This window comes from Streptomyces sp. NPDC017993 (assembly GCF_044328065.1).
In the GTDB taxonomy this organism is placed as follows: Bacteria; Actinomycetota; Actinomycetes; order Streptomycetales; family Streptomycetaceae; genus Streptomyces.
In genome coordinates this window covers 285469-400811 of sequence record NZ_JBIRGO010000003.1, presented here as the reverse complement: position 1 = coordinate 400811, position 115343 = coordinate 285469, and the positions used below count along the sequence as shown (strand labels likewise).

The window sequence follows — 115343 nt, the reverse complement described above, 5'->3', positions numbered from 1 at the left end:
CAGCGATCAGGCCGATCACGCCGTAGACGAGAGTGCTGATGCCGATGAACGGCAGTCCTCCGTGCATGTCACCGAACGTAGCGGGGTTCAGGATGGGATGGTTCTGGAGGCTGCCTCCTGTGGATAAGTGCGTCGTGCCGGTGGGAGTGGCGACGCAAGGCACCAGGCGTCACCATCGCGCGGAACGCGGGGTGTTCATGGGAGTTCACAGCTCTCCGCGGCCCGTCGCACCCGACCTCACGTCCGACTTCACGTCCCGCTCCGCACACAGCACGGCGCCGGCCGCCGCGCCCCGTGGGGGCGAGCGCGGCGGCCGGCGTGTGGTGCTGAGGTGTCGCAGTGGTGCGGTGTTGCGGTGTCGCTTCTCCCACTGTCCGCCGGGTTACCACCCGGCGTTCACTGCCCGACGATTACTACTCGACGACCTTGAGCAGCTTGTTGGGCGTGCCCTCGCTCGGGTTGGAGATCTTGTCGGCGGTGGCGCCCTCGGTCAGGGCCTTGGAGACCTGCTCGGGGGTGGCGTCCTGGTGGCCGGCCAGGTAGACCGCGGCGGCACCCACGACGTGCGGGGTGGCCATGGACGTACCGGAGATCGTCTTCGTGCCGTCGTCGCTGTCGTTCCAGTCCGACGTGATGTCGGAGCCGGGAGCGTAAAGGTCCACGACACTGCCGAAGTTGGAGAAGTCGGACTGCTCGTCGGCGTCGGTGCTGGAGGCGACCGTGATGGCCTCCTTCACGCGCGACGGGGAGCCCTGGCCGGCGTCGGAGGACTCGTTGCCGGCCGCGACCGCGAAGGTGACACCGGACGCGATGGCCTTCTGCACGGCCGCGTCGAGCGCCTCGTCCGCGCCGCCACCGAGGGACATGTTGGCGACCGAAGGGCCCTTGTGGTTCTTGGTCACCCAGTCGATACCGGCGACGACCTGCTCGGTGGTGCCGGAGCCCTGGTCGTCCAGCACGCGGACGGCCACGATCTTGGCCTTCTTGGCGACGCCGTGCTCCGCACCGGCGATGGTGCCCGCGACGTGCGTGCCGTGTCCGTTGCCGTCATTGGCGTCCTCGTCGCCGTCGACGGCGTCGAAGCCGGAGGCGGCGCGACCCTCGAAGTCCTTGTGCGTGGTGCGGACTCCGGTGTCGATGACGTAGGCGGTGACGCCCTCACCCGCGCTGTCCGGGTAGGCGTACTTCTTGTCGCCCTTGGTGTCCGCCTGGTCGATGCGGTCCAGGCCCCACGACGGCGGGTTGTCCTGGGTGCCGTCGATGTGGAACTTCTTGTTCTGGACGACCTTGTCGACGGCCGGGTCCGCGGCGAGCTGCTTGGCCTCGTCCTCGCTCAGACCGGTCGCCGAGAAGCCGTCGATGGCCGACGAGTAGTTCCGCTTGACCTTGCCGCCGTACTTGTCGGCGAGATCGCCGCTTTCGGCGGTACGGATCGAATCCTTCAGCATGACGATGTAGCTGCCGTTCACGGCGCCCTTGGCCTCGGCGCCGTAGATCTTGCCTTCGGCAGGAGCGGCGCCGGCGGTGACCGCGGTGATCGCGGCGATACCGGTGGCGGCGACCGCGGCGGTTATCGCCGTAACGAGCCGCTTCTTGCTGGAACGCTTGTGAGCCATTGCGAGGGTTCTCCTCGTTCGTGGTGTGGGGGGAAAGCGTTGCGCAATAGCCCGCAGGGACCGGAAGATCTCCGCGAGCTGGCTCGAAACCCTGTCTGATTGACGGGTCCAATTCAAGGCCCGCCAGGCCGTGTGACATAGACAACAAGTTTGCTTAATGACAAAGAGCCGCGGAACTGGGCAAAAGGACTCGCCAAGTTGAACCGAGGAGGCTCAACTCCCTTTACATTCGCGCAACAGAAGGTGATGTCACGCGAAGTAAGCGTGGGATTACCGAATTCGGTGTGGCAGGCTCGCGCCTCGCAAGAGGAGCGGGGTGAGCGGAGCAAATAGGGCGAGGCCGGCCCGCTATTCCGGTATCGGGGCCGGGCTGCTGCGAAGTGCACTGCCAGGGTTTGCAGTTCGGGCCGACGAGGCGGCTGCCTCGCGCGCGCTCCGCGTGAAACAGAGTGCGTCCGACCCGGCCCCGCCCCGCCCGTCTACCGCTGATAGCGAGCCAGCACCAGGTTCCCGTCGGTGACCAGTCGCCTGCGCAGCTCGCCCAGGCCGATCGCGCCGCTGTAGTACTCCTGGAGGCCCGGTGTGGCGACCTTGTCCTTCCATTCCGGGTAGCCGCGGACGGACTGCGCCGGTGCGGACCGCAGGGAGTCCGCCAGCGCGGTGCCGGTCGCCCAGTCGTACTTGGACACCCGCAGCGCCGGGTCCTTCAAGGCTTCCTGACCTGTCGGCAGCATCCAGTCCCCCAGGGCCAGCCGGACCATGTTCGGTGGCCTGAGGAGGAAGTCGATGAAAGCCATCGCCTCCTCCTTGTACGGGCAGGCGTCGGCGATCGACAGCGTCTGCGGGCTCACGCCCTGGTCCAGGGCGTTGCCCTTGGGGGCGGGCAGAACCGTCCAGTCGAAGCCCTTGGGCGCCTGCTGGGCGATCTGCTGACGGTAGGAGAACCCCAGGGGCACCATGGCGTAGCGTCCCGCGAAGAAGCCCGGCAGGGTGTCGGAACCGCCCATCCCCAGCGTCGTGCGGGACGCGCTGCGGTCGACGTTCACCTGGTCGTGGACGGCTCGCGGCACCACCTGGTCGACTGCGTCGAAACGGACCTCCACCTTGCCGTCGGGGCGGCGGTGGAAGACCTGGCCGCCCGTGGACAGCGAGAGGTTGAGGGTGGCGGAGACCGGCTCCTTCAGAGGCCAGGCGACACCGTAGGTGCCCTTGCGGGTCAGCCGCTTGGCAGCGTCCGTGAACTCCGGCCAGGTCCACGGGTGTTCAGGGGTCGGGATGCGGACGCCGGAGCGGCGCAGGAGGGCGCGGTTCGCGATCAGCACCCGCGGCTCCTGGAGGAACGGGACGCCGTACACCCGGCCGTCGAACGTCCCGGTCTCCCAGCTGTGCCGTGGGATGTCGCGCCGGAGCCGCGCGGGCAGCAACGGGGTGAGATCGGTGAGGTCGCCGCCATAGGCGAAGTCCGCGAGGTCGTCGGAGGCGTCGTGGATGATGTCCGGTGCCTCGCCGCCCTCGAAGGACGTGAGCAGTTGGTCGTGGACAGTGGGCCACGCGCCCTGGACGTACTGCACCTGGATCTGGGGGTGCTGCGCGTTCCACTCTGCGACCAGCTGCTTGTTGGCCTTGATGGAGTCCTGCTGCCAGGCCAGTGACTGGAAGCGCAGGGTGATCCGGCCGCCGGTCGCCCGCCGCGAGTCGTCGGAGCAGCCGGGCAGGAGCGCCGTGGCGGGCAGCGCGGCGGCGGCCGCGAGCAGGCCACGGCGGGAGAAGCGGGCGCGCGGCCGCGCAGGGCCGGGCGCCGGGGAGCTCCGGTGGGCTGTTGAGTCGTCGCGCATCAGCTCTTCACCGCCCCGGCCAGCATGCCGCCGGTGATTCGTCGCTGGATGACGGCGAACAGCAGGAGGCTGGGAAGTGTGGCGAGGAGTGCGGCGGCGGCGAGCGGGCCGAGGTCGGCGACGCCCTCCGCCCCGAGGAAGTGGGTCAGCACCACCGGCAGTGTCTGCTTTCCGGGCGACTTGAGCAGGACCAAGGCGAAGAAGAACTCGTTCCATGCGGTGATGAAGGCGAACAGGGCGGTGGCGATGATGCCCGGTGCGAGCAGCGGCGCGGTGACCGAGACGAGCGTACGGACCCGGCCCGCGCCGTCGACCGCCGCTGCCTCCTCCAACTCGGGTGGCACGGCCCGGACATAGCCGGTCAGCATCCAGAGGGCGAAGGGCAGCGACCACACCACATAGACCATGATCAAACCGATGCGGGAGTCCACGAGATGGAGGTTCTTCAGAATCAGGAACAACGGGATGATCACCAGCACCAGCGGAAACGCCTGGCTGATCACCACCCAGCCGGTGGCCGCCCGCGCGAAGCGGTTGCGGTAGCGCGCCAGGACGTACGCCATCGGGGTCGCCAGCACGATCGCGACCACCGCCGAGACGGCCGCCGCGAACAGGCTGTTGCCCGCCGCCTCCAGCAACGGCTGCTGCGCGAAGGCCTGCCGGAAGTTCTCCAGGGTCGGCGCCTCGGGGATCCACGTCGGATGGATGCTGCCCAGCTCGCGCGGTGGCTTGAAGGCCGTGGAGATCAGCCAGAGGAATGGGAAGGCGAGGAAGACGAGATAGCACAGCAGCGCGGCGTACTGTCCGGTGCGGCCCGCGGTGCGTGTGAAGGTCGGCCGGCGCTTGCCGGCCGGGCGGTGCTCCGGAGCCGGCCGTGACGGCGCCTCGGCCGGGTGCTGCGGCTCGCTCACCGGGCTGACACGGGTCATGAGTGGTCGTCCCCCTTCAGCCGGCCGGCCAGGAAGACGGCCAGCAGGACCGAGATCACCGCGACCATCGCCAGGCCCATCGTGGCGGCGTATCCGAACTGCCCGTAGCGGAACGCCTCTTCGTATGCGAAGAGCATCGGCAGCCTGGTGCGGCCGCCGGGCCCGCCGTCGGTCAGGACGTAGACCAGGGCGAAGGAATTGAAGTTCCAGATGAAGTTGAGTGCGGTGACGGCGAGCGCGATCGGCCGGATGGCGGGCCAGGTGACCGTGCGGAAGCGACGCCAGGCGCCCGCGCCGTCCATGGACGCGGCTTCGTGCAGTTCGTTCGGGACGTTCTGGAGGCCGGCCAGCAGCGAGACGGTCGTCTGCGGCATACCGGCCCACACGCCGACGACGATGACCGCGGGCAGCGCCGTCGCCAGACCACTGAGCCAGTTCCGACCGTCGGCCGCTCCGGCAAGGCCGAGGCTGCGCAGCGTCTCGTTCAGGATGCCGGCGTCCGGGTGGTAGACCAGCCGCCACATGATGCCGATGACGACCTCGGGCATCGCCCACGGGACGATCGCCAGCGCGCGGGCCAGCCAGCGCAACCGCAGATTCAGGTTGAGCAGCAGCGCGAGACCGAGCGCGAGGAAGAACTGCGGGACGGTGACGCCGACGGCCCACACCAGGCCGATGCGGAAGGAGTCCCAGAACAGGGAGTCCTGGAACAGGTCGGAGAAGTTCAGCAGGCCCACCCACTGGGTGGACCTGGTCCGCCCCGACTGCGCGTCGGTGAACGCCAGGCCGATGCCGTACAACAGCGGTCCGACGCTCAGCACCAGGATCGGGATCAGTGCGGGAAGCACCAGGAACCACGCGCCGTGGTCGCGGCGTGGGTCCGCGGCGCGGCGCGAGCCCGCTGCGGTTGACCGCTTTGGCACGGTCGCTGGGGTCACGGCAGAGGCTCCTTAGGGACGCGGCTCGGTCCGGCGCCCCGCGACGCGGCACCCCGGTCTGCTCAGTGCGGACAACGGTCTCGGCTCCTGCGATGAGGCCATGGGCGGGGCTGTGGAAAGGGCCGTGGGTGGGCCGTGGACATGACCTTCCGAGAACGGCGCGGGGCACGTCGTCCGCATCCCCCGTCGGCAAGGCGGCCGTCGCCCACACGTGTCACATCAGCCCGCCGTTCCCCCTTCGCGTCTCCCCTCCCCCGGTTCCCCCGGCCCCCGTGGCCCCCTCGGCCAAGCCTCGCCCCGTGGTGCTCTCGTGTCGCTCCCGTTCCGTCCCGTGCGCGCGCACGGGAGGTGCGTTGACGCAGGTAGTCGCCGTCATCGTCGTGACGGCCGCCAGCGCAGTCAAGCTTCCGGCCCGATTTCCCTACCGGGATCTGCCCACCGGCCACCTCCCCCGGACCTGCGACACTGGTCGCGATCACGCACCGCAGGAGGCACCACGATGACCGAACCGCGCCCCGGCGCCTTCACCGAGGCCCGCGCCCGCGACGTCCTGGCCGCGGCCGGACGGCCCGAAGCGGCGGCGGACGCGAGGCTGCTGTCGCTCGGCGAGAACGCCGTCTTCGCGCTCGGCGACAGTGGTCCGGTCGTACGGGTGGGCCGCAGCGCCGAGCTTCTGGAGCGCGCAGAGCGGGAACTGGCCGTGGCCCGGTGGCTGGAGGCCGAGGGCGTGCCGGCGGTGCGCGCCGCCGAGCCCGTGGCCGCCTTGGTGGACGGGCACCCGGTCACCTACTGGCAGCGGCTGCCGGAAGCCGTTCGCCCCGCCGGTCCCGGCGATCTCGCGGCACTGTTGCGGAGCGTCCACGTCCTGCCGGAGCCCTCTCTCGCGCTGCCCCGGCGCGAACTCCTCAGCGGGGTGGAGCGCTGGCTGCGGCTGGCGGGTGACGCCGTATCCGCGCAGGACGCGGAGTACCTGCGCGGCCGGCGGGACGCATTCGCGGCGGCTGCCACGGCACTTGAGCCGAACCTGCCGCGCGGTCCCATCCACGGCGACGCGCTGACCCGCAATGTGCATGTCGGTCCTGACGGCCCGGTCCTGGTGGACCTGGAGACCTTCTCCTCCGATCTGCGCGAACACGACCTCGTCGTCATGGCCCTGAGCCGGGACCGCTACGGCCTGGCCCCGGACGCCTACGACACCTTCGTATCCGTCTACGGCTGGGACGTACGGGACTGGGAGGGCTGCGCGGTGCTGCGCGGCGCCCGGGAGACCGCGAGCTGCGCCTGGGTGTCCCAGCACGCGCCCGGAAACCCGGCGGCGCTCAAGGAGTTCCGACGCCGCATCGCCTCGCTGCGCGACAAGGATGCGACGGTGCGGTGGTACCCGTTCTGAGGGACCGCTCCGAAGGCCCGCTCCGAGGGGCCGGGAGAGCCTCGCGGCCCGGTCTCCGTGCGGCCGTACGCAGACGGTCCTGGGCGGCTCCGCAATGCGTCCCGCCCGGCCCGCGGACGACGTGGCATCGCGGACGCGGCCTAGCGGCGCACCTGATACGGGATCAACGGCCAGGCGGGCTCGACTATCGCGCGCGGGTCGCCGGAACGCCGCAAATACGCCTGGAACGACGCCGCTTGCTCTGCTGCCGCCTCCTCCTGGAGGGCGTGCAGGGCGCGCGGGGACGGGATGGCTACGGCCGGGTACTTCTCCCCGATGCGCCGGGCGACGCCGGCCGCGGCCGCCGCATCGGCGCCCGCTTCGTGTGCCCCCTCCAGCCGGACGCCGTAGTGCCCGCAGAGCGCCTGCAGGGCACGCTTCCCCTTGCGATAACGGTCGACATGCTTGTCCAGGACCAGGGGGTCGATGACCGGGGCCGGGGCTCCCCCCAGCCGGTCGGAGAGCGTCGGTACGCCATGGCGGCGGCACTCCCGGTCCAGCAGCGAGAGGTCGTATCGCGCGTTCATCACCACCAGGGGAATGTCCGCCCGCAGGGCGTCGGCCAGCGACTCGGTGATTTCCTCTATCGCGGTCGCCGGCGGCCGGCCGTGCTCCCGCACCTGGGCGGTCGAGATGCCGTGAATGGCCGCCGCCTCGTCGGGAATCGGGACGCCGGGGTCGAGCAGCCAGGACTGCGTGGCGGCCGCCCGGCCGTCCCCCTCCAGCCGGATCAGTGCGGCGGTGACGATACGGTCCTGCTCGACGTCGGTGCCTGTGGTCTCCAGGTCGAAGCTGACCAACAGCTCCTGATGCCAGCTCATGGCGGCCTCCTTCAGTGGTACTCCCCCGTTGCTCGGACACTCTCGCACGCACCACTGACAATGCCCGGCCGGCCGCCCGCGCAAGGCAGCGAACCGTCCGCAGGCACGAATCCGGCACCCCATCGCGGCTCGGCCGACGGCACGCGGCACGAACCGCCGCAATGCGCACGAAAGGTCGGCGGCCCCGAACGCGACGAATCCGGCGTCACCGCACCGCCGCCCGGGCCGCCCGCCGCGCCTAGGCTGGCCGCCATGGACCTACGGCTGGCAGGACAGTGCGCGCTGGTGACGGGCAGCAGTTCGGGTATCGGGGCGACGATCGCCGAGACCCTGGCCGGAGAGGGGTGCGACATCCTCGTCCACGGCCGGGACGCGGCGGCGGCCGCGGCCGTCGCCGAGCGGGTCGCGCTCCGCGGCGTACGCGCCGAGGTCGTGCTCGGGGATCTGACGGAGCCGGGGGTCGCCGAGCAGATCGCGGTCACCGCCCGCGATTTCGGGGCCAGGATCCTGGTCAACAACGCGGGCCCGTTCGCCGAGCACGACTGGGACAGTGCCCGTCCGGCCGACTGGCGGGCCGCGTTCGAGGGGAACGTCCTGCCGACGGTCCGGGTCACCCAGACCCTGCTGCCGTCGCTGCGCTCCCATGGCTGGGGCCGCGTGATCACCATCGGCAGCCGGGCCGTACGGACCCCGCTGCCCCACATGGTCACGTACTCCGCGGCCAAGGCGGCCGTGGTGAACATGACCACGAGTCTGGCCCGGCACCTCGCCGGCACCGGCGTCACCGCGAACTGTGTGAGCCCCGGAGTGATCATCACGCCGTCGATGCAGCGCATGTTCGAGCGACGCGGGGAACCCGAGCAGCGCGGGGAGCTCGCCGACGCGGATGTCAGGAGCGGCCCCGGGGAGGCCGCGCTCGTCGCGGAGTACGCACCGAACCCCACCGGCCGGCTGGGGCGCCCGCAGGACATCGCGGCGGCGGTCGCCTACCTCGCCAGCCCTCTCGCCGACTACGTGAACGGCATCGAACTACGGGTGGACGGCGGCATCACGGGGACCTCATAGGGCCCCGCGGCGCCCCAGGAGCCACCGGCCCCCGGACCCCGGGACCCAGCCCGCGGTCCCCGAGCCCCCGGCTAGGAAACCGGCCGGGAGTCGGCCCACATGCTCTCGAACTCCTCGCGGTAGGTCTGGAACAGCCCGTGCTCACCGCCGCGGCCGTCCCTGGCGTCCTGCCTGACCACCTCGCGGCCGCCGCCGCGCAGGACGAGGACCGGCACCTCCATGCCCCGGCTCTTGCGGAGGTAGGTCTGGACGACGGCGACGCCGTCCGGGCCGTCACCGTCGACGAGGTACGCCGTGAAGCGCGGGGTCTCGTCGAAGACCTGGATCTCGAAGGCACCGGGGTCGCGCAGCCTGGCCCGCACCCGCCGCATGTGGAGGATGTTCATCTCGATGGAGCGGCTCATCTCGCCCTTCTTCAGGCCGATTTCGCGCTCCCTGCGGCGTACCGCGCTGCTGGCCGGGTTGAGGAACAGCAGGCGGACGCGGCAGCCGGACTCGGCGAGCCGCACCAGCCGGCGGCCTGAGTAGTTCTGGACGAGGAGGTTCAGGCCGATGCCCACGGCGTCCAGCCGGCGGGCGTCCCCGAAGAGATCCTCCGCCGGGAGTTGGCGCTGCAGACGCACCCGGTCGGAGTGGACCCCGATCACGTCGGCGTAGCGGTCGCCGACGAGGTCCTCGACGGCGTCGATGGGCAGCCGGCCGGAGATGCGGGTGCCGACACCGGAGCCCAATATGTCGAGCAGCCGGGCGGATGCCCGCTCCGCCTGGGCGAGGACCGTCTCGGACAGGGCGCGGTTGCGGGAGACGATGTTGCGGGCGACCTCCAGCTCGTCCAGCGCCAGCTCGACGTCGCGGCGGTCGTCGAAGTAGGGCTCGAAGCAGGGCCAGTGCTGGACCATCAACTCCCGCAGCTGCGGGAGCGTCAGGAAGCTGACGATGTTGTCGTCTGCCGGGTCGAGGAGGTAGCCCTTGCGGCGGCTGACCTCGCGGACGGCGACGGCGCGCTGGACCCACTCCTGCCCGGCGGGGCCGGCCGCGGCGATGACCCATTCGTCGCCGTGGACCGGCTCGTAGATGGGGCGCAGCACGGCCGCGACAACGGCCCGCAACCGCTGCTCGACAAGATTCAGCCAGATATAGGCGCGTCCGGCCCGGCGGGCGCGGGTGCGCACCTCGGTCCAGGCGTCGGCGCCCCAGTCGAGTTCCGCACCGATCTCCAGTGGTCGTGCCAGGGACACCGCGCCGGGCGGTGCGTCGACGGAGCCGCCCTCATGACCCTCGTGACTCTCGTCACCAGGGGGCAACTCCAGCCCGCCGCTCACCTGCCACCGCCTTCCGAACCCCCGTGCCAACGATCAAGGCAGACTACTGCGGTGCGGGAGGCGGTGCAGCATGATGGGTCGAGACGTCTACCAACTCCCCTTATTCGTAGTGCCCGTTGTGCCCGGAAAGGGCGGGCGGCGTGAGCGGATTCATAGCTGTGACGTCGCGCGGAGCCAGCTGGAAGCCCTGCCAGTGGACGGGCATGGGCTCCTGGTCCTCATCCCTGGCGATGTGATGGAATCCGATGTTGACCCACGCGATGGGGTGTTTCAGCGGCTGCCCGTTGACCCACGCGTCGACGCTCTTGCCCGCGCGGGCCCCGCAGTTGGCCAGGTTGTTGCTGGCGAACTGCTCACATTTGTTGTACTCGGTGAAGTAGACGTCGTGTTTGGTGTAGCCGCGCCCCGTGTACTTGCTGGTGGCGCCCGGCACGATCTCGTACGAGCGCCGATGGCCGTCCTTGTTCCTGCCGGTCGGGCTGACCACCCGCCACCAGCGCATCCGCCCGGCGTCCCCGGCCAGTTCCTTGGTGACGGGCTTGCTGGTGGTGCGGATGGTGGGGGTGCGGCCTCCGGGGCGGGTCGTGGTCGTGGAGTCGAACTGCTCGACCTTGTTCGCCGTGGAGCCGTCGAGGCCGAAGTTCAGCCGCCAGAAGACGTTGTGGCTGTGGCTGGTGGCGTAGTCCTTGGCGCCCTTGCCGAGCGGCATGCCCCGGCCGTCGCCGGCGTCGTAGTCGCTGGGAGAGACCGTCCCGGTGGCGCCGACCTGCATCGTCATGGTGCCGTCGCCGGAGAATCGCCACTCGGTGATGTACTCGTACCAGCCGACCTTGTTGACGGTGTAGAGCAGCAGGTCCTTGCCCTGGAGCTGGTAGGTCTTGGTGCCCTCCCCGGGGTAGCCGCCCATCCGGTAGGCGTGGCCGCGGGCCCGGGTGGTGGCGCACAGGCCGCTGACGTTCGGATGGGCCGGGTCCCAGGCGCCTGGCACCTTGACCGTCTTGATCGTGCCGCCGGGGCATTCGGCGGGCGCGAGCTTCATCAGCCCTTGGGCGAACCCCTGACCCGTGAGGTCGTCGTACTCGTTGCCGCCGTCGTCGTAGGGGACGTGGATCTGGGCGAGTTTGGCGGTGGTCAGCACCTTGATCGGGGTGCGCTCGCCCTTGGGCTGGTAGGAGACGTTGTCCAGGACGAGCCCGGCGTTGCCTTCGTAGTGCCAGCACATGCGCCAGACGGTGCCGCCGTCCAGGGCCTGGGTGATGCGGTAGGCGGCGCTGCAGCCTTCCGCGGGGGCGGGCGCGGCGGGCGCCGCCTCGGGAGCGGCGTGTGCGGCCGGTCCGGAGAAGAGAGCGGTCGCGGCGAGCAGGAGGGGCGTCGTAGCGAGGGCCGCCGCGCGGCGGCGCGTGCGGCGGCGGCCCCCACCGCGGGCAGGGCCGGATGGGCTTTCGTGCATGCGGAGGCTCCTGTACGGCAGATGCGGACGGAAGGTGTGCCGGTGTGCATCGCACGGTCCCGGCCGGCCGGGCCGGTCGGCTCCCGGCAGGTCGGGCTGCGCGGTCAGCCCAGGCGGGCCACGGTGCGGGCGCTGAGGTCGATGACGAAGCGGCGGGTGTCGATCCACCGGCCGTTGTCGGCCTTCGTGAACAGGCGTACGCAGCGGTGTGCGCCGCACTCGCCGAGCGCGCCGGGTGCGTCACCCTCGGCGCGGCCGCGGTAGACGAAGCCGCTGACGGTGAGCTGGTCGGGGTCGGTGAGGTCGCGGCCGGCGGCGTCGCGGTAATCCTGGCGCAGGCCGGCGCCGAGCGGCGCGGCGATCAGCAGCCGGGCGGCTTCGACGGCCTCGGCGTGGCTGGGCGGCGGCTGGACGCCGTGCCGGCTGTCCGTCGACTCCACCTCGGAGGTGGTGAGGTTGACGGTCCTGGTGAGGTAGGCGTCGCTCTTGTAGTCGTACAGGGTGACGTTCGCCCGCCTGGGTGGGTCGGCTAGGGCGACCTCGGAGGGACCGAGTTCGGCCAGCTCGGTGATCAGGTGTTCGGGTCCGGGCTTTCCGGTGACGCCCTCGGCGTCGGCGCGCAGAGTGCGCGGCAGCGCCAGGTCCTTGGCCCGCCGGAGCTCGTCGTCGGTGAGTGGGTCCCGTCCCCGGCCGCGCTCCCCCTGGGCGCGGGCTCCTTCGACGACGCCGGGTGCCGGTTTCCCCGCCGCGCTGCCCGGCGCGCCCTGGCCGTCCGCGGCGGACCGGGCGGACCGGCCTGCCGCGCGGTCGGCGGCTCCGGCGTCGGCGGGAAGGGTGAGGGCGGCCATGGCCGCGGTACCCGTCAGCGCGATGGCCGCGCCCGCCACTAACTTGCCGAGGTGGCGGTGCATCAGTTGGCGCACGGTTTCCCCTCGCTGTCACATTCCGTCACACGCATATAGGTCCCCCATCGGTCCCCCAGTAGGACGATCCGACATCGCGACAGGTTGCCCGCCTTTCGGCGAAGATCCCGCGAAATCCGCTAGGTGTGCGACAAGTTGGGGAAGGATTCCCATTCGGTCCGCGGACGGTGTCGTGGAGTCGCCGCAGCCCTCGATGAGAAAGTTGAAGAGTCTACGCATGCAGGTCTGGCCGGGACAGATGTATCCGCTGGGTGCCACCTACGACGGTGCCGGCACCAACTTCGCGGTGTTCTCCGAAGCCGCGAAGCGCGTCGAACTGTGTCTGCTGCACGACGACGGGTCGGAGACCGCCGTCGAGCTGCGCGAATCCGATGCCTTCGTACGGCACGCGTACCTCCCGGGGGTGATGCCGGGGCAGCGCTACGGCTTCCGGGTGCACGGGCCGTACGAGCCGGGGCAGGGGCTGCGCAGCAACTCCGCGAAGCTGCTCCTCGACCCGTACGCACGGGCGATGAGCGGCCGCATCGACTGGGACGAGGCGGTCTACGGCTACCACTTCGGCAAGCCGGAGGTACGCAACGATCTGGACTCGGCGCCGCACACCATGGCGTCGGTGGTGGTCAATCCGTACTTCGACTGGGGTGACGACCGCCCGCCGCGCACCGCGTACCACGAGACGGTGCTCTACGAGGCCCATGTGAAGGGCCTGACGATGCGCCACCCGGACCTGCCCGAGGAGCTGCGCGGCACGTACGCGGCGCTGGCGCATCCGGCGATCATCGACCATCTGACGAAGCTGGGGGTCACGGCGCTGGAGCTGATGCCGGTGCATCAGTTCGTTCAGGACCACCGGCTGGTGGACGCCGGGCTCACGAACTACTGGGGCTACAACACCATCGGGTTCTTCGCCCCGCACAACTCCTACGCCTCCTGGGGCGATCGCGGGCAGCAGGTGCTGGAGTTCAAGACGGCGGTGCGGGCGCTGCACCGTGCGGGCATCGAGGTGATTCTCGATGTGGTCTACAACCACACCGCCGAGGGCAATCACCTGGGGCCGACCCTGTCCTTCCGGGGCCTGGACAACGCCTCCTACTACCGGCTGACGGAGGACCAGCGCTACTACATGGACACCACGGGCACCGGCAACTCCCTGCTGATGCGCAGCCCGCATGTGCTCCAGCTGGTCATGGACTCGCTGCGCTACTGGGTGCAGGAGATGCGGGTGGACGGCTTCCGCTTCGATCTGGCCGCCACGCTGGCCCGGCAGTTCCACGAGGTGGACCGGCTGTCGTCGTTCTTCGACCTGGTGCACCAGGATCCCGTCGTCAGCCAGGTGAAGCTGATCGCCGAGCCGTGGGACGTCGGTGAGGGCGGCTACCAGGTGGGGAACTTCCCGCCGCTGTGGACGGAATGGAACGGCAAGTACCGGGACACCGTGCGGGACCTGTGGCGGGGCGAACCACGCACCCTCGCGGAGTTCGCCTCCCGGCTGACCGGCTCGTCCGACCTCTACCAGGGCGACGGGCGGCGGCCGATCGCCTCGGTGAACTTCGTGACCTGCCACGACGGCTTCACTCTGAACGACCTCGTCTCGTACAACGAGAAGCGCAACGAGGACAACGGCGAGGACAACCGGGACGGCGAGCGGTTCAACCGGTCCTGGAACTGCGGGGTGGAGGGCCCCAGCGACGATCCCTCGGTGCGCCGCCTGCGCGCGCGGCAGATGCGGAACTTCCTCGCGACGCTGATGCTGTCGCAGGGTGTTCCGATGCTCAGCCACGGCGACGAGTTCGGCCGCAGCCAGGCCGGCAACAACAACGCCTACTGCCAGGACAACGAGCTGTCCTGGGTGCGTTGGCCGGAGCCGGCCGATCCGCCGGGGGACGACGACGATGCGGAGGAGGTCGACGAGGAGCGGGAACTGCTGGCGTTCGTCCAGCAGATGGTGTGGCTGCGGCGTGACCATCCGGTGTTCCGGCGGCGGCGGTTCTTCCAGGGCCGCCCGATGGAGGGCACCCACGACGAGCTGTCCGACATCGCGTGGTTCACCGCCGGCGGCGAGGAGATGGGGCCACGCGACTGGCAGTCGGTGCACGCCAAGGCGCTGACGGTCTTCCTCAACGGCAGCTCCATCTCCGAGCCGGGGTCGCGGGGCGAGCCGATCACGGACGACTCGTTCCTGCTGATGTTCAACGCGCACGAGCAGGAGAAGGACTTCACGATCCCGGTGCATCACGGCCGGCAGTGGCAGGTGGTGGTGGACACCGACCGGCCGCGGGCCGCGGCGGACGGCGAAGGGGCCAAGGTCAAGGCCGGGGATCAGGTCACGCTCACCGGCCGCAGCCTGCTGGTGTTGCAGCGGCCCGCCTGAGTGCCGCGAGGCCGGCGCCTGCGGGCGGGAGCCGGCCAGGTGTGAGGCGGGCGGGAGAAGCGCCTACGCCTCCGTCCGGCCGGCCTCCGGCACCGGCCGGTCTGCTGCGGGTCGCCCCGGCGCGGCGGGCCGGGGCACGGGCCTGACGGCCAGCGCGACGGCGAGGATCAGCACCGCGGCACCGACCGCGACGGCGAAGGCGGCGGGCGGGCCGTACGCGTCGGCGAGCCGGCCGGCGGCGGCCAGTGCCAGGGCCTGGCCGCCGACCACGGCGCTGGTGAGGAAGGCCATCGATTCGGCCATCCGACCGCGCGGCACCGTCCGTTCGGTGAGGCCGAAGAGCGTGATCATGTGCGGCGCGAAGGCCACGCCGAGGATGACGACGACCGCGTAGAGCGCCCCGAGGGACCCCACGTACAGCAGCGGGACGGAGAGCACGATCAGGGCGACGGCGGACGCCCGCCAGCGTGTCGGCAGGGTGATCCGGGCGGGTACCAGGGTCAGCGACAAACCGGCGACGGCGCTCATCACGCCCATGGCGGCGTAGACGAGGCCCGCCTGGGCGGACTGGTGGAGGCGCTCGGTGAGCGCGGTGATGCCCGCCTGGCAGGCACCGAACATCGCGCCCTGCAGCGCCATCGAGGCACGCATGGCGTGCACCGCGCGAGGCATCCGCGCCCGCGCGCTCCCCGGGAGGCGAGCGGCCGGTACGGAAGCCGTCGTGCTGCCGTGGGTGTCCGCGGCGGGCTCCGCCTCCTTCGTGGCACGCGCGGGCGGCAGCACGCGGGCGGTCGGATGGAGGGCGAACGCCGAACCGCAGACGGCCAGCAGTCCCGCTGCCAGCGCCAGCGCGAGGGCCGGGTGGGCAACCGCGGCCGCCAGGCCCACCAGCGCCGGGCCGAGCACGAACGACACCTCGTCCAGCGTCCCCTCCAGTGACAGCGCGGCGCCCACCAGCCGCTCGTCGGCGCGGGCGCGCCGGGCCAGGGCCACGAGCCGGGTGCGGGCGAGCGGCCCGATCTGCGGCACGGTGACGCCCGCCAGCAGGCCGGTCAGGGCCAGCGGCAGCGTCGCCGTGCGGGCGAGCGCGGCCGCCACCAGGGCGGCCACCGCGAACGCGTTGAGCCAGCAGGCGGCCAGTACCACCGTGCGCTGCCCGTGCCGGTCGGCGAGCCGGCCGATCAGCGGGCCGGCGGCCGTCTGGCCCGCCGCCAACGCACCTCCGACGAGGCCCGCCGTGGTGAGGCTGCCGCTGGTCTCGGCCACCAGCAGCAGACTGCCGAGCTGGCACATGGCGGTCGGCAGCCGGCCGAGGAAGGACAGGACAGGCAGCACCGGCCCGCCCAGTGCGATCACCCGGCGGTAGGTGGCAAGAGCAGCGATCATCGGCCGACGCTACCCAGGGAGGAGTCGCGGGCCCCATGCACGGGACGTACAAAGGTGTGCGGTGCACCGGCCCGCCGGCTCGGATGAATCCACAGCGCGGATGACACAACAAGCCGCCGACGGGGTACGGGTGTTCCCATGACGCAGCCATCGAGTCCGTCACCGACCGCCACGTACCGGCTGCAGCTCCAGCCGGACTTCCCGTTCGCCGCCGCCGAGCGGGCGGTGCCGCATCTCGCCGCGCTCGGCGTCTCCCATCTGCACCTCTCCCCCGTTCTGGAGGCGGTGCCGGGCTCCACGCACGGTTACGACGTGGTCGACCACACCGCGGTGCGGGCCGAGCTGGGCGGCGAGAAGGGGCTGCGGGCCCTGGCGGCGACGGCCCGGTCGCACGGCCTCGGCCTGATCGTCGACATCGTGCCGAACCACATGGCCGTGCCGACTCCCGCATCGCTCAACGGCCCGCTGTGGGAGGTGCTGCGCGACGGTCCGCGGTCCCCGTACGCCCGGTGGTTCGACATCGACTGGGACGGCGGGCACGGCGGGCGGCTGCTGCTGCCGGTGCTCGGCGGGCGGATCGGTGAGGAGGCCCGGCACCTGCGCGTCGAGGGGGGTGTGCTGCGCTGTCACGAGCACGCCTTTCCGCTGCGGCCCGGGACCGAGGAGCTGCCGCCGGACCGTCTCCTGGACGCCCAGTGGTACCGGCTTGCCTGGTGGCGGCTGGCCCGCAGCGAGCTGAACTACCGCCGCTTCTTCACCATTTCGGAGCTGATCGGGGTGCGCGTCGAGGACCCGGACGTCTTCGAGGCGACGCACGGCACGGTGCTGCGGCTGATGCGCGAGGGCGTCATCGACGGGCTCCGCGTCGACCATCCGGACGGGCTGGTGGACCCGGGCGGCTATCTGGCCCGGCTGGACGCCGCGACGGGCGGCCGGTGGACGGTGGTGGAGAAGATCCTGACCGGCGACGAGCGGCTGCCGGACGGTTGGGCGTGCGCGGGCACGACCGGCTACGACGCGCTGCGGCACATCGACGCGCTGTTCGTCTGCCCGCAGGGCTCCGCCCGGCTCTTCGCCCACTACCGCGACTTCGTCACCCCGCTCGCCGACGAGGGCGGCGACTGGGAGGAGACGGTACGCCGGGCCGCGTACGAGGTCGTCACGCACGATCTGGCGGCCGAGGTCGAGCGGCTGACGCGCACCGCGCAGCGGATCAGCGAACGCGTCCCCCGGCCGGGGGACCACTCGACGTGGTCCCTGCGGCACGCCATTCGCGAGTTGATGGTGCGGCTGCCCGTCTACCGTCCCTACGCCGCGGACACCGGCCGCGCGGAGCAGGACGCGGCGATGCTGGACAAGGCGGCGGTGGAGGCGCGTACCGCGTTCCGCGTGCCCGAGGAGGCGCGGGCGGTGGACCTGGTCCGCGATCTCGCGCTCGGGCTCTTCCAGGACGACCCGGACTGCGCCGACTTCGCCGCGCGCTTCGCCCAGACCGCGTCGGCGCTGCACGCCAAGTCCGTTGAGGACACGGCCTTCTACCGCTACCCGGTGCTGCTGTCGGCCTGTGAGGTCGGTGGCGACCCCGGGGAGCCGGCGCTCGGCCCCGAGGTCTTCCACGCCTTCTGCGCCCGGACGCAGCGGGACCGGCCGCTGACCGGGACGGTGCTCTCCACGCACGACACCAAGCGCAGTGCCGATGTCCGCGCGCGGATCGCGGTGCTCTCGGAGTGTCCCGACCGGTGGCGGGACGTGCTGGGCGAGCTGTCGGGCGGGGCCGGGGGCGCGGTCGGGGTCATGGGGGTGGACGGCACGGGCCCCGCGGACCCGATGGTGTCCTGGCTGGCCTGGCAGACCGCGTTCGGTCTCGGCACGCCGGGCGGCGCCGGTCCCGCGGCGGGCGACGGGCGCCGCGAGGAAGCGGTGGAGCGGATGACGCCGGCGGTCCTCAAGGCCGTCCGGGAGGCCGGGCTGCGGACCTCCTGGACGGAGCCGAACGTGGACTACGAGAGCGCCGTGACGGAATTCGTACGCAGCGGACCCGCAGGGCCCGGGGCCGTCCCGCTGAGCGCGCTGGACGAGGAACTGGCCCCGTTCGTCCGCGCCAATGTGCTGGGCGCCGCGCTGCTGCACCTCACCATGCCGGGGGTGCCCGACCTCTATCAGGGCACCGAGCGCCAGTACGCGGCGCTCGTCGATCCCGACAACCGGGCGCCGGCCCGCTTCTGCCCCGAGCTGCTCGCGGACCTCGACGGCGGTGCCGCGCCGCGCGGTCTGTCCGACGAGAAGCTGCTGCTGACCGCCGCCGCGCTCCGGCTGCGGCGCGCCCACCCGGAGTGGTTCGGCGCCGACGCGTCGTACGAGCCGCTGCGCGCGGAGGGGCCCGCGGCCGAACACTGTGTGGCCTACTGCCGCAGCGGGAAGGTGGTGTCGGTGGCGACCCGGCTCTCACTGCGCCTGGTGGAGACCGGTGGCTGGTGGGACACCGTGCTGCGGCTGCCGCCCGGCGGCTCGTGGCGCGATCTGCTGACGGGCCGCTCGGTGGCGGGGGGCGCGGCATTGGGGCTGGATGAGCTGTTGGCCGTGTCGCCGGTGGCGTTGCTGGTGGCCGAGTGACGGGGCGTCGGGCGGCGCGATCCGACGGCTGACAGTCATTGCTGTGGGCGGGCCACGGGACGCGCAACGGAAAACCGGTTGCGCTCTCACCCCCGCCTGGCAGCATGCAGCTGTACAGACGACCTTCCCCCAGGAGTACCGCATGCGCCGAAACCTCGGAACGACTCAGCGCCCTTACCGGACGACAGTTGTCGAGGTTTCGAACAGCCATGCAATCCTCTTCTCCGCGCAGCGCCCCGCGCCCCACCGGCCACGTTGCTGACGCCCCTTCTCCGCACGGCGCGCGGCCACTCCGCGGCAGCCGTCGCCCCCGCCACACCCTGAACATCGGCATCGTCGCCCATGTCGACGCGGGCAAGACCAGCCTCACCGAACGGCTGCTGTTCGACACCGGCGTCATCGACCGGCTCGGCAGTGTCGACGCCGGCGACACCCGTACCGACACCGGCGAGCTGGAGCGGCAGCGCGGCATCACGATCCGCTCGGCCGTCGCCTCCTTCACCGTCGGCGACGTCCAGGTCAACCTCATCGACACCCCCGGCCACTCCGACTTCATCGCCGAGGTCGAGCGTGCCCTGGGCGTGCTCGACGGCGTCGTGCTGCTGCTCTCCGCGGTGGAAGGCGTCCAGGCCAGAACACGGGTGCTGATGAAGACGCTGCGGCGGCTGCGGCTGCCGACGCTGCTCTTCGTCAACAAGATCGACCGGCCGGGTGCGCGCGGCGACGCGCTGGTGGCGGACATCCGCCGCACCCTCGCCCCGGTGGTCGTCCCCATGGCGGTGCCCCACGACCTCGGCACCGCGCGGGCGCACGCGACCCCGTACCGGCTGGACGACCCGGCGGCCCGCGAGCGGCTCGCCGAGACGCTGGCCGAGGCGGACGACGCGATCCTTGCGGAGGTGGTCGAGGGTCCGCCGCCCGGGGCGGCCCGGCTCCGCGCGGCGCTGGCCGCCCGGACCGCCGACGCCACGGTGCACCCGGTGTACTTCGGGTCGGCGCTCAGCGGGCAGGGGATCGGCGCCCTCATCGAGGGCATGGTCCAGCTGATCCCCCCGGCCCCCGTGGGATCGGGCAGCGAGCCGCGGGGCACCGTCTTCGCCGTGCAGCAGCTGCCGCACGGCGAGCGGACAGCTCATATCCGGCTCTACGAAGGGGAATTGCGCGCGCGTCAGCGGATCACGCTGCACCGGCGGGAGGCGGACGGCGCGAGCGGAGCACTGACCGGCAAGATCACCTCGCTGGAGGTCGTCGGGCGCCCGCCCGGTGACGAAGGCCCGCTCACCGCGGGCAATATCGCGGTGCTCCGCGGGCTGCCCGGCATCCGGACCGGCGACCGCGTCGGCCCCGCGTCCGGCCCCGGCGCCGCGGACCCGGGCGACCGTACGGCGACCCCGTTGTTCCCCTCCCCCACCCTGGAGACGGTCGTGCGGCCTCAGGACCCGGCGCGCGCCGCGGCCTTGCGGGCGGCGCTGCTGGACCTGGCCGATCAGGACCCGCTGCTGCGTGTGCGCTCCGCGCCCGGTGGAGCGACCTCGGTGCTGTTGCACGGCGAGGTGCAGAAGGAGATCATCTCCGCGACCCTGCGCCAGGCGTACGGCATCGAGGCGGAGTTCGCACCGAGCCGGGTGGTGTGCGTGGAACGGCCGTGCGGCGTCGGCGAGGCGCATGAGGAGATCGCGCGGCGCGGTCACACCGGGCCGTGGGCGACGGTCGGGCTGCGGGTCGAACCGGGCGTCCGCGGCTCCGGGCCGGTCTTCACCTACGAGACCGAGCTCGGCGCGCTGCCACACGGCTTCCACCAGGCCATCGAGGAGACCGTCCTTGCGACACTGCGCCACGGACCGCGTGGACTGGCGGTGACCGACTGCCGGGTGGTGCTGACCCGTTCCGGGTTCGTCGGCCCGCTCAGCACGGCCGGTGACTTCCGTGCCGTCACGCCTGTGGTGCTATTGCGGGCGCTACGGCGAGCCGGCACCCGGGTCCACGAGCCGTACCACGCCTTCGAGGCGGAGCTCCCGCTCGACGCGCTGGCTCCGGTGACCGCCCGGCTCACGGCTCTGGGCTCCGAACTCGGCGAGACGTCCGGCGGCCGGCACTCCTGGCTGCTCAGCGGCTTCCTGCCGGCGCGGCGTGTCCGGGAAGCGGAGGGAGCGTTGCCCCATCTGACCCGCGGTGAGGGGGTGTGGACCTCGCATCCGTCGGGCGACCGGCCGGTGCGCGAGGGGGCGCCGAATCCGTAGCAGGGGGCGCGCCGGGGCTCGTGCGTCATGCGCCGGAACCGGCGCGTCTCGTGACGCCGCCCGATACGTCAACACTCGCTCTCCGTCGAGCTGTTGCTTGCGAGGCAGACCCGCCCCCGGCCATCGTCCCCGACCGCCGGCCCCCGGCGAAAGGTCCTCCGGGTCCGGCTCACCGCTCCGTCAGGACGTAGTCGACGCGGCCGAAGCTGATGTGGTCGCCCGGTCCCACGGGCACCTCGCCCACCACTCGCCGCCCGTTGACACAGGTGCCGTTGGTGGAGCCGAGGTCGCGCAGCAGCCAGCCGTTGCCGGCGCTGCGCAGTTCGGCGTGGGCACGGGAGACCGTCTCGTGGTTGAGCCGCAGGCCCACGCCGGGAGCCCGCCCGATGAGCAGCGGGAAGGGGCCCGGCGACGGCAGCAGAAGCTTGGGCAGCCGCTCCGCGCGCCACGCCCGGCGCACCCTGAGGTGGAAGGACGACGCCCGGCCGACCATCCGCAGCAGGGTGCCCTGGACCTTGCCCCGGGCGGCCAAGTCCGCGGTGGCCTGCTCCAGTTCGGAGTTGTGCTGGGCGGTGAGGACGAGTTCCAGGCGCCGCAGGAAGGTGTCCTGGGACAGCCGCCCGTGTGCCGCGCCGTCACGCAGCAGGTCGAGGGCGCGCTCCCGGTCGGCGTCCGACGGGCGCGCAGGCCGCGCAGGGAACTCCAGCGAAGTCATGTCGGTGATTGTCCGGCCACCGCGAGCCGGTGTCCAGGCGATGTGTCCGTGCTGCGCGCCCCGGGGCGGCGGGCAGGTCCCAGGAGCCCGGCGGACGCCCCTGTGGCCACGCGGCGGGGCACCGCGTCCGCCGCTCGCCGGAACGGCCCAGCGAAATGGCCCGATGTCGTCCCGGTTCGCCACGTCGGGCTGCCGGGCGGCGGCGCGACGTGCTTACGTCGAGGAGGACCGGGAGCGAACGAAGGAGTGCAGCCGTGCTGTTCGAGGTATGGGCGCCGAGCGCCGGACGGGTCGCTCTCCAGTGGGCGGGCGATCGGGCCGGCGATCCGGCCGTGGCGATGGAGCGTGACACCACCCGCGAGGGCTGGTGGCGCACCGAGAGCCCGGCCCGCGAGGGGGACCGCTACAGCTACCGGCTCGATGACGGCCCGCCGCTGCCGGACCCGCGCGCCGTACAGCTGCCGGAGGGCCCGGGCGGCCCCGGTGCGGCCGTCGACCACGACCGCTTCGCCTGGCGGCATCCGTGGCCGGGACGCCCGCTGCCCGGCGCGGTCCTCTACGAGCTGCACATCGGCACCTACACCCCCGAGGGCACCTTCGACGCGGCCGCGGCGCGGCTGCGGCACCTCGCCGACCTGGGCATCACGCATGTCTCCCTGATGCCGGTCTGCCCCTTTCCCGGGACCCAGGGCTGGGGGTACGACGGGATCGCGCCGTGGGCGGTGCACGAGCCGTACGGCGGGCCCGACGGGCTCAAGCGGTTCGTGGACGCCGCGCACGCACACGGGCTCGGGGTCGTGCTGGACGTGGTGCACAACCACCTCGGGCCGTCCGGCAACCATCTCCCCGCGTTCGGGCCGTACTTCACCGACACCCATCACACGCCGTGGGGCGCGGCCGTCAATCTCGACGCGCCCGGCTCCGACGAGGTGCGCCGCTATCTCGTCGGCAGCGCGCTGAGCTGGCTGCGCGACTACCGGATCGACGGGCTGCGGCTGGATGCCGTGCACGCGCTGCACGACACCCGCGCCCGGCACTTTCTCGCCGAGCTGTCCGGGGAGGTGGACGCGCTCGCCGGGCATCTGCGGCGTCCGCTGTTCCTGATCGCCGAGTCCGACCTCAACGATCCGCGCACCACCGCGCCGCGGTCGACCGGCGGCCACGGCCTGCACGCCCAGTGGAACGACGACCTCCACCACGCCCTGCACACCGCACTCACCGGCGAATCCCAGGGCTACTACGGCGACTTCGCGCGTGCCCCGATGGCCGCCCTGGCCAAGACCCTGACCGGCGGCTTCTTCCACGACGGCACGCACTCCACCTTCCGCGGCCGGGCACACGGCGCGCCCCTTGATCTGCGCGCCACGCCTCCGTACCGCCTGCTGGCCTACGCGCAGACCCATGACCAGATCGGCAACCGGGCGCTGGGCGACCGGCTGGCCGCGGCGCTCTCTCCCGGACTGCTGGCCTGTGCCGCCGCGCTGGTGCTGTGCTCGCCGTTCACCCCGATGCTGTTCATGGGCGAGGAATGGGGGGCGCGTACGCCCTGGCAGTACTTCACCGACCACACCGATCCGGAGTTGGCCGAAGCGGTACGGGCCGGTCGGCGACGGGAGTTCGCCGCCCACGACTGGGGCGCCCAGGGGGCTGCCGCCGCAGGCCCTTCCGATGCCGAGTGGCCGGACCCGCAGGATCCGGCCACTCGCGACCGCTGCGTGCTGGACTGGGCCGAACCGGAGCGGGCACCGCACTCCGCGCTGCTGGCCTGGCACCGCACGCTGCTCGCGCTGCGCCGCGCGCAGCCCGCGCTGACGGACCCGGACCCGGCCCGTACGGGCGTCACCCATGACGAGCGGGCCCGCTGGCTGCTGCTGCGGCGTGGGCCGCTGAGGGTGGCGGTCAATCTCTCCTCCGACACCACGGCCGCCATTCCGGTCGGTGGTCCGGCGGCTGCAGAGAACGGCGGGACGACTGCCGGGAAGCCCACGCTGCGCGCGTTGGCGGCATGGTCCGAGCCCGCCGTCCCCGGCAGCGACGGTGTGCTGTGGCTGCCACCGGAGTCGGCGGTTGTGCTCGGCCCGTAGCGGGCCGGGGCGGGGGTCTGGTCAGTGAGCGAACTCCGCGATGAACGCGGGGCAGAAGGCATCCAGGTCAGCCGGCTTGCGGCTGGTGATCAACGTATTCGGGCCGGCCGTGCAGATGTTGACCTGCTCGTCGACCCAGGTGCCGCCCGCGTTGCGGATATCGGTCTGCAGGCTCGGCCAGGAGGTCAGCGTCCGTCCGCGCACCACATCCGCCTCGATCAGCGTCCAGGATGCGTGGCAGATCGCGGCCACCGGCTTGCCCGCGTCGAAGAACGCCTTGGCGAACGCCACGGCCTGCTCGTCCATGCGCAGCGCGTCCGGGTTGGCCACGCCACCGGGCAGTACGAGGCCGTCGAAGTCCGCGGCGGACGCCTCGCCGGCCGTCAGGTCGACGGGGAAGGTGTCGGCCTTGTCCAGATGGTCGAAGGCCTGCACCTTCCCCTCCGTGGTGGAGACCAGCTTCGGAGTGCCTCCGGCCTCGGTCACCGCCCGCCACGGCTCGGTCAGCTCGACCTGCTCCGTGCCCTCGGGGGCCACCAGAAATGCCACCTGCATACCGCGTTCACGTCCCTTCGTCCCGGCCGCTCCGGCCGGCCGGTTCTCACCGCGCCGCTCCGGCCGCACGACCGTCCGGGTCAGTCCATCTCCGTCATTCGGCTGATGAGGAAGAGGTCGCTCTCCTCCACCTCCGACCATAACGGGGCAAACGACGTTCGCTCATCCGCAGGGGCGTTCGGCGGCCCCTAGACCGCGGACACGACCCGGTTCGCGTCCGGGCCCTCCAGCTCCCGCTCGCTGGCCGCGACCGCGGCCTCCTCGGCCGCCGAGTCCAGGCCGCGGTTCAGGAGGTAGTACAGGCCGCCGCCGACCAGCAGGCCGGGGGCGAAGGAGAGGTCCGCGCCGCCCAGCGCCTCGGTGACCGGGCCGGTGTAGAACGACGTCGCGAAGAACGGGATCATCGCGACGAAGCCGGCGACGTACGCGACGATGCCGCGCCAGGCCCAGCGGCCGTAGATGCCGGCCGGGTCGAAGATCGCGGTGACGGCGTAGTGGCCGCGCCGGACCCAGTAGAAGTCGACGAGGTTGACCGCGGTCCAGGGGATGAGGAAGTAGAGCATCATCAGCACGAAGGTGTTGAAGCTCTCCAGGTAGTTCTCCGGGAGCAGCATCGCCACGGCGAGGATGACGACGCCGATGGCGACGATCCCGGCGACACGGATCCGTACGGTCGGCCGGACGGCACGGAAGGCGTCGACCGCGCTGGTGGTGGTGAGCATCGCGCCGTAGGAGTTCACGGCCATGATGCCGATCAGGGCGACGGAGGAGACCACCACCGCGAAGGTGCCGAATCCGGGCAGGATGGCGTTGCCGACCTGCCGGATGCCGTTGATCGCGTCCGGGTCGGGCAGCGCGGAGGCCAGCAGCGCGCCGAGCGACATCAGCCAGGCCGCGGAGCCCGCGGCGCCCGCGTACGTCCACCAGATGACCTTGCGGGCGGAGACGTCGCGCGGGAGGTAGCGGGAGTAGTCCGACACGTACACGGCGTAGCTGATCTGGTAGCCGGCGGCGGCGGAGAAGACGACGAGGAAGGACGTCCACGAGCCGTGCGCGGCGGAGGCGGGGCCGGCGGCCGCGGACGGGTCGAGCTGGACCAGCGCGCCGACGGTCAGCACGCCGAAAACGGCGATCAGGACATAGGTGAGCCAGCGCTGGACCAGATGGAGCAGGTCGTGGCCGACGATGGCGAGCACGATGGCGACGCCGATGATCAGCACGTACCAGAGGGTCGCGCCGCCGGGGAAGACGGTGCGCAGGCCCTGCGCGGCCAGGACCACGTTGAAGACGTTGAAGCCGACGTAGACGAAGACCACCGCGGCGAACGGGACGATGGCACCCCGGATGCCGAACTGCGCCCGCGACTGGATCATCTGCGGAAGGCCCATCCGGGGGCCCTGATTGGCGTGGAAGGCCATGAAGAAAGTGCCGAAACACGCGCCGAGGACGACCGCCGCGACGGAGGCGGGCAGGCTCAGGCCCAGCTCCGGGCCGAGGAAGCCGGTGACCATGGTGGTCAGCACGAAGTTGCCGGTGAACCAGAACGGTCCCTGGTGCCATACCTTCCCGTGGCGCTCGCGGACGGGGACGTAATCGATCGAGCGGGCCTCGATGACGCGGGATGGTCGTCCCTCGTCATCGCCTGGTGCATCGGCCATGGGATCCATGGAGTTCTCCTCCGGGGGGACGGCGGCATGTCTGCGGTGCTGCGAATCTAGGTGCAAGGGCCACACGATTCGATCGCCCGATCGTCCACTCCATAGATATGTGGTGGACACTATGTCTATGCCGCTGCACCTCTCCGACCTCCTGGCCCGGCCCGACCTCAATCTGTCGGTCGGCTACGACGTGCCACCGGAACTGCTGGCCCGCACCGTCGAAGCGGCCACCGTCTCGGACCTGCCCACGCCGGGGAAATGGCTGCAGGGCGGCGAACTCCTCATGACCATCGGTCTGCTGCTGCCCATGGAGCCGGCCGCCTGCCGCGCCTATGTACGGGATGTGGCGGAGGGCGGGGCGGCCTGCCTCGCCCTCGGGCTCGGGCAGGGGCTGCCGTACCAGTCGGCGCCACAGCCCCTGGTGACGGCGGCCGAGGAGGCCGGGCTGCCGCTGCTGACGGTGCCGGACGAGGTGCCGTTCATCGCCGTCACCAAGGCCGTCTTCGACGCGCGCGCCACCGAGCAGCGCGAGATGCTGCACCGGGCCTTCGCGACCCAGCGGCGGCTGACGGCGGCGGCGACCGGCGACGGGCTGCGGCCGATGCTGGCCGAATGGACGGCGGCCACGGGCGTGGGCGCGGCAGTCCTCGACCCGCTGGGCAGGCTGCTGGCCGTGGGTGAGCGGGGAGCGCCCGCGCCACCGCGAGAAGCACGCGAGCTGGTCGAGCGGGTCGCGGCGCGCGGCCTGCGCGGCAGCGCCTCCAGCACGGCCGGCGGACACCAGCTGGAGGTGCAGCCGCTGGGCGCCCGAAGGCTGCGCGGGCTGCTGCTGCTCACCGGCCGCCCCGACGGCGCGGCCCGTTCGGTCGTACCGGGCCTCGTCTCGCTGCTCTCACTGGAACTGGAGCGGCGCCATCTGCGCGATGAGCCGGAGCGTCGCCGCAGGTCAGCGCTGCTCTCCCAGCTGCTCACCGACGAGGACCTGCCGGCCGACCAGGCGCGCGACCTGCTGGTCTCGGCAGGTTTGACCGCGGAGCGGGTGCGCGGGGTCGTGGTGGCGGCGGGCGAAAGCCGGCAGCAGGGAGCGGGGCGGGGGCGTGCGCAGGGCGGTTCCTCCGGCCCCGAGTCGGTCGGGGCCGACTCCGCCGGTGCCGAGGGTGCGGCGTACGAGATGGCCGCCGACCTGGCCTTGGCGATGCCCGGCGGCCTGGTCAGGGTGGCGGACGGCACCATCGAGGCGGTCGTCGGCGAGGACCTCGACATCCGTGAGGTGCTCGGCCGTTTCGCTCCGCACTGCCCGGCCGGCATCGGCCCTGCGGTCCCACCCGAAGCGGTCCGGGTGTCGCTGCGTCAGGCGGCGGGGCTGCTCGCCGTCAGCGGGGCGAGCGGCGAGCCCGCCGAGGCCCGCCCGAGCGGGACCAGCCGGCTGCTGCTGGACCTGGGGGACAGCCGGACGCTGCACGGCTATGCCGACGCGGTGCTCGGACCGCTCGATCTCGCGGACAACGGCGAGGAGTTGACGGCCACCTTGGCGGCGTGGCTGGAGACCGGCGGCGCCTGGGATGCCACCAGCCGCCGGCTCGGCGTCCACCGTCACACCGTGCGCAACCGCCTCGACAAGGCCATGGACCTCACCGGTCGGCGCATGGACGATCCCGACGACCGCTTCGACCTCTGGCTTGCCACCCGCATCCGCCGGGGCGACACTCCTGCCCCGGGCAGCGGCGGCTCTCGCTGAATCCGGCGCCGCCACGCGGGCGATGAGGGGCGGCGTTCGCCTGCCGCCCTTCACTCCGCACCGGCCACCGACTTTACTTCGACCGTGACCTACGAAATCCGTCCCGTGCCTCCCGGTCCCGTTCCCCGGCCCGCCGCTCCCGCTGCCGACGGGCCGCGCCGACCGGGGCACGGCAAGCTGGTGGCCGTTAGTGATCTGCACGTCCGCTACGCCGAGAACCGCGACATCGTCGAGCGGCTGACCCCGGAGTCCGACGACGACTGGCTGCTGATCGCGGGGGACGTCGGCGAGTTCGTCGCCGACATCCGCTGGGCCCTGACGGTGCTCAGCAGCCGGTTCGCCCGGGTGGTGTGGGTACCGGGCAACCACGAGCTGTGGACACCGGCCCAGGACCCGGTGCAGCTGCGCGGCGTCGAACGCTACGAGCATCTGGTCGCGATCTGCCGGGAGTTGGGCGTCCTGACCCCGGAGGACCCGTATCCGGTGTGGGAGGGAGCCGAAGGACCTGTCGTCATCGCCCCGCTCTTCCTCCTCTACGACTACACGTTCCGGCCGCCGGGGGTCACCACCAAGGCGGAGGCCCTCGCCGTGGCCGAGGAGGCCGGGGTGATGTGCACCGACGAGCTGTTCCTGCACCCCGACCCCTACCCCACCCGGGAGTCCTGGTGCCGGGCTCGGGTGGCCGCCACCGAGGCCCGGCTCGCCGCCGTCCCGGAGGAGCTGCCCACGGTCCTCGTCAACCACTTCCCCCTGGTGCGCGAGCCCCTCCGGCCCCTGTGGCACCCGGAGTTCTCGCTGTGGTGCGGCACCGAGGCGACCGCCGACTGGCCGCGCCGTTTCCGTGCGGCAACGGTGGTCTACGGCCACCTCCACATCCCCCGGCTGCTGATCTGCGACGGCGTCCCCCACCAGGAGGTGTCGCTCGGCTACCCGCGCGAATGGCGGCCGCGCGCCGGCACCCCCGGCCGCCCGGTCCAGATCCTGCCCCCCGTCACCGCGGCGTCGACGGCGGCCACCTCATGATCGGCAAGCTGCTGCCCGCGCCGATCGCGACCGCCGAAGCCTTCCACGACGCTCCCCTGACCGCCATGTTCCCCGAGGAACGGCAAGCGGTGGCCGCCGCGCTCCCCCAACGGCAGAAGGAGTTCGGCACCGTACGCGGCTGCGCCCGCGCCGCCCTGGCGGAGTTCGGCATCGCCCCCGCGCCGCTGCTTCCCGGCCCCGACCGGGCCCCCCGCTGGCCGGACGGCATCGTCGGAGCGATGACGCACTGCACCGGCTACCGCGCCGCGGCGGTGGCCCGCTCGTCGGACATACGCGCCATCGGCCTGGACGCCGAACCCAACGAGCCCATCGACGACCCCGGAGTGATCGGCCTCGTCACCCTCCCCGGGGAACGCGCCCAACTCACCCGGCTGGCCGCGCTGGAACCCGGTATCTGCTGGGAGCGCCTGATCTTCAGCGCCAAGGAGAGCGTCTACAAGGCGTGGTACCCGCTCACCCACCGCTGGCTCGGCTTCGAGGAGGCGCACCTGACGCTCGACCCGACGGACGCCACCTTCACGGCCCGCCTGCTCGTCCCGGGGCCGGTCGTCGACGGCAGAGAGATCACCGAGTTCAGCGGGCAGTGGCTGGTCGCTGAGGGACTGGTGGTGACGGCTGTCGTGGTGCCGGGGTGACGGGACGGGCGGAGGACGCGCCTCGGCGGCACCTCCGCCCGGCGCCTCGTTCACCCGGTCCCTTGTCCGGCCGCCCCCGCTCGGCCGGTTCTGCCGTGTCGGGCACCGCGGACCGGCCGGGAGGGTGACGCCCCTAGTCAGCCGTCAGCCGCAGCGAAATGCTGTTGATGCAGTACCGCTGGTCGGTGGGCGTCGGGTAGCCCTCGCCCTCGAAGACATGGCCGAGGTGGGAGCCGCAGCGGGCGCAGCGGACCTCGGTGCGGACCATGCCGTGGGAGCGGTCGTCGATGAGTTCCACGGCGTCGGTGTCCTTGGGGTCGTAGAAGGACGGCCAGCCGCAGTGGCTCTCGAACTTGGTGTCGGAGCGGAACAGTTCGGCGCCGCAGGCGCGGCAGGAGTAGACGCCCGCGGCCTTGGTGTCGGTGTACTCGCCGACGAAGGCGGGCTCGGTGCCGGCCTTGCGGAGCACCTGGTACTCCGCGGGTGTCAGCTCCTCGCGCCACTGCTCGTCGGGCTTGTCGATCTCGTACGACATCAGGAGTGCCTCCTCAGCTCAGCTGCCCAGGCGGGACAGGATGGCGGGGCCGAGGTCGGTCACATCGCCCGCGCCCATGGTGAGAACAAGGTCACCGGGCTTCGCCATTCCGGCGATGACGTCCGGGACGGCGGCCTGGTCGCTCTCGGCGGTGACGTCGGCGCCCGCGGTGCGCGCGGCGTCGATGATCAGGGTGCTGGTGACGCCCGGGATCGGGTCCTCGCGGGCGGGATAGATCTCCAGGACCACCGAGGCGTCGGCAAGAGCGAGCGCCTGGCCCATTTCCGTGCCGAGTTCCTGGGTGCGGGAGAAGAGGTGCGGCTGGAAGACGACCAGCACCCGGGAGCCCTCAGCGGCGCCCCTGATGGCCTCCAGGTCGGCCGTCATCTCGGTGGGGTGGTGCGCGTAGGAGTCGATGACCTGCACGCCGGCCGCCTCGCCCCTGAGCTGGAGGCGGCGCTTGACGCCGGTGTAGGTGCCGAGCGCGGAGGCGAGGTTGTGCGGCGGCAGGCCCATGGCGATGCCGGCGGCGAGCGCGGCGACGGCGTTGCCGGCGTAGTGCCGGCCGGGGACGGAGACGGTGAAGGTCAGGATCCGCCCGGTGCTGAGGGCGACGGTGACGTCGCTGGTCAGGCCGCGCGGGTTGATCTTCAGGATGCGGACGTCGGCGTCGGCGGCCTCGCCGTAGGTGACGACCTCGATGTCGTACCGACCGGCGATCTTGGCGGTCAGCTCGCGGGCGCCCGCGTGGTCGGCGGAGATGACCAGGGTGCCGCCGGGGCGGACCCGGCCGATGAAGGTCTCGAAGGACTCGTAGATCTCGTCCATCGAGGCGTAGTTGGCGTGGTGGTCCAGCTCGACGTTGAGGACGATGGCGACCTCGGGGGCGTACTTGTGGAAGCTGCGGTCGCTCTCGTCGGCCTCGGCGACGAAGATCTCGCCCTCGCCGTGCTCGGCGTTGGAGCCGGGGGCGTCCAGGTCGCCGCCGATGGCGTACGACGGCTTGAGACCGAGCGAGCCGAGGGAGACGGCGAGCATGGAGGTGGTGGTCGTCTTGCCGTGGGTGCCGGCGACGGCGATGGGGCGCAGGCCGTCCATCAGGGACGCGAGGGCGTCGGAGCGGTGCACGACCGGGATGCCGCGCTCGTGGGCGGCGGCCAGCTCGGGGTTGTCGGGGCGGATCGCGGAGGAGACGACGACACTGGTGGCGTCCTCGGCGAGGTGATCCGCCGCGTGCCCGAGGTGGACCGTCACGCCGAGGGCGCGCAGGGCCTCGGCGGTCGCGGAGTCCTTGGCGTCGCTGCCCGCCACCTGGGCGCCGCGCTTCGCGAGGATCTTCGCGATGCCCGACATACCGGCTCCGCCGATGCCGATGAAGTGCGGCCGGTCCATCGTGGCTGGGATGGCGGGTGCCATGGGCGGGTCTCCCTGATCGTCGCGAGCGGTGGTGCTGCCGATGATTCTCGCACCCGGCACCGACAACGTGTGTCCCGCCGCGTGCGAGGGCGCACGCTCAGCGGCGGATCAGACCCCGGGCCGTGGCGGCGGCGACCGCGGAGGTGCGGGAGTCGACGCCCAGCTTGGCGTAGATGTGGACGAGGTGGGACTTGACGGTGGCCTGGCTGAGGAAGAGCTGCTTGCTGATCCGCGCGTTGGACAGGCCGTCGGCGACGAGCTGGAGGACTTCGGTCTCGCGGCGGGAGAGGGCGGTGGCGGGGGCCCGCATCCGGTCCATCAGGCGCAGCGCGACGGTGGGTGCGAGCGCGGACTTTCCGGCGGCCGCGGTGCGCACCGCGGCGGCCAGTTCCTCGGGCGGGGCGTCCTTGAGGAGGTAGCCGGTGGCGCCCGCCTCGATGGCGGCGAGGATGTCGACGTCGGTGTCGTACGTGGTCAGGACCAGGACGCGGGGTGCGCCCTCGCGGGCGGTGATGGCGGCGGTGGCCCGTGAGCCGAGCATTTCGCCGCCGAACTGGAGATCCATCAGCACCACATCGGGGGCGAGCCGCCCGGCGAGGTCGACGGCCTCCTCCGCGGTGGGGACGTCGGCGACGATGTGGAAGCCGGGTTCGGTCTCCAGGACGGCGCGCAGGCCCGCGCGGACCACGGGGTGATCATCGGCGAGGAGCAGCCGGATCGGCGTTCCGGGCGTCACGTGGCGGCTCCCGGGGCGGGGTCCCCGGCGGTGGCGGGGATGCTCCCGGGGGCACCGCCCGGGGCGTCGGCTGCGCCCGCCGCCACGGTCGGGCAGGGCAGGGTCACGGCGACGGCGGTCCCTTCGCCGGGTGCGGACTCGACGGCGAGGGTCCCCTGGAGGGCGCGGGCCCTGGCGCGCATGGCGGCCAGGCCGAAGCCGGTACCGGTGACCTGCGCGGAGCCGGGTACGGGCACCTCGTCGGGGCGGAATCCGGCGCCGTCGTCGACGACGTCGAGGGCGACCTCGGTGTCCATGTAGCTCAGGGTCAGCTCGGCACGGCCCGCGGCGGCGTGCCGGACGGTGTTGGCGAGCGCGGACTGGGCGATGCGCAGCAGGGCGACCTCGTGCGAGGTGGGGAGCTCGGCGGGCGTCCCCGAGATCCGGCAGCGCACGGCCAGGCCGGTGCTGCGGGCGGTGGTGGCGCACAGCCGCTCCAGGGCGGCGGGAAGGGAGCCGGACTCCAGATCGGGCGGGGTCAGACCGCGGACGAACCGCCGGGCCTCGGCGAGATTGCCCGCCGCGGCGACCCGGGCCTGCCGGACATGGCCGAGGGCCGTCCCGGGCCGCTCCGGCAGGGCGCGCTCGGCGGCACGCAGCAGCAGCTGGATGCTGGACAGGCCCTGCGCGACGGTGTCGTGGATCTCGCGGGCCAGACGTTCACGCTCGGCGAGGACTCCCGCGGCGTGCTCGGCGTCGGCCAGTTCGCTGCGTGCCGCGGTCAGCTCCTCGATGAGCCGGCGGCGCTGTTCGCTCTCGCGGTAGAGGGCTTGGTAGCCGAGGACGACGGCGACCGCGACGGCCGCGCCGAGGGCCGGGCCGAGGACCGTGCCGACGCCGAGGGTGTGGGTGTGCCACCCGAAGCCGGCGACGGCGACGACGGTGGTGAGCGCGACCGAGGGCAGGGCCCAGCGCAGCGGCAGCAGGTGCAGTTCGACGAAGAACAGCGGGAAGGCCAGCCAGACGCCGTCCTGGGTGAGGGCGAGCAGCACCGTCCAGCCCAGCGCGACGGCCGCGAGCCAGAGGGCCGCGGCGGGCAGCGAGGTGCGGACGCGGGGCAGGGCGGGGCCGACGGCGTAGAGGGCGAGCAGCGCGAGGGCCGTGGCGATGACGGCCGGGGCGTCCGGTGTGCGGTCGGCGACCGCCCGTACGGCGGCGAGGGCGAGCAGCGCGGCCACCATCAGATGGAGGCAGCTGCGCAGTACCCGCAGGACAGGGGTGAGGTGGTGATCGGTCACGGCCTCTTCAGGCTATGCGCGGGAACCGCCCGCGGCATCAATCAAAAGGTGGACGGGCGGCCGGGCCTTTCGATCCTCCTGAACCGCTCCGGGGCGCGATGCCCGGGGCCCGCCTGGCGGGTGACGGTGGGCGCAGCGGCCGGACAGCGGGTCCGGCGCCCGAGCCGAGGTGGGCAAAGTCTGTGTTCGTCGCCTGGAGAGACCTGGGATTCGCCAAGGGGCGCTTCGCGCTGATGGGCACCGTGATCGTGCTGATCACGGTGCTCGTGGGCCTGCTGTCGGGTCTCACGGCGGGCCTGGGCAGGGAGAACACCTCCGCGATCACCGGGCTGCCCGCCGATCACCTGGTGTTCCCGGAGCCCGCCGAGGGCGGCGCCGTCGCGTTCGGCGACGCGGCGCTGCCGGAGCGGACCGTGCGCGAGTGGGCGCGGGTGCCCGGGGTGCGGCGTGCGGAGCCACTGGGGATCGCGACGACGAAGGCGCAGGCGGGCGGCAGAACGGCCGCGCTGTCGGCGTTCGGAGTGCGCCCGGGGTCCCCGCTGGCACCGTCGGCGGGTGCGGTCGGGGACGGCGAGACGGTGCTCTCCGAGCAGGCCGCCGAGGCCCTGGGCGTACGGGTCGGCGGCTCGCTCACGCTGGGCGGCCGGTCGGTGCGGATCACGGCGGTGTCGGGCCGGGCGATGTACAGCCACGCACCGGTGATCTGGACGTCCCTCGGCGACGGGCGGGAGGCCGCGGGCGGCCCGGGTGCCCCCGGCGGCGCCGCGGTGCTCGCCCTGTCGACCACCGGTGCGGCCGATCTTGCCTCGGCCGACCGAAAGCTCGGCACGACGACGGTCACCGCCGAGGACGCCCTGGAGGCGATCGGCTCCTACAGCGCCGAGAACGGCTCGCTGCAACTGATGCGCGGCTTTCTGTTCGCCATCTCCGCGCTGGTCATCGGCGCGTTCTTCACCGTGTGGACGATCCAGCGCAGCGGCGATGTCGCCGTGCTGAAGGCGCTGGGCGCCCCCACCGGTTATCTGTTGCGCGACGCGCTCGGCCAGGCGGTCGTCCTGCTGGTGGCCGGTACCGGCCTGGGGACCGCCGTCGCGGCCGGGGTCGGTGCCGCGGTCGACGGCACGGTGCCGTTCGTCCTGGAGGCGTCCACCGTGCTGGTACCCGCCCTGATCATGATCTCGCTCGGTGCCGCCGGCGCCGCGCTGTCCATCCGCCGCATCACGTCCGTGGACCCGCTGACCGCCCTGGGAAGTGCCCGATGAGCCTCGAACTGACCGATGTCACCCTCACCTACCCCGACGGCGGCGCCCGGCTGACCGCGCTGGACGAGGTCTCCCTGGCCGTACCGGCCGGCTGCGTGACCGCCGTGATCGGCCCGTCCGGCTCCGGCAAGTCCAGCCTGCTGGCGGTGGCCGCGACGCTGATCACCCCGGACCGCGGCCGGGTGGTGATCGACGGCACCGACACCGCGGGGATGAGCCGCGCCGCGCTGACGACACTGCGTCGCTCGACGATCGGCACGGTCTTCCAGCAGCCGAACCTGCTGCCGTCGCTGACCGCCGCCGAGCAGCTGCAGGTCATGGCGCACCTGGACGGCCGCTCCCCGCGCGCGGCCCGGCCGCGCGCGCTGGAGCTGCTGGCTGCGGTCGGCCTCGCCGATCAGGCCGGCCGCCGGCCGCACCAGCTCTCGGGCGGTCAGCGGCAGCGGATCAACATCGCGCGGGCGCTGATGAACGACCCGGCGGTGCTGCTGGTGGACGAGCCGACCAGCGCGCTGGACCACGAGCGGGGCGCGGCGGTCCTGGACCTGCTGACCACCCTCACGCGGCAGCGGGCCACCGCGACGGTGCTGGTCACCCACGACCGCGCCCATCTGGACGCGGTGGACGAGGTGGCCGGGATGCTGGACGGGCGGCTGGGCCCACGCGGGGGTGGGGTCAGCTCCCCGCGGAGTCCTGGGCCGGATCGTCGGCGGCGTGCGAGAACAGCTTGAGGACCGGCACGCCGACCTTGTGACGGGCGCGGGAGGCCCAGTCGCGGTGGAAGAACTCCTCGACGAAGTGCGGGGTGGTCAGCACGATCACCTCGTCCGCGTCGGTCTGGTCGACCATGGACCGCAGCAGGTCGAGGGGGTGGTCCTCGACCACTTGTCCGACGGCTTGCGCCCCCGTGGCGCGCAGTGCGGCCAGGGTGTGGGCGAGGGCGCGCTCGGCGGGGGGTTCCGCCCGGGTGCCGCCGGGTTCCTCGCCCTCCCGTACGGCGTCGTCGAACTCGCCGAGTGCGACGTCGTCGATCGCCCGCAGCAGCACGTCCTGCCTGCCGCGCGGCTGCATGAGGACGACGAAGGAGATCTGGTCGCCGCCATGCAGGGTGGTGACGAACTCCACGTCGGCGGGCGTCAGAGGCTTCTCGATCATCAATACGCTCGTGAACACGACGGGCGCCCTTCTTCTCTTCTTCCGGGCGTCGCATGGCACGGCACCCATTCAGAATTCATCCTGCCCCGTCGCCACACGGGGCCTGTTGGCCTTAAGTCTGCCCAACGGAAGCTAAGCGGAACGGGCAATTCCACTGATTGTCATGACCGACGGTAGCGGGTGAAGAGGAACCCGGCCTCTTCCAGTACGGACACCAGGGCGAACCGCTCCGGGACGGCGACCGCGGGACCGTTCATGATGCGCGCCGCGGCGCCCACCGTGACGACAGGAGCCAGCGAAAGGCAGAGCTCATCCAGCGCGCCGGCCGCCGCGAACTGCCCCAGCAGCTTCGGCCCGCCCTCGGTGAGCAGCCGGGTGTGTCCCCGTTCGGCCAGCACCGCCGCCACCCGGGCCGGGTCGACGCCGATGCCCTCGCCGGCGAAAAGCACCTCGACGCCGGCGTCCCGGGCCGCTCGCACCCGGTCCGCCGGGGCGCCCGCGCCGGTCAGCACGAGGGTCGGCACCAGCGGCTCGGTGAACAGCGGCAGCGAGAAGTCCAGCGCCAGCCCGGCGCTCACCACCGCGATGGCGGGCGCCGGGCCCTGCCCCGCGGCTTCCCGGCGCGCCGCGAACGCCGCGCGGGCGCGGGCCGGCCGGTACCCCTCCTGACGAACCGTTTCTGCACCCACCACCACCGCATCCGCCAGACCCCGCAACACGCCGAAGATCCGCATGTCGGCGGCGCCGGAGAGGGGCTGCGAGCGCCCGTCGTGGTGGGCCGCGCCGTCCACGGAGGAGACCATGTTGGCGCGCAGCCAGCCGGGGCGGCCGGCCCGCACCGAATCGTCCGCCGCCGGATACACGTAGGCGTCGGCCAGCTCCTCCAGCGTCCACTCGCGGTCCGTGACGTCCGGCGGCGCCGGGACCGGAGCGGGGTTCCCGTCGTCGTGGGCCGACGGGGGCGGGGCTGCAGTCGGGGAGCTGAGAGGGAACAGGCGTCGCATGGCGGCAGTGTGACATGCCTCGCTCATCGGACCGGCGAGTACGGCGGAGCGACTAGGCTGGACGGCTGTGTCGACTTCCCAGCCCTCGTCCCCGCAGTCCGCTCCCATAGCCGAGCCGCCGGCCGGAGGGAGCGAGGCGGCCCCGGTCGCACTCACCGCACGCGCGCCGCACGTCCCGGCCGAGCACCTAGTCGCCGAGATGGTGCCGCCGCCGCGCTTCCAGGGCGCGCGCTTCGACACCTACATCCCGGACCCGAACCAGCCCAGCCAGGCCGAGGCCGTCCAGGTCCTCGGCGCCTTCGCCGAGAGCATCGACGGCGGGGCCGGCGCGGGTGGCGCCGGCAAGCGGCGCTGGTTCGCCAGGAGCCCCAAGAAGCCCGCCGTGCCCAAGGGCCCTCGCGGTGTCTATCTGGACGGCGGCTACGGCGTCGGCAAGACCCACCTGCTCGCCTCGTTGTGGCACGCCACGCCCGCACCGGCCGAGCGCAAGGCGTTCGGCACGTTCGTCGAGCTGACGAACCTCGTCGGCGCGCTCGGCTTCCAGCAGACCGTGCGCACGCTCGGCGAGCACCGCCTGCTGTGCATCGACGAGTTCGAGCTGGACGACCCCGGGGACACCGTCCTGGTCTCCACCCTCCTCGGCAAGCTGGTCGACGCCGGGGTGGCGCTGGCCGCCACGTCCAACACCCTGCCGGGCAAGCTCGGTGAGGGCCGGTTCGCCGCCGCCGACTTCCTGCGCGAGATCCAGGGCCTGAGCGCCCACTTCCGGCCGCTGCGCATCGACGGCGAGGACTACCGCCACCGCGGCCTGCCCGAGGCGCCCGCCCCGTACGACGACGAGACCGTCACGCGCGCCGCCTACCGCACCCCCGGCGCCTCACTGGACGACTTCCCCTCCCTGCTGGAGCACCTGTCCAAGGTCCACCCCAGCCGGTACGGCGCGATGTGCGACGGCATCCGGGCGGTCTGCCTCACCGACGTCCAGGCGGTGCCCGACCAGTCCACCGCCCTGCGGCTGGTGGTCCTCGCGGACCGGCTCTACGACCGTGAGGTGCCGGTGCTGACGTCCGGCAAGCCCTTCGACGAGCTGTTCAGCGACGAGATGCTGCGCGGCGGCTACCGCAAGAAGTACTTCCGCGCCATCTCCCGGCTGACGGCACTGGCGCGTGACGCGGGGCCGCTGGTGGCGGACCGGGGCTAGCCTCTCCCCTTCTGTGGCCGAGCGCCGTCCCCGTGCATCCGGGGGACGGCGCTTCGCGCATGGTTCCCGGCGGCCTGGTCGCGTGATACACACGTGCGGGTCACGTCACCTGTCCGCCAACAGGGAGTTGCCCATGTCCGCGACACGACGTCAGATCCTGGCAAGAACCGGTGCGCTGGGGGCGGGTATCGCCTTCACCGGAAGCCTCACCGAGCTCTTCGCGGGGACCGCCGCCGCCCAGAGCACGGGCGGGAGCGGCTACGGACCGCTGGTCCCCGACCCGGACGGCCTGCTCGACCTCCCCAAGGGCTTCCGCTACAAGGTCCTCTCCCGGGAGGGCGGTCCGCTGTCCTCCGGCGAGGGCAAGGTGCCCAGCAACTGCGACGGCATGGCGGCCTTCCCCGGCCCCGACGGCCGGCCCAACCGCACCTATCTCGTCCGCAACCACGAGAACCGCACGGGGTCGCGTTCCGCCGTCCCCACCGTCCCCGAGCTGACCTACGACCCGGGCGGCGAGGGCGGGTGTACGGCCCTGGAACTCGACCGGGACAACAACCTCCGGAGCGAGCGGGTCGCCATCGCCGGCACCTCCACCAACTGCGCGGGCGGGCCCACGCCTTGGCACACCTGGCTCACCTGCGAGGAGACCGAACTCCGGGCCGGTGAGGAGAACTACACCAAGGACCACGGCTTCATCTTCGAGGTCGACCCGTACGACCCGCGCCGCACCGGCGCCGTCCCGCTGACCGCCATGGGCCGCTTCCAGCACGAGGCGATCGCCGTGGACCCCGCCACCGGCACGGTCTACGAGACCGAGGACGCCTTCGAGAAGCCGTTCGGTCTCTTCTACCGCTTCCTTCCCGAGAAGCCGAAGGGCGGACGGGGCTCACTGCGCGCCGGCGGCCGGCTGCAGGCCCTGCGCGTCCCCGGAGTCCCGGACCTCTCCGGCGTCCAGGAGCCCGGCGCCACCTTCGATCATGTCTCCTGGGTGGATGTCCCCGACCCGTTGGCCCGCGAGACCCCGATCCGCTTCCAGGACTTCGGGCCCGGGGGCATCACCCACGCACAGAAGCTGGAGGGCTGCTACTGGGGCGGCTCCTGCGTGTACTTCGTCTCCAGCTTCGCGCACAGCGACGAGGGTTCGGCCGCCGACCACTACGGCCAGGTGTGGAATTACGACCCGCGGCGGCGCCGGCTCACCCTGGTGGTCGTCTTCGGACCGGACGCCGACCTCCAGCTGCCCGGCGAATCCCCCGACAACATCACGCTGGCGCCCAGCGGCGGCCTGATGGTCTGTGAGGACGGGGACGGCGCGCAGCACGTCTTCGGGCTCACCCGGCGCGGCCAGGTCTATGCGATGGCCCGCGGCCGGCAGAACATCGGCACCCCGGAGAAGCCGGAGTGGGGCGAGTTCGCGGGGGTGACCTTCTCCCCGGACCACCGGACGATGTACGTCAACTGCTACACGCCGGGCACGACCTTCGCCGTGACCGGGCCCTGGCACCACTGACGGTCCCGCGCCGGCGGGGTACCCGGGCGCTCGGGGCCCGGGTACCCGACCGGCCGCGCGACGCCGCGTCCGCGACGTCAGCCGGAGCAGGCGGAACGTTCGGCTTCCTGCCACTCGCAGACCGGGCACAGCACGATGCCGGGGCGGGTGACCGGGTACTCGGTCGGCTTGCCGCACTGCACACAGTCGGCGAAGGGCGGGCCGACAGCGGCCTCGGAACCGGCACCCGTGGCGCCGGTGCCCTCGGGGGCGCTGTCGCGGTTGCGCGTGTGCGCGTCGCTGGCTGCCATACCTCCGAGCGTACGCCGGTCCGGCACGGCCGGGCGGCGGCAGAGTCCGTGAGCGGGCCTCGCCCGGAAGCCAATCCGCTCAGGTCCGACGGGAGCTGAGAGCGCAGGCGACGGCTGTCGCGGCGGCCGCGATCAGGACGGTGGCGGCCAGCGGCAGCCACGGGGTGTGGATCGTCCCGCGTACGGAGCCGGTGACCAGGCCCGATACGGCGGCGTTGGCGGGCGAGGCGCTCAGCACGGACAGCAGCAGCGCGGCGAGCAGCCCGGCAGGCACGGCGGAAGCGGGACTGCGCAGGACCGGCCAGTTGCACAGCGCACCGATCGCGGTGCCCAGCAGCACACAGGCCAGCCCGGCGAGCAGCCCGGCGCCGGCCGCGGGCAGGATCGGTACGGCGACGCGGTCAACGGAGGAGTGCGGGTCGGAGAACAGTGCGACGAACGCGACGCCGACCAGCCCGAGGAGCTGTGCGGCGCCCGCCGCGGTCAGGACGCAGGCGAGGTGCACGCGGCCGGGGCCGGCAGCGGCCGCGGCGCAATTGCGGGCGGCAGGCGGCTCGTTGCCTACGCAGACCCTGGTCAGCCACGCCGCGACGGGCAGCAGCCCGGCGGCGGCATAGCCGTACGCGTCGAGAACGGGGCCGCCGGTCTGCACACCGATGGCCAGGAACGCGGCGTACATGATGGCCGGCGGGAGCCAGCGGTGCGAGCCGAGGAGCAGGGCCGCCTGGTAGCGGAGCAGGGCGGTCACGGGAGGGGACCCTCCTCATCGGGGACGGGGCCGGGGTCGGGGTCGGGGTCGGCGTCGAGATCGTGGCCGTGGTGCGCTCCGGGCCCTGTCCGTCCCTCGGGCGGGGCGGCGGTCACCGCGCGGATGTGCCAGGGCGGACGGGCGGTGAGCAGTGCGCGCAGCAGCGCGTCGGAGTGGAAGGCCGGGACGGTCAGCCGGGTCGTTCCCTCCGGCCCTGCCACGATGTCCGGACGTCCCGGCAGGGCGTCCGCGCCGGGGCGCGGGGTGCTGCCCGGCGGGCCCTGGGCATCGATGATCACGCGTGGGCCCCGGTCCGCCGCCGCGCGGCCGCCTCCGGGCCCCGCGGCTTCCTCGGCCAGCAGTCGCCCCTCGGCGACGCGGTAGCGCGCGTCTGCCGCGCCGGCCAGACGGCGCGGGTCGTGGTCGACGAAGACGACGGTGCCGCCGGCCGCGACCCGCTCGGCGACCGCGCGGTCGAGCTCGTCGCGCGCCGCACCGTCCAGGCCGGTCCACGCCTCGTCCAGGACGAGGAGTTCGGGCTCGGCCATCAGCGCCTGGGCGACGGCGACCTTCTGGCTCGTCCCCTTCGACAGGTCGGCCAGCGGCGTGCGTGCGTGCCCGGCCGCCCCGAAGCGGGTGAGCCACTCCGTGGCGCGTCGGTCCGCTTCGGGACCGCGCAGGCCGTGCACGCGGCCGAGGTGGGTGAGGTAGCCGACGGCGGTGAAGGGCAGGGCGGCCGGGAACCGTTCGGGGACGTACGCGGTGCGCGGGCGCCCGGTGATCCGCCCGGCGGAGGGCCGGTCGATCCCCGCCAGCAACCGCAGCAGCGTGGACTTTCCGCAGCCGTTGGTGCCCTCGATGCGCAGCAGCGCGTGGGCGGGTACGTCCAGGTGCACGTCCCGCAGCACCCAGTCCCCCCGCACCCCGTAGCGCCGCCCGACTCCGTCCAGCCTCACGCGCCTTCCCCCTCCCCCGCTGTCCCCGACAGTAGCCGGGTCAGTTGCCCGCGGTCTTCTCGGGGCGCAGCTCGCTCGGCCGGACGATCACGAACCCCTCGCCCTCCAGGCGGAGTTGGACGGCCTCGCCGGAGCCGCCGCGCAGCATCGACCCCATGCTCTGCGACCGGTGCAGCGAGGTCTGCAGGGAGCTGCTCCAGCCGACCACCGCGTCGGTGTCGACGAACACCGGGGCCTGCGGGGAGACGGGTATGACGATGGGGTTGCCCTCGCACATCACGCCCAGCTTGCCGTGGCCGCTGAAAACGGAGTTGAAGAGTCCGCCGCCGACCATGCCGGCACCCTTGACGACCTTGATCTCGTAGGCCAGCGACGGGTCGAAGCACAGCACATTGCGGCCGTTGACGGTGATGCCGTCGCCGGGGCCGAGGTCGATGATGAAGCAGTTGGCGGCCTCGTGCGCGAACCACACCTCGCCCTTGCCGCGGACGGCCATCAGCGCCAGGCCCTCGCCGGTGACGGCCCGCTTGAGGAACTTGCCGACGCCCTGCCCCTGCTTCTCGAACTGCAGGTCGCCGCGGTAGGCGATCATCGCGCCCTGGCGCGCGTAACACTCCCCTTCCAGCGCGTACTTGATCGACTTGGCGTTCTGCTGTGTCATGCCGGGCGCGGTGGCCTGTGTGGCCATGTTCTCGGAGGCGAAGAGGTCACTGTTCATGGCCAGGATGCTAGGCCGTTCGTGAACGGGGCGGAGGTGAAATCGGCAGCGGACGGGCGGAGGGGCCGTGCTGCCCGACCGCGCCCCTGGTGCGCCTTGCCGGTGGACGATGCGGGGAGCCCGCCCCTCCGGCGGTGGCTGCGCCGCTGTCGGAGGCGGCTGGCAAACTGGGCGGGTGACCAGCGCAGAGACCACCCGATCCGCCCGATCCACCGGTATCACCGACGCCGCGGGTCCGGCCGACCAGGACCGCCCGGCTCCCCGGCCCGCCCCGGCTCCGCAGGATGTCCCGGACGCGCGGGAGGTGACCGGCCCGGAAGCGGCGCCGCAGTTCGTGCTGCCGCTGGTCGCGCGGATCGAGCGGGCCGAGCCGCCGGCCCGTACGGACGCGCTGGAGACGGCGGCGCGCGCGGTGCTCGTGCTCCTGTCGGACGAGCGGGCGGTCGGCGAGGGCGAGTGGGCCGCCGCGGTGCGGGACTGGCAGGACGCGCAGATCCGGAAGGTGGTGCGGCGGGCGCGCGGCGCCGAGTGGCGGCGGGCGCAGGAGCTGCCGGGCATCACGGTCCGCGGCCACCACGCCGAAGTGCGGGTCCATCCGCCGGTGCCGCTGGACGGCTGGCCCAAGGACCTGGCGCGGCTCCAGGTCTCGGGGACCGAGTTGGACGACCCGGCTGAGCCCGAGGCGCCGCCGGCGGACCGGCCGGTGCTGTGGTTCAACCCCGAACTGCAGATGTCGGCGGGCAAGGAGATGGCGCAGGCCGGACACGGCGCACAGCTGGCGTGGTGGGGTCTGACCGAGGAAGAGCAGGCAGCCTGGCGCGCGGCCGGCTTCCCCCTGGCCGTCCGCTCCGCGGAGCCGGCCGCCTGGGAAGCGCTGACCCGCAGCGGGCTGCCCGTCGTCCAGGACGCCGGGTTCACGGAGATCGCCCCGGGCTCGTGCACGGTCGTCGCGGACCACCCGGCACTGCGCCGGACGCCGCCGGGCAGCCACTGACCGTTGCGCGTGGCCCCTTTGCCGTTGCGGCGGCCGTGCGGTGCCCGCGGCCCCGCCCTCTGGCCACGGCATCCGGATCCGGATCCGGCCACCCGACGGCGGCTGCCCGCGCGAGGCGCGAAGGCGCGGACGGGGATGTCCACGTTGGTCCACGGGTGCCGGACCGCGTCCCCGGTGAAGCTCAAATCAACCTCTGAACCGCACCGCTACAGGGTTCGGCCTACCGCGGCCGGGTGAAGAGTACCCACACCACGGAGGGGACGGGGGAGCTATGGAGCGCCTTGGTACGGGAATCGGCTGGCGGCCGGAAATCGCCGAGGAGATCGCGGAACTGCCCGGCGTGGACTGGGTGGAGGTCGTGGCCGAGAACATCTGTCCCGGCCATCTCCCGCCGGCCGTGCAGGAACTGCGGGCACGCGGCACCACCGTCGTCCCGCACGGCGTCTCGCTCGGCCTCGGCGGCGCGGAGCGTCCCGACGCCGGCCGGCTGGCCGCCCTCGCCGACCGCGCGGAGGCCCTGGGCGCGCCGCTGGTCTCCGAGCACATCGCGTTCGTCCGGGGCGGCGGACCGCTCACCGCCTCGCCGCTGATGGAGGCCGGTCATCTGCTGCCGGTGCCGCGCACCCGGGACGCGCTGGACGTGCTCTGCGAGAACGTCCTGATCGCCCAGGACGCGCTGCCCGTACCGCTGGCCCTGGAGAACATCGCCGCGCTCATCAACTGGCCGGGCGAGGAGATGACCGAGGGCCAGTTCCTGACCGAGCTCGTCGAGCGGACGGGCGCGCGGCTGCTCATCGATGTCGCCAACCTGCACACCAACCACGTCAACCGGGGCGAGGACCCGGCCGCCGCGCTGGACGCGCTGCCGGTCGAGGCCATCGCCTACGTCCATGTCGCGGGCGGCGTGGAGCGGGACGGCGTGTGGCACGACAGCCACGCCCACCCGGTGACCCGGCCCGTCCTGGACGTACTCGCCGAACTCTGCGCCCGCGTCACCCCACCCGGGGTGCTGCTGGAGCGCGACGAGGACTTCCCCGAGGGCGGCGAGCTGGCCGGCGAACTCGACGCGATACGCACCGTGCTGAAGGAGGTCAGCCATGTCCGGGCAGCTTGAGTCCATGAGCGGCCGGAGCGGGGCCGGACCCGGCACCGGGTCCCCGGCATCGCCGTCCGGCGGCCGAGAGGCGGCGGAGACCGGCACCGAGGCGGCGCGGCAGCGGCTCGCCCTCGCGCAGACCGCGCTGCTGTCCGCCCTGGTCGCGGGGACGCCGGCCCCGGAGGGCTTCGACGGTGCCCGGCTCCGGGTGCAGAGCAGGGCGCTGACCGCCAAGCGGGCATCCGTGGTGGCCAAGGTGGCTCCCGAGCTGCCCGAGATCCTCGGCGAGGAGTACCGGGCCGCCTTTCCCGGCTACGCACGGCACCGCCCCATGAGCGGCGGCTACCGGCAGGACGCCATGGACTTCGCAGCGTATCTGCTGGCCCAGGACCGTCCCCGGGATGCCGCCGCGCGCCGGGAGCTGGCGCAGTGGTGGCGCGACCGCGCGGGGCCGAGGCCGCCGTCGGCCGGGCCCGTGTCCCGCCTCGCGCGCGCCCTGCGGCGTGCACTGGGCCGGGGGTGACCGCCATGTCTTTCGATGTGTCTTTCGCGCAAGGGGTGTATGCGGGCGTCCTCGCCTCGTCGCTGCTGCTCATCATCGGGGTGGCCGCCTCCGGCCGCCGGACGCCGTCCACCCGGCTGGTGGACGCCCCGACCCAGGACCCATGGGAGATCGCCTTCCTCGCCGGCGGCCCTGCCCGGGTGGCGGACGCCGCGATCGCCACGCTGCACGAGGACGGCCGGCTCGCGATCGGCGGTCCCGGCGTGGTGACCGTACGTCAGGCCGTCGCCCGGGACCCGGTCGAGCAAGCGGTGCTCGACACCCTCGCCCGGACACCGGGAGGGGCGCTGGCCACGCTGCGCGCCGGCTTGATGCGCAGCCCCGCGGTCCAGGAGATCGGCGACCGGCTGGAGGTGCGGGGCCTGATGCGCAATCCGCGGCGCGCCCGGGTCTGGCGGCGGCTGGCCGGCGCGCAGATGACGGCGTGCGTGGCGGTCCTCTTCCTGAGTGTGCTGCTGACGCTCTCGGGGGCGATCGAGGAGGCTTTCGACGAGCCGCCCACCTTCTTCACCATCGCCCCGGCGGTGTTCGTGGGCGTCGCCGTCGGATCGGTCTGCAAACGCACGGCCGGCCGCCGGGTCACCAAGGCGGGTTCCTTCACGCTGCACACCGCACGGGTGGCCCACGCCTCCGGTGCCCTGGGGGCGGCTCTGCGGCCCGCCGGACTCGTGGTGGCGCTCGGCGGAACGGCCCTGCTCACGGACGAGATCCTGCGGCAGCAGCTCGCGGAGGCGCAGCGTGTCACGGCGTCCGGCTCCGCCACGTCGTCCGGCGGTTCCTCCGGGAACGACTCCGGCTGGAGTTCTCCGGGCGACGGGACGGCGTCGTGGTGCGGTTCCTCCGACGGGGGTTCGGGGTGCGGCAGTTCGTCGTCCGGCGGTGGCTCGTCGTGCGGCGGCGGATCGAGCAGCTGTGGCGGGTCGTCCTCCGGTGGGTCGAGCTGCGGCGGGGGCGGCTGCGGCAGCTGACGCCGGGCGGGAGACCGGGGCCGGCGCGCCTACCCGGATGCCGGGGCCTCTCGGGAGCGGGGGTGGCAACAGCGCGGACGCCCGCCCCGGCCCCGCCGCGCGACCGACGGAAACCGGCCATGTTCCCCGCCCCGCCGAAGGCTCCTCCGCCGCCAAGCCGCCAACTGCCTTCCGGATACCGAGAAACCGCGTGGCGGCAGGTGACGTCCGTCCCGTAGAACCTTCCGCCATGTGGCTCCTCTTTCTCCTCATCGCCTGGGGGGCGGCCTGCCTCTCCTGCGCGTATGCCTGCCGTACGGCGCTCGCCGCCGCCCAGGCTCCGGACGGCGTTGCCCGGACGACATCCGGCAGCGGCCAGGACCGGGAATTCGCCGACCGCCACGGGCCACCCTCGCTGACCCTGTACGAGACGGCCTACCTCACCGGCGGCCCGGGCCGGCTGGCGGACGTCGCGCTGGTGTCGATGGCTCAGCAGGACCGGCTGCTGCTGGCCCACACCGGGTGGGCGACCGTCGTCGACCCGGTCGGCCGGGACGCCGTCGAGCGGGCCACGCTCACCGCCATCGGCCCGGAAGGACAGCGCGCGATACCGGCGGTACGCGGCGCCCTCGACGGATCCGACGCGGTGCGGGCGCTGGCCGGCCGGCTCGTCACCGCCGGTCTCGCGCAGCCCGACGCGGCCCGCAGGGACGTCGGTCACGCGGTGCGCCGGTTACGGCGGGCCACCGCCGTGGTGCTGCTGACCGCGGCGGCGGCCCTGTGGATGACGCCGCCGGGCACGGCCACCGGGCCGATGCTCGCCTGGTTCGCCCTCCCCCTGGTACTCACCACGGGCACCTGGGCGATGGCCCGGGTGGACGTTCACCCGTACACCCACTGGGCCACCGCGGCGGGCGAGCACCTGGTGCGGCGGGTCGCGGCCGCCGGCGGCCGGGCCGAGCGGCACGGCGGCGACGCCGGCAGCGAGGTCCCCGAACAGGGCGCCGGCAACGACAGGGACAGCAGTGACGGCACGGCCTACAGGGGTGGCTGTCCTCCCGGACGACACGGTGGGCGGAGCAGGCGCGCGAGGCGTCAGAGGTGCCAGGGGCACGGCAGGACCGACACCCGTGCCGCCCTCACGGCGCTCGCCGTCCACGGCCCCGACGCGCTCGCCGATCCCGTGCTGCGAGCCGCGCTCCACTCTTCCGGGGTATAGCTGCCGACACCGGTGCCCGGTGCTTTACATCGGCAACGACCGGCCCAACTATCCCTTTTGTATGCACACCGTGCGGCCCAGTGCACCAGCCTCTCGCCGTGCGCCGCGCACCACGCACCACACGAAGGGACGTTCGTGAGAGCACTCGCGTTGTACGGCACCATCGGGTCGCTGGTCCTGACCGCCCTCGCCACCGCCCCGGCGGGTGGTGCCACCGGGCCCTCCACCGCGCCGCCGGCCCCTGTCCCCCACCCCATTGCCTTCGGCCGGTGCGCAGCGGTGGAGCATCTGCCCGCCACCGTCGAGTGCGGCAAGGTCACCGTCCCGCTCGACTACGCCCGCCCCAACGGCAAGAAGATCGACCTCACCGTCAGCCGGATCCGCGCCACCGCACCCAAGGAGCGGCAGGGCGCCCTGGTCTTCAACCCCGGCGGTCCGGGCGCGAGCAGCATGGAATTCCCGCTCTACGGCGCGCTCCCCAAGTGGCGCAAGACGGCCCGTGCCTACGACTTCGTCGGCTACGCGCCGCGCGGTGTCGGCCGCTCGGCGCCGCTGTCCTGCCAGAACCCGCAGGAGTTCACCAAGGCGCCCACCGAGAGCCAGAAGTACCCCACCGATGAGTTCAAGCGCCAGAAGCAGGCGCAGGCCAAGGCGTACGCCCAGGGCTGTGCCCGCAACGCCGGGGCGGACCTGCCGTTCTACAACTCCGTCAACAACGCCCGCGACCTGGACATGGTGCGGGCCGCGCTCGGCGAGAAGAAGCTGACGTTCATGGGCGCGTCCTACGGGACGTACTTCGGCGCCGTCTACGCGACGCTCTTCCCCGGCCACGTGCGCCGGATGGTCTTCGACAGTGTGGTCAACCCCGACCCCCGGCAGATCTGGTACCGCAACAACCTCGACCAGAACATCGCCTTCGAGCGCCGCTGGGGCGACTGGCTGCGCTGGGTCGCCAAGCACCACACCCACTACCGCCTCGGCAAGGACGCCAAGGCGGTGCAGCGCGCGTACGACTCGGCCGTCAAGAAGGTCCGCCGCACCCCGCTCAACGGGAAGATCGGCCCCGCCCAGCTCCAGGCCGCCTTCCTCAAGACCGGTTACAACGACGCCTACTGGCCGCTGCGCGCCGAGGCCCTCGCGGGCTTCCTGCACGGCAACCCCAAGCCGCTGATCGCCCAGGCCACTCCGCGGGCCGAGGGCGCCAAGGCCGAGGAGAACGGCAACGCCGTCTACACCGCCGTCGAGTGCAACGACGCCGCGTGGCCCCGCGACTGGCAGACCTGGGACCGCGACAACACGGAGGTCGCGCGGGCGGCGCCGTTCGAGACCTGGGACAACGCCTGGATGAACCTGCCGTGTGCCTACTGGCCGGAACGGTCGGTGTCGGCCCAGGCCGGGATCGAGGCCGCGGCGGACAAGACGGTCCGCCAGGCCGCCGGGGGCAGCAACCGCAGCGGCGACAACGGCCTGGCCGAGGCCACCGCGCGCGCCGCCGCGACCGGCGTCGACGACGCGCTCAACCCCGGGGGCCACGGCCCGGTCGACATCCGCACGGAGCCCGGCGCGCTGCCTCCGGTGCTGCTGCTCGCGGCCGAGCGGGACGCGGCGACGCCGTACCCGGGCGCGCTGGAACTGCAGCAGCGGCTGGCCGGCTCCGCGCTGGTCACCGAGAACAAGGCGGGCACGCACGGCATCGCCCTCGGCGACAACACCTGCGTGAACGCGTACACGGAGGCATATCTGCTGCGGGGCAAGGTCCCGGCGCACCGGGTGTACTGCGCGCCGCGGGCCGAGCCGGAGCCGGGCAAGCCGGCGGTGCAGAAGAAGTAGGCGCCGGCAGGCGGTGTGCACGGAGAAAAGACGCTGCGGGCCGTCCCCGAGGGGGCGGCCCGCAGTGCTGTGCGGCGCGGCCCGGTCAGGCCAGGCCGGCGACCAGTTCGGAGACCGGCTTGCGACGGCCCGTGTAGAACGGGATCTCCTCGCGGACGTGCTGACGCGCCTCGGAGGCACGCAGATGACGCATCAGGTCGACGATGCGGTAGAGCTCGTCGGCCTCGAACGCCAGGATCCACTCGTAGTCGCCCAGCGAGAAGGACGGCACGGTGTTGGCGCGGACGTCCGGGAAGCCGCGGGCCATCTTCCCGTGGTCGGCGAGCATCCGCCGGCGGTCCTCGTCGGGGAGGAGGTACCAGTCGTAGGAGCGCACGAAGGGATAGACGCTCACGTAGTCGCGGGCGACCTCGTCGGCCATGAAGGCCGGGATGTGCGACTTGTTGAACTCGGCGGGGCGGTGCAGCGCCATGTTCGACCACACCGGCTCCAGCGCGCGGCCCAGGCGGGTGCGGCGGAAGAGGTTGTACGCCTCCTGCAGAGCGTCCGAGCTCTCGGAGTGCCACCAGATCATGAGGTCGGCGTCGGCACGCAGACCGGACACGTCATAGGTGCCGCGCACCACGACGTCCTTGGCCGAGAGCTGCGAGAACAGCTCCTCGACCTCGTCGGCGTAGCCGCTGCGGTCCTCGGGGAGCACGTCACGCAGCTTGAAGACCGACCAGAGGGTGTAGCGGATGACCTCGTTGAGGTCCTTCGCCTTCTTGCCGGCGTTCGGGGCCTTCTCCGGTGCGGCTGCGGAGGTCCCGGGCTCGGAAGCGGGGGTGGAAGCGTCTGTCATGCCGTCCATTCTCCCTCGCTCCGGGCGGCGCCCGGCGTCAGGGTCCCGAGGATCTCGTCCGCGGCCCGCCGCGCGGAGCCGATGCAGGCCGGGATACCGACGCCGTCGTAGACCGCGCCGCACACCCGCAGCGCACCGGGCAGGCCGGCCACCGCCTCACGGATCGCCGCCACCCGCGCCAGGTGGCCGACGTCGTACTGCGGCAGGCCGCCGTCCCAGCGGGTCACCGTGCTCGCGACCGGCCGGGCAGCCAGGCCGACCGCCGCTCCGAGGTCGGTGAGCGAGAGATCGACCAGCTCGGCGTCGTCGCGCTTGAGGTCGGCGTCGTCGCCGTACCGGCCGATGGACGTGCGCAGGACGAAGAGGTCGGGGTCGGCGTCCCCGATCCAGCCCCACTTGTGGCTGGCGAATGTCGAGGCCTTGATCCGGTGGCCGTCGACCGGCGGTACGAGGAAGCCGCTGCCTTCGGGCACCGTGTGCAGGTCGGAGCGGCGGAAGGCCATGGTGATCAGCGCCATCGAGGCGTAGTCGACGGTGGCCAGCTCGGTGGCGGCGGCGGGGCAGTCGGGGCGGAGGAGGCGTGCCGCGTGGCCGGCCGGCGCGGCCATGATCACCGCGTCCGCACGGATCGACCGGTCGCCGGCGCGGACCGTCCAGCCGTCTCCGGCGGACCACTTCACTTCCCGCGCCGGGGTGGAGAGGAGGATCTCGCCGCCTGCGCCGCGCACGGCGTCGGCGACGGCACCGGGCAGCGTGCCGATTCCCCCGTCGATGCCCATGAAGACGGGTCCGCCGGGCGGCGCCGCGGCAGCGGCACGCGCCTGCGCGGCCCGTACGCCCGCGATCAGCGAGCGCTCGGCGCGGGCGGCGTCGAAGAGCTGCGGTACGGCGGCGCGCATGGAGATGCGGTAGGCGTCGCCCGCGTAGACGCCGCCCAGCAGCGGCTCGACGAGCCGGTCGACGACCTCGTGGCCGAGCCGTGCCGCGACATAACTGCCGACCGCGACGTCCTCGCCGGCCTCGGTACGCTCCAGGGTCTCGTCCCGGGTGATCCGCGCCAGCCCCTCCTCGGAGACCACTCCGGCGGCGGCGAGCAGATCGAGGTCCCCGGGGACTCCCATGACGTGTCCCTTGGGCATCGGGCGCAGGGCGCCCCGGGTCCACAGGGAGGCGGAGGCGGTGGTGGGCGGCTGCAGCCGGTCGCCGAGGCCGACATCGCGGGCGAGCCGTACCGCTTCCGGCCGCCTGGCCAGCATCGACTCGGCCCCCAGATCGACCGGTACGCCCGCGATCTCGCCGGTGCGCAGCTTGCCGCCGAGCCGGTCGGAGGCTTCCAGGAGCGTCACCCGGGCGCCGCCCTCCAGAAGGCGGTGCGCCGCCGCCAGACCCGAGATGCCCCCGCCGACGACCACGACGTGACCGACGCTGCCGGGCTCCGGGCCCGTACCTGTGTGCGCTGCGCTCATGTCCCCACTCTCTCAGAGGCGATCGGGCTCATGGCCGGTCGGGCTCGGCGACGGTGGACGGCCGGGGAGTCCGCACGGAGTCCTGACCGTGACCGCATCGGGACCTGCGGACGGCAACCCGCGGCAGCCGGTGGCCGTCGAAGAGGCAACATCGGCACGCCACTTCGGGGGGACAGGTCATGCACGGAGCACGACGAGTACGGGGAACGTGGGGCCCACCGGCCGGGCGCGGGCGCCGGGGAGCCGCGGCCGGTGTGCTGCTCGCGGCGACCCTGACCGTCGCCGGGTGCAGTGCGCCGGGCGAAGCGAGCACGGCCGGTGACGCGAAGGCCGACAAGGGGGCGGTCGCACCGACCCAGGCGGCGGGCGACCGGTACGCGCCGGACGGGCAGCGGGCGGGCGAACGCGTCGACGGCGGGGCGAACACGGAGGGCGGCACGGCGACGCCCGGCGGTGCCGCGGACGGCGCGAACGGATCGGACCGCGACAGGACGGCGAAGGCCGCCGCCGCCCAGATCATCAGGACCGCCACGGTCACCGTGCAGACCGAGGACGTGCCCGCCGCGGTGGCCAAGGCGCGCTCGGCGGTGGACGGCGCGGGCGGCTACGTCGGTGACGAGACCACCGATCAGGACTCCGAGGGGCACGACAGGTCGCGGATCGTGCTGCGGGTGCCCCCCGCGGAGTACGACGCCGTGCTGGGGCGGCTGTCCAAGCTCGGCAAGCTCCTCTCGCGGCAGGTCTCGGCGAAGGACGTCACCGACCAGGTGGTGGACGTCGACAGCCGGATCGCGACGCAGCGGGCGAGTGTGGCGCGCGTCCGGACACTGCTCCAGAAGGCGACGACGATCAGTGACATCGTCTCGCTGGAATCCGAACTCACCACCCGCCAGGCGAACCTGGAGTCCCTTCAGGCTCAGCTGAAGTCCCTCAAGGACCGGACGGGAACGGCCACCATCACGCTGCTGCTGCGCGAGCCGGACGCGGCCCCGGAGGAGGAGCGGGACGAGCCGACTTCGTTCGGCGACGCGCTGTCCGGCGGCTGGCACGCCTTCACGGCCGCGGTGCGGTGGGTGCTGGTGGTGATCGGAGCGGTGCTGCCGTTCGCGGTGGCCGGGGCCCTGCTGTACACGCTGTGGCGCCTGATCCGTAACCGGCTGCCGGCCGGTCTGCGCCGGCGGCGTGGGCCCGGCGGGGACAGCGCGAAGGCCGTGCTCCCGCAGCAGCCGCCCGCTGCTCCCGAGCCGGCCGGGGCGGCCGCCCCGGACCCGGCGGCGGACTCGTCCGGCACTTCCGGTGTCAGGGGAGCCCCCCGCTCCCCGGAAGGTGGCTGACGGCCCCGTTGACAGCGGGGGGCGGCGGGCAAAGACTCGGACCGGGCGATCGCGATCTTCGTGGCGCCCGCCGACCATCGAGCCGGGACAGCGAGGACACCGTCTGATGACCGACCCACGCGTACGGGATGTCTATGTCGTCGATGCCGTACGGACCCCCGTCGGCAAGTACGGCGGTGCCCTGGCCGGAATCCGGCCCGACGACCTCGCCGCCCATGTCGTCAAGGCGCTGGTGGACCGGACCCCGGAGCTCGATCCGGCCCGAATCGACGATGTCTGCTTCGGCGACGCCAACGGCGCGGGCGAGGACAACCGCAACGTCGCGCGGATGGCCGTCCTGCTCGCCGGGCTGCCGGTGACCGTCCCCGGCGTGACCGTCAACCGCCTGTGCGGGTCCGGCCTGGAAGCGGTGATCCAGGCCGCCCGCGCCATCGCGCACGGCGACGCGCACATCGCGGTGGCGGGCGGCGTGGAGTCGATGAGCCGCGCGCCGTACGTGCTGCGCAAGCCCGACCGCGCCTTTCCCGCGGGCAACCAGGAGATGTACTCCTCGACGCTGGGCTGGCGGATGGTCAATCCGCGGATGCGCCCGGAGTGGACGGTGTCGCTGGGTGAGGGAGCCGAGCTGATCGCCGACCAGCACGGCATCACCCGCGAGCAGCAGGACGTCTTCGCCCTGGCCAGCCATCAAAAGGCCGCCCGGGCCTGGCGGGAGGGCGCGTACGACGCGGAGGTCGTGCCACTGCCCGGAGTGGAGCTGGAGCGCGACGAGACGATCCGCGAGGCGTCCTCGCTGGAGGCGCTGTCCAAGCTGAAGCCGGTGTTCCGTGCCGCCGGCGGCACGGTCACGGCCGGTAACTCCTCCCCGCTCAACGACGGCGCGGCCGCGCTGCTGCTCGTCGACGAGGAGGGGCTGCGGGCCACCGGGCGCGAACCCCTGGCCCGTATCCGGGCGAGCGCGGTGACCGGCGTCGAGCCGCAGCTTTTCGGGCTGGGCCCGGTGGAGGCCGTGCGGCGTGCGCTGGAGCGGTCCGGGCGCGGCCCGGCCGAGGTGGCGACGTTCGAACTCAACGAGGCGTTCGCGGCCCAGGCACTGGGGTGCATCGGCCAGTGGCCGGACCTCGACCCGTCGGTGGTGAACCCGCGCGGCGGCGCCATCGCCATCGGCCACCCCTTGGGCGCGTCGGGTGCCCGTCTCGCGGGCTCCGTGGCCCATCAGCTGGCGGCACTGGGCTCGGGTACGGGCCTGGCTGCGCTGTGCATCGGGGTGGGGCAGGGGCTGGCGCTCGTGCTGGAGCGCTAGCACGAGCGCGTCGGGAGCGGTCGCGGGCCGGTCCTGTGCCCGCCTTGAGGGAGGGGGCCACGATGCCGGAAAGCAGCCGTGCACAGCTCGGCGAGCTCGACCTGACGGAGGGCGCCGCACCGCCGCCGCGCGGACTGATCATTTTCCTGAACGGCACGTCCAGTTCCGGCAAATCGAGCATCGCCGAGGCGCTGCTTGGCACGCTCGACGAAACGTGCTTCCACATGCCCGTCGACTCCTTCCACGCCATGCGGTCCCGCCGGGAGCTGTCGCCTGACGATCTGCGGTCCGTACTCCACCGCACCTGGCGGGGCTTCCACCGCGCGGTCGCCGGGATGGCGGAGGGCGGCAACACCGTCGTGGTGGACCACGTCCTGAGCCAGCCCTGGCGATTGCGGGACTGCCTGGGCCTGTTCGCTCCCCGGGACGTCGTCTTCGTGGGCGTGCGCTGCTCCCTGCCCGAGCTGGAGCGGCGCGAGCGTGCCCGCGGTGACCGCCCGACGGGCCTGGCCGCCGGCCAGATGGAGAACGTGCACGCCCACGGCGTCTACGACATCGAGTGCGACACGACCACCACCGGCCCCATGGAGTGCGCCCAGCAGATCAAGGACTTCCTCCCCCGCCGCCCCACTCCCACGGCCTTCGAACGGCTCCGCCCGATCCACCACGGCAGCGGGTCACAAGGTGACAAGACCGGCGTGGCGCGTCCCACCCGGACGTGACGCGCCCGGTAAGGGGTACGAGAAGCGGCACGGCGCGGACGTGCCACGAGGACGGCTGAGCGAAAGGCGCGCGGGATGACAGAGCGACTGGTGATCGTCGGCGGCGACGCGGCGGGCATGGCGGCCGCCTCACAGGCCCGCCGGCTGAAGAAACCCGACGAGCTGGAGATCACCGCCTTCGAGCGGAGCCACTTCACCTCCTACTCCGCCTGCGGCATCCCGTACTGGGTCGGCGGCGATGTGGACGGCCCGGACGCCCTGATCGCGCGCAGCGCCGAGGAGCACCGCGAGCGCGCCATCGATCTGCGGATGCGCACCGAGGTCACCGAGCTCGACCTCGACCGCGGCCGGGTGCGCACCCGCGACCTGGAGGACGGCGGCAGGGAGTCATGGACCGGCTTCGACAAGCTGGTGCTGGCGACCGGCGCCCGCCCGGTGCGGCCCGGCCTGCCGGGCATCGACGCCCCCGGCGTGCACGGCGTGCAGACCCTGGACGACGGCCAGGCCCTGCTCGACACGCTCACCGCCTGCTCCGGCAGCCGCGCGGTGGTCGTCGGCGCGGGCTACATCGGCGTCGAGATGGCCGAGGCACTGATCCGCCGCGGCTACGAGGTCACCGTCCTCGAACGGAGCGAGCAGCCGATGTCCACCCTCGACCCGGACATGGGCCGCCTCGTCCACGAGGCGATGTGCGGCATGGGCATCGAGACCGTGTGCGGCGCGACCGTCACCGCCGTGCTGACCGACGCCGAGGGCCGCGCCCGCGCGGTCACCACGGAGGACGCCGAGTACCCGGCGGACGTCGTCGTGCTGGGCCTGGGCGTACGCCCCGAGACATCCCTCGCCGACGCGGCCGGCCTGCCGCTGGGCGAGTCCGGCGGGCTGCTCACCGACCTGGCGATGCGGGTGCGCGGCCACGACACCATCTGGGCGGGCGGGGACTGCGTGGAGGTACTCGACCTGGTCTCCGGGCGCCACCGCCACATCCCGCTGGGCACCCACGCCAACAAGCACGGCCAGGTCATCGGCAGCAATGTGGGCGGCGGCTACGCCACCTTCCCCGGCGTCGTGGGCACCGCCGTCAGCAAGGTCTGCGATCTGGAGATCGCCCGCACCGGGCTGCTCGAAGCCCAGGCCCGCGCCGCCGGCCTGCGGTTCGTCACCGCCACCGTCGAGGCCACCAGCCGGGCCGGCTACTACCCCGGCGCCCGCCCGATGCACGTCAAGATGCTCGCCGAGCACCGTACGGGCCGGCTGCTCGGCGTGCAGATCGTCGGCCACGAGGGCGCGGGCAAGCGGGTGGACGTCGCCGCGGTGGCGCTCACCGCGGGGATGACGGTGGAGCAGATGACCGCCCTCGACCTCGGCTACGCCCCGCCGTTCTCCCCGGTGTGGGATCCGGTGCTGGTCGCGGCCCGCAAGGCGACGGCGGCCGTGCGGTCCGCGGGTACCTGACCGGCGGGGCTGGTGCTCAGCGTGCCGTCTGCGTGTGGACGTACTCGACGAGGCGGGTCAGCGTCTCCGGGTCGGTGCTGGGCAGCACGCCGTGGCCGAGGTTGAAGATGTGGCCCTCCAGCCCGGCGGCGGCGTCCAGCACCTCACGGGCCTTGGCCTCCACGGCCTCCCGGGGGGCGAAGAGCACGGCCGGGTCGATGTTGCCCTGGAGCGCCTTGCCGGGGCCGACCCGGCGGGCTGCCTCGTCCATCGGGACCCGCCAGTCGACGCCGACGACATCCGCGCCCGCCTCGCCCATCAGACCGAGCAGCTCGCCGGTGCCGACGCCGAAGTGGATGCGCGGTACGCCGTAACCGGCGACCGCGTCGAAGACCTTGGTGGAGGCGGGCATCACGGAGCGGCGGTAGTCGGCGGGCGAGAGCGCCCCGACCCAGGAGTCGAAGAGCTGGACGGCGCTCGCCCCGGCCTCGATCTGCACCTTGAGGAAGGCGGCGGTGATGTCGGAGAGCCGGTCAAGCAGGTCGGCCCACAGCTGCGGGTCGCCGTACATGAGCGCCTTGGTGCGCTCGTGGTTGCGGGACGGGCCGCCCTCGACGAGGTAGCTGGCGAGCGTGAAGGGCGCACCGGCGAAACCGATGAGAGGGGTGGCGCCCAGCTCACGGACGAGCATGCCGATGGCCTCGGTGACGTAGTCGACGTCGCCGGGCTCCAGGAGGCGCAGCTGCTCCAGGTCCGCGCGGGTGCGGATCGGGTTCTCGACGACCGGGCCGATGCCGGGCTTGATGTCGAGGTCGATGCCGATGGCCTTGAGGGGCACGACGATGTCGCTGAAGTAGATCGCGGCGTCGACGCCGTGCCGGCGGACCGGCTGCAGGGTGATCTCGGTGACCAGCTCGGGCCGCATGCACGAGTCGAGCATCGCGATGCCCTCGCGGACCTTGCGGTACTCCGGCAGTGAGCGCCCGGCCTGGCGCATGAACCACACCGGCGTGTGCGGCACCGGCTCGCGCCGGCAGGCCCGGAGGAATGCCGAGTCGTACGTTCCGCTCTGCTGCTGGCCCGTGATGGGGGTCTCCCCTGCTCGATCCGAGTGGAGGCTTTGGGGAAGGTCGTTGGCGCTCACGCCCAAATCTTCGCACGTGCCCGAGGACACCTCCGAATGGGCGACGCGCGCATTGGGTGTCCTCCCCGTATGACGGCCCCGTTCCCCCTACCCTTCCGGGCATGGCTGCGGCTCAAGAACACCTCGCGGACAGCGCGGACGAGACCCCGATCCCCTTCCGTAAGGCGGTCGAGGCGCTACGGGCTGCACGACTGCGGCCGGAGATCGAGATCGACCCGACCCCCGCTCCCAAGAAACTCGCCCCCTTCGCGTACGCGCTGGAGGCCGCGGTCGTCGAACCCGGCACCGGCCCGGACGGCGAGGACAAGGACCTGGCGGACGGGCGGCTGGTGCTGCTCCACCAGCCCGAGGGGCACGACGCCTGGCAGGGCGCCTTCCGGGTGGTGACGCTGGCACGGGCGGAACTGGAGCCGGAGATGGGCGCCGACCCGCTGCTGCCCGAGGTGTCGTGGTCGTGGCTCACCGGCGCGCTGGAGGCCCGCGGAGTGCGGTACGGCGAGCCGAGCGGCACGGTGACGCGGGCCGGCTCGCACTACTTCGGCGGGCTGTCCGCGCGGGAGCCGGCCACCCAGATCGAGATCAGGGCCTCGTGGACACCGGCCGAGGGGCCGGGCGGAGTGCCGGACATGGCGGCGCATCTGTCGGCGTGGTGCGACCTGCTGTGCCAGGTCGCCGGGCTGCCGCCGGCCTCGCTCGACGCGGCGCGCGGCGGGGTCGTCCCGCTGCCGCAGCGCCGCGGCCCGCAGCCACGCTGAGCGTCTTCTCCCCACTGCCGGGCCCCGCCGCACGTCGCGGCGGGGCCCGGCCGTTCCGTATGTCCCCGTGATGTCCCCGTGTCGCCTTCTCGGCCTCGTGATCGTCCTCGCGCGTCCGGGCCGCGGGCGCCGGCCCCTCCGCACACGGCTCCGGCCGTCCCGGGGCGCGCCCGGCACTCCCCTATGATCGAGCAGACGTCCGATTTGCCCGAATTGCCCCTAACTAAATCGTGATCAAACTCTAAAGTCCCGCGGGATTGCTGCCGAAGAGGTCAGTGACCCTTCAAACACGGATCATTCCGACTCCCCCGTCGGCTTCCCGCTTCCGTGCCCCGCCACTCCCCCCAGGAGGCCCGGTGTCTGTTCTCCTCGAGCAACCTTCGAGCCTGGTCGCCTACCGCCCGAACAAGCCGACGGCCATGGTCGTCGTGGCCGACCCTCGCGTTCGCTCCACCGTCACCCGCCACCTGTGGGCGCTCGGAGTGCGTGACGTGATCGAGGCGTCGTCCATCGCGGAGGCCCGTCCCCGCGTCGGCAACCCGCGCGATATCTGCGTTGCCGACGTCCACCTTCCAGACGGCTCCGGCCTCACTCTCCTCTCCGAGACGCGGGCCGCCGGCTGGCCCAACGGTCTCGCCCTGTCCGCCGCCGACGACATCGGTGCCGTGCGCAACGCCCTCGCGGGCGGCGTCAAGGGCTACGTCGTCACCGGCACCCGTACCAACCTCGGCCTTCCCGGCCGGCCGGGCGCCGCACCCATCGGCGCCAACGCGGCCCGCATGCAGCGCCGGCCTCCGGGTGCCCCCGGGCACCCCGGTGGCTACCGCGAGCTGTCGGGCCGCGAGGTCGAGGTGCTTCGGCTGGTGGCGGAGGGCCAGTCCAACAAGGCCATCGGCGTCTCGATGGGACTGTCTGCGCTGACCGTCAAGAGTCACCTCGCCCGCATCGCACGCAAGCTCGGAACCGGTGACCGGGCGGGAATGGTGGCGGTCGCACTGCGCACCGGCATCATCCACTGAGCCCGTCAGCGTTACGTCTCGCCCGTCGAGGGATCGTTCCCTCGACGGGCGACGTGCATACACAGATACCCTTGACTGGTGACCGACGCCCAAAAGACCGCAGCAGACACGACACTGCGAGCAGCCGGAGACTCGCCTCCGGATCCCAGTCCGGCGCCGGTACCGCTGTTGGAGCCACGCGAAGGCATCCCCCCGGTGGTCGCCACCGATGAGGCGCTCGCCGAGGTCGTGGCCGCCTTCGCGGCCGGCACGGGACCCGTCGCAGTCGACGCGGAACGCGCCTCCGGCTACCGCTACGGCCAGCGGGCCTACCTCGTACAGCTGCGCCGCGAGGGCGCCGGCAGCGCACTGATCGACCCGGTCGGGTGCCCCGACCTGTCGTCGCTCGGCGATGCCATCGAGGACGCCGAGTGGGTACTGCACGCCGCCACCCAGGACCTCCCGTGTCTGCGCGACATAGGGATGGTCCCCACCCGCCTGTTCGACACCGAGCTGGCCGGCCGGCTGGCCGGCTTCGCCCGGGTCGGCCTGGGCGCGATGGTCGAGAACGTCCTCGGCTACGCCCTGGAGAAGGGCCACTCCGCCGTCGACTGGTCCACCCGCCCGCTGCCCGAGCCGTGGCTGCGCTACGCCGCGCTCGACGTCGAGCTGCTGGTGGATCTGCGCGACGCCCTGGAGGAGGAGCTGGAGCAGCAGGGCAAGCTGGAGTGGGCCCGTCAGGAGTTCGCCGCGATCGCCGCCGCTCCCCCGGCCCCGCCCCGCAAGGACCCCTGGCGCCGTACCTCGGGGATGCACAAGGTGCGCAGGCGTCGCCAGATGGCGGTCGTCCGTGAGCTGTGGACGGCCCGCGACCAGGTCGCCCAGCGCCGCGACGTCTCCCCCGGCAAGGTTCTCGGCGACGGCGCGATCGTGGAGGCGGCGCTGAATCTGCCGCCGAACACCCACGCCCTGGCCGCGCTGCCCGGCTTCGGCCACCGCATGGGCCGCCGTCAGCTGGAGCAGTGGCAGGCCGCGGTCGACCGCGCGCGGGCCCTGCCCGACAACGAGCTGCCGCAGCCGGGACAGGCGCTCAACGGGCCGCCGCCGCCCCGTTCCTGGGCCGACAAGGACCCGGCCGCCGCGGCCCGGCTGTCGGCCGCGCGGACCACGGTGACCTCGCTCGCCGAGAGCCTGAATCTCCCGCAGGAGAACTTGATCACTCCGGACACCGTGCGCCGGCTGTGCTGGGAGCCGCCGGCGCAGCCGACCGAGGAGACGGTCGCCGAGGTGCTGGCCGGGCACGGCGCACGCCCCTGGCAGATCGAGAAGGTCGCGCCGATCCTCACCGCGGCACTCCTGGCCGACGCCGACTGACACCGCCCGTGGCGCCGGTCCGGGGCGGACCGGCGCCGTTCAGTCGCGGTCGACGTGCTTGCGCAGGATCTTGCGGTCGGTCGCGCCGATGTCGTACGTCGCCCTGTTCCAGTCGGGGGTGACGATGTCGACGGCCCAGGAGAGCGTGCCGTTGCCGAAGCCGCCCAGCTCGATGGAGCTGACGGTCCCCTTCTGCCCGGCGGTGGCGCTCTGCACGGCCTGCTGCGCCGTCACCGTGGACCGGCTGAGCCGGCCGGCCAGCTCCCGCTTGTCCTCCGCGTCCTGATCCGGCTCGGCGCGCGGCGGGTCCGCCTTGCCGGTGGCCGCGTCGACGCGGACGGTGTGGGCGGTGCCGTCGACGGTCGCCACCTCGGTCTCCCAGACCGCACCGCCGCCGGGGGCGCCCTCGAGTTCGGCGGAGACCGGCTCGGTGGCCGGGACCGCCGCGATCGCGGCGGTCAGCGCCTGCTCGTAGTTGACCTTGGCCGCCGGGACGAGCGCCTTGCGCTCGGCCTGGTCCTCGGTGAGCCCGCCGCTCGGGGAGGCCGGGGCGGACCGGGACGCCGGCGCGCTGGGCGCCGCCGACCTCGGCGCGGTGCCGGCCGCGCTGCTCTTGGTGGCGCCGTCCGCGACACCGCTGTCCTCGTCCGCGCAGCCTGCCAGCAGCACTCCCGCGGCGGCGATGACGCATGCCAGGCCGAGCGCGCGGGGCGCCGCCGGACGCCGGCACGCTCCCGCGGCGCCAGTTCTCTTCGCACACATATGGGCACTCTAAGTCCAATATGAGTAGATTCTGAGTACCCGTCGGACGTGGCTTCGTGCGCACCGGCGGCAGCCGCGCCCACACGGGTCCCGCGCCGCAGTTTCCGCCTCCTCCCGGTGTGACGTTCACCGCTCCGGGCGGTGGGGGTGTGCAGCTTGGTTACCCGTAAGTAGCATGTGGGGTGTGAAGCGTCCCCCGGGGCGCCCCGCAGCAGTGCCATCCCGCACCTGGAGGAGAGCCAACGTGCCTCGTACCGCTAGGGACGTCGTCTTCGTCGACGGCGTCCGCACCCCGTTCGGCAAGGCGGGCCCGAAGGGCATCTACCACGAGACCCGCGCCGACGATCTCGTCGTGAAGGCCATCCGGGAGCTGCTGCGCCGCAACCCGGACCTGGACCCCGCGAAGATCGACGAGGTCGCCATCGCCGCGACCACCCAGATCGGTGACCAGGGCCTGACCCTGGGCCGCACCGCCGGAATCCTCGCGGGTCTGCCGCAGTCGGTCCCCGGCTTCTCCATCGACCGCATGTGCGCCGGCGCGATGACCGCCGTGACGAGCATGGCCGGCGGCGTGGCGTTCGGCGCGTACGACGTCGCCCTCGCCGGCGGTGTCGAGCACATGGGCCGCCACCCCATGGGTGAGGGCGTCGACCCCAACCCGCGCTTCGTGTCGGAGAAGCTCGTCGACCAGTCGGCCCTGTTCATGGGCATGACGGCGGAGAATCTCCACGACCGCCTGCCGCACATCACCAAGCAGCGCGCCGACGAATACGCCGTGCGCTCGCAGGAGAAGGCCGCCAAGGCGTACGCCGACGGCAAGATCCAGGCCGACCTGGTCCCGATCTCCGTCCGCCGCACCAACGCCGAGGCCGGCGAGACCGGCTGGGGCCTGGCGACGTCCGACGAGCCGATGCGTCCGGGCACGACCCTGGAGAACCTCTCCGGCCTCAAGACCCCGTTCCGTCCGCACGGCCGGGTCACCGCGGGCAACGCGGCCGGCCTCAACGACGGCGCGACCGCCTCGCTGATCGCCGCCGAGGACGTGGCGCGCGAGCTGGGACTGCCGGTCAAGATGCGTCTGGTGGACTTCGCCTTCGCCGGCGTCGAGCCCGAGGTCATGGGCATCGGCCCGGTCCCGGCGACCGAGAAGGCGCTGGCCAAGGCCGGTCTGACGATCGACGACATCGGCCTGTTCGAGATCAACGAGGCCTTCGCGGTGCAGGTGCTCTCGCTCCTGGACCACTACGGCATCGCGGACGACGACCCGCGCGTCAACCAGTACGGCGGCGCGATCGCGTTCGGCCACCCGCTGGCCTCGTCCGGCGTCCGCCTGATGACGCAGCTGGCCCGGCAGTTCGAGGAGCAGCCGAACGTCCGCTACGGCATCACCTCCATGTGTGTCGGCTTCGGCATGGGTGGAACGGTCATCTGGGAGAACCCGCACTTCGAGGGGAACAAGTGAGTACTACCGCTGAGCTGTTGAAGGGTGCGGCAGAGCTGTTCCCCGACGAGGTCGTGACGCAGGCACACGTGCGCCACCTCGACCTGCCCCAGGGCGCGGGGAAGTTCGCGCTCATCACGCTGGACAACGGCCTGGACCACACCAAGCCGACCACCTTCGGGCCCCAGTCGCTGGCGAACCTCAACGTCGCCGTCGACCAGGTCGAGAAGGAGGCCGCGGACGGCACCATCGTCGGTGTCGGCATCACCGGCAAGCCGTTCATCTTCGCGGTCGGGGCCGACCTCAAGGGCGTCGAGCTGCTCAAGCAGCACGACGACGCGCTGGCCATCGGCAAGGGCGGCCACGACGTCTTCAAGCGTCTTTCCGGCCTGGCCGTGCCGACCTTCGCCTACTACAACGGCGCGGCGATGGGCGGTGGCGTCGAGGTTGGTCTGCACTGCACCTACCGCACCGTCTCCAAGGCGCTGCCGGCGTTCTCGCTGCCCGAGGTCTTCCTCGGTCTGGTCCCGGGCTGGGGCGGCTGCGTCCTGCTGCCGAACCTGATCGGCGCGGACCGCGCGGTCTCGGTCATCATCGAGAACTCGCTGAACCAGAACAAGCAGCTCAAGGGCAAGCAGGTCTTCGAACTCGGGATCGCGGACGCGCTCTTCGAGGGTGCGGACTTCCTGGAGCAGTCGCTGATCTGGACCGCTTCCGTCCTCAAGGGCGGCACCGAGGTCGTGCGGCCCGAGATCGACCGCGGTGCGGCCTGGGACGAGGCAGTGGCGCGCGGCAAGGCCGTCGCCGACGGCAAGGTGCACGGTGCGGCCCCGGCCGCCTACCGCGCGCTGGAGATCATCGAGGCCGCCAGGAACGGCGACCGCCAGCAGGGCTTCGACTCCGAGGACCAGGCCCTCGCGGACCTGATCATGGGTGGCGAGCTGCGCAGCGGCATCTACGCCTTCAACCTGGTGCAGAAGCGCGCGAAGCGTCCCGCCGGTGCCCCGGACAAGAAGCTGGCCCGCCCGGTCACCAAGGTGGGCGTCGTCGGCGCCGGTCTGATGGCTTCCCAGCTGGCGCTGCTGTTCGCGCGCCGCCTGGAGGTCCCGGTCGTTCTCACCGACATCGACCAGGCCCGGATCGACAAGGGCGTGGAGTACGTCCACGGCGAGATCGACAAGCTGCTGCTCAAGGGCCGGGTGAACCAGGACAAGGCCAACCGCCTCAAGGGTCTGGTCTCCGGTCACCTCGACAAGGCCACCGCCTTCGGCGACGCGGACTTCGTCATCGAGGCCGTCTTCGAGGAGATGGGCGTCAAGCAGAAGGTGTTCGCCGAGGTCGAGGCGGTCGTGCCGGCGCACGCCATCCTGGCCACGAACACCTCCTCCCTCTCGGTCACCGAGATGGCGTCGAAGCTGAAGAACCCCGAGCGGGTCGTCGGCTTCCACTTCTTCAACCCGGTCGCGATCCTGCCGCTGCTGGAGATCGTGCGGGCGGAGAAGACCGACGACGCGTCGCTGGCCACCGCCTTCTCGGTCGCCAAGTCGCTGAAGAAGACGGCCGTGCTGACGAAGGACGCCCCGGCGTTCGTCGTCAACCGCATCCTGACCCGCTTCATGGGCGAGATCCAGAACGTCATCGACGAGGGCACCCCGGTCGCGACCGCCGAGAAGGCCATCGAGCCTCTCGGTCTGCCGATGTCGCCGCTGGTGCTGCTGGAGCTGGTCGGCCCGGCGATCGGTCTGCACGTCTCGGAGACGCTCAACGGCGCCTTCCCGGACCGCTTCACCGTCTCGCCGAACCTCGCCGCCGTCGTCAAGGCCGGCAAGCGCGGCTTCTACGTCTACGACTCCGGGAAGCCGGAGCTGGACCCGGAGGTCGCCGCGCTCCTCAAGCAGGGCGATGTCGTCCTGACCGAGGAGCAGGTCCGCGACCGCGTCCTGGACGCCGTCGCGCAGGAGATCGGCCTGATGCTGGACGAGGGTGTCGTCGCCGAGGCGCAGGACATCGACCTGTGCCTGATCACCGGCGCCGGCTGGCCCTTCCACCTGGGCGGCATCACGCCGTACCTGGACCGCGCGGGTGTCTCCGAGCGGGTGACCGGCAAGCGGTTCCTGGAGCCGGGCGTCGCGAGCGTGCCCGCGTAAGCGCGCGCAACTGAAGGAGGATGCGCGGGCCGACTCGGCGGAGTCGGCCCGCGCATCCGTGCGTTCGGGGGTCGTCACGAGGTGATGGGCCCCGCTCGTCCGGCTGCTGCGACGGCCCGGCGTGGGAGGGTGGCGCCCATGGATTCCTTGGTCATTGTCGATGCCGCGAACGTGGTCGGTTCGGTGCCCGACGGCTGGTGGCGGGACCGGCACGGCGCGGCGGAGCGGCTGCGGGACGCGCTGCCGCGATACGTCGCCACCGGGCTGCCAGGGATCGTCGAACCGCCGGTGGAGATCGTGCTCGTCGTGGAGGGCGCGGCGCGCGCCGTGGCGTCCATCGAGGGCGTGCGGGTGGAGTCCGCGAGCGGCAGCGGCGATGACCGGATCGTGGACCTGGTCGCCGAGGAGGGCGGCGGGGCCCGGGAGTGTCTCGTGGTCACCGCGGACCGGGGGCTGCGCGAGCGCGTCGAGGCACTGGGCGCCCGGGTGACGGGGCCGCGCGCGGTGTGGGGCCGGCGCGACGGCGGACAGGGCGGCGGGCGGGCTTCCCACGGCTGACAGGGCAGCTGCCCGCCGAAAATCTCACTGCCGGCATGAGCGCCATTCGTACGGGCTTTACGACGGCGCCTTCCGCGCCCGTGCATCCCGGAATTTCGCCGCATGATGCCCTCTGGTTTCACCGGTTCGACACATTCGACACACGCTGGGCACGGGAAAAGCAGAAGATGCCGACATCTCATGCCATCCCGCGCCTGTGACACACCTGGGCATGCATCGAACGGTAAATGCAGATATCCCTCGACCAGGATTTGCCGCGCTATTGCGGCGGTTGTCCAGGAGGTGCGACGCCAAGGGGTTCGTCCGCAAGGGACCTGGTAAAGCTGCACGTCAGACCAATTGCGATCTCAAAGCGCGTACCGGAAAAAACGGGTACGGAAAGTTGCCCGACGGTCCGTCGGCGTGATTGCATCCTACTAGTGTGCGAGTCGTCAATTTCGGCTCCCGATTTCGGGTGCCGGACGCCCACCGCACCGGTCGGATTCTTTATCCCCGCCACCCGGCGGGCGTGATTTTTTCCTTAACTTCAGCACATTACAAGGAAGGCCCCCATGCGTAACGACGTCACCGCCGCGATCGCCACCAGCGAGATCTCCGACAGCGAGCTGGACAACATTGCCGGTGGTCTGGCCGCCGGTGCCGGCGCCGGTGCGCAGATCCACGCCGCCGGCCTGAACATCGACGCCACCCTCGGTGCGCAGGTCTCCCTGGCCCCCGGCCAGGCGCACGTCTCCGGTCTCGTCGCGGTGCACGCCTCCGGCGTCTGACAGCGACCGCCGCGACCCGCGTCGCGGCCTCCGGCATGACACGGCCCCACCGCCTTCGACGAAGACCGGTGAGGCCGGCCGGAAACCTCGAACCCCGGAACCTCCAGGTTCCGGGGTTCGCTCGTTTCGCGGCGCGGCCTGTACCGCGGCGGGAAGGGTGCCGGTGGGGACGGTGTCAGACCTTCCGGTTCTGCCGCCCCCGGATGCCGAGGCGACTGTGTGAGCGCCCGTACACGAAGTAGACGACGAAGCCGACCCCCATCCAGATCGCGAACCGCACCCAGGTCTCGGCAGGCAGATTGATCATCAGCCACAGCGAGGCGAGAACGGACAGCACCGGGACGAGCGGCACGAGCGGGGTGCGGAATGAGCGCGGCAGGTCGGGGCGTGAGCGGCGCAGCAGCACCACGCCGATGGCGACCACCACGAACGCGAACAGGGTGCCGATGTTGACCAGTTCGGCGAGTTCGTCGATGGAGGTGAAGCCCGCGACGACGGCGACGACACCGCCCAGCAGGAGGGTCGACCGGTAGGGCGTGCCGAAGCTCGGGTGGACGCGGGAGAAGACCCGCGGCAGCAGACCGTCCCGGCTCATCGCGAAGAACACCCGGCTCTGGCCGAGCAGCAGGATCATGCAGACCGAGGTCAGGCCGACGGCCGCGCCGAAGCTGATCAACCCCGCGAAGAAGGGGTGCCCGAGGTCCTTGAAGGCATCGGCGAGCGGGGCGTCGGTGGAGAGCTTGGTGTACTTCTGCATGCCGGTGACGACGACCGAGACGGCGACGTAGAGGAAAGTGCAGATCGCGAGCGAGCCGAGGATGCCGCGCGGGACGTCACGCTGCGGGTTGCGCGTCTCCTCCGCGGCGGTGGCCACGATGTCGAAGCCGATGAAGGCGAAGAAGACCACGGCCGCCGCGGTGAAGATGCCCATCGTGCCGAAGTCGGCCGGGGTGAAGCCGAACATCAGCTGGACGAGCGGCGCCGCCAGTCCGCCGCCGCCCTCGGTGGGCTTGCTCGGCGGGACGAAGGGCTCGTAGTTGGAGCCGGTGATGAGGAAGGCGCCGGCGACGATGACCAGCAGCACGACAGTGACCTTGATGCCGACGACCACCGCGGTCACCCGCGAGGACAGCTTCATCCCCAGCACGAGGATCCCAGTCAGCAACAGCACCAGGACACAGGCGAGCAGATCGAAGCCGAACTCCCCCTCATGGGTGCCGGACAGCCCCGCGGGCAGCTGCACCCCCGCGGTGTCCAGCAGCGAGCGCACATAGCCCGACCACCCGACGGCGACCACCGCGCACCCCAGCGCCAGTTCCAGGACCAGGTCCCAGCCGATGATCCAGGCCGGCAGTTCACCGAGCGAGGCGTAGGAGAAGGTGTAGGCCGAACCGGCCACCGGGACCGTGGAGGCGAATTCCGCGTAGCACAGCGCGGCCAGCGCGCAGACGACACCCGCGACGACGAAGGAGAGGGCCACGGCGGGCCCGGCCTGCTCCTTGGCGATTTTTCCGGTAAGGACGAAAATTCCGGTGCCGATGACGACACCGACGCCGAAGACGGTCAGATCGAGCACCGAGAGCGACTTCTTGAGCGCGTGCTCGGGCTCCTCGGTGTCCTGGATCGACTGCTCCACGGTCTTCGTACGGAACATGCCGTGGCTGCGGCGCGAATCGGACTGTGTGCCGTGCTCTGTGCTCATGGGCGAACCTCCGCCTGGACGACCCTCGCAATTCTCCTGAACTGACCGAGTCTCCGTAATGGCGCGAAGCAGCCAGGCCCGGCGGGCCTTCGGGCGGCGGTGATTCACCCGATAGGGCGCGGCCGCGGATATGCCGAAGGGCCGGTCGGAACACCCTTTCGGATGACCGGCCGGCCCCGTGCGGCAGTCGTGAGGTCAGTCGCGGGCGGCCTCGGCGGGCTGCGCCTCGTCCGCGGTCCCCACGGAGTCCGCGCTGTCCGAGTAGCGCCCGTCGATCTTCGCGACCAGGCCGGTCACCTGACGCGCGATGTCCGGCGCGGTGAGCCCGATCTCGGCCATGACCTCCTTGCGGGAGGCGTGGTCGAGGAAGCGCTCGGGGATGCCGAAGTCGCGCAGCGGGAGGTCCACACCGGCGTCCCGCAGCGACTGGGCGACGGCCGAACCGACGCCGCCGCTACGGATGTTGTCCTCGACGGTGACGACCACGCGGTGCTTGGCGGCGAGGCCGGGCAGCTCCGCGTCGACCGGCTTGACCCAGCGCGGGTCGACGACGGTGGTGGAGATGCCCTGCTTGTCGAGCAGGTCGGCGATCTCCAGGCACATCGGGGCGAGCGCACCGACCGACACCAGCAGGACATCCGGCCGGGTGACCGCGGCGGCGGGCGCGCGCAGCACGTCCATGCCGCCCACCCGTCCGACGGCCTCGACGGCCGGGCCGACGGCGCCCTTGGAGTAGCGCACCACGGTCGGCGCGTCATCGACCTCGACGGCCTCGCGCAGCTGGGCGCGTACCTGGTCGGCGTCGCGCGGCGCGGCGATCCGCAGGCCGGGCACGACCTGGAGGAGCGACATGTCCCACATCCCGTTGTGGGAGGCGCCGTCGGTGCCGGTGACACCGGAGCGGTCCAGGACGAAGGTGACGCCGCACTTGTGCAGCGCCACGTCCATCAGGACCTGGTCGAAGGCGCGGTTGAGGAAGGTCGCGTACAGGGCGAAGACCGGGTGCAGTCCACCCGTCGCCAGACCCGCCGCCGAGACCGCGCCGTGCTGCTCGGCGATACCGACGTCGTAGACCCGGTCGGGGAAGGCGGTGGCGAACTTCTGGAGGCCGACGGGCTGCAGCATGGCGGCGGTGATCGCCACGATGTCGTCGCGCTCCCGGCCGAGCTTGACCATCTCCTCGCCGAAGACCGACGTCCAGTCGGCGCCCGAGGCCGCGACCGGCAGGCCGGTGTCGGGGTGGATGACGCCGATGCCGTGGAAGCGGTCCGCCTCGTCCTGCTCGGCCGGCTTGTAGCCGCGGCCCTTCTCGGTGAGGCAGTGCACGATGACCGGGCCGCCGAAGCGCTTGGCGCGCTGCAACGCGGACTCCAGCGCCTCCAGGTCGTGGCCGTCGATCGGGCCGACGTACTTCAGGCCGAGGTCCTCGAACATGCCCTGCGGGGCGATGAAGTCCTTCAGCCCCTTCTTGGCGCCGTGCAGGGTCTCGTAGAGCGGCTTGCCGACGACCGGGGTGCGCTCCAGGATGTCCTTGCCACGGGCCAGGAAACGCTCGTAGCCGTCGGTGGTGCGCAGCGTGGCGAGGTGGTCGGCGAGGCCGCCGATGGTCGGCGCGTAGGAGCGCTCGTTGTCGTTGACGACGATGACGAGCGGGCGGTCCTTGGCGACGGCGATGTTGTTCAGCGCCTCCCAGGCCATCCCGCCGGTCAGCGCGCCGTCACCGATCACCGCGACGACATGGTCGTCCTTGCCCCGCACCTGATTGGCCTTGGCCAGACCATCGGCCCAGCCCAGCACCGTCGAGGCGTGGCTGTTCTCGATGACGTCGTGCTCGGACTCGGCCCGCGACGGGTAGCCGGAAAGACCGCCCTTCGCCCGCAGCTGGGAGAAGTCCTGACGCCCCGTGAGCAGCTTGTGCACGTACGACTGGTGGCCGGTGTCGAAGAGGACCCGGTCCTGCGGGGAGTGGAAGACACGGTGCAGGGCGATGGTCAGCTCGACCACGCCGAGATTCGGCCCGAGGTGTCCGCCGGTCTTGGCGACCGCGTCGACGAGGAAGGTACGGATCTCCCCGGCCAGCTGCTCGAGCTGGTCCGGTCCGAGCCGGTCCAGATCGCGCGGTCCCTCGATGCGGGTCAGCAGCGCCACCCGTGCCTCCTTGTGCTGTCGAGCGTGTTCGAACCTGGTCGGGTCCGAGCTGGTCGAGCTTGCCGATCAGTCGAGTCTAATGTTCCGCCCGCTGCGCCGGTGGCCGGGCCTTGCGATGTATGTCACTCGGGTGAGGCCGCCGGACGGCGGCCGCCGCGGAAAAGGCGCCGGCCCCCACCAGATCGTGCCTGGTGAGGGCCTGGCCGGCCGGACGGGGCCGGGCGGGGCCGCGGCAGCGGCCCCGGGATCATGTCCTTCCGGCCGTTTTCTGTGTCCGCCGGGAGACCGAGTCGATCACGACGGCGGCGAGCAGCACCGCGCCGGTGATCATGTACTGGATCTCGCTGGCCATGCCGAGCAGGTTCAGGCCCTGCTGGATGGACTGAATGACCAGCATGCCAAGCAGCGCGGACCAGATCTTGCCGCGGCCGCCGAAGAGGCTGGTACCACCGATGACGGCCGCCGCGATGACGTTCATCAGGGTGTTGCCGGAGCCCAGGTTCTTGGTGGCGCCACCGGAGAGGCTGGCGATGAACAGTCCGCCGAAGGCGGCGAGCATGCCGGAGATGGCGAAGACCGTGATGCGGATCTTGTTGACGTTGATACCGGCGCGCCGGGCCGCCTCGGCGTTGCCGCCGACCGCGAAGATCTGCCGACCGTAGGTGGTGCGGCGCACCACGAAGTCGGCGAGGACCAGGACCGCGAGGAAGAGCACCAGAGCCAGCGGCAGGCCGCGGGCGCCCGCCGGCTCGTTGAGGACGTAGGCGACGACGAAGGCGAGCAGCGCGACGACGCCGGTGCGCAGCAGGATCTCGCTGAGCGGGCGGGACGGCAGCACCGCGGCCCTGCGGCGCTTGGCGTCCAGCAGCAGCGACCCGGCGTAGGCGAGGACGGCGATCAGCGCCAGGCCGTACGCGGCGGCCTTGTCCTCGAAGTAGTAGCCGGTGAGGTTCTCCACCACACTGCCGGTCGGCGTGTTGATGGAGCCTTCCTTGCCCATCATCCAGATCTGCAGGCCGCTCCAGCCGAGGAAGCCGGCGAGCGTGACGACGAACGCCGGGACGCCGACCTTGGCGAAGAAGAAGCCGTGCAGGGCGCCGATGGCGACGCCGGAGGCGATGGCGATCAGTACCGCAAGCCAGTCGTTGACGCCGTTGGTGACGCTGAGCACCGCCCAGACGGCGGCGCCGACACCGGCCACCGAGCCGACCGACAGGTCGATCTCGCCCAGCAGCAGGACGAAGACGATGCCGACGGCCATGATGCCGAGGCCGGAGGTGTAGACGCCGATGTTCGCGAGGCTGTCGGCGGACAGGAAGCTGCTGTTCTTCAGCTGGAAGACGACGGCGATGACGAGCAGCCCGATGACGACCGGGAGCGAGCCCAGCTCACCACCGCGCACCCGGCGCTTGAAGTCGCTGAGGTAGCCGGCGAAGCCCTGCTCGCGGACGAGCAGACGCGGGTCGACGGCTGCGGGCCGGGGGGTGTCGACGGCGGCCGGGGCGGCGGTCGGGTCCACCTCGGCCTCGCCGGCGGCGGGCTGCTTGGTGAGGTCGCTCATGCGCGGGCCTCCTTCTTCACGTGGTCCGTGCGCGCCTTGCGGCGGGTGACGGCGTTGTCGGAGGCGCCGGTGATGGCGGCGATGACCGTCTCGTGCGAGGTGCCCTCGACGTCGAAGACACCGTTGTTGCGGCCCAGCCGCAGCACCGCGACGCGGTCCGCGACGGCCTGCACGTCGGCCATGTTGTGGCTGATGAGGATGACGCCGAGATTCCGCTCGCGCAGCCGTTCGACGAGGTCGAGGACCTGCGCGGTCTGCTCGACGCCGAGGGCCGCGGTGGGCTCGTCGAGGATCACGACCTTCGGGTCGCCGATCAGCGCGCGGGCGATGGCGACGACCTGCCGCTGGCCACCGGAGAGCGCGGCGACGGGGATGCGGACGCTGGGGATGCGGATGGACAGGGTGTCCAGCAGCTCCTTGGCTCGCTTCTCCATCGCGATCTCGTCCAGGACCCCGGCGGTGCGGATCTCGTTGCCGAGGTAGAGGTTGGCGACGACGTCGAGGTTGTCGCAGAGCGCGAGGTCCTGGTAGACGGTGGCGACGCCGAGTTCCTGGGCGTCGTGCGGCTTGTTGATGCGGACCGTCGCGCCCTCCCACTCGATGGCGCCGTCGTCGACCGGGTGAACACCCGAAATGGTCTTGACGAGGGTGGACTTGCCGGCGCCGTTGTCGCCGACCAGGGCGACCACCTCGCCGGGGTGGATCTCCAGGGTGACGTCCGTGAGTGCTTGGACGGCGCCGAACCGCTTGGAGATTCCGCGCAACGCCAGCACAGGCGTAGCGGACACGTGAATCATCTCCTTCGCCGCCGTGGCAACGGCGGGGATGGTGCTGCGTGGAGCAGAGGGGGGTGGATGCGAGGTGCGGTGGGTGCCGGCCGGAGCGGGAAGGGCTCGGGTGGCACCGGACCGGGGGCGCGGGGCCGCGGGCTGTGCCGCGCGGCCCCGCGGAGCCGGGGTGCTTACTTGATGCCGGCCGCCTCGCAGGCCGCCTTGAGGTCCGCCGAGCAGATCTGCTTGGCCTTGTAGACCTTGTCCTTGATGATCGTGTCCGCGATGTTGTCCTTGGTCACGATCTGCGCGTCGTACAGCTTGGCGGGGATGCCCTTGACCTCACCGCTGAGGCTGTCGACCTTGGTGTCCGTCAGGGAGCCGATCTTCTCGCCCTTGAGCAGCTTGACCGCGATCTCGGCCGTGGAGTCGGCCTGCGGCTTGATCTGCTTGTAGATCGTGAACGCCTGGTCGCCCTTGAGGAGCCGCTGCAGGCCCGCGAGCTCGGCGTCCTGGCCGCCGACCGGGACGTCGACGCCCTTCTGCTTGAGCGCGGTGATGATGCCGCCGGCCATGCCGTCGTTGCCGGAGTAGACGCCCTGGAAGCCGTCCTTGCCGAGCGAGTCGAGGGCCGCGCCCATCTTCCGGTTGGCCTCGTCCGGCGACCAGTCGGGGATGTCCTGCTCGTACGCGATCTTCTTGACCTGCTTGTCGAGGACGCTGTGGGCGCCCTTCTTGAAGAACGGCATGTTCGGGTCGGTCGGCGAACCGTTGATCATGACGACATTGCTGTCCTTGGCCTTGTCGCCGAGCGACTTGACCAGCGCCTCGCCCTGCAGGCGGCCGATCTTCTCGTTGTCGTAGGACACGTAGGCGGAGATCTCGCCCTCGGCCAGCCGGTCGTACGCGACGACCTTGACGCCCTTCTTGGCGGCCTGGTTGACCCAGGACTTGGTGGCCTTGTAGTCGACCGCGTCCAGAATGATCACCTTGACGCCCTGGGTGATCAGCGCGTCGAACTGCTTCTTCTGGGTCTCGGTCTCCTGCGCCGCGTTGTTGTACCTCACCGTGCAGTCGCTGCACAGCTCCTTGATCTTCGCCTCCATGAGCGGGCGGTCGAAGGTCTCGTAACGCGTGGTCTTGTTCTCCGGCAGCAGAAGGCCGATGGTCTTCTTGTCGCCGGCACCTGCCTTGTCGCCGTCCCCGGCCTTGCCGCAGGCGGCCACGGAGAGCGCCATCGAAACGGCGGCGGTGCCTATGACGACGCGACGCGTCCAAACGTTCATTGGGGTTGCCTCCCTGACGAGGCCGCGTCGTTGCGGCCGAGGTGGCTGGAAGTCAACTCGGCCGCCAGCCCACCGTCAAGGAGTAAATCCTTAACGAGATGACAACGGTGCCATGCGTTAGCTGTCTGAAGTCAGAGCCGATCAGGCGAGGGCGGGGGCCTCGGCGGCCTGCACGCCGTCGAGGAGGGAGGAATCCCCCATCTCGCTCAGCACCAGCGCCAGTGCGCCCAGCACCTCCGCGCGCCCCCCGAGCGTGCCGGGGACGATGCCCAACTGCCGCGCGGCGCTGGGGATCGCGTACCGCGACACCGACTCCCGGATGGGCGCGAGCACCAGCTCGCCGGCCTCCGCGAGATCACCGCCGAGCACCACCCTGCTCGGATTGAGCAGATTGCACAGATTCGCCACACCGCTACCGATATGACGGCCCACGTCCGCGATCACTCGCCGGCAGCCCGGGTCGCCCTCGCGGGCCAGCTGCACCACCCGCGGCATGGTCAGGTCCGGGCCGTGGCTCGGCTGGAGCAGCGGCAACACGTACCGGGCCGCGGTGAAGGTCTCCAGACAGCCGCGGTTGCCGCAGCGGCACACCGGACCCGACTCGTCCAGGGTGATGTGCCCGATCTCGCCCGCCGTGCCGCCCGGCCCCCGGTAGATCTGTCCGCTGATCACCAGGCCTGCGCCGACACCGCTGGCGACCTTGATGTACGCGAGGTCGGCGGCTCCACGGCCGCCGCCCCAGACCAGCTCGCCGAGCGCGCCGAGGTTGGCGTCGTTGTCGACGTAGACGGGCACGCCGAGGCGCTCCGACAGCTCCTGGCTGGGGTTCGTCCCGGACCAGCCCGGCAGGATCGCCGTCGAGCCGAGGGTGCCGGATTCGACGTCGATGGGGCCCGGGACGCCCAGGCCGACGCCGATCACCTTGCCCGGGGCGATCCCGGTCGACTCGACCAGCCTGCTGACCAGCTGCTCCGCCCGGTCGAAGCCTTCCGCGGCGGAGGCGTCCACGTCGATCGGCTCGGCCTCCTCGGCCAGTACCTGGTGGGCCAGGTTGCCGACCGCGACCCGCAGGTGGGAGTGGCCGAAGTCGACGCCCACCACGATGCCCGCGTCTCCGGACAGCGAGACGCTGCGCGCCCGCCGACCGCCCGCGGACGTCGGGGTGACCTCGACGGTCCCGCCGTCCTTCAGTTCGCGAACGATGTTGGAGACCGTGGCCGCGGACAGCCCCGTGCTCCGGGCGATCTCCGCCTGCGTGAGTGAGCCCGCCATACGCACCGCGCGCACGACCCGCTCCAGATTGGCCCGGTGCAGCGAAGACTGTGACCCCGGAGTCTCCATCGACTCATCCACTCCCATCTGGGGCTGGGGGTACCTCCCAGCCGTGGCTGGGGAGGTACGACGACCGCCCGCCGGCCGCACCCACGTCTTCGGGGGGCGGCTTCGATTTCAACATGTGAACCCTAAGCAGAACGCCAGCACGGAAGTCTCGTCAAGGTGTTGAGCGAAGCATGATCGGAAGCCAGCTCATATGTGAGCCCTGCGGTACGGCTCTGCCCGGTCCTGTACACCCCTTGCACGGAGCGTGAGCGGGCGTGCGCGGACGCGCCGCAGGGCGGTCCCGCCGTAGCGGAACCGCCCTGGTGGCGTGAAATCGCCGTCCCACCGGCGTGGGTCCTACTTCAGCGCGCCGGCCGTCAGACCGGCCTGCACCTGTCGCTGGAAGATGAAGTACACGATGAGCACCGGCAGCATCGCGATCATCATGCCGGCCATCAGACCGCCCCAGTCGCCCTCGTAGCCCTGTTGCAGGGCGATGTTCGCCAGGCCCTGGGTCAGTACGTACTTGTCCTCGTCCTGGTTGAGGACCATCGGCAGCAGGTACTGATTCCACTGCCCCAGGAAGTTGAAGATCCCGATGCTGATCAGGCCGGGCTTGGCCATCGGGAGCATCACCTGGAAGAACGTCCGGACGTGCGAGGCGCCGTCGATCATGGCCGCCTCCGCCACCGACGTCGGCAGGGTGCGGAAGAAGGACGTCATGAAGAACACCGTGAAGGGCAGCGAGTAGGCGATGTAGACCATGATCAGGCCCTGGTACGTCGCCAGCAGCGGCACCCCGGGGAAGTCCCGCATCACGAAGAACAGCGGGATGACCAGCATGAACACCGGGAAGGACATACCGGCCACGAACAGGTAGTAGATGAACCTGTTGCCCGGGAACTCGAACCGCGCCAGGACGTAGCCCGCCATCGAGCCGAGCACCATCGTCCCGATGACCGAACCACCCACCACGATCAGGGTGTTGACGAAGAAGCTGCCGATCTTGGCCTTGTTCCAGGCGTTGGCCCAGTTCTCGAAGTGCAGGGTGTCCGGCAGCGACCAGGGGGTGGTGAGGATGTCGCCGCTGCTCTTGAAGGAGCTCCACAGCACCCAGACCAGGGGCAGGCCCACCATCAGCGCCCACACGATCAGCATGCCGTGCGAGAAGACGTTCAGCGCGCCGCCCTCGGCGCGCCTGCGCGACCTCTTGGCGCGTCGGTGCTCGTCCAACCGCCGGCCGGTGAGGGCCGGCAGCTTCTCGACCGCATCGGTTTCCGTCGTCATGCGCCCGTCCCCCTAGAACTCGATCCGCTCACGCCGCGCGAAGCGCATCGTGAGCACGGCGAACAGCAGCGTCACGACGAGCATGGCGACACCCATGGCCGCCGCGTAGCCGAACTGGCTGTCGCGGAAAGCGGTTTGGTACAGCCGGAGCGGGACGACGTCCGTCGCGCCGTCCGGGCCGCCCATGTTGACCGACATGATCTGCACCAGGGCGAAGGCGTCCATGGCGATGATGCCCATGTAGACCCAGCCCGTCTGCACGGTGTCCCACAGCAGCGGCAGGGTGATCCGGAAGAAGGTGTGGAAGCGGTTGGCGCCGTCCAGCAGCGAGGCTTCGTAGATCTCCCGTGGAATGGAGGCCATGGCGGCGGAGAACAGCACGACATAGAAGCCGACATTCGCCCAGACCATCACGACCATGATGCAGGCGAGTGCGATGCTCCGCTCGCCCAGCCAGGAGCTCTGGAGGGAATCGAGACCGACGGATCCGAGCAGCGAGTTGAGCATGCCGTCGTGCGGATCCGGATTGTAGATGTTGAACCAGATCACCGAGATGATGGTGATCGAGATGACCTGGGGGAAGAAGTAGACGAATTTGTAGAAGGCCGCTCCGCGTACGCCGGTGATGAGGGCGCCGCGCCGGGCCCGGCCGCCGACGTTGAGCATGAAGGCGAAGAAGAGCCCCAGGGCGAGCGTGGCGATCGGCACCAGCACGAGCATGACGACGTTGTGCCGGAGCGCGTTCCAGAACTCGTCGCTGTGCAACAGCTTGTCGTAATTGTCCAGGCCGATGCTCTCGGCGGCGCCCCGCAGGCCGCTCCACTCCGTCGTCGAGATCTGGAACGCCTGGACGAACGGTGAGATCACAAAGATCGCGTAGATCAGCAGAGGCAGGGCCAGGAACCCCACGATGAATCGGTACTTGCCGTGTTGCATTGCGCTCCCCGGCCCTCCCTCGTCAGCGGTGGTGCGTGGTCAGGAACCGCGGTGGAACTTGGTGACGGAGTCGTCCTTGGCGAATTCGTCCGCGTACTGCTGAGCCTTCTTGATCCACTCCGCGGCCTTCATGTCACCGGTCAGCAGCTGACTGGTGAGACCGCCCAGCTTCTCGTCGGTCAGCTTGGGATACCACTCCTGAAGCTGAATCATCAGCAGATTCTCGCCACCGTCCTTCACCGCCTGGGCCGCGGAGGACAGACCCGGCGAGAGTTTCATCCCATCGGTCGCACCCTGGACCGAGGTGAGGGACTTGACCTTCGTGGCGAAGTTCTGTGCGTGCTTCTCGGACAGCAGAATGCGCAGCAGTTCCATGCCGCCGATCGGGTTCTTTCCCCCCTTGGCCACGATGAACGGCTCGCTGGGTTCGGCTCGCAGCGTGCCGTGCGGCATCTTGTCGCCGCTGCCGCCGTCGAAGAGCGGGCCGACGGCCATCTGGAACCCGTCCGGCGTGGTCGGCGCGGACTCGTTCTCCACCCAGGAGCCGTTGGGGATGAAGGCGGCCTTGCCCCGCGTCCAGGCGGTCTGCGACTGAATGTGCGTCAGGCCCTGGCTGCCCTGGAGGAAGTAGCCCTTGGCAGCCAGCTCCTCATAGTGCTCGATGACCTGCTTGACGGCGTCGTTCGACGTCCAGGCCTTGGGCTCCAGGTTGTCGATCGCGATCCACTTGTCCAGTCCGCCGATCTTGGCGATCTGGGGAAAGACGTTGAAGTGCACGTAGTACGGATACTTGCCCGGGTAGGTCCAGGGCGCGATCCCCGACTTCTTGATCTCGGCGCAGAGCTTGATCATGTCGTCGAACGAGGTGGGGTATTCCCAGCCCTTGTCCTTGAGGAGCTTGCTGGAATACCACGTTCCGTACACGGTGAACGCGTAATAGAGGACATCGAAGGTGTCCTTGTGCTTGCCCTTTTCCAGGGTGCTCGGGTAGAGCAGGTCGCGGACCTTCTTCTTCGGGTCGTCCAGCGACGGGGCGTCGAGCAGCGGCGCCAGATCCTGCAACTGGCCCTGGGAGGACAGCTTGTTCATGTCCAGGTGGTCGGAGCCGGAGTTGTCGATGAGATCCGGCGGATTTCCGCCGGCGAAGCGCGGCTGGAGCTTCGGGCCGACCTGCTGGGTGCCGGTGTGCTTGATGGTGACGCCGTACGTCTTGTTGTAGTCGGCCTCGGCGTCCTTGGCGTATTGGTCGCCCAGCCCGCCCTTGAAGATGAACGCTTCCAGCGCGGCGCCCTTTTTCGCACCGAGGGGGTTCTTGGCGGATGTCGCGCCCTTGTTCTTGGTCCCGTCGGTTTCGCCGCCTCCACCACCTCCGGTGGCACACGCGGAAAGCGCGCTCATCGCCGGTACGGCGACGATTCCCAGGGCGGCGGCCCGCTTGACCAGATCACGACGGTTGAATTCTGAGGTGGATCCCATGCTCAAGTCCTCGCCTTCTTCAGGACTCAGGCGGTGTACCGGAGCCACCCCGGCACCGCGGGTCAGATGAAGCTGAGTTGTACGGGATGTGCACCGGGCGCGCTAGAGATATGCGGGGAAATCATCCGTCCCCCCGCAGTTCCCCCCGGATCCGCGGCCGCGTTCCCACGGCCGGTCGGACGCCGACAGGTATAGTCCACTTCCGGTCGAAGGGGCAAGATCAAATGCAGGGTTGGACGGGAGTCTTTCCCTAGTTGAGACCTCCCCGACATGCGGCGGATCGCGCGGCGCTCGACTCCGCCCGACCACGCGAGCGCATGTCCGACCCACGAATCGCAGCGCCACCCTTGACACCAAACTTCCCACGCACCTTACTTATCTCTGCAATACGCAACTGACAACGATGTCAATCTCGTTGAGAGGGCACGCGTGCGGCTCAGACACCGGCACAGTCCACTGCGGCGGATCGCCCGCCCCGCCGCCCTCGCGGCGGCCACCCTGCTCGTCCTCACCGTGCACGGCCCGGCGGGGGCCGCACCCCCGCAAACCCCGCGCGGAACGGACGGGTTCAGCTCCTCCTTCGAGTCCGGCGACCCCCGCCCGGACTGGACCGACACCGCGGAGACCGGCCCCGACGGCACGCCACGGGCCTCCGGCGTCAGCCCGGAGACCACTCCCGCGGCCCCCGGCATGACCACCAGGACCGACACCGGCCCCGCCGAATCCCCCACTGCCAAGGCGAACGCCGGCTTCTCCGGCGGCCATGCGCTGCGCTACGCCGGCACGCACACCGCGGACCGGCGCGGCTATGCGTACAACAAGATCTTTGACGTCAACACCCATGTCACCGCGGCCACTTCCCTCTCCTACAAGCTCTTCCCTGAGATGCGCGCCAGCGACGCCGACTACCCCGCGACCCATGTCGCCGTCGATCTCGCCTTCACCGACGGCACGTATCTCAGCGATCTGCGCGCGGTCGACCAGCACGGCGCCCCGCTGACGCCCCAGGGCCAGGCCGCTTCGAAGACGCTGTACGTCAACCAGTGGAACAACCGGGAGTCGCGGATCGGCTCCGTCGCGGCCGGCAAGACCGTCGACCGGATCCTGGTCGCCTACGACGCGGCCGAGGCCCCGCCGACCGCGCCCGCCTTCCGGGGCTGGGTCGACGATGTCTCCCTCGCCGCCAAGGCCCCGGAGAAGCCGCTCGCGCACCTGTCGGACTACGCCCGGACCACCCGCGGCACGCTGTCCAGCGGCAGCTTCTCGCGCGGCAACACCTTCCCGGCGACCGCCGTGCCCAACGGCTTCAACTTCTGGACGCCGGTGACCAACGCGGGCTCCTCCGACTGGCTCTACGAATACGCGCGGAAGAACAACGCCGACAACCTGCCCACCCTGCAGGCCTTCAGCGCCAGCCATGAGCCGAGCCCGTGGATGGGCGACCGGCAGACCTTCCAGGTCATGCCGTCCGCCGCGACGGGCACCCCGGACGCCTCGCGTACCGCCCGCGCGCTGCCCTTCCACCACGCCAACGAGACCGCGAAGCCGCACTACTACGGCGTGACCTTCGACAACGGCCTCAAGACGGAGATCACCCCGACCGATCACGCCGCGATGATGCGCTTCACCTTCCCCGGCGACGACGCGAGCCTGATCTTCGACAACGTCAACAACAAGGGCGGGCTGAGCCTGGACACCGAGCGGGGCGTCGTCACCGGTTTCTCCGACGTCAAGAGCGGCCTGTCCACCGGCGCCACCCGGCTCTTCGTCTACGGCGTCTTCGACGCGCCGGTCACCAAGGGCGGCAGGCTCGACGGCGGCGGAGGCAAGGACGTCACCGGCTACCTGCGCTTCGCACCGGGCGCGGACCGGACCGTGACCATGCGCATCGCCACCTCGCTGATCGGGGTGGACCAGGCGAAGGCGAACCTGGCCCGCGAGATCCCCGCCGGTGCGTCCTTCACCGGCGTCCGGGACGGAGCGCGGGCGCAGTGGGACGACATCCTGGGCCGTATCGAGGTCGAGGGGGCGAGCCGCGACCAGCTCACCACTCTCTACTCCAACCTCTACCGGCTCTATCTCTACCCCAACTCCGGTGCCGAGCGAGTGGGTTCGCGTACCCGCTACGCCAGCCCGTTCTCGCCGCAGGTCGGCCAGGACACCCCGACGCACACCGGCTCGAAGATCGTCGACGGTGAGGTCTACGTCAACAACGGCTTCTGGGACACGTATCGCACGACCTGGCCGGCCTATTCACTGCTCACCCCGAAGCGGGCCGGAAAGATGGTCGACGGGTTCGTGCAGCAGTACAAGGACGGCGGCTGGATCTCGCGCTGGTCCTCCCCCGGGTACGCGGACCTGATGACCGGGACCAGTTCCGATGTGGCCTTCGCGGACGCGTACGCCAAGGGGGTGCGCTTCGACGCCGAGGCGGCGTACGAGGCGGCCGTCAAGAACGCGACCGTCGCACCGTCGAATCCGGGCGTCGGCCGCAAGGGAATGAACACCTCGCCCTTCCTCGGCTACACGAGCACCGACACCCGGGAGGGCGCGTCCTGGGCACTTGAGGGGTACCTCAACGACTTCGGCATCTCCCGCATGGGCAAGGCCCTGTACGAGAAGACCAAGAAGCCGCGCTACAAGGAGGAGTCCGCCTACTTCCTCGGCCGCGCGCAGAACTACGTCAAGCTCTTCGACGACAAGGTCGGCTTCTTCCAGGGCAAGGACGGCAAGGGCAACTGGCGCCTGCCGGCGGACAAATTCGACCCGCGGGTCTGGGGCCACGACTACACCGAGACCAACGCCTGGAGTTTCGCCTTCACCGCGCCGCAGGACACCCGCGGCCTGGCCAACCTCTACGGCGGGCGGGCCGGCCTGGCCAAGAAGCTGGACACGTACTTCTCCACGCCGGAGACCGCGTCCAAGGAATTCGCCGGCTCCTACGGTGATGTCATCCATGAGATGACCGAGGCCCGCGACACCCGGATGGGCATGTACGGGCACAGCAACCAGCCCTCGCACCACATCGCCTACACCTACGACGCGGCCGGGCAGCCGTGGAAGACGCAGGAGAAGGTCCGCGAGGTGATGTCCCGGCTCTACCTCGGCAGTGAGATCGGCCAGGGGTATCCGGGCGACGAGGACAACGGCGAGATGTCCGCGTGGTACGTCTTCAGCTCGCTCGGCTTCTATCCGCTGGTCATGGGCGGAGGCGAATACGCGGTGGGATCCCCGCTGTTCACCAAGGCCACCGTCCACCTGGAGAACGGTCGCGACCTCGTCATCAAGGCACCCCGCAACAGCGCCCGCAACGTCTATGTCCAGGGGCTGCGGGTGAACGGCAAGGCGTGGAACTCCACCGCCCTGCCGCACGACCTGCTGGCCCGTGGCGGCACCCTCGACTTCGCGATGGGCGCCGAGCCGTCCGCCTGGGGCAGCGGGAAGAACGCCGCCCCGTCTTCCGTCAGCAAGGACGACGAGGTTCCCTCCCCGCCAGGCGATGTGACCGGCACGGGCGGCGGTCCGCTCTTCGACAACACCTCGGACACCTCCGCGGCGCTCACCGATGCCCCGGTCGATCTGCCCGAGGCGACCAGGGTGACGTCCTACACCCTCACGTCGGCGGACCGGGCTGCCGCGCCCTCCGGCTGGGTGCTGGAGGGCTCCGACGACGGCCACAACTGGCAGGCCCTCGACCGGCGGGCGGGCGAGTCCTTCACCTGGGATCACCAGACCCGGGTCTTCGCAGTCGACCGGCCGGGCGAGTACCGGCACTACCGGCTGGTGCCCGCCGGGAAGGCCACGCTGGCGGAGGTGGAGCTGCTCGGGGCGTCATGAATCGCCCCGAGGTACACGGGCACTGCGCAACCTTCGGATGATCACGTGACGCGTCCCCCATGGGGGCGCGTCACGTCTCTTGTCCGAATGCTTGGAGACATAGGGACTTCACCCCTCGCCATACGCGCGGGCGCTTACGGACCCGGCTCGCGACCGCGGTGCTCGTCGCCGCCCGGGCGGGCACGAGCGCGGGCACGAGCACGGGCACGGCCTTCGCCGACAGTCCACCGCCGACCCGCCGACCCGCGCCGCCGACGGAGCCTCTCCTTCTGCAAGGGCACCGGCAAGGCAGCCGCCCCATACGCCAAGCCCGTGAAGCTGCGCGGGAGCTTCGGCAGTTACCGCCTGATGTTCTGAAGGCCGCCCGGCCTCCGGTACGCGCAAGGGCCGCACCCCGGTGTCCGGGGTGCGGCCCTTCAGTCGCAGGTCAGTCCCTGCGGAGGCCCACTCAGCTGTTGATCAGCGACCGGAGCACGTACTGCAGGATGCCGCCGTTGCGGTAGTAGTCCGCCTCGCCGGGGGTGTCGATGCGCAGCTTGGCGTCGAACTCGACGTCGCCCGCGGTGACCTTGACGGTCTCGGGGATGCCGCCGTCGTTCAGGCCGGTGACGCCGGTGACCGAGAAGGTCTCCTCGCCGGTCAGACCGAGCGACTCGGCCGAGGCGCCCTCCGGGAACTGCAGCGGCAGGACGCCCATGCCGATGAGGTTCGAGCGGTGGATGCGCTCGTAGGACTCGGCGATGACGGCCTTGACGCCGAGCAGCGCGGTGCCCTTGGCCGCCCAGTCGCGGGACGAGCCGGAGCCGTACTCCTTGCCGGCCAGGATGACCAGCGGGGTGCCGGCGGCCTGGTAGTTCTGCGACGCGTCGTAGATGAAGGAGACCGGCCCGCCGTCCTGGGTGAAGTCGCGGGTGTAGCCGCCCTCGGTGCCCGACGCGATCTGGTTGCGCAGGCGGATGTTGGCGAAGGTGCCGCGGATCATGACCTCGTGGTTACCACGGCGCGAGCCGTAGGAGTTGAAGTCGCGACGCTCCACACCGTGCTCGGTGAGGTACTTGCCGGCGGGGGTGTCGGCCTTGATCGCACCGGCCGGGGAGATGTGGTCGGTGGTGACCGAGTCGCCCAGCTTGGCCAGCACCCGGGCGCCCGCGATGTCCTCGACCGGGGTCGTCTCCATCGTCATGCCCTCGAAGTACGGGGGCTTGCGCACGTAGGTGGACTCGTTGTCCCACTCGAAGGTGTTGCCGGTGGGGATCGGCAGCGCCTGCCACTGGGCGTCACCGGCGAAGACGTCCTGGTAGGACGAGGAGAACATGTCCTGGCCGATCGCGGAGGCGACGACCTCGTTGACCTCGGCCTCGGAGGGCCAGATGTCCTCGAGGTGGACGGGCTTGCCGTCCTGGTCGATGCCGAGCGCGTCCTTGGTGATGTCCACCTTCATCGAACCGGCGATGGCGTACGCGACGACCAGCGGCGGGGAGGCGAGGTAGTTCATCTTGACGTCGGGGTTGATCCGGCCCTCGAAGTTGCGGTTGCCGGAGAGCACCGAGGTGACGGCCAGGTCGTGGTCGTTGACCGCCTTGGAGACCTCGTCGGGCAGCGGGCCGGAGTTGCCGATGCAGGTGGTGCAGCCGTAGCCGACGAGGTTGAAGCCGACCTTGTCGAGGTACGGGGTCAGACCCGCACGGTCGAAGTAGTCGGTGACGACCTTGGAGCCCGGGGCGAGCGTGGTCTTGACCCACGGCTTGCGGGTCAGGCCCTTCTCGACCGCCTTCTTGGCCACCAGCGCGGCGGCGACCATGACGTACGGGTTCGAGGTGTTGGTGCAGGAGGTGATCGCGGCGACGGTCACGGCGCCGTGGTCGATCTGGTAGGTCGAGCCGTCGGGGGCGGTGACGGTGACCGGGTTCGTCGGGATGCCGTTGGTGGAAGCCGGGGCGTCGGACGCCGGGAAGGACTCCTTGCCGGCCTCCTCGTCGTCGGCGACGTAGTTGCGGACGTCGACGGCGAACTGCTGCGCGGCGTTCGCGAGGACGATGCGGTCCTGCGGGCGCTTCGGGCCGGCGATCGACGGGACGACCGTCGAGAGGTCCAGCTCCAGCTTCTCGGAGAAGTCGGGCTCGGCGGCCGGGTCGAGCCAGAGGCCCTGCTCCTTGGCGTACGCCTCGACGAGCGCGACCTGCTGCTCGGAGCGGCCGGTGAGCTTGAGGTAGTTCAGGGTCTCGTCGTCGATCGGGAAGATCGCGGCGGTGGAGCCGAACTCCGGCGACATGTTGCCGATGGTGGCACGGTTGGCGAGCGAGGTGGCGGCGACGCCCTCACCGTAGAACTCCACGAACTTGCCGACGACACCGTGCTTGCGCAGCATCTCGGTGATGGTCAGCACGAGGTCGGTGGCGGTGGTGCCGGGCTTGAGCTCACCGGTCAGCTTGAAGCCGACGACGCGCGGGATGAGCATCGAGACCGGCTGGCCGAGCATCGCGGCCTCGGCCTCGATGCCGCCGACGCCCCAGCCCAGCACACCGAGGCCGTTGACCATGGTGGTGTGCGAGTCGGTGCCGACGAGGGTGTCGGGGTAGGCCTGGCCGCCTCGGACCATGACCGTGCGGGCCAGGTGCTCGATGTTGACCTGGTGGACGATGCCGGTGCCCGGGGGGACGACCTTGAACTCGTCGAAGGCGGTCTGGCCCCAGCGCAGGAACTGGTAGCGCTCCTTGTTGCGGCCGTACTCCAGCTCGACGTTCTGCGCGAACGCGTCATTGGTGCCGAACTTGTCGGCGATGACGGAGTGGTCGATGACCAGCTCGGCCGGGGCGAGCGGGTTGATCTTCGCCGCGTCGCCGCCGAGCTCCTTGACGGCCTCGCGCATGGTGGCCAGGTCCACGACACAGGGCACGCCGGTGAAGTCCTGCATGATCACGCGGGCCGGCGTGAACTGGATCTCCTGGCTGGGCTGGGCCTGGGAGTCCCAGCCGCCGAGGGCCCGGATGTGGTCGGCGGTGATGTTCGCGCCGTCCTCGGTACGGAGCAGGTTCTCCAGCAGCACCTTCAAGCTGTACGGAAGACGGGCGGAGCCCTCGACCTTGTCCAGCTTGAAGATCTCGTACGACTCGTCGCCCACCTGCAGCGTGCTGCGGGCGTCGAAGCTGTTCGCCGACACGACAGTCTCCTTCATGCATGAAATTCGCGCGTACCACCGCAATCCTGCCGTCACAGGCCCTTGCCCATCCGCTAAGGTGTGCCTAAGTTAGGTACGCCTTACTGGCGCGGCAGCGGTACGCCTCTCCGTAGATATCTCGATGTCGAGATAACTCTAGTACATCACCGCGCCGAGGTCATGCCCTGGCCTGGCCTCTTTCTCCGGGAGTCGGCGCCCCCACCCCCGCGGGCAGGGAATATGCCGCAGAGACCCGCCGACGACCGCTTCGTCCCCTCGGCTCCGAAGCCCCCGGCATCCGTCCATAGGGCGGGCGGGGGCGCGGACCTCTGCGTATCTTCATGTCACACGGCCTGGGCCGGGTCCGTCACGTCCGTGACGGACCGCTACGGAGGAATGGCAGCGATGGACGAACGTGACCGGTTGGCGGAGCGCTTCGAGGAGCACCGTCCCCATCTGACAGCGGTGGCCTACCGGATGCTCGGATCGCTGAGCGAGGCCGAGGACGCCGTCCAGGAAACCTGGCTGCGGACCGAACGGTCCGGTGTCGACGGGGTCGAGAATCTGGGCGGCTGGCTGACGACCGTCGCCGGGCGGATCTGTCTGGACCAGCTGCGCACCCGCAGGACGCTGCGTGAGGATCCGCTGGAGACCCATGTGCCCGAGCCGGTCGTCAGCCGCGCGGACGGCATCGATCCCGAGCAGGAGGCCGTGCTGGCCGACTCGGTGGGCCTCGCGCTGCTCGTCGTGCTCGACACCTTGGCTCCCGCCGAGCGGCTCGCCTTCGTCCTGCACGACATGTTCGCCGTCCCGTTCGACGAGATCGCCCCGATCGTCGAACGGACTCCGGCCTCGGCCCGGCAGCTCGCCAGCCGCGCACGACGCCGGGTCCAGGGCGCCGCGCCGGCGCCGGACACCGACCTCGCCCGGCAGCGGAAGGTGGTCGACGCCTTCCTCGCCGCCTCGCGCCAGGGCGATTTCGACGCACTGCTCGCGGTCCTCGACCCGGATGTGGTGCTGCGGGCCGACAGCGGCGAGGCGATGCCGAGCCTGTCGAAACTCGTCCGCGGGGCACGGTCGGTGGTGGCTCAGGCGCTCACCTTCTCCAAGGCCGCCCTGCTCGCCCGCCCCGCGTTGGTCAACGGCGCCCCGGGGCTCGTCACGTTCCGGGAGGGGGAGCTGCTCTCGGTCATGGCCTTCACCGTCGTGGGCGGCAAGGTCGTCGAGATCAACATCCTCGCCGACCCGGCACGCCTCAAGCGGCTCGATGTGAGCCGGCTCGACGGCTGAGGACGGACCGTGGCCGTACGCGGGGCGCGAGGGGGCGCGCCCCGCGTACGGGGCACGAGGGGCGCGTGGCCAGGGGCGGTCGGCGGGCTACGGCGGCCGCCGGCTCGGGTCAATCACCCACGTCAGCAGCTCGGGACCGCGCCGCCCTTGTTCAGGGCGGTCAGCGCCTGCACGGCGCTCTTCAGGCTCGTGACGGGTATCAGCCGCAGCCCGTCCGGGGCGTTCTGCGTCCTCTCGCACTCCGCCTTCGGGAGAAGGAAGACGGTCGCACCGTCCCGCTTGGCGGCCTGGGTTTTCAGCGCCACCCCGCCGACGGCTCCCACCGTCCCCTTCGCGTCGATGGTCCCGGTGCCGGCTATCGTGCGGCCGCCGGTCAGCTCGCCGCCGTCGCCGTCACCGTCCAGCTTGTCGACGATGCCGAGCGAGAAGAGCAACCCGGCGCTCGGCCCGCCCACATCGGCGAGGCTCAGCCTCACCTTCACCCGGTCCGGGTCCTCGCCCAGATACCCGAGCGCGGCCGTCGTCGCGGTGTGCTGGGAGTCCTTCATCTCGGCGGTGTTGTGCTCGGCTATCTCCGCGTCGGTTTTGCCGGGCGGGAAGACCGCGTCCCTGGGCATCACCGCACGGTCCGTACGGAACCACCCGTCGATCACCTCACCCAGGCGGATCTCGGTGCGCGGCGCGGTCGCGACGATCGCCGTCATCCGCAGCTGACCGCTGGTCTCACGCGCCGGAGCGCCGGTGAGGGAGATGACGTCCTCGCCCTGATACTCCCCCAGCACATTCGTGCTCTGGCCCGGCCGGGCGAGGGAGTACGGAAGCGGCGCGAGCCCCGCGACGGCCAGCAGCGCCGCGACCGGGACGGCGGTCAGGGCGAGAGCACGGGGGCGCGAGGAGACTCCGTCACCGCAGGGGGCTCCCTCACGGGAGGAGGCACCGTCGCGCGAAGAGGCTCCCTGACGGGAAGGGCGAGTGATCACGCCGCTCAATGTAACTGCCGTGCGTGAGAGGGCCGCAGGCCCGTCCGGCTCACGCCGGAGTGGGAGACGCCTGCCTCTCCGGGCGGGATACGGCCGAACGTGTGCAGTTCGAGCCTGGTGACAGGTGGCCACCGGAGGGCGCGCACGCCGTCGTGCCCGACGACAGCCGGACCACCGGCAGCGATCACGCAAACCGACGCGTACAGGGCAGCCACGCGACGACGCACAGGACCGCCGCCTCCACGTATTCATCTCATATCTGAGATACGGTCGAGTTATGGCAGACGACTACCTCGTACGCATCGGCAGGCTCATCCGCGACGCCAGGCAGCATCGCGGCTGGACACAGACGCAGCTGGCCGAGGCGCTCGGCACCAGTCAGAGTGCGGTGAACCGCATCGAACGCGGGAATCAGAACATCAGCCTTGAGATGATCGCGCGCATCGGCGAAGCCCTGGACAGCGAGATCGTTTCGCTCGGCTACGCCGGCCCGATGCATCTGCGCGTGGTCGGCGGGCGACGACTGTCCGGCAGCATCGCCGTCAAGACGAGCAAGAACGCCTGCGTGGCGCTGCTTTGCGCGACCCTCCTCAACGCCGGCCGGACAACTCTGCGCCGGGTGGCCCGGATCGAGGAGGTCTACCGCATCCTCGAAGTGCTCGGCAGCATCGGCGTCCGGACGCGGTGGATCAACGACGGCAACGATCTGGAGATCATCCCCCCGGCCGAGTTGAACCTCGACACGATGGACACCGAGGCGGCCCGCCGCACCCGCAGCGTCATCATGTTCCTCGGCCCGCTGCTGCACCGGATGGACCACTTCAAGCTGCCGTACGCGGGCGGTTGCGACCTCGGCACCCGCACCGTCACGCCGCACATGACGGCCCTGCGGCACTTCGGTCTGGAGATCACCGCGACCGATGGCACCTACCTCGGCCAGGTCGACCGCAGCGTCTCCCCCAAGCGCGCGATCGTGCTGACCGAGCGCGGCGACACCGTCACCGAGAACGCCCTGCTGGCGGCAGCCCGGAACGACGGCGTCACGGTCATCCGCAACGCCTCCTCCAACTACATGGTCCAGGACCTGTGCTTCTTCCTGGAGGAGCTGGGCGTCCGGGTCGACGGCATCGGCACCACCACGCTCACCGTCCACGGCGTCGCGCACATCGACCGCGACGTCGACTACGCGCCGTCCGAGGACCCGGTCGAGGCGATGAGCCTGCTGGCGGCGGCAGTTGTCACCGAGTCGGAACTGACGATCCGCCGGGTCCCGGTGGAGTTCCTGGAGATCGAGCTGGCCGTCCTGGACGAGATGGGCCTGGACCACGAACGCAGCGCGGAGTACGCCGCCGACAACGGCCGCACCCGGCTGATCGACCTGACGGTCCGGCCCTCCAAGCTCCAGGCCCCGCTGGACAAGGTCCACCCGATGCCCTTCCCGGGCCTCAACATCGACAATGTCCCCTTCTTCGCGGCCATCGCGGCCAGCGCCCAGGGCCAGACCCTCATCCACGACTGGGTCTACGACAACCGCGCCATCTACCTCACCGACCTCAACCGCCTCGGCGCGCAGGTCAAACTCCTCGACCCGCACCGCGTCCTGGTCGACGGCCCGACCCGCTGGCGCTCCTCGGAAATGATGTGCCCCCCGGCCCTGCGCCCGGCCGTCGTCGTCCTGCTGGCCATGATGGCCGCCGAGGGCACGTCGGTCCTGCGCAACGTCTATGTCATCAACCGGGGTTACGAGGACCTGGCGGAGCGACTGAACTCGATCGGCGCGCAGATCGAGATCTTCCGGGACATCTGATCGCGTTAGGCCGCCACCCCCAACTGACGTGCAACGAAGTGCAATTGAGCGGGGGCGGCGGCGCCCGTGGGACTTCTCCGGACATCGCCGCTCCGGTCCCCGCTGATGCTCCGGGTCCCGCCCCGCCGGGTTCCGTACGGGCCGAGTGGATCAGCGGGGCTCGGCCACGGTGGCGCGTACGACGAGGTGGGGGGTCAGGACGACCTCGCGGGGGTCGGTGCGGCCTTGATCGAGGCGTTCCACGGCGGCGGCCACCGCGTACCGGGCCTGCTCCGCGGCTCCCTGACTGACCGTGGTCAGGCTGAAGCAGCTCAACCGGGAGAGGGTGTCGTCGTCGTAGCCGGCCACGGACACCTCACCGGGGACGGCGACGCCGGCGCGCGCGAGGGCGGCCAGGACGCCGATGGCGCACTGGTCATTGAAGGCGACGACGGCGGTCGGCAGGTCGCCGGAGTCGAGGAGGTGGTGGGCGGCGCGTTCGCCGGCCGCCTCGGTGTTGTCACCGCGCAGAATCCTGAGGTGCGCGTCCAGGCCGTGCCGGCGCATGGCGGTGCGGTACCCGCGGCGCCGGTCCGTGGCGATCACGCCCTTGCCGCCGTCGACGTGCGCGATGGCACGGTGCCCCAGCGCCACCAGGTGGTCGACGATCTTGCCGACCCCTTCGTCGTCCGCGCTGCGGACCACATCCAGCTCCCCGTCCGCGATCCGGCGGCCTACGACGATGACGGGAGCCTTGCGGTCGAGGGCTGCGAGCGCGTCGGCGGGTGCGGTCGGGCCGAGCAGGATCAGGGCCTCGCTGCGGAAGGCCAGCAGCGTCTCGACGGCGGTGTGCTCGTCGCGGGTGCGGGTCTGGGTGCTGAGGACCAGGTCGTAGCCGACCTCCTCGGCGGCCGTGTGCAGGTGCTCGACCAGTTCGGCGTGGTACGGACTGTGGACGTCGACCATGACGCCGAGCAGCCGGGTGCGCCTGCTGGCCAGCATGCTTGCGGTGCGATCCACCTGGTATCCGAGGTCGGCGGCCGCCTTCAGGACCCGCTGCCGGGTGCGCTCACTGGGGCCGGACACCCCCCGCAGCACCAGGGAGACGGAGGCGGTGGACACACCCACGCGGGCCGCCACGTCCTCCAGCCGCGGACGCTTCGTGCCGTTCCGGCGACGCTCGGACCCGACCTCGTCCACTTCTGCCTCCCGGCCAGATCTCCTTGCGCAACGCCCTTGACACGCTCTCGAAACGAGTAGATAGTACCAGAAATTAAATCGCTTTAAACGGCCTCGCCGCTCGACCGAAGCCCCTCGGGGATCCGTCGGAGCCGGGCCGGCCGCGGGTCCACGCGCCCCGGCCGGCGGCGAGGCGTTGCGTTCCCCGGCAACGACCCACGATCGACTCGCGATCGCTGCCGCCAGGAACCGCCGCCGGTCGGCGCCGGCGGCGCGAGCCACACCTGCGCCGCTCATGGCGGCACCCGCTCGGGCCCCGGTCGTCGACGCGGCGCCCATCTACCCGATGAGCCACCCCATCGCGGCAGCCCTGGGCTCCCGCCATCGCCGACCCCGCACCGACCGAGCCACGCACATCACGTCGCGAGATCTCGTAGCGACAACCTATTGACATGACATTTGAGCGCAGGCATCGTTCTCGGCCGAGAGTGCTTTAAAGCGCTTTAAGACGCCGTCCCCGGAGTCTCCGGAGCGAAGGGAAACCGTGAAATGCCGTTGGAAGTACTGACCATGGGCCGCGTGGGAGTGGATGTGTATCCACTCCAGACCGGCGTGGGTCTGGCGGAGGTCACCTCGTTCGGCAAGTACCTCGGCGGCAGCCCGACCAACGTCGCCGTCGCCGCCGCCCGCTACGGGCGCTCCTCGGCCGTGGTCACCAAGACGGGACGCGACCCGTTCGGTGACTTCGTCCGCACCGCCCTGGAGGGGTACGGCGTCGACACCCGCTTCGTCGGTAGGTCGGACATCGGGCCGACCCCGGTGACCTTCTGCGAGATCTTTCCGCCCGACGACTTCCCGCTGTACTTCTACCGCCTGCCCAAGGCTCCTGACCTGGACCTGCGCCCGGAGGAGCTGGATCCGGCCGCCGTACGCGAGGCCCGGATCCTCTGGGTCACCGGTACCGGCCTGAGCGAGGAGCCGAGCCGCTCGGCAACCCTGGCCGCCCTCGCGCAGCGGGCGAAGTCCGGGACGACGGTCTTCGACCTCGACTGGCGGCCGATGTTCTGGCCCGGTGACCCCAGCGGCAGCCGCGGCGGGGCCGACCAGGCACGGGCGTACTACGCCGAGGCCCTGCGCCACACCACCGTGGCCGTGGGCAACCTCGACGAGTGCGAGGTGGCGACCGGCGAGCGCGAGCCGTACGCGGCCGCCAAGGCCCTTCTCGCCGCGGGTGTCGAGCTGGCGGTGGTGAAGCAGGGCCCCCGGGGCGTCCTCGCGATGGACCGCGACGGCACCACGGCGGAGATCCCGCCGGTCCCGGTCGAGGTCGTCAACGGCCTGGGCGCCGGTGACGCGTTCGGCGGCGCGCTCTGCCACGGCCTGCTGTCCGGCTGGGACACCCCTCGCACGGTGTCCTTCGCCAATGCCGCGGGTGCGCTGGTCGCCGGGCGGCTCGCCTGCTCCGACGCGATGCCGACCGAGGCCGAGGTCGAGAACAAGCTCCGCACCGCCGGCCGCGGCGCTGCCCACGAGCCGAACCGAGAGGTGTGACCGTGCCGAGTGACAAGGTGAGCCGGATCGTGGACACCAGGGTCAAGGACCCGGGTGCCATCGCGGCGGCGGCCGCCCGGCGGGTGAGGGCCACGTCACCGTTCGGCGAGCACGGCAAGGCGATGATCATCGCCGCCGACCATCCGGCGCGTGGCGCCAACGCGGTGGGCTCCGATCCGTCCGCGATGGCCGACCGCTTCGCGCTGCTGGAACGGATGTGCGTCGCCCTGGAGCGGCCCGGTGTCACCGGCGTCCTCGCCACCGCCGACATCCTTGAGGACCTGCTCCTCCTCGGTGTCCTCGACGGCAAGAGCGTCTTCGGCTCCATGAACCGGGCCGGGCTCGCGGGCTCGGTCTTCGAGATCGACGACCGCTTCACCGGGTACGACGCGCAGACGATCGCCACGATGGGCTTCGACGGCGGCAAGATGCTCACCCGGATCGCCCTCGACGACCCGGCGACCCCATCCGTCCTGGAGAACACGGCCCGCACCGTAGACGAGCTGAATGGTCGTCAACTCATCGCGATGGTCGAGCCGTTCCTGTCCACCTGGCAGGACGGGAAGATCCGCAACGACCTGTCCCCGGACGCGGTCATCAAGTCCATCACCATCGCCTCGGGCCTCGGCCGGCGCACCGCCTACACCTGGCTGAAGCTGCCCGTCGTCGACGACATGGAGCGTGTCCTCGCCTCCTCGACGCTGCCGGCGCTGCTGCTCGGCGGTGAAGTCAAGGACGCGGACGCGGCGTTCGCCTCCTGGGGCAAGGCGCTGAAGCTGCCCACCGCACAGGGTCTGACCATCGGCCGGTCCCTGCTCTACCCCGCGGACGGCGATGTCGCCGGTGCCGTGGACCGGGCGGTGAGCCTGCTGTGAGCAAGTACCACCTCCCCAAGGGGGCGTCGGCGGACGGCGCGTACGACCTCGCCATCACCCCCGAGTCGGCGGGCTGGGGCCATTCCGGCCTGCGGATCCTCACCCTCGGCCCGGGAGAGGCGCACTCGCTGTCCACCGCGGACTCCGAGATCCTGGTGCTGCCGCTGAACGGCGGCTGCACCGTCACCGTCGAAGGCGGACCCTTTTCCCTGCACGGTCGCAGCGACGTGTTCGCCTCGGCCACCGACTTCGCGTACCTGCCGCCCGCGTCGGAGGCCCTGATCAGCAGTGCGGCCGGCGGGACGTTCGCACTGCCTTCGGCCCGTACGGAGCAGGGTGGCCTCTCCGCCAGGTACGGGCCCAAGGAGGCCGTGCCGGTCGAGTTGCGCGGCGCGGGCGCCTGCTCGCGTCAGGTCAACAACTACTGCCTGCCGGGCACCTTCGACGCCGACCAGCTCCTGGTCTGCGAGGTACTCACGCCCGGCGGCAACTGGTCCTCGTATCCCCCACACAAGCATGACGAGGCCCGTGTCGGCGCCGACGGCAGCCCCGTCGAGAGCGAGCTCGAGGAGATCTACTACTTCGAGGTCCGGGGCGAGCACGGCTTCGGCTACCAGCGCGTGTACGGGACCCCGGACCGCCCCATCGAGGTGTTCGCCGAGGTGCGCTCCGGCGACGCCGTGCTCATCCCGCACGGCTGGCACGGCCCGTCGATCGCCGCACCCGGCTACGACCTGTACTACCTCAACGTCATGGCGGGTCCTGGCCAGGACCGCGCCTGGCTGATCTGCGACGACCCGGCACACGGATGGGTGCGTACGACGTGGGAGTCCCAGGACGTCGACGACCGGCTCCCGTTCGATGCCAAGGAGACCGACTGATGGAAACGATCAGGCTCACCACGGCCCAGTCCCTCGTCCGCTTCCTGGCGAACCAGTACAGCGAGCGCGACGGGCAGGAGCAGCGGCTCATCCCCGGCGCCTGGGGCATCTTCGGGCACGGGAACGTGGCCGGAATCGGTCAGGCGCTCCTGCAGGCGGAGCTCACCGAGGAGGCCGACCTCCCGTACTACCTGGCCCGCAACGAGCAGGGCATGGTGCACGCGGCGGTGGCGTTCGCGAAGATGCGCGACCGGCTCTCGGCCTTCGCCTGCACGGCCTCCACCGGTCCCGGCTCGACGAACATGATCACGGGTGCGGCCCTGGCGACGACCAACCGCCTGCCGGTGCTGCTGCTCCCCAGCGACATGTTCGCCACCCGCGCCGCCGACCCGGTCCTCCAGCAGCTGGAGGACGCCCGGGGCGGGGACGTCACGGTCAATGACGCCTTCCGTGCCGTGTCGAAGTACTTCGACCGGATCCAGCGGCCCGAGCAGCTCATCCCGGCCGCGCTCGCCGCGATGCGGGTCCTGACCGACCCGGTCGAGACCGGTGCCGTCACGCTCGCGCTGCCGCAGGATGTGCAGGCCGAGGCGTACGACTGGCCGGTCGCGTTCTTCCGGCGCCGGGTCTGGCACGTGGGCCGCCCGGTGCCGGAACCGCAGGCGGTCGAGCGGGCCGCCGCCCTGCTGCGGGGCGCACGGAAGCCGCTGATCGTCGCCGGTGGCGGCGCCGTCTACTCCGGCGCCGAGACCGCGCTGCGGGCCTTCGCGGAGGCCACCGGGATCCCGGTCGCGGACACCCATGCCGGCAAGGGTGCGGTGGCGTGGGACCACCCGTACGCGGTGGGCGGCATCGGCTCGACCGGGTCGTACGCCGCCAACGAGCTGGCGAGGGAGGCCGATGTCGTCGTCGGCATCGGCACCCGGTACTCCGATTTCACCACCGCGAGCCACACCGTCTTCGGCAACCCGGACGTCACCTTCGTCAACCTCAACGTGGCTCGTCTGGACGCCGTGAAGCACTCGGCGGAGCCGCTGGTCGCCGATGCGCGGCTCGGCGTGGAGGCGCTCGCGGGGGCGCTCACGGACTGGGAGGTCACCCCGGCCCACCGTGAGCACACGCGCCACCTCATCGCCCGTACGAGGGAGATCGAGGAGGAGTGCTTCGCACCCGGCCGGAACACCGGCGAACTGCCGGCCCAGACCCAGATCCTCGGCGCGCTCAACGAGACGCTCGGCGACCGTGACGTCGTCATCAACGCCGCCGGGTCCATGCCGGGCGACCTCCAGCAGCTGTGGCGGGCCCGGGACCCGAAGGCGTACCACGTCGAGTACGCGTACTCCTGTATGGGCTACGAGGTCGCGGCCGGGGTTGGCGCGAAGATGGCGGACCCTTCGCGTGAGGTCGTCGTGCTGGTGGGTGACGGCTCGTATCTGATGATGGCTCAGGAGATCGTGACCATGGTCTCCGAGGGCCTGAAGGTCATCATCGTCCTCGTCCAGAACCATGGCTTCGCGTCGATCGGCTCGCTGTCCGAGTCGCTCGGATCCCAGCGCTTCGGCACCAAATACCGCTTCCGCAACGGCGATTCGGGACGGCTCGACGGCGACGTGCTGCCGGTCGACCTCGCCGTGAACGCCGCCTCGCTCGGCGCCGACGTGCTGCACGCCGCGACCGTCGAGGAGTTCCGCGCGGCGATCGAGAAGGCGAAGGCCGCCGACCGCACCTCCGTCGTACACGTCGAGACCGATCTGTACGGGCCGAACCCGCCGGGGCACGGCTGGTGGGACGTGCCGGTCAGCCAGACCTCCGCCCTGGAATCCACCCGTCGCGCCTACGACACCTACGCCTCCCAGAAGCAGTCCCAGCGCCACTACCTGTAAGGAACCCTCACGTGAAGACCATCGAGCATTGGATCAACGGCGGCCCCGTGCCGGGCTCCGAGCAGCGCACCGCCCCCGTGTTCAACCCGGCCACCGGCCAGGAGCGGGCCCGGGTGGCCCTGGGCGGGTCGGCCGACGTGGACGCCGCGGTCACGGCCGCCACCGCGGCCTTCGAGACCTGGTCGGAGTCTTCTCTCACGCAGCGCAGCCAGGTGATGTTCGCCTTCCGGCAGCTCCTGCTGGAGCACGAGGAGGAACTGGGCCGGCTCATATCGGCCGAGCACGGCAAGACGGTCGACGACGCGCGCGGCGAGATCGCGCGGGGCCGGGAGGTCGTGGAGTTCGCGTGCGGCCTCGGCGACGTGCTGAAGGGGAGCTTCTCCGACCAGGTGTCGCGCGGCGTGGACGTGCACAACTTCCGGCAGCCGCTGGGTGTGGTCGCGGGCATCACGCCGTTCAACTTCCCGGCGATGGTGCCGCTGTGGATGCACCCGATCGCCATCGCCACCGGCAACACCTTTCTCCTCAAGCCGAGTGAGCGGGACCCGTCGGCCGCGAACTTCGTGGCCGAGCTGTACCGGCGGGCCGGACTGCCCGACGGCGTCTTCAACGTCGTGCACGGCGGCAAGGACGCGGTCGACGCGATCCTCGCCCATGACGGCATCGAGGCCGTGTCCTTCGTCGGCTCGACGCCGATCGCCAAGTACGTGCACGAGACGGGGATCTCGGCGGGCAAGCGCGTCCAGGCGCTCGGCGGCGCCAAGAATCATGCTGTCGTCCTCCCGGACGCGGACCTGGAGTTCGCCGCGAACCACATCACCGCCGGCGCGTACGGTTCGGCCGGCGAACGCTGCATGGCGGTATCGGTTGCCGTCGCGGTCGGTGAAGTGGCGGACGGTCTGGTCGAGGTCCTCGAACGCAAGGCCCGCGAGGTCGAGGTCGGCCCCGGTGACGCACCCGGCACCGACATGGGCCCCCTGGTCACCAAGGCCGCCCAGGAGCGCGTCGAGCACGCCGTCGGCACCGCCGCGACCCAGGGCGCCACCGTCGTGGTCGACGGCCGGGGCCTGAAGGTCGACGGCCACCCCGAGTGCGCCGAGGGCTTCTTCACCGGCCCGTCCCTGCTCGACCACGTCACCGCCGAGATGGACGCGTACAAGGAAGAGCTGTTCGGGCCCGTCCTCGCCGTCCTCCGGGTCGACACCCTCGACGAGGCGATCGCCCTGATCAACGCCAACCCCTACGGCAACGGAACCGCCCTGTTCACCGGCTCCGGCGAAGCGGCACGCCGCTTCCAGCGCAACGTCCGGGTCGGCATGATCGGCGTCAACGTGCCGGTGCCCGTGCCGATGTCGTACTACTCCTTCGGCGGCTGGAAGGACTCCCTCATCGGCGACTCCCCGATCCACGGCCCCGAAGGCATCCGCTTCTACACCCGCCCCAAGGTCGTCACCACCCGCTGGCCGCAGCCCCGGCAGCAGGTCACCGCGGGCTTCAGCTTCCCCACCTCCAGCTGAACCCCGCCGGCCACACCCGACAGCCCCCAAGGGAACCGTTCGGCAACTCCCCCGCCCCCTGAAGGACTCGCTATGGCAACGGCGTCACCCCTCCCCCGTCAGGACCAGCACCCGGGCATGCCCCGCGTGCCGCTGCCCCTCGCTGTCAGCACGCGCGAGCACCCGGCCGGCCGCGGCCCCGCCGGCACCCGACGCCCGCCCATCAACCAGTAGGAGGTGGCCATGGACGTCAGGGACGACGCGACTCAGGCCCCCGATTCACCCTCCGCCGCCGCGGACACCACACCACCGGAGATCTACCGGCGGTTGAGGATCATCACGGTCATCGCCACCTTCGGCGGACTGCTGTTCGGCTACGACACCGGCGTCATCTCCGGTGCCCTGCCCTTCATGTCCCTCTCCCCCGAGGAGGGCGGACTGGGCCTCGACCCGCTGACCGAGGGCATCGTCGCCTCGTCGCTCGTGCTCGGCGCGGCGTTCGGGGCCCTGTTCGGCGGGCGTCTCTCCGACCGTTACGGGCGCAGGCGGACCATTCTCGGACTCGCCGTGCTGTTCTTCGTCGGCGCACTGGGTACCGCGCTCGCCCCGGGCATCGCGGTGATGGTGCTGTTCCGGGTGTTGCTGGGGCTCGCCGTGGGCGGCGCGTCCGCAACGGTCCCGGTGTTCATCGCCGAGCTGGCTCCCGCCGACCGGCGTGGCCGTCTCGTGACGCAGAACGAGCTGATGATCGTGACCGGCCAGCTCCTGGCCTACACCTCGAACGCGGTCATCGCCGAAACCGTGGGCGAGGGCGGCGTGTGGCGCTGGATGCTCGCGATCGCCACGGTCCCCGCCGTACTGCTCTGGTTCGGGATGCTGTTCGTGCCCGAGTCGCCCCGCTGGCTGGCCGCCCACGGCCGGGCCGATGAGGCCAAGCGCACCCTGAGCCGGGTCCGCGACCCGCTGGTCGTGGACGCGGAGTTCGCCGAGATCGAGCGCCGGGTCGCCACCGACGCCGGTGAGCCGCGGGCGGGGTGGCGGGATCTGGCCACTCCCTGGGTGCGACGTCTCGTGACGTTCGGCTTCGGGCTGGCCGTGCTGACCCAACTCACCGGCGTCAATTCGATCATGTACTTCGCGCCGAAGATCCTCCTGGACACCGGCCTGGGCACCCAGGCCGCCCTCACCGCCACCATCACCAACGGCGTCGTCGCGGTGCTCGCGGTGGCGACCGGCATGTGGCTGCTCGGCCGGTTCGGGCGGCGCCCCATGCTGTTGACCGGCCAGCTCGGCGTCACCGCGTCGCTGGTGCTGATCGCGGTATGCCTCATGGTGCTGCCCCAGTCGACGGCCCGCAGCTACCTGGTGCTCGCCTTCATGCTGACGTTCCTGTTGTTCATGCAGGGCTGCGTCGCGACCGTCTTCTGGCTGATGCTCTCGGAGATCTTCCCGCTCCGCCTGCGCGGCTTCGCCATGGGCACGGCCGTGTTCGGCACCTGGATGGCCAACTTCGTCGTCACGCTGACGTTCCCGCCCCTGATGGACGCCATCGGCGGAGTCACGTTCCTGATCTTCGCCGCGGTGAACGTCGTCACGTACGTCTTCTACCTCCGCGCCGTTCCCGAGACCCGGGGCCGCTCGATGGAGGAGCTGGAGTCCCACTTCCGCCGGCAACTCGCGGCCTGAGCAAGCCCTTACCTCCCCCCTTCAGAAAGGCGCACCCATGACCACGTCCAGCAAGCCCCTCTCCGTAGCGGTGATCGGAGCCGGCATGGCCGGCCGCACGCACGCTGCCGGCTACCGCAACGTCAACACCGTCTTCGGCGCCGGCCTGCCGCCGGTCCGGCTGGCCGCGATCGCCGATACCAACGTCGAACTCGGTGAGGACGCCGCCCGCCGCTACGGGTACGAGAAGGCCGTCCCGAGCTGGGAGGCCGTCGCGGAAGACCCGACGATCGACGCCGTCAGCATCGTCGTCGGCAACGCGCTGCACCGCCCTATCGCCGAGGCCCTGGTCGCCGCGGGCAAGCATGTGCTGTGTGAGAAGCCGCTGTCCGGCTCGATCGAGGACGCCCGCGCGATGGTCGAGTTGGAGCGCGCCGCCGACGTCGTGACCTCCGTCGGTTACACCTTCCGTCGCTCCCCGGCCATCGCCGCGATCCGTGATCACGTGCGTGGTGGCGAGCTGGGCGACCTCACACTGTTCAGCGGCCGCTACTGGTGCGACTACGCGACCGACCCGAACGGGCCGCTGAGCTGGCGGTTCAAGGGCGGCTCCGGCTCCGGCGCCCTGGGGGACGTCGGCGCGCACGTGATCGACGTCGCCGAGTACGTCGCCGGCCCCATCGTCGCCGTCTCCGGCGCCTCGCTGTCGACGCAGATCGCCAAGCGTCCCGTTCCGTTGGGCGCGGTCGTCGGGCACAACGCCGCTCCGGTCTCCGACGAACTCGGCGAGGTCGACAACGAGGACACCGCATCGTTCACCGCGCGCTTCGCATCGGGTCTGGTGGGCACGTTCTCGGTGTCGCGCACCGCCTTCGGCCTGCCCAACGGGCTCGCCTTCGACGTCCTGGGCGTGGGCGGCCGGGCCGCGTTTGACCAGCACCGGCCTGCGGAGTACCTCTTCGACGACACGCAGCCCGAGGCCCGTACCCGGGGCGCGCGGCACATCATCGCCGGGCCGCAGATGCCGTACTTCGCGGGCGGCTACCCGATGGAGGCGCCGGGCGTGGGCGGCGGCAACGCCGAGATGTTCACCTACCAGGCCCGTGCCTTCCTCGACCAGGTCGCGGGCGTCGCCGAGCCGCTGCCGGCCTGCGCCACGTTCGCCGACGGACTGCGGACCATGGAGATCATCCAGGCCATCGTCACCTCCTCCCGCAACGGCGGCGCCGCCGTCGAGCTTCCGGCCACCGTCTGAAACACCCCCGAGTTCGCCTGAACCACCCCCCGTTGAACCCGCACTCGAAGGAACAAGCAATGGCTCTCAAGCTCGGCGCCTACACCGCCTGTCTGCACGACCGGACGCTCACCGAGGCCCTCGACATCCTCAAGGAGAACGGCCTGACCTCCGTGGAGGTCAACACCGGCGGCTTCATCCCCTCCCCGCACTGCCCGGTCGACCTTCTGCTGTCCTCCGCCACCGCGCGCGAGGAGTACCTGCAGACCTTCGCCGACCGTGGCTTGGAACTGACCGGCCTCAACTGCAACGGCAACCCGCTCAACCCGCTCCCGGGTGTCGGCCCCAAGCACGCCGACGACCTGCGCCGCACCATCCGCCTCGCGGGCCTGCTCGGCGTGAAGCACGTCGTGACGATGTCCGGCACCCCGGGCTCCGACCCCGACGCCAAGTACCCCTCCTGGGTCGTCAACCCGTGGGACGGCGTCTACATGGACGTCCTTGACTACCAGTGGGACGTGGCGGTCGGGTTCTGGAAGGAGATCGACGCGCTGGCCAGGGAGAACGACGTCCGGGTCGCCATCGAGATGCACCCGCACAACCTGGTGTTCTCCCCCGTCACCCTGAAGCGGCTCGTCGACGCGACGGGTGCGACGCACCTCGGTGCCGAGATGGACCCCTCCCACCTCATGTGGCAGGGCATGGACATCGTCGCCTGCATCAAGTGGCTGGGCCCGCTGGTGTTCCACGCCGCCGCGAAGGACGCCGCGCTCTGCCCCGGCGCCGACATCCGCGGCGTGCTCGACACCTCGTTCACCCGCGTACCCGCCGACGCGCCCGGCAAGGTGCCCACCGGCTACGGGTTCTGGTGCAACTCCTGGCCGGAGAACCCTGCCTGGAAGTTCGTCGCCGTCGGCCTCGGACATGACGTCGACTACTGGACCGAGTTCCTGCGCGCCCTCGCCGAGGTCGACCCGGACATGGCCGTGAACATCGAGCACGAGGACGCCGCCTACTCGCAGACCGAGGGACTCGCCCTGGCCGCCAAGAGTCTGCACAGCGCCGCGTCCGCACTTTGACCCACCCCCTTACGTGGCCCCGTTCCCGCCGACCGGGCACGGGGCGCCACGGTTCTCCCCGCACACCACCCTCTCGCCGGAGGACAGCGATGAAGCTCGCCCTTGATCCGCAGATGTTCTACTCGACACACTCCGTACTGGAACTGCCCGACGTGGTGGCGCGCATGGGCTACTCCTGGATGGAGCTCTCGCCCAAGGCCGATTTCCTTCCCTTCTTCAGTCACCCGCGCGCGAACGACGCCACCGTGGCCGAGCTGCGCAAGCGCGCCGCCGATGCCGGGGTCGGCATCGCCTCGGTGCTGCCGGTGCTGCGCTGGTCGGGCCCCGGGGAGGAGGAGCGGCAGGCCGCGGTGCGCGCGTGGAAGCGGGCCATCCAGATCGCCGTCGATCTCGGTGTCGACACGATGAACTCCGAGTTCAACGGCCGCCCCGAGGGCGCCGAGTTCGCCGAGAGCCAGTTCCTGCGCTCGATGGAGGAGCTGATCCCGGAGTTCGAGCGTGAGGGCGTCAAGCTGGTCCTCGAACCCCACCCGGACGACTTCATCGAGGACGGTCACGCCGCGGTGAACATGGTGCGCGGGCTCAACCGGGAGTGGATCTCGTTCCTCTACTGCACGCCGCACACCTTCCACCAGGGCAACGACGCGACGGGCATCATCACCGCGGCCGCGGAGAAGACCACCTACGTGCACCTCGCGGACACCCTCGACCACACCGCGTCGAACGGGCTGCGCTACATCGTCAACCCGCCCGGCTCACCCGCGCGTGTGCACCAGCACGCCGAGATCGGCCGTGGCGAGGTCGACTTCGACGAGGTGTTCGCCGCGCTCGCCTCGGTCGGCTTCGACGGAGTGGTCTCCTCGTGCGTGTTCGGCTGGGAGGAGCGCGCCGAGGAGATCAGCGTCCGTCAGCGGGAGACGGCCACCGCCCTCATCGACAAGCACTTCGGGACCGGCGCGCTCGGGGGTGGCCGATGACCGTCCTGGTGGCCGTGCCCGATTCGGCCGAGGGCCGCGCCGCCCTCTCCGCTGCCGGCGAGGAAGCCCGCCACCGTTCCGCGGACCTCGTCGTGATCAACCTCGGCCTCGATCCGCTCGACCCGGACGCCCTGCCTGCGGACGTTCCGGTATCGGTCCGCGCGCGCAGCGGGCCGGACCTCGTCGACAGTGTCCTCACCACCCTCGACGAGCACGAGGGCCGCGTCGACCTGCTGGTGATCGGCCTGAAGAGGCGGACACCGGTCGGCAAGGCGCTGTTGGGATCGGTGTCCCAGCAACTCCTGCTGGAGGCCGAGGTGCCCATCCTCGCGGTCAAGCCTGAACGCTGAGGGCGCTTCATACCTTGCGGGGCAACAGGGGGTCGACCCACCCGGGTTCGGCCCCCTCAGCCCGCGGTTCCCGCCTGCCACTGCTGGGCCTACGGCCCGTCCGTCACCTCTCCTCCGGTGTGAGGACGACGAATTCCGCGCCGGACGGATCGGTGCACACGGCCAGCCGGCCGACGCCGTCGGCGGTCTCCGGGCCCATGGACAGGGCGCCCCCGCTCTCCTTCACCCGGGCGACCGTGGCGTCGCAGTCCGCGGAGCCGAACACCGGGTGCCAGTACGGCTTCCCTCCGGGGCCGAACATCTCCGGGGCCCCCATGATGCCGCCGTGCATCCGCTCCTCGCCGCAGTTCGCGGGGGTGATCAGCGTGTAGACGCCCTCGCCGCCCGGCATCGGCATGTCCTGGGTCGTCCAGCCGAAGACGCTCTTGTAGAAGGTCTGCGCGCCGGTCGAGTCGGAGGTGTACAGCTCGATCCAGCCGAGGCTGCCGGGGCCGTCCGCCGCCTCGATTCCCGCGAGGCCGGTGGGCTGCCAGATGGCGAACCGCGCGCCCTGCGGGTCCGTGAGCTGCGCGAACCGTCCGTCGTTCGCGCCGACCTCGGTCGGCGGCACGCGCACCGCGCCGCCTGCCTTCTGGACCGCCTTGACCGTGGCGTCCGCGTCGGGGGTGTGGAAGTAGATCGTCCAGGCGGAACGGTCGCCCTCGTCGGTGAGCGGGCCGACCGCGGCGACCACCTTGCCGTCGAGGCGGAAGACGGAATAGCCGCCCGCCTCGCCGTCGCCGAACGGCGACGCCTGCCAGTCGAAGACCGCGCCGTAGAAGGCGGCCGCCGCCTCGACATCGGGGGCGCCCAGATCGAGCCAGCACGGGGAGCCGGGGACGAAGTCAGTAGTGATCATCACGATTCCCTTCGCGGATCCGCTGTGATTTCAGCCTGACACCCACCACTGACAATTGCCCGTCGGCCCGGTTCGTCGGCCGTGCCCCTGCTGCTAGCCTGACGCGCGCTCGTCAACAATTGTGCGAGCGCACCGCCCGCCACTCCAGTGCGCGGGCGCACACAACAGCGGCCCGCCGGCCGCTCTCTCGGGGGAGAACACAACGTGAATCGTCGCCATGTGCGTGCTGTTGCCGTTTTCGGGCTCGTGGTCGTCGCGCTGACAGGAGCGCGGCATTCGCACGGCGGGGGGTGCGGCAGCAGCCACTCCAGCAGTAGTAGCAGCAGCAGCAGTGGCGGCTACAGCAGCTCCAACGGTGGTTACAGCAGCTCCGGCAACACCACCAGCAGCGGCACCACCGGCTCGCCGACGGCAGGCGCGACCACGCCGCCGGAGTCGGACATCAGCATCACCGACTGCAAGGTCGACAGCGCGGCCGGCACGCTGAGCGCCCGGCTGAGCGTGCGGAACGGCAACAGCACGAGTTCCGCGTCCTACAACGGCACCGTGGACTTCACGGACGGCACCGGCCGCACCTTCGGCACCGCGATGATCTCCTCGCTCCGGGTGTCCGCCGGCCAGACGCTGCCCACGACGGTCACCGGCACCTTCATCAAGAGCGCGGACCAGCAGCCGACCGCGGGCAAGTGCAAGCTCGGCCGGGTCTTCAAGATCAACAGCTGAGCACCTACGGCACACGCGCACGGCCCGTTGGTGCAGCGGTCGGCCCGCCGGCCGGGCGCGCCGTTCACAGTGCGGCCCGGTACAGCTCCTTGGCGATGACCGACCGCTGTACTTCGGTGGCGCCCTCGTAGATGCGGGGGGCACGTACTTCGCGGTAGAGGTGCTCCAGGAGGTGGCCGCGGCGCAGCGCCCGGGCGCCGTGGATCTGGACGGCCGCGTCGACGACGTACTGCGCGGTCTCGGTCGCCATCAGCTTGGCCATGGCCGCGCGGCGGGCGATGTCGGGATCCGCCCGGTCGTACGCCGACGCGGCCGCGTACACCAGCAGCCGGGCGGATTCGACGCGGGTGGCCATCTCGGCGAGCTGGTGGCCGACGGACTGCAGGTCCTTCAGCGGGCCGCCGAACGCCGTGCGCGCGCCCGCGTGCGCCAGCGCCGCGTCCAGGGCCGCCTGCGCCATTCCGACGGCGAAGGCGCCCACACTCGGCCGGAAGAGGTTCAGCGTCCGCATCGCGACCCCGAAGCCGCGGTCGACCTCGCCGAGCACGTCCGCGCCGGTCACCGGCACCCCGTCGAAGACGAGGGTGCCGATGGGGTGCGGGCTGAGCATGTCCAGATGCTCACCGCTGAGACCGGGCCGGTCGGCGGGCACCAGGAACGCGGTGACGCCCCGGGCGCCCGCGCCGCCCCCGGTACGGGCGAAGACGGTGGCGAAGTCGACCTCCGGGGCGTTGGAGATCCAGCACTTCTCACCGGTCAGCCGCCAGCGGTCCTGGCCGTCCGGTTCGGCGGCCAGGGACAGAGCCGCGGCATCGGAACCCGCGCCCGGCTCGCTCAGCGCGAAGGACGCGACGGCCCGCCCTGCCGTGACCTCCGGCATCCAGCGGGCGCGCTGTTCGGCCGTGCCGGACTGCACGATCGGGGACGCCCCCAGCCCTTGCAGCGCCAGCGCGGTCTCCGCCTCGGTGCACTCCTGCGCGAGGGATTCCCGCAACAGGCAGAGGTCCAGCGCGCGCAGTGCTCCGTCGGCGGGGAACAGGCGGCGCAGCAGGCCCAGTTCGCCCAGCGCGGCGACCAGGGGGCGGTTGATCCTGCCCTCCTCGCCCTGCTCGGCGAGCGGCCGCAGCTTCTCCGCCGTGAGCGCGCGCAGTTCCGCGCACCATTCCTGTTCGTCCGGTCCCAGCGCGAATGCGGTCACGGGGCGACTCCCTGGTAGCGGGCCTTCTATCGCGATCTGTTGACTGCCGTCACGAACACGTTACGCTGACGACGGATCCGAACGGCAGCCCTCACGCCCCATCCGACCGGTTTCCGCACCGCCCGGCCGGCCTCCGTACCCGACCTGACCGCGCCCTGCGAACCGGTCTCCACGGTCCCTCATCCCTCACCCGGCCGCTCGTCGGCCACCTCCCGCAGGCGGTACTCCGGACTCACCCACCAAGGGGGCGCACCCGCCATGGAGCTACGGTCCTCAGCCCACGCCGACACCTTCGCCCGCGACCGGCTGCCGCCCCACGAGCAGTGGCCGCACCTCACCGACCTGGGCTACCCCGACCGGCTGAACTGCGGCACGGAGCTGCTGGACGGCACCATCGAGCGGGTGGGGCAGGACCGGCCCGCGCTCCGCGACGCGAGCGGCGTGGTGTGGACGTACGGGCAGCTGCGCGAGCAGGTCGACGCGATCGCCCACGCGCTGACGGGCCGCCTGGGGATCCTGCCCGGCAACCGCGTGCTGCTGCGCGGCCCGACCACGCCCTGGCTGGCCGCCTGCTGGCTGGCGGTGATGAAGGCGGGGGCGGTCGCGGTGACGGTGCTGGCGGCCCAGCGCCCGGACGAACTCGCCACAATCTGCCGGCTCGCCGAGGTGCGGCACGCACTGTGCGACGCCCGCTCCGTCGAGGACCTCGTCAAGGCCGAGGTCCCGGGCCTGACCGTGACGGCCTACGGCGGGGACGGCCCGGACGACCTCCGCCGACTCGCGCAGCTCCCCACCGCGCCGTACCCGGCCGTGGCGACCTCCGCAGACGACGTGGCGCTGATCGCCTTCACCTCGGGCACCACCGGCCGCCCCAAGGGCTGTATGCACTTCCACCGCGATGTCCTGGCGATCGCCGACACCTTCTCGGCGCAGGTGCTGCGCCCGAACCCGGACGACGTGTTCGCGGGCAGTCCGCCCCTCGGCTTCACCTTCGGCCTCGGCGGCCTGGTGATCTTTCCGCTGCGGGCCGGCGCCTCGGTCTTCCTCGCCGACTGGGGCGGGCCCGACCGGCTGCTGGCCGACATCGCCACGCACCGCATCTCGGTGCTCTTCACCGCGCCGACCGCCTACCGCGCCATGCTGCCCCAACTCGCCGCGCACGACGTCTCCTCACTGCGCCGGTGCGTCTCGGCCGGCGAGAATCTGCCCGCCGCGACGTGGCAGTCCTGGCACGACGCGACCGGCCTGCGGATCATCAACGGCATCGGCGCCACGGAACTGCTGCACATCTTCATCTCCGCCGCCGATGACGCGATCCGGCCCGGCACGACCGGGCTGCCGGTGCCCGGCTTCCAGGCGCGCGTCGTGGGCCCGGACGGCCAGACCCTCCCGGACGGCGAACCGGGGCTGCTCGCCGTACGCGGCCCGACCGGCTGCCGCTACCTCGCGGACACCCGGCAGGCGGAGTATGTGAGGGACGGCTGGAACATCACCGGTGACACCTACGTCCGGGAGCCCGACGGGTACTTCCGCTATGTCGCCCGCGCCGACGACATGATCATCTCGGCCGGCTACAACATCGCCGGCCCAGAGGTGGAGGACGCGCTGCTCCGGCACCCCGATGTGACCGAGGCCGCGGTGGTCGGGCGGGCCGACGAGCACCGCGGGCAGGTGGTCGTCGCGCATGTGGTGCTCCGCGCGGGCGTCCCCGAGGGGGCCAAGACCGTCGCTGCGCTGCGCGCGTTCACCAAATCCCTCATCGCGCCCTACAAATGCCCGCGCGAACTGGTCTTCCACGCCTCCCTGCCACGCACCCCCACCGGCAAGCTCCAGCGCTTCCGCCTGCGCTGACGGCTCCACCGACGGCTCTAGAGTGACCCGGTGAGCGACCAGCAAGCGCAGCGCACCCCACGATCCCTGATCGTCACGTTCTACGGCGCCTACGGGCGCGGTGAACCGGACGGACCGGGCGGACCGGCCGCCCCCGTACCGGTCGCCGCCCTGATCCGGCTGCTCGGCGTGCTCGGGGTCGATCCGCCGTCGGTGCGCTCCGCCGTCTCCCGCCTCAAGCGCCGCGGCCTGCTCGTCCCGGAGCGCACCGCCACCGGCGCGGCCGCGTACGGCCTGTCCGACACCGCACACCAGTTGCTGGCGGACGGTGACCGGCGGATCTACGGCCGGCCCGCCGCCCGGCTCTCCGACGGCTGGGTGCTCGCGGTGTTCTCCGTCCCCGAGGAGGAGCGGCACAAGCGGCACCTGCTGCGCTCCCGGCTGGCCCGCCTCGGCTTCGGCACCGCCGCGCCAGGGGTGTGGATCGCCCCTGCGCACCTGTACGAGGAGACCCGGCACACCCTGGACCGCCTGCAACTCGGTTCCTACGTGGACCTGTTCACCGGAACCCACGCGGGCTTCGAGCCGACCGCGCGGGCGGTGGCCCGGTGGTGGGACCTGGACGCCATCGCCGCGCAGCACCGGGCCTTCCTCGCGGAACAGGAACCGGTGCTGCGGCAATGGTCGCGGCGGCGCACGGTGCCCCCCGAGGCCGCCTACCGCGACTATCTGCTGGCGCTGGACGCCTGGCGCCGCCTTCCCTACGCGGACCCGGGCCTGCCCTCTCCCCTCCTGCCGGAGGACTGGCCGGGTGGCCGCGCGGCGGACGTCTTCGGCCGGCTGCACAGCAAACTGCGGGCGGCGGGCGCCCGTTACGCGCACGAGGCGCCGGCCGAGCCGCAGCAGCCCCCCGGCGGCTGCGGCTGACCGTGGGCGCCTCGGCGCCTCAGCGCCTGCGCTGGCCGGCGCCCACGGTGGCTGCTGCCGGTCGCGGCCTGGCGGCTGCGATGACGGAAACCACATCCTTGAAAGAGCTGCACATGCGGGTGCCGGCGACCGCGGCGAGCTCACCGAAGGTGCCGACCCCGTAGGTGACGGCGACCGGCGCCATGCGCGCGGTCACCGCCATCCGCATGTCCCCCACCGTGTCCCCTACATAAGCGCTCTCCCACGCGGCGACACCCAGCCGGCCCGCGGCCCGCAGCACCATCTCCGGGTGCGGCTTGCCCCGGCGCACCATGTCCTGGCCGACGACCGGTCCGACGAGGTCGCGGATTCCCATGACGTCGAGCAGAGCTTCGGCGCTGCGGGTGGTCTTGGACGTCGCGACGGCCAGTTCGACGCCGTGTGCGCGCAGCGCGGACAGGCCCGCGGTGACGCCGGGGAAGAGCAGCTGCGGTCCCTGGCACAGGACTTCGTACGCGAACAGTTCGCGATAGCGGGCGATGGCGGCCTGCACCCGGCCGTCGTCCTCCGGCCTGCCCAGCAGCCGGCCGAACGCGGGGCCGGGAGGTTTACCGATGGCGTGTGCCGCCTGCCGGGCGGTGACCGAGCACCCCTGCTCCGAGGCCACCTTGACCAGCAACTTGCTGATGGCGGGCAGGGTGTTGGCGAGGGTGCCGTCGAGGTCGAAGACGGCGGCCTTGATCGTCTCACCGCCGGCGCCCCGCGCGCCTCTGACAGGACGTTCGCCGACTTCCGCTGTTACGCGCATGGCTGGAGACCTTTCCGGATTCCGATGGATGCAGTGGCTCGGGTGACGTTGCTGACTCGGCATTTTTCGGGCGGCCCGCGGTCGATTGACGAAGGGAGGCAGAGGCGGCCTCGCCATGGCGCACCGCTGTCCAAGGGCGGTGCGTGACCGTCGAGGCGGTGGCTACGGAAGTGGATCCTCCCGTTTACCGCCTGCGGAGATTTAAAAACCGCCTGCGCTGTTTGTCAATGTGCCTTTGTCACACGCTGACGGGTCGACATCGCTCTTCATCCAGGCCAGACTGGTTACCCGCACGCCACGGGGTCCCCCAACCCCACACGGAGGCCCGGACGGTGACTTCGCGACACCCGTGCCAGATCCAGCCATTCAACCCCAGCATATCGAACCGCATGGTTGGTTTTCTATGTAGACTGCACGGGAGCTCGCAGCCGTACTAGAGACGGGACGGACACCGTGCCTACGCAGCATCGCGCCATCCAGAGCCGCCAGGCGCTCATCCGCTCGGCCGCCGAGACCTTCCTGGAGAGGGGAGTTCCCGCCTCGGGGATGGTGGAGATCAGCAGACGGGCCCGCCTGAGCAAGGGGGCGCTGTACTTCCACTTCACCTCCAAGGACGACCTCACGCTGGCGGTGCGGGATGCCGCCCTGGCGACCCTGCAAGAGGTCGAGGACGCCCTCACCCGCTCGACGCGCCCCCTCGCCATCGCCGTACGCGACTTCGCCGTCGAACTGTTCCGGCGGGTGCAGACCGACGCGGTGCTCCGCGCCGGTCTGCGACTGCGGCCGGAGACCGCACCGGGGCTCGGCATCTACGCGCTGGAACAGCGCTGGTACGCCCTGTTCCTCGACAAGGCGATGACCTGCCCGGCCGGCGATCCCATCGGCCCCGGAGCCTCCGTCGGGCCGACCGGCCCCCAGGCGTCCGACACCGAACCGCGGCGCACCGCCCAACTGCTGACGTCGATCGTGGTGGGCCTGCTGCACCTCGGCGGCGAGGACGGCACGTGGTGGGAAGAGGAGTCCGTGGCCGGCCTGTGGGGGCTGCTGTCCGGCACACCGCGGGACGCGGTGCCGGCCGGCTTCCCGACGCCCGTTCACCTCCCCGCCGGCTGACCCGCCCGCCCCGGGCGGCCCGCCGCGCGGTCACGTACGGCCCCGCCGCCCGACCTCACAACTCGACCAGCACCGCCCCGATGTGGCGCCCCTGCGTCAGTTCGCACAGCGCTCGCGGCGCCTGCGCGATACCTCGCAGCAGTGCGTGCGGGAAGACCAGTTCGCCGTCCCGCAGGCCCCGCCCGAATACCTTCGTCCACTCCTGAGGGAGGTCCGGGTGAGCGTGCAGCCCGAAGCCGCGCAGCGCCACCCGGCGGGTGATGATCAACCCCGCGTCCAGCGCGACCGGGGCGGCCACCCCACCGTCCCCGCCCAGCTGGCTGGAGAGGGCCCCCACCAACGCGAAGCGGGCATCCGGGCGGGCCACCGCAAGCGCGGCCGTGAGCTGCTCACCGCCCACGGTGTCCAGCAGGACGTCGACACCGTCCGGGGCCGCGCGACGCAGCTGCGCCTCGATCGGGCCCGCGCCGCGCACGATGGTGTCGTCGTAGCCCAGCTCCGCGCGCAGCCGCGCCGCCTTGCGCTCGGAGCCGGTGCTGCCGACGACGCGGCCGGCGCCCAGCCGCCTCGCGATCTGGCCGGCCAGGCTGCCCACGCCACCGGCCGCGCCGGTGACGAACACCGTGTCACCCGGCAGGACCTCCGCAGCCCGGTGCAGGGCGCCCCAGGCGGTGGCGCCCTGCGACAGGTGCGCACCGAGAGCGGGCAGCGCGTCGGGGTCCAGGCGCCGCACCTTCGACTCCTCGACCGCGGCGAACTCCCGCCATCCGTACGGGTGATGGACCAGATCGCCGACCTCGTGGCCGCCGTCGGGCGCCGCCACGACCTCACCGATCGCCGCGCCCCACAGGGCCTTCCCCGGCACGAAGGACGGTATGGGGAGCCGCATTCCCGTCATCTGGGTCCGCATCACGGCGGTGACGGCCATCATGCGGTTGCGTACCAACACCTGTCCGGCCTCCGGTTCAGGCACCGGGACCTCGGTCACGTCGAAGTGCCGCAGGGACAGTTCCCCTTCGACGCGGGTCGTGAGCCGGATCTCCCGGTGCATGGCGGGGACGGCTGTGAGGGACATCGGACAGCTCCTAGCGCTCTCGGTGACATGGCCTCGCGCCACACCGCCGAACCGGCTTCGCCATTCAATACCGCATGGTTGGCTTCTTTATGATGCGGAAATAGACTGCGCGGCCACGGGCGGCGGGTCGCACTCAGGCACAACAACTCCAAGAGAGCATACGGAGGATGATCGGTGGTCAAGCAGGAACGCGCAGTGCGTACGCGACGCGCCGTCCTCGAAGCAGCGGCCCACGTCATCGGCACCCGCGGATACCAGGCCGCCACGATGGCCGAGATCATCCAGCGCGCCGGGGTGACCAAGGGAGCCGTCTACTTTCACTTCACCTCCAAGGACGCCTTGGCCCGCGCGGTCATCACGGAACAGACCGACCCTTTCCTCCCCCCGGTCAGCGATTCCCGGCTGCAGGACGCCATCGACTTCACCCACCAGGTGGCGCTGGCACTGCGCAGTGACCCGTTATTGCAGGCAGGGACGCGTATCGCGGTCGAGACGACATTCAGCGAGGACCCCCTGGTCCCCTACCAGGCGTGGACCGACATCATCACCACGATGTTCACCGAGGCGCGGGACAACGGGGAGCTGCTGCCCGCTGTCGCGCCCGACCGGGCGGCGGAGTTCTTCGTCGCCGCCTACATGGGCGTGCAGCTGTTCTCACGGGCCGCCACCAACCGCGCCGACCTGCCGGAGCGGGTCACCGCCCTGTGGAAGCACACCCTGCCGGGGCTCGCTTCGCCCGGCGCACTGAGCCACCTCGACCCGCACGGCCGCTGCGTGAATCTGATCGCCTGACTCCTGCCGGCCTCCGCCCGGACGGGATATGACCCCTTCGACACTGGAAAACAAACCACATGGTTCGTATCTTTGGTCACGCACCTCCGTTACCAAATGCTCCGCCCGCAGGGCAGGGCACCGAGAGCTGCCCATCCGAAGGGACCCCACATGGCCAGCGCCACCCTTACGTCGCACGCACGCCATCGGCACGACGAGTTCGCTTGCCGGCCCACTCCTGGAAACCGACCCCCGGAACTCACCACGACGGTGCCCCGCGAGTTCGTCCACCGCACCGCCGTCTCGGAGGTCTTCCTGACCAACTGGCGTCGCGACGGTGCCGACCGCTGGGCGGTGAGCGCGCAGTGGCCGCGGGCGCACTGCTTCTACGGCCCGGTGAACGGGCTGCACGACCCGATGCTGGTGATAGAGACCGTGCGGCAGGCCGGGATATTACTGAGCCACGTCGCGCACGACGTGCCCCTCGACCACCCGATCATCTGGCAGCGGGTCCGCTGCGACCTCTCGCCCCAGGCCCTGCGTACGGCGGAGACCCCGGCAGAGGTGACCCTGCACGTCACCGACCATGATGTGGTCCGGCGCGGAAAGCGTGTGATCAGCGCCCGCCAGGATTTCCGCATCCGGTGTGACGGGGCCGACCTGGCCACCGCCATGCTCGACTTCTCCTGTCACAGCCCGGCCGTCTACCGCCGGCTGCGCGGCGAATACGGCGACCTGGCGCTCGCCAACGCCCGGAAGCTGCCGGTCCCCGAGGCCGTCGCACCCCAACTCGTCGCCCGGGACCGCACCCGGGACGTGGTGCTCTCCCCCACGAACCGCCCCGATCACTGGCAGCTGCGGGTGGACACCTCGCACCCGGTGCTCTTCGACCACCCCGTGGACCACGCCCCCGGCATGCTGATGGTCGAGGCCGCCCGGCAGGCCGCCCAGGCGGCGACGCCCGGATTCGCGTTGCCCATCACGCTGGAATGCGCCTTCGAGCGGTACGCGGAGATGGACGCACCCTCCTGGGTCCGGGCGCGGACCACCGGACGCTACGACGACGGTCGCCGGCAGGTCGAGGTCGACATCGAGCAGCACGACAAGCTGGTGCTCTCGGCGCAGATCACCAGCGTGCCGGCACCCTGACGGATCGCGCCGGATCAGCGCCGGATCAGCGACAGGACAGTACGCACCGACGAAAGCTCGCTGACGGCTCACTGACTACGCGCTGACAACGCACTGACGACGCACCGGCGGCTCTTCCACCGCCCCCCTTTCGGCCCCGCCCCCGCTGCTTCCGGCCTCCCCGTCATCGCAGCGTGAGGCGGGGCTTCGGCGCGTCGGTACGTCCGGTGGGCGGGGTTCGACTGCCCGCTCCGTAGGGCGGCGGCCAGGGCGCGCCGGGGCCGGTGTACCCCTGTTCCGCGGCGGCGTGCAGCGTCCAGTGCGGGTCGTACAGATGAGGTCTGGCCAGGGCACAGAGGTCCGCGCGCCCGGCCAGGACAAGGGAGTTGACGTCATCCCAGGAGGAGATGGCGCCGACCGCGATCACCGGCACGCCGAGGGTGTTGCGGATACGGTCCGCGAACGGCGTCTGGTAGGACCGGCCGAAGTCGGGGCGCTCGTCGGGGACGACCTGCCCGGTGGAGACGTCGATGGCGTCGGCCCCATGGGCGGCGAAGGCCGCGGCGATGTGCACCGCGTCGTCGGCGGTGGTCCCGCCGTCCGCCCAGTCGGTCGCGGAGATACGGACGGTCATCGGGCGCCCGGCCGGCCACACCGCGCGGACCGCGTCGAAGACCTCCAGAGGGAAGCGCAACCGGCCCGTCAGGTCACCGCCGTAGGCGTCGGTGCGGTGGTTGGTGAGTGGCGAGAGGAAGCCCGAGAGCAGATAGCCGTGCGCGCAGTGCAGTTCGAGCAGATCGAAGCCGGCGCGCGCGGCGGACGCGGCGGACGCCACGAACTGATCGCGTACGGCCACGAGTTCAGGCGCGCTCAGTGCGTGTGGGACCTGGTTGACGCCCGGGCGGTAGGCCAGGGCCGAGGGGGCGACGATGGGCCAGTTGCCGTCCTGGAGGGGCTGGTCGATGCCGTCCCACATCAGCCTGGTGGAGCCCTTGCGGCCGGAGTGACCGAGCTGCACGCCGATGGCGGTGCCGGGAGCGGAGTGGTGCACGAAGTCCGTCACCCGCCGCCACGCCTCTTCATGGCCCGGCCGGTAGAGCCCGGTACAGCCCGGGGTGATGCGTCCCTCAGGGCTGACGCACACCATCTCCGTCATCACCAGCCCCGCGCCGCCCAGTGCACGGGCGCCCAGATGAACGAGGTGGAAGTCCCCCGGCGTCCCGTCGTCGTCCGCGGCGGAGTACATGTCCATCGGCGACACCACGACCCGGTTGCGCAGCGTCAGATCGCCCAGCCGGAACGGGGTGAACATGGGCGGCGTACCGGCCGGGACCCCGGCCTCCTTGGCCACGGACGTGACGAACTCCCCGTCGCGCAGGCGGAGATTGTCATGGGTGACGCGGCGGCTTCGGGTGAGGAGGTTGAAGGCGAACTGGTGGGGTGGCTGCGCGGCGTAGGTCGCGAGATCCTCGAACCAGGCGAGGCTGGCACGGGCGGCCCGCTGGGTGGAGGCGACGACGGGGCGGCGCTCGGCCTCGTACGCCGCGAGCGCCTCGGGCAGGCTGCCCTGCTCCTCCAGGCAGGCGGCGAGCGCGAGCGCGTCCTCCACGGCGAGCTTCGTGCCGGAGCCGATGGAGAAGTGCGCGGTGTGCGCGGCGTCCCCGAGCAGCACGATCCTGCCGTGCGACCAGCGTTCATTGACGACCGTGCTGAAGGCGATCCAGCTGGAGTTGTTGGAGCGCAGCGGACGGCCGCGCAGGGCGTCGGAGAACAGCCGGGCACACCACGCGGCCGAGGCACTCTCGTCGCAGCGGTCCAGTCCGGCCGCCCGCCAGACCTCTTCGCGCATCTCGACGATGACGGTGCTGGCGCCGGGGGTGGGGGCGGAGTCGGTGGCGGGGTCGCCGCTGGTGGAGGCGGTGGTGGGGACGGTGGTGTCGATGCCGGTGCCGGTGCCGGTCGGGGATCCGGTGTGGTCGGGGGCGGCGGGCGTCGTCCGGGCGTACGGGTAGCCGTGCAGCTGGGCGATGCCGTGCCCGGTCTCGGCGGTCTCGAACCGGAAGGCGTCGAAGGCGAAGTCGGCGGACAGCCAGATGTACCGGCAGCGGTGGGTGGCCAGCTGCGGGCGGAAGACGTCGGCGTGCGCGGTGCGGGTGGTGCTGTGCACGCCGTCGGCCGCGATCACCAGGTCGTGGTCGCGGGCGAGTTCGGCGGCCGGCGGCGCCTCGGTGCGGAAGATCAGCCGTACGCCCAGGGAACGGCAGCGTTCGTGCAGGAGAGCGAGCAGCCGGCGGCGGCCGAGCGCGGCGAAGCCGTGG

Annotated in this window: 90 protein-coding genes and 1 pseudogene (1 of these 91 running past the window's edge); 48 read left to right on the top strand and 43 right to left on the bottom strand. The window is 71.5% G+C overall.

Going from position 1 to position 115343, the window contains the following annotated elements:
• Window positions 1–413: 413 nt before the first annotated feature.
• From ACH4FH_RS06870 to ACH4FH_RS06855, 4 genes are all read right to left on the bottom strand, one after another.
• Entirely contained in the window at window positions 414–1616 is a 1203-nt protein-coding gene (locus tag ACH4FH_RS06870) for a S8 family peptidase (RefSeq protein ID WP_398554673.1), read from the bottom strand.
• 479 nt (window positions 1617–2095) lie between these two features.
• Window positions 2096–3451 carry an ABC transporter substrate-binding protein gene (locus tag ACH4FH_RS06865; protein ID WP_398554672.1) on the bottom strand — a complete coding sequence of 452 codons (1356 nt, stop codon included), beginning with the start codon at window positions 3449–3451 and terminating at the stop codon, window positions 2096–2098.
• Window positions 3451–4380, bottom strand: a complete 930-nt coding sequence (locus tag ACH4FH_RS06860) for a carbohydrate ABC transporter permease (protein WP_398554671.1) — start codon at window positions 4378–4380, stop codon at window positions 3451–3453. The genes ACH4FH_RS06865 and ACH4FH_RS06860 overlap by 1 nt, the downstream gene beginning before the upstream one ends.
• On the bottom strand, window positions 4377–5318 hold the full coding sequence (locus ACH4FH_RS06855; protein ID WP_398554670.1) for a carbohydrate ABC transporter permease: 942 nt from the start codon (window positions 5316–5318) through the stop codon (window positions 4377–4379). The genes ACH4FH_RS06860 and ACH4FH_RS06855 overlap by 4 nt, the downstream gene beginning before the upstream one ends.
• Before the next feature lie 499 nt (window positions 5319–5817).
• Here ACH4FH_RS06855 and ACH4FH_RS06850 point away from each other — a divergent pair, with 499 nt between their 5' ends.
• Window positions 5818–6708 (top strand): aminoglycoside phosphotransferase family protein, encoded by an 891-nt coding sequence (locus ACH4FH_RS06850; protein WP_398554669.1) that lies wholly within the window; start codon window positions 5818–5820, stop codon window positions 6706–6708.
• A gap of 140 nt (window positions 6709–6848) precedes the next feature.
• On the opposite strand, the gene ACH4FH_RS06845 is transcribed toward ACH4FH_RS06850, so the two are convergent.
• Window positions 6849–7568, bottom strand: coding sequence for an exonuclease domain-containing protein (locus tag ACH4FH_RS06845; protein ID WP_398554668.1), 720 nt, complete (start codon window positions 7566–7568; stop codon window positions 6849–6851).
• Between the two features lie 252 nt (window positions 7569–7820).
• Between ACH4FH_RS06845 and ACH4FH_RS06840 the strand changes: the two genes are divergently transcribed.
• Window positions 7821–8633, top strand: coding sequence for an SDR family NAD(P)-dependent oxidoreductase (locus ACH4FH_RS06840; RefSeq protein ID WP_398554667.1), 813 nt, complete (start codon window positions 7821–7823; stop codon window positions 8631–8633).
• A 71-nt stretch (window positions 8634–8704) separates the two neighbouring features.
• Here the strand turns inward: ACH4FH_RS06840 and ACH4FH_RS06835 are convergent, their stop codons facing one another.
• The 3 genes from ACH4FH_RS06835 to ACH4FH_RS06825 all read right to left on the bottom strand — a co-directional run bounded on the left by ACH4FH_RS06835 (window position 8705) and on the right by ACH4FH_RS06825 (window position 12328).
• On the bottom strand, window positions 8705–9955 hold the full coding sequence (locus ACH4FH_RS06835) for an SAV2148 family HEPN domain-containing protein (RefSeq protein WP_393893562.1): 1251 nt from the start codon (window positions 9953–9955) through the stop codon (window positions 8705–8707).
• 100 nt (window positions 9956–10055) lie between these two features.
• Window positions 10056–11405, bottom strand: coding sequence for a copper amine oxidase (locus ACH4FH_RS06830; RefSeq protein ID WP_398554666.1), 1350 nt, complete (start codon window positions 11403–11405; stop codon window positions 10056–10058).
• Window positions 11406–11509: 104 nt separating this feature from the next.
• Complete coding sequence (locus ACH4FH_RS06825) at window positions 11510–12328, bottom strand: Tat pathway signal sequence domain protein (RefSeq protein ID WP_398554665.1); 819 nt, start codon at window positions 12326–12328, stop codon at window positions 11510–11512.
• 217 nt (window positions 12329–12545) lie between these two features.
• Here ACH4FH_RS06825 and glgX point away from each other — a divergent pair, with 217 nt between their 5' ends.
• Window positions 12546–14699: a glycogen debranching protein GlgX gene (gene glgX / locus ACH4FH_RS06820; RefSeq protein WP_398554664.1), complete on the top strand. Its 2154-nt coding sequence runs from the start codon at window positions 12546–12548 to the stop codon at window positions 14697–14699.
• Between the two features lie 63 nt (window positions 14700–14762).
• Here glgX and ACH4FH_RS06815 read toward each other — a convergent pair whose 3' ends face one another.
• On the bottom strand, window positions 14763–16085 hold the full coding sequence (locus ACH4FH_RS06815; RefSeq protein ID WP_398554663.1) for an MFS transporter: 1323 nt from the start codon (window positions 16083–16085) through the stop codon (window positions 14763–14765).
• Window positions 16086–16223: 138 nt separating this feature from the next.
• Here ACH4FH_RS06815 and treY point away from each other — a divergent pair, with 138 nt between their 5' ends.
• The gene (gene treY / locus ACH4FH_RS06810) at window positions 16224–18698 is read left to right on the top strand and encodes a malto-oligosyltrehalose synthase (RefSeq protein WP_398554662.1); all 2475 of its coding nucleotides are present in this window, start codon (window positions 16224–16226) and stop codon (window positions 18696–18698) included.
• Window positions 18699–18907: 209 nt separating this feature from the next.
• Entirely contained in the window at window positions 18908–20938 is a 2031-nt protein-coding gene (otr(A), locus tag ACH4FH_RS06805; RefSeq protein ID WP_398554661.1) for a tetracycline resistance ribosomal protection protein Otr(A), read from the top strand.
• A 169-nt stretch (window positions 20939–21107) separates the two neighbouring features.
• On the opposite strand, the gene ACH4FH_RS06800 is transcribed toward otr(A), so the two are convergent.
• On the bottom strand, window positions 21108–21653 hold the full coding sequence (locus ACH4FH_RS06800; protein WP_398554660.1) for an FHA domain-containing protein: 546 nt from the start codon (window positions 21651–21653) through the stop codon (window positions 21108–21110).
• A 254-nt stretch (window positions 21654–21907) separates the two neighbouring features.
• On the opposite strand from ACH4FH_RS06800, the gene treZ reads away from it, so the two are divergent.
• Window positions 21908–23737, top strand: a complete 1830-nt coding sequence (treZ, locus tag ACH4FH_RS06795) for a malto-oligosyltrehalose trehalohydrolase (RefSeq protein ID WP_398554659.1) — start codon at window positions 21908–21910, stop codon at window positions 23735–23737.
• A gap of 21 nt (window positions 23738–23758) precedes the next feature.
• Here the strand turns inward: treZ and ACH4FH_RS06790 are convergent, their stop codons facing one another.
• The gene (locus ACH4FH_RS06790; RefSeq protein ID WP_398554658.1) at window positions 23759–24292 is read right to left on the bottom strand and encodes a type 1 glutamine amidotransferase domain-containing protein; all 534 of its coding nucleotides are present in this window, start codon (window positions 24290–24292) and stop codon (window positions 23759–23761) included.
• A gap of 188 nt (window positions 24293–24480) precedes the next feature.
• Window positions 24481–25950, bottom strand: a complete 1470-nt coding sequence (locus ACH4FH_RS06785) for a purine-cytosine permease family protein (RefSeq protein WP_398554657.1) — start codon at window positions 25948–25950, stop codon at window positions 24481–24483.
• 127 nt (window positions 25951–26077) lie between these two features.
• Here ACH4FH_RS06785 and ACH4FH_RS06780 point away from each other — a divergent pair, with 127 nt between their 5' ends.
• From ACH4FH_RS06780 to ACH4FH_RS06770, 3 genes are all read left to right on the top strand, one after another.
• Window positions 26078–27688, top strand: coding sequence for a PucR family transcriptional regulator (locus ACH4FH_RS06780; protein WP_398554792.1), 1611 nt, complete (start codon window positions 26078–26080; stop codon window positions 27686–27688).
• A gap of 84 nt (window positions 27689–27772) precedes the next feature.
• A complete protein-coding gene (locus tag ACH4FH_RS06775) occupies window positions 27773–28711 on the top strand; it encodes a metallophosphoesterase family protein (protein ID WP_398554656.1) in 939 nt (312 codons plus the stop codon).
• Entirely contained in the window at window positions 28708–29367 is a 660-nt protein-coding gene (locus ACH4FH_RS06770; RefSeq protein WP_398554655.1) for a 4'-phosphopantetheinyl transferase, read from the top strand. Before ACH4FH_RS06775 ends, ACH4FH_RS06770 begins: the two co-directional genes overlap by 4 nt.
• Before the next feature lie 133 nt (window positions 29368–29500).
• Here the strand turns inward: ACH4FH_RS06770 and msrB are convergent, their stop codons facing one another.
• The 4 genes from msrB to ACH4FH_RS06750 all read right to left on the bottom strand — a co-directional run bounded on the left by msrB (window position 29501) and on the right by ACH4FH_RS06750 (window position 33274).
• Window positions 29501–29902 (bottom strand): peptide-methionine (R)-S-oxide reductase MsrB, encoded by a 402-nt coding sequence (msrB, locus tag ACH4FH_RS06765; protein ID WP_398554654.1) that lies wholly within the window; start codon window positions 29900–29902, stop codon window positions 29501–29503.
• Between the two features lie 18 nt (window positions 29903–29920).
• Window positions 29921–31318, bottom strand: coding sequence for a UDP-N-acetylmuramate--L-alanine ligase (murC, locus tag ACH4FH_RS06760; protein WP_398554653.1), 1398 nt, complete (start codon window positions 31316–31318; stop codon window positions 29921–29923).
• A gap of 97 nt (window positions 31319–31415) precedes the next feature.
• On the bottom strand, window positions 31416–32054 hold the full coding sequence (locus tag ACH4FH_RS06755; RefSeq protein ID WP_398554652.1) for a response regulator: 639 nt from the start codon (window positions 32052–32054) through the stop codon (window positions 31416–31418).
• Window positions 32051–33274, bottom strand: coding sequence for a sensor histidine kinase (locus ACH4FH_RS06750; RefSeq protein ID WP_398554791.1), 1224 nt, complete (start codon window positions 33272–33274; stop codon window positions 32051–32053). The genes ACH4FH_RS06755 and ACH4FH_RS06750 overlap by 4 nt, the downstream gene beginning before the upstream one ends.
• A 239-nt stretch (window positions 33275–33513) precedes the next feature.
• Between ACH4FH_RS06750 and ACH4FH_RS06745 the strand changes: the two genes are divergently transcribed.
• The gene (locus ACH4FH_RS06745) at window positions 33514–34593 is read left to right on the top strand and encodes an ABC transporter permease (RefSeq protein WP_398554651.1); all 1080 of its coding nucleotides are present in this window, start codon (window positions 33514–33516) and stop codon (window positions 34591–34593) included.
• Window positions 34590–35324, top strand: coding sequence for an ABC transporter ATP-binding protein (locus tag ACH4FH_RS06740; protein ID WP_398554650.1), 735 nt, complete (start codon window positions 34590–34592; stop codon window positions 35322–35324). Before ACH4FH_RS06745 ends, ACH4FH_RS06740 begins: the two co-directional genes overlap by 4 nt.
• Here ACH4FH_RS06740 and ACH4FH_RS06735 read toward each other — a convergent pair.
• Both ACH4FH_RS06735 and ACH4FH_RS06730 read right to left on the bottom strand, forming a co-directional pair.
• Complete coding sequence (locus tag ACH4FH_RS06735) at window positions 35269–35748, bottom strand: indole-3-glycerol phosphate synthase (protein WP_398554649.1); 480 nt, start codon at window positions 35746–35748, stop codon at window positions 35269–35271. The two genes, ACH4FH_RS06740 and ACH4FH_RS06735, sit on opposite strands and share 56 nt — an antisense overlap.
• 161 nt (window positions 35749–35909) lie before the next feature.
• Window positions 35910–36752 (bottom strand): pyrimidine reductase family protein, encoded by an 843-nt coding sequence (locus tag ACH4FH_RS06730; protein ID WP_398554648.1) that lies wholly within the window; start codon window positions 36750–36752, stop codon window positions 35910–35912.
• Between the two features lie 67 nt (window positions 36753–36819).
• Between ACH4FH_RS06730 and zapE the strand changes: the two genes are divergently transcribed.
• Window positions 36820–37953, top strand: a complete 1134-nt coding sequence (gene zapE, locus ACH4FH_RS06725) for a cell division protein ZapE (protein ID WP_398554647.1) — start codon at window positions 36820–36822, stop codon at window positions 37951–37953.
• Window positions 37954–38086: 133 nt separating this feature from the next.
• Complete coding sequence (locus ACH4FH_RS06720) at window positions 38087–39463, top strand: alkaline phosphatase PhoX (protein ID WP_398554646.1); 1377 nt, start codon at window positions 38087–38089, stop codon at window positions 39461–39463.
• 77 nt (window positions 39464–39540) lie between these two features.
• Here the strand turns inward: ACH4FH_RS06720 and ACH4FH_RS06715 are convergent, their stop codons facing one another.
• The 4 genes from ACH4FH_RS06715 to ACH4FH_RS06700 all read right to left on the bottom strand — a co-directional run bounded on the left by ACH4FH_RS06715 (window position 39541) and on the right by ACH4FH_RS06700 (window position 42175).
• Complete coding sequence (locus ACH4FH_RS06715; RefSeq protein WP_398554645.1) at window positions 39541–39753, bottom strand: hypothetical protein; 213 nt, start codon at window positions 39751–39753, stop codon at window positions 39541–39543.
• Between the two features lie 79 nt (window positions 39754–39832).
• On the bottom strand, window positions 39833–40501 hold the full coding sequence (locus tag ACH4FH_RS06710) for an ABC transporter (protein WP_398554644.1): 669 nt from the start codon (window positions 40499–40501) through the stop codon (window positions 39833–39835).
• Window positions 40498–41457: an ATP-binding cassette domain-containing protein gene (locus ACH4FH_RS06705; protein ID WP_398554643.1), complete on the bottom strand. Its 960-nt coding sequence runs from the start codon at window positions 41455–41457 to the stop codon at window positions 40498–40500. Before ACH4FH_RS06705 ends, ACH4FH_RS06710 begins: the two co-directional genes overlap by 4 nt.
• A 40-nt stretch (window positions 41458–41497) precedes the next feature.
• On the bottom strand, window positions 41498–42175 hold the full coding sequence (locus tag ACH4FH_RS06700; protein ID WP_398554642.1) for an AIM24 family protein: 678 nt from the start codon (window positions 42173–42175) through the stop codon (window positions 41498–41500).
• Window positions 42176–42350: 175 nt separating this feature from the next.
• On the opposite strand from ACH4FH_RS06700, the gene ACH4FH_RS06695 reads away from it, so the two are divergent.
• The 5 genes and pseudogenes from ACH4FH_RS06695 to ACH4FH_RS06675 all read left to right on the top strand — a co-directional run bounded on the left by ACH4FH_RS06695 (window position 42351) and on the right by ACH4FH_RS06675 (window position 48823).
• Window positions 42351–43169: a peptidyl-tRNA hydrolase gene (locus ACH4FH_RS06695; protein WP_398554641.1), complete on the top strand. Its 819-nt coding sequence runs from the start codon at window positions 42351–42353 to the stop codon at window positions 43167–43169.
• 271 nt (window positions 43170–43440) lie between these two features.
• Window positions 43441–44788: pseudogene (locus tag ACH4FH_RS06690) on the top strand (DUF692 domain-containing protein).
• A gap of 5 nt (window positions 44789–44793) precedes the next feature.
• Window positions 44794–45795 (top strand): TIGR04222 domain-containing membrane protein, encoded by a 1002-nt coding sequence (locus ACH4FH_RS06685; RefSeq protein ID WP_398554640.1) that lies wholly within the window; start codon window positions 44794–44796, stop codon window positions 45793–45795.
• 229 nt (window positions 45796–46024) lie between these two features.
• Window positions 46025–46993, top strand: coding sequence for a TIGR04222 domain-containing membrane protein (locus ACH4FH_RS06680; RefSeq protein ID WP_398554639.1), 969 nt, complete (start codon window positions 46025–46027; stop codon window positions 46991–46993).
• A gap of 135 nt (window positions 46994–47128) precedes the next feature.
• Entirely contained in the window at window positions 47129–48823 is a 1695-nt protein-coding gene (locus ACH4FH_RS06675; protein ID WP_398554638.1) for an alpha/beta hydrolase, read from the top strand.
• An 85-nt stretch (window positions 48824–48908) separates the two neighbouring features.
• Here the strand turns inward: ACH4FH_RS06675 and hemQ are convergent, their stop codons facing one another.
• Window positions 48909–49673, bottom strand: a complete 765-nt coding sequence (hemQ, locus tag ACH4FH_RS06670) for a hydrogen peroxide-dependent heme synthase (protein WP_398554637.1) — start codon at window positions 49671–49673, stop codon at window positions 48909–48911.
• Window positions 49661–51130, bottom strand: coding sequence for a protoporphyrinogen oxidase (gene hemG / locus ACH4FH_RS06665; protein ID WP_398554636.1), 1470 nt, complete (start codon window positions 51128–51130; stop codon window positions 49661–49663). The genes hemQ and hemG overlap by 13 nt, the downstream gene beginning before the upstream one ends.
• A gap of 254 nt (window positions 51131–51384) precedes the next feature.
• Here hemG and ACH4FH_RS06660 point away from each other — a divergent pair, with 254 nt between their 5' ends.
• From ACH4FH_RS06660 to ACH4FH_RS06645, 4 genes are all read left to right on the top strand, one after another.
• On the top strand, window positions 51385–52464 hold the full coding sequence (locus ACH4FH_RS06660; RefSeq protein ID WP_398554635.1) for a DUF4349 domain-containing protein: 1080 nt from the start codon (window positions 51385–51387) through the stop codon (window positions 52462–52464).
• Between the two features lie 106 nt (window positions 52465–52570).
• Window positions 52571–53767, top strand: a complete 1197-nt coding sequence (locus tag ACH4FH_RS06655; protein WP_398554634.1) for a thiolase family protein — start codon at window positions 52571–52573, stop codon at window positions 53765–53767.
• Window positions 53768–53829: 62 nt separating this feature from the next.
• Window positions 53830–54489: a chloramphenicol phosphotransferase CPT family protein gene (locus tag ACH4FH_RS06650; RefSeq protein WP_398554633.1), complete on the top strand. Its 660-nt coding sequence runs from the start codon at window positions 53830–53832 to the stop codon at window positions 54487–54489.
• Window positions 54490–54564: 75 nt separating this feature from the next.
• Window positions 54565–55944: an FAD-dependent oxidoreductase gene (locus ACH4FH_RS06645; RefSeq protein WP_398554632.1), complete on the top strand. Its 1380-nt coding sequence runs from the start codon at window positions 54565–54567 to the stop codon at window positions 55942–55944.
• A 16-nt stretch (window positions 55945–55960) separates the two neighbouring features.
• Here the strand turns inward: ACH4FH_RS06645 and hemE are convergent, their stop codons facing one another.
• Window positions 55961–57010: a uroporphyrinogen decarboxylase gene (gene hemE / locus ACH4FH_RS06640; RefSeq protein ID WP_398554790.1), complete on the bottom strand. Its 1050-nt coding sequence runs from the start codon at window positions 57008–57010 to the stop codon at window positions 55961–55963.
• A 158-nt stretch (window positions 57011–57168) separates the two neighbouring features.
• Here hemE and ACH4FH_RS06635 point away from each other — a divergent pair, with 158 nt between their 5' ends.
• The 3 genes from ACH4FH_RS06635 (at window position 57169) to ACH4FH_RS06625 (ending at window position 60194) form a co-directional block, all read left to right on the top strand.
• Window positions 57169–57822: a DUF3000 domain-containing protein gene (locus ACH4FH_RS06635; protein ID WP_398554631.1), complete on the top strand. Its 654-nt coding sequence runs from the start codon at window positions 57169–57171 to the stop codon at window positions 57820–57822.
• Between the two features lie 356 nt (window positions 57823–58178).
• Complete coding sequence (locus ACH4FH_RS06630; protein WP_016573641.1) at window positions 58179–58841, top strand: response regulator transcription factor; 663 nt, start codon at window positions 58179–58181, stop codon at window positions 58839–58841.
• Window positions 58842–58919: 78 nt separating this feature from the next.
• Complete coding sequence (locus tag ACH4FH_RS06625) at window positions 58920–60194, top strand: HRDC domain-containing protein (RefSeq protein ID WP_398554630.1); 1275 nt, start codon at window positions 58920–58922, stop codon at window positions 60192–60194.
• Window positions 60195–60233: 39 nt separating this feature from the next.
• Here the strand turns inward: ACH4FH_RS06625 and ACH4FH_RS06620 are convergent, their stop codons facing one another.
• On the bottom strand, window positions 60234–60956 hold the full coding sequence (locus ACH4FH_RS06620; RefSeq protein WP_398554629.1) for a PepSY domain-containing protein: 723 nt from the start codon (window positions 60954–60956) through the stop codon (window positions 60234–60236).
• A gap of 244 nt (window positions 60957–61200) precedes the next feature.
• On the opposite strand from ACH4FH_RS06620, the gene ACH4FH_RS06615 reads away from it, so the two are divergent.
• The 4 genes from ACH4FH_RS06615 to ACH4FH_RS06600 all read left to right on the top strand — a co-directional run bounded on the left by ACH4FH_RS06615 (window position 61201) and on the right by ACH4FH_RS06600 (window position 65869).
• Window positions 61201–62418, top strand: a complete 1218-nt coding sequence (locus ACH4FH_RS06615) for a thiolase family protein (protein ID WP_398554628.1) — start codon at window positions 61201–61203, stop codon at window positions 62416–62418.
• Window positions 62415–64544: a 3-hydroxyacyl-CoA dehydrogenase NAD-binding domain-containing protein gene (locus tag ACH4FH_RS06610; protein ID WP_398554627.1), complete on the top strand. Its 2130-nt coding sequence runs from the start codon at window positions 62415–62417 to the stop codon at window positions 64542–64544. Before ACH4FH_RS06615 ends, ACH4FH_RS06610 begins: the two co-directional genes overlap by 4 nt.
• Window positions 64545–64682: 138 nt before the next feature.
• Complete coding sequence (locus ACH4FH_RS06605) at window positions 64683–65102, top strand: NTP pyrophosphohydrolase (RefSeq protein WP_398554626.1); 420 nt, start codon at window positions 64683–64685, stop codon at window positions 65100–65102.
• Window positions 65103–65653: 551 nt separating this feature from the next.
• Complete coding sequence (locus ACH4FH_RS06600; protein ID WP_398554625.1) at window positions 65654–65869, top strand: hypothetical protein; 216 nt, start codon at window positions 65654–65656, stop codon at window positions 65867–65869.
• 175 nt (window positions 65870–66044) lie between these two features.
• Here ACH4FH_RS06600 and ACH4FH_RS06595 read toward each other — a convergent pair whose 3' ends face one another.
• The 9 genes from ACH4FH_RS06595 to ngcE form a co-directional block, all read right to left on the bottom strand.
• A complete protein-coding gene (locus tag ACH4FH_RS06595; protein WP_398554624.1) occupies window positions 66045–67571 on the bottom strand; it encodes an amino acid permease in 1527 nt (508 codons plus the stop codon).
• A 195-nt stretch (window positions 67572–67766) separates the two neighbouring features.
• Window positions 67767–69719, bottom strand: a complete 1953-nt coding sequence (dxs, locus tag ACH4FH_RS06590; protein WP_398554623.1) for a 1-deoxy-D-xylulose-5-phosphate synthase — start codon at window positions 69717–69719, stop codon at window positions 67767–67769.
• Window positions 69720–69966: 247 nt separating this feature from the next.
• Window positions 69967–71280, bottom strand: coding sequence for a sugar ABC transporter permease (locus tag ACH4FH_RS06585; RefSeq protein ID WP_398554622.1), 1314 nt, complete (start codon window positions 71278–71280; stop codon window positions 69967–69969).
• Window positions 71277–72077 (bottom strand): ATP-binding cassette domain-containing protein, encoded by an 801-nt coding sequence (locus ACH4FH_RS06580; protein ID WP_398554621.1) that lies wholly within the window; start codon window positions 72075–72077, stop codon window positions 71277–71279. The genes ACH4FH_RS06585 and ACH4FH_RS06580 overlap by 4 nt, the downstream gene beginning before the upstream one ends.
• A gap of 164 nt (window positions 72078–72241) precedes the next feature.
• A complete protein-coding gene (locus ACH4FH_RS06575) occupies window positions 72242–73336 on the bottom strand; it encodes a substrate-binding domain-containing protein (protein ID WP_398554620.1) in 1095 nt (364 codons plus the stop codon).
• Window positions 73337–73477: 141 nt separating this feature from the next.
• Window positions 73478–74677: an ROK family protein gene (locus tag ACH4FH_RS06570; RefSeq protein WP_398554619.1), complete on the bottom strand. Its 1200-nt coding sequence runs from the start codon at window positions 74675–74677 to the stop codon at window positions 73478–73480.
• A 336-nt stretch (window positions 74678–75013) separates the two neighbouring features.
• Complete coding sequence (locus ACH4FH_RS06565; RefSeq protein WP_398554618.1) at window positions 75014–75943, bottom strand: carbohydrate ABC transporter permease; 930 nt, start codon at window positions 75941–75943, stop codon at window positions 75014–75016.
• 12 nt (window positions 75944–75955) lie between these two features.
• Window positions 75956–76879, bottom strand: a complete 924-nt coding sequence (locus ACH4FH_RS06560; RefSeq protein WP_398554617.1) for a carbohydrate ABC transporter permease — start codon at window positions 76877–76879, stop codon at window positions 75956–75958.
• A 39-nt stretch (window positions 76880–76918) separates the two neighbouring features.
• Entirely contained in the window at window positions 76919–78355 is a 1437-nt protein-coding gene (gene ngcE, locus ACH4FH_RS06555; RefSeq protein WP_398554616.1) for an N-acetylglucosamine/diacetylchitobiose ABC transporter substrate-binding protein, read from the bottom strand.
• Between the two features lie 429 nt (window positions 78356–78784).
• On the opposite strand from ngcE, the gene ACH4FH_RS06550 reads away from it, so the two are divergent.
• Entirely contained in the window at window positions 78785–82192 is a 3408-nt protein-coding gene (locus ACH4FH_RS06550) for a GH92 family glycosyl hydrolase (protein WP_398554615.1), read from the top strand.
• 448 nt (window positions 82193–82640) lie between these two features.
• Here ACH4FH_RS06550 and acnA read toward each other — a convergent pair whose 3' ends face one another.
• Window positions 82641–85352 carry an aconitate hydratase AcnA gene (gene acnA, locus ACH4FH_RS06545; protein WP_398554614.1) on the bottom strand — a complete coding sequence of 904 codons (2712 nt, stop codon included), beginning with the start codon at window positions 85350–85352 and terminating at the stop codon, window positions 82641–82643.
• A 402-nt stretch (window positions 85353–85754) separates the two neighbouring features.
• Between acnA and sigJ the strand changes: the two genes are divergently transcribed.
• Window positions 85755–86639, top strand: coding sequence for an RNA polymerase sigma factor SigJ (gene sigJ / locus ACH4FH_RS06540; RefSeq protein WP_398554613.1), 885 nt, complete (start codon window positions 85755–85757; stop codon window positions 86637–86639).
• A gap of 122 nt (window positions 86640–86761) precedes the next feature.
• Here sigJ and ACH4FH_RS06535 read toward each other — a convergent pair whose 3' ends face one another.
• Entirely contained in the window at window positions 86762–87511 is a 750-nt protein-coding gene (locus tag ACH4FH_RS06535) for a S16 family serine protease (protein ID WP_398554789.1), read from the bottom strand.
• A gap of 385 nt (window positions 87512–87896) precedes the next feature.
• Here ACH4FH_RS06535 and ACH4FH_RS06530 point away from each other — a divergent pair, with 385 nt between their 5' ends.
• On the top strand, window positions 87897–89426 hold the full coding sequence (locus ACH4FH_RS06530) for a helix-turn-helix domain-containing protein (protein ID WP_398554612.1): 1530 nt from the start codon (window positions 87897–87899) through the stop codon (window positions 89424–89426).
• Between the two features lie 150 nt (window positions 89427–89576).
• On the opposite strand, the gene ACH4FH_RS06525 is transcribed toward ACH4FH_RS06530, so the two are convergent.
• A complete protein-coding gene (locus ACH4FH_RS06525) occupies window positions 89577–90605 on the bottom strand; it encodes a LacI family DNA-binding transcriptional regulator (protein WP_398554611.1) in 1029 nt (342 codons plus the stop codon).
• Window positions 90606–91133: 528 nt separating this feature from the next.
• Between ACH4FH_RS06525 and iolC the strand changes: the two genes are divergently transcribed.
• The 10 genes from iolC (at window position 91134) to ACH4FH_RS06475 (ending at window position 102575) form a co-directional block, all read left to right on the top strand.
• Window positions 91134–92135 carry a 5-dehydro-2-deoxygluconokinase gene (iolC, locus tag ACH4FH_RS06520; RefSeq protein WP_398554610.1) on the top strand — a complete coding sequence of 334 codons (1002 nt, stop codon included), beginning with the start codon at window positions 91134–91136 and terminating at the stop codon, window positions 92133–92135.
• Between the two features lie 2 nt (window positions 92136–92137).
• Window positions 92138–93010 carry an aldolase gene (locus ACH4FH_RS06515; protein WP_398554609.1) on the top strand — a complete coding sequence of 291 codons (873 nt, stop codon included), beginning with the start codon at window positions 92138–92140 and terminating at the stop codon, window positions 93008–93010.
• A complete protein-coding gene (iolB, locus tag ACH4FH_RS06510; RefSeq protein ID WP_398554608.1) occupies window positions 93007–93891 on the top strand; it encodes a 5-deoxy-glucuronate isomerase in 885 nt (294 codons plus the stop codon). The genes ACH4FH_RS06515 and iolB overlap by 4 nt, the downstream gene beginning before the upstream one ends.
• On the top strand, window positions 93891–95774 hold the full coding sequence (gene iolD, locus ACH4FH_RS06505) for a 3D-(3,5/4)-trihydroxycyclohexane-1,2-dione acylhydrolase (decyclizing) (protein ID WP_398554607.1): 1884 nt from the start codon (window positions 93891–93893) through the stop codon (window positions 95772–95774). The genes iolB and iolD overlap by 1 nt, the downstream gene beginning before the upstream one ends.
• Before the next feature lie 11 nt (window positions 95775–95785).
• Window positions 95786–97291, top strand: coding sequence for a CoA-acylating methylmalonate-semialdehyde dehydrogenase (locus tag ACH4FH_RS06500; protein ID WP_398554606.1), 1506 nt, complete (start codon window positions 95786–95788; stop codon window positions 97289–97291).
• A 222-nt stretch (window positions 97292–97513) separates the two neighbouring features.
• Window positions 97514–98956, top strand: a complete 1443-nt coding sequence (locus ACH4FH_RS06495) for a sugar porter family MFS transporter (protein ID WP_398554605.1) — start codon at window positions 97514–97516, stop codon at window positions 98954–98956.
• A 37-nt stretch (window positions 98957–98993) separates the two neighbouring features.
• Window positions 98994–100190, top strand: coding sequence for a Gfo/Idh/MocA family protein (locus tag ACH4FH_RS06490; protein ID WP_398554604.1), 1197 nt, complete (start codon window positions 98994–98996; stop codon window positions 100188–100190).
• 59 nt (window positions 100191–100249) lie between these two features.
• Window positions 100250–101248 (top strand): sugar phosphate isomerase/epimerase family protein, encoded by a 999-nt coding sequence (locus ACH4FH_RS06485; RefSeq protein WP_398554603.1) that lies wholly within the window; start codon window positions 100250–100252, stop codon window positions 101246–101248.
• Window positions 101249–101337: 89 nt separating this feature from the next.
• The gene (locus ACH4FH_RS06480) at window positions 101338–102225 is read left to right on the top strand and encodes a sugar phosphate isomerase/epimerase family protein (RefSeq protein ID WP_398554602.1); all 888 of its coding nucleotides are present in this window, start codon (window positions 101338–101340) and stop codon (window positions 102223–102225) included.
• The gene (locus ACH4FH_RS06475; protein WP_398554601.1) at window positions 102222–102575 is read left to right on the top strand and encodes a universal stress protein; all 354 of its coding nucleotides are present in this window, start codon (window positions 102222–102224) and stop codon (window positions 102573–102575) included. The genes ACH4FH_RS06480 and ACH4FH_RS06475 overlap by 4 nt, the downstream gene beginning before the upstream one ends.
• A gap of 103 nt (window positions 102576–102678) precedes the next feature.
• Here ACH4FH_RS06475 and ACH4FH_RS06470 read toward each other — a convergent pair whose 3' ends face one another.
• Window positions 102679–103473 carry a VOC family protein gene (locus ACH4FH_RS06470; RefSeq protein WP_398554600.1) on the bottom strand — a complete coding sequence of 265 codons (795 nt, stop codon included), beginning with the start codon at window positions 103471–103473 and terminating at the stop codon, window positions 102679–102681.
• A gap of 219 nt (window positions 103474–103692) precedes the next feature.
• Between ACH4FH_RS06470 and ACH4FH_RS06465 the strand changes: the two genes are divergently transcribed.
• Window positions 103693–104196: a hypothetical protein gene (locus ACH4FH_RS06465; protein ID WP_398554599.1), complete on the top strand. Its 504-nt coding sequence runs from the start codon at window positions 103693–103695 to the stop codon at window positions 104194–104196.
• A 64-nt stretch (window positions 104197–104260) separates the two neighbouring features.
• On the opposite strand, the gene ACH4FH_RS06460 is transcribed toward ACH4FH_RS06465, so the two are convergent.
• Entirely contained in the window at window positions 104261–105394 is a 1134-nt protein-coding gene (locus tag ACH4FH_RS06460) for an acyl-CoA dehydrogenase family protein (RefSeq protein WP_398554598.1), read from the bottom strand.
• Window positions 105395–105652: 258 nt separating this feature from the next.
• Here ACH4FH_RS06460 and ACH4FH_RS06455 point away from each other — a divergent pair, with 258 nt between their 5' ends.
• Together ACH4FH_RS06455 and ACH4FH_RS06450 are read left to right on the top strand one after the other, a co-directional pair.
• Window positions 105653–107245, top strand: coding sequence for an AMP-binding protein (locus tag ACH4FH_RS06455; protein WP_398554597.1), 1593 nt, complete (start codon window positions 105653–105655; stop codon window positions 107243–107245).
• A gap of 30 nt (window positions 107246–107275) precedes the next feature.
• Complete coding sequence (locus ACH4FH_RS06450; protein WP_398554596.1) at window positions 107276–108151, top strand: PaaX family transcriptional regulator C-terminal domain-containing protein; 876 nt, start codon at window positions 107276–107278, stop codon at window positions 108149–108151.
• Between the two features lie 19 nt (window positions 108152–108170).
• On the opposite strand, the gene ACH4FH_RS06445 is transcribed toward ACH4FH_RS06450, so the two are convergent.
• Entirely contained in the window at window positions 108171–108938 is a 768-nt protein-coding gene (locus ACH4FH_RS06445; RefSeq protein WP_398554595.1) for an HAD family hydrolase, read from the bottom strand.
• A 453-nt stretch (window positions 108939–109391) separates the two neighbouring features.
• On the opposite strand from ACH4FH_RS06445, the gene ACH4FH_RS06440 reads away from it, so the two are divergent.
• A complete protein-coding gene (locus ACH4FH_RS06440) occupies window positions 109392–110051 on the top strand; it encodes a TetR family transcriptional regulator (RefSeq protein WP_398554594.1) in 660 nt (219 codons plus the stop codon).
• 55 nt (window positions 110052–110106) lie between these two features.
• On the opposite strand, the gene ACH4FH_RS06435 is transcribed toward ACH4FH_RS06440, so the two are convergent.
• Window positions 110107–111126 (bottom strand): MDR family NADP-dependent oxidoreductase, encoded by a 1020-nt coding sequence (locus tag ACH4FH_RS06435; RefSeq protein ID WP_398554593.1) that lies wholly within the window; start codon window positions 111124–111126, stop codon window positions 110107–110109.
• Between the two features lie 195 nt (window positions 111127–111321).
• On the opposite strand from ACH4FH_RS06435, the gene ACH4FH_RS06430 reads away from it, so the two are divergent.
• Both ACH4FH_RS06430 and ACH4FH_RS06425 read left to right on the top strand, forming a co-directional pair.
• A complete protein-coding gene (locus tag ACH4FH_RS06430) occupies window positions 111322–111918 on the top strand; it encodes a ScbR family autoregulator-binding transcription factor (protein ID WP_398554592.1) in 597 nt (198 codons plus the stop codon).
• A 150-nt stretch (window positions 111919–112068) separates the two neighbouring features.
• Complete coding sequence (locus ACH4FH_RS06425; RefSeq protein WP_398554591.1) at window positions 112069–113046, top strand: ScbA/BarX family gamma-butyrolactone biosynthesis protein; 978 nt, start codon at window positions 112069–112071, stop codon at window positions 113044–113046.
• A gap of 163 nt (window positions 113047–113209) precedes the next feature.
• Here ACH4FH_RS06425 and ACH4FH_RS06420 read toward each other — a convergent pair whose 3' ends face one another.
• Window positions 113210–115343, bottom strand: partial view of an FAD-dependent monooxygenase gene (locus tag ACH4FH_RS06420; protein WP_398554788.1) — the 3' portion only. Its footprint extends 263 nt past the window's final position; only the last 2134 of its 2397 coding nucleotides appear in the window; its start codon lies beyond the right edge, outside the window — the gene reads right to left on this strand; it ends in the stop codon at window positions 113210–113212.

What these genes read in the sequence shown, in the direction of transcription:
- ACH4FH_RS06870 (WP_398554673.1), bottom strand. Translation starts at nt 1,616, where the DNA reads ATGGCTCACAAGCGTTCCAGCAAGAAGCGGCTCGTTACGGCGATAACC.
- ACH4FH_RS06865 (WP_398554672.1), bottom strand. Translation starts at nt 3,451, where the DNA reads ATGCGCGACGACTCAACAGCCCACCGGAGCTCCCCGGCGCCCGGCCCT.
- ACH4FH_RS06860 (WP_398554671.1), bottom strand. Translation starts at nt 4,380, where the DNA reads ATGACCCGTGTCAGCCCGGTGAGCGAGCCGCAGCACCCGGCCGAGGCG.
- ACH4FH_RS06850 (WP_398554669.1), top strand. Translation starts at nt 5,818, where the DNA reads ATGACCGAACCGCGCCCCGGCGCCTTCACCGAGGCCCGCGCCCGCGAC.
- ACH4FH_RS06845 (WP_398554668.1), bottom strand. Translation starts at nt 7,568, where the DNA reads ATGAGCTGGCATCAGGAGCTGTTGGTCAGCTTCGACCTGGAGACCACA.
- ACH4FH_RS06840 (WP_398554667.1), top strand. Translation starts at nt 7,821, where the DNA reads ATGGACCTACGGCTGGCAGGACAGTGCGCGCTGGTGACGGGCAGCAGT.
- ACH4FH_RS06830 (WP_398554666.1), bottom strand. Translation starts at nt 11,405, where the DNA reads ATGCACGAAAGCCCATCCGGCCCTGCCCGCGGTGGGGGCCGCCGCCGC.
- glgX (WP_398554664.1), top strand. Translation starts at nt 12,546, where the DNA reads ATGCAGGTCTGGCCGGGACAGATGTATCCGCTGGGTGCCACCTACGAC.
- ACH4FH_RS06815 (WP_398554663.1), bottom strand. Translation starts at nt 16,085, where the DNA reads ATGATCGCTGCTCTTGCCACCTACCGCCGGGTGATCGCACTGGGCGGG.
- treY (WP_398554662.1), top strand. Translation starts at nt 16,224, where the DNA reads ATGACGCAGCCATCGAGTCCGTCACCGACCGCCACGTACCGGCTGCAG.
- ACH4FH_RS06800 (WP_398554660.1), bottom strand. Translation starts at nt 21,653, where the DNA reads ATGACTTCGCTGGAGTTCCCTGCGCGGCCTGCGCGCCCGTCGGACGCC.
- ACH4FH_RS06790 (WP_398554658.1), bottom strand. Translation starts at nt 24,292, where the DNA reads ATGCAGGTGGCATTTCTGGTGGCCCCCGAGGGCACGGAGCAGGTCGAG.
- ACH4FH_RS06785 (WP_398554657.1), bottom strand. Translation starts at nt 25,950, where the DNA reads ATGGCCGATGCACCAGGCGATGACGAGGGACGACCATCCCGCGTCATC.
- ACH4FH_RS06780 (WP_398554792.1), top strand. Translation starts at nt 26,078, where the DNA reads ATGCCGCTGCACCTCTCCGACCTCCTGGCCCGGCCCGACCTCAATCTG.
- ACH4FH_RS06770 (WP_398554655.1), top strand. Translation starts at nt 28,708, where the DNA reads ATGATCGGCAAGCTGCTGCCCGCGCCGATCGCGACCGCCGAAGCCTTC.
- msrB (WP_398554654.1), bottom strand. Translation starts at nt 29,902, where the DNA reads ATGTCGTACGAGATCGACAAGCCCGACGAGCAGTGGCGCGAGGAGCTG.
- murC (WP_398554653.1), bottom strand. Translation starts at nt 31,318, where the DNA reads ATGGCACCCGCCATCCCAGCCACGATGGACCGGCCGCACTTCATCGGC.
- ACH4FH_RS06750 (WP_398554791.1), bottom strand. Translation starts at nt 33,274, where the DNA reads ATGGTGGCCGCGCTGCTCGCCCTCGCCGCCGTACGGGCGGTCGCCGAC.
- ACH4FH_RS06740 (WP_398554650.1), top strand. Translation starts at nt 34,590, where the DNA reads ATGAGCCTCGAACTGACCGATGTCACCCTCACCTACCCCGACGGCGGC.
- ACH4FH_RS06735 (WP_398554649.1), bottom strand. Translation starts at nt 35,748, where the DNA reads ATGATCGAGAAGCCTCTGACGCCCGCCGACGTGGAGTTCGTCACCACC.
- ACH4FH_RS06730 (WP_398554648.1), bottom strand. Translation starts at nt 36,752, where the DNA reads ATGCGACGCCTGTTCCCTCTCAGCTCCCCGACTGCAGCCCCGCCCCCG.
- ACH4FH_RS06720 (WP_398554646.1), top strand. Translation starts at nt 38,087, where the DNA reads ATGTCCGCGACACGACGTCAGATCCTGGCAAGAACCGGTGCGCTGGGG.
- ACH4FH_RS06715 (WP_398554645.1), bottom strand. Translation starts at nt 39,753, where the DNA reads ATGGCAGCCAGCGACGCGCACACGCGCAACCGCGACAGCGCCCCCGAG.
- ACH4FH_RS06700 (WP_398554642.1), bottom strand. Translation starts at nt 42,175, where the DNA reads ATGAACAGTGACCTCTTCGCCTCCGAGAACATGGCCACACAGGCCACC.
- ACH4FH_RS06685 (WP_398554640.1), top strand. Translation starts at nt 44,794, where the DNA reads ATGTCTTTCGATGTGTCTTTCGCGCAAGGGGTGTATGCGGGCGTCCTC.
- ACH4FH_RS06680 (WP_398554639.1), top strand. Translation starts at nt 46,025, where the DNA reads ATGTGGCTCCTCTTTCTCCTCATCGCCTGGGGGGCGGCCTGCCTCTCC.
- hemQ (WP_398554637.1), bottom strand. Translation starts at nt 49,673, where the DNA reads ATGGACGGCATGACAGACGCTTCCACCCCCGCTTCCGAGCCCGGGACC.
- hemG (WP_398554636.1), bottom strand. Translation starts at nt 51,130, where the DNA reads ATGAGCGCAGCGCACACAGGTACGGGCCCGGAGCCCGGCAGCGTCGGT.
- ACH4FH_RS06655 (WP_398554634.1), top strand. Translation starts at nt 52,571, where the DNA reads ATGACCGACCCACGCGTACGGGATGTCTATGTCGTCGATGCCGTACGG.
- ACH4FH_RS06650 (WP_398554633.1), top strand. Translation starts at nt 53,830, where the DNA reads ATGCCGGAAAGCAGCCGTGCACAGCTCGGCGAGCTCGACCTGACGGAG.
- ACH4FH_RS06645 (WP_398554632.1), top strand. Translation starts at nt 54,565, where the DNA reads ATGACAGAGCGACTGGTGATCGTCGGCGGCGACGCGGCGGGCATGGCG.
- ACH4FH_RS06635 (WP_398554631.1), top strand. Translation starts at nt 57,169, where the DNA reads ATGGCTGCGGCTCAAGAACACCTCGCGGACAGCGCGGACGAGACCCCG.
- ACH4FH_RS06620 (WP_398554629.1), bottom strand. Translation starts at nt 60,956, where the DNA reads ATGTGTGCGAAGAGAACTGGCGCCGCGGGAGCGTGCCGGCGTCCGGCG.
- ACH4FH_RS06605 (WP_398554626.1), top strand. Translation starts at nt 64,683, where the DNA reads ATGGATTCCTTGGTCATTGTCGATGCCGCGAACGTGGTCGGTTCGGTG.
- ACH4FH_RS06600 (WP_398554625.1), top strand. Translation starts at nt 65,654, where the DNA reads ATGCGTAACGACGTCACCGCCGCGATCGCCACCAGCGAGATCTCCGAC.
- ACH4FH_RS06595 (WP_398554624.1), bottom strand. Translation starts at nt 67,571, where the DNA reads ATGAGCACAGAGCACGGCACACAGTCCGATTCGCGCCGCAGCCACGGC.
- ACH4FH_RS06585 (WP_398554622.1), bottom strand. Translation starts at nt 71,280, where the DNA reads ATGAGCGACCTCACCAAGCAGCCCGCCGCCGGCGAGGCCGAGGTGGAC.
- ACH4FH_RS06580 (WP_398554621.1), bottom strand. Translation starts at nt 72,077, where the DNA reads ATGATTCACGTGTCCGCTACGCCTGTGCTGGCGTTGCGCGGAATCTCC.
- ACH4FH_RS06575 (WP_398554620.1), bottom strand. Translation starts at nt 73,336, where the DNA reads ATGAACGTTTGGACGCGTCGCGTCGTCATAGGCACCGCCGCCGTTTCG.
- ACH4FH_RS06570 (WP_398554619.1), bottom strand. Translation starts at nt 74,677, where the DNA reads ATGGAGACTCCGGGGTCACAGTCTTCGCTGCACCGGGCCAATCTGGAG.
- ACH4FH_RS06565 (WP_398554618.1), bottom strand. Translation starts at nt 75,943, where the DNA reads ATGACGACGGAAACCGATGCGGTCGAGAAGCTGCCGGCCCTCACCGGC.
- ACH4FH_RS06560 (WP_398554617.1), bottom strand. Translation starts at nt 76,879, where the DNA reads ATGCAACACGGCAAGTACCGATTCATCGTGGGGTTCCTGGCCCTGCCT.
- ngcE (WP_398554616.1), bottom strand. Translation starts at nt 78,355, where the DNA reads ATGGGATCCACCTCAGAATTCAACCGTCGTGATCTGGTCAAGCGGGCC.
- sigJ (WP_398554613.1), top strand. Translation starts at nt 85,755, where the DNA reads ATGGACGAACGTGACCGGTTGGCGGAGCGCTTCGAGGAGCACCGTCCC.
- ACH4FH_RS06530 (WP_398554612.1), top strand. Translation starts at nt 87,897, where the DNA reads ATGGCAGACGACTACCTCGTACGCATCGGCAGGCTCATCCGCGACGCC.
- iolC (WP_398554610.1), top strand. Translation starts at nt 91,134, where the DNA reads ATGCCGTTGGAAGTACTGACCATGGGCCGCGTGGGAGTGGATGTGTAT.
- iolD (WP_398554607.1), top strand. Translation starts at nt 93,891, where the DNA reads ATGGAAACGATCAGGCTCACCACGGCCCAGTCCCTCGTCCGCTTCCTG.
- ACH4FH_RS06495 (WP_398554605.1), top strand. Translation starts at nt 97,514, where the DNA reads ATGGACGTCAGGGACGACGCGACTCAGGCCCCCGATTCACCCTCCGCC.
- ACH4FH_RS06490 (WP_398554604.1), top strand. Translation starts at nt 98,994, where the DNA reads ATGACCACGTCCAGCAAGCCCCTCTCCGTAGCGGTGATCGGAGCCGGC.
- ACH4FH_RS06485 (WP_398554603.1), top strand. Translation starts at nt 100,250, where the DNA reads ATGGCTCTCAAGCTCGGCGCCTACACCGCCTGTCTGCACGACCGGACG.
- ACH4FH_RS06480 (WP_398554602.1), top strand. Translation starts at nt 101,338, where the DNA reads ATGAAGCTCGCCCTTGATCCGCAGATGTTCTACTCGACACACTCCGTA.
- ACH4FH_RS06475 (WP_398554601.1), top strand. Translation starts at nt 102,222, where the DNA reads ATGACCGTCCTGGTGGCCGTGCCCGATTCGGCCGAGGGCCGCGCCGCC.
- ACH4FH_RS06470 (WP_398554600.1), bottom strand. Translation starts at nt 103,473, where the DNA reads ATGATCACTACTGACTTCGTCCCCGGCTCCCCGTGCTGGCTCGATCTG.
- ACH4FH_RS06455 (WP_398554597.1), top strand. Translation starts at nt 105,653, where the DNA reads ATGGAGCTACGGTCCTCAGCCCACGCCGACACCTTCGCCCGCGACCGG.
- ACH4FH_RS06445 (WP_398554595.1), bottom strand. Translation starts at nt 108,938, where the DNA reads ATGCGCGTAACAGCGGAAGTCGGCGAACGTCCTGTCAGAGGCGCGCGG.
- ACH4FH_RS06435 (WP_398554593.1), bottom strand. Translation starts at nt 111,126, where the DNA reads ATGTCCCTCACAGCCGTCCCCGCCATGCACCGGGAGATCCGGCTCACG.
- ACH4FH_RS06425 (WP_398554591.1), top strand. Translation starts at nt 112,069, where the DNA reads ATGGCCAGCGCCACCCTTACGTCGCACGCACGCCATCGGCACGACGAG.